97 protein-coding genes and 1 pseudogene (2 of these 98 cut by a window edge) are annotated in these 115,343 nt (G+C 67.7%); 41 read left to right on the top strand and 57 right to left on the bottom strand.

What is annotated here, in order from left to right:
• A protein-coding gene (locus WS46_RS10885) for a hypothetical protein (protein WP_059690523.1) crosses the window boundary here: on the bottom strand, positions 1-1,288 show its 5' portion. The gene continues 794 nt to the left of window position 1, outside the view; only the first 1,288 of its 2,082 coding nucleotides appear in the window; its start codon is at positions 1,286-1,288; its stop codon lies beyond the left edge, outside the window.
• Between the two features lie 233 nt (positions 1,289-1,521).
• Between WS46_RS10885 and WS46_RS10880 the strand changes: the two genes are divergently transcribed.
• The gene (locus tag WS46_RS10880) at positions 1,522-2,640 is read left to right on the top strand and encodes a LuxR family transcriptional regulator (protein ID WP_059690522.1); all 1,119 of its coding nucleotides are present in this window, start codon (positions 1,522-1,524) and stop codon (positions 2,638-2,640) included.
• A 48-nt stretch (positions 2,641-2,688) separates the two neighbouring features.
• Here WS46_RS10880 and WS46_RS10875 read toward each other — a convergent pair whose 3' ends face one another.
• Complete coding sequence (locus tag WS46_RS10875) at positions 2,689-4,878, bottom strand: TonB-dependent siderophore receptor (RefSeq protein ID WP_059690521.1); 2,190 nt, start codon at positions 4,876-4,878, stop codon at positions 2,689-2,691.
• A 646-nt stretch (positions 4,879-5,524) separates the two neighbouring features.
• On the opposite strand from WS46_RS10875, the gene WS46_RS10870 reads away from it, so the two are divergent.
• Positions 5,525-7,729, top strand: a complete 2,205-nt coding sequence (locus WS46_RS10870) for a LamG-like jellyroll fold domain-containing protein (protein WP_059690520.1) — start codon at positions 5,525-5,527, stop codon at positions 7,727-7,729.
• Positions 7,730-7,805: 76 nt separating this feature from the next.
• On the opposite strand, the gene WS46_RS10865 is transcribed toward WS46_RS10870, so the two are convergent.
• The 14 genes from WS46_RS10865 to WS46_RS10805 all read right to left on the bottom strand — a co-directional run bounded on the left by WS46_RS10865 (position 7,806) and on the right by WS46_RS10805 (position 23,359).
• Entirely contained in the window at positions 7,806-8,993 is a 1,188-nt protein-coding gene (locus tag WS46_RS10865; RefSeq protein ID WP_059690519.1) for a M20 aminoacylase family protein, read from the bottom strand.
• A gap of 50 nt (positions 8,994-9,043) precedes the next feature.
• Positions 9,044-10,513: an aldehyde dehydrogenase family protein gene (locus WS46_RS10860; protein WP_059690518.1), complete on the bottom strand. Its 1,470-nt coding sequence runs from the start codon at positions 10,511-10,513 to the stop codon at positions 9,044-9,046.
• Positions 10,514-10,574: 61 nt separating this feature from the next.
• Positions 10,575-11,900, bottom strand: coding sequence for an FAD-binding oxidoreductase (locus tag WS46_RS10855; RefSeq protein WP_059536213.1), 1,326 nt, complete (start codon positions 11,898-11,900; stop codon positions 10,575-10,577).
• A gap of 2 nt (positions 11,901-11,902) precedes the next feature.
• A complete protein-coding gene (locus WS46_RS10850) occupies positions 11,903-12,637 on the bottom strand; it encodes a cupin domain-containing protein (RefSeq protein WP_059690517.1) in 735 nt (244 codons plus the stop codon).
• Between the two features lie 90 nt (positions 12,638-12,727).
• Entirely contained in the window at positions 12,728-13,183 is a 456-nt protein-coding gene (locus WS46_RS10845) for a helix-turn-helix domain-containing protein (protein ID WP_059690516.1), read from the bottom strand.
• Between the two features lie 11 nt (positions 13,184-13,194).
• Positions 13,195-13,344, bottom strand: a complete 150-nt coding sequence (locus WS46_RS35245) for a hypothetical protein (RefSeq protein ID WP_156443117.1) — start codon at positions 13,342-13,344, stop codon at positions 13,195-13,197.
• A 25-nt stretch (positions 13,345-13,369) separates the two neighbouring features.
• Positions 13,370-14,647, bottom strand: coding sequence for an FAD-binding oxidoreductase (locus WS46_RS10840; protein WP_059690556.1), 1,278 nt, complete (start codon positions 14,645-14,647; stop codon positions 13,370-13,372).
• A gap of 166 nt (positions 14,648-14,813) precedes the next feature.
• On the bottom strand, positions 14,814-16,685 hold the full coding sequence (locus tag WS46_RS10835) for an ABC transporter ATP-binding protein (RefSeq protein WP_059690515.1): 1,872 nt from the start codon (positions 16,683-16,685) through the stop codon (positions 14,814-14,816).
• Positions 16,685-17,644: an ABC transporter permease gene (locus WS46_RS10830; protein WP_059690514.1), complete on the bottom strand. Its 960-nt coding sequence runs from the start codon at positions 17,642-17,644 to the stop codon at positions 16,685-16,687. Before WS46_RS10830 ends, WS46_RS10835 begins: the two co-directional genes overlap by 1 nt.
• 30 nt (positions 17,645-17,674) lie before the next feature.
• A complete protein-coding gene (locus WS46_RS10825) occupies positions 17,675-18,628 on the bottom strand; it encodes an ABC transporter permease (protein WP_059690513.1) in 954 nt (317 codons plus the stop codon).
• A gap of 79 nt (positions 18,629-18,707) precedes the next feature.
• Positions 18,708-20,291 carry an ABC transporter substrate-binding protein gene (locus WS46_RS10820; RefSeq protein WP_059690512.1) on the bottom strand — a complete coding sequence of 528 codons (1,584 nt, stop codon included), beginning with the start codon at positions 20,289-20,291 and terminating at the stop codon, positions 18,708-18,710.
• Positions 20,292-20,398: 107 nt separating this feature from the next.
• Positions 20,399-20,617, bottom strand: coding sequence for a hypothetical protein (locus WS46_RS10815; RefSeq protein ID WP_059690511.1), 219 nt, complete (start codon positions 20,615-20,617; stop codon positions 20,399-20,401).
• A gap of 367 nt (positions 20,618-20,984) precedes the next feature.
• A complete protein-coding gene (locus WS46_RS10810) occupies positions 20,985-22,523 on the bottom strand; it encodes a methyl-accepting chemotaxis protein (RefSeq protein ID WP_059690510.1) in 1,539 nt (512 codons plus the stop codon).
• A gap of 167 nt (positions 22,524-22,690) precedes the next feature.
• Positions 22,691-23,359, bottom strand: coding sequence for a haloacid dehalogenase type II (locus WS46_RS10805; RefSeq protein ID WP_059536187.1), 669 nt, complete (start codon positions 23,357-23,359; stop codon positions 22,691-22,693).
• Between the two features lie 59 nt (positions 23,360-23,418).
• Between WS46_RS10805 and WS46_RS10800 the strand changes: the two genes are divergently transcribed.
• The 11 genes from WS46_RS10800 (at position 23,419) to WS46_RS10755 (ending at position 37,312) form a co-directional block, all read left to right on the top strand.
• Positions 23,419-23,625, top strand: coding sequence for a hypothetical protein (locus WS46_RS10800; protein WP_059536183.1), 207 nt, complete (start codon positions 23,419-23,421; stop codon positions 23,623-23,625).
• Between the two features lie 166 nt (positions 23,626-23,791).
• Positions 23,792-24,652 carry a GNAT family N-acetyltransferase gene (locus WS46_RS10795; RefSeq protein ID WP_059690509.1) on the top strand — a complete coding sequence of 287 codons (861 nt, stop codon included), beginning with the start codon at positions 23,792-23,794 and terminating at the stop codon, positions 24,650-24,652.
• A 12-nt stretch (positions 24,653-24,664) separates the two neighbouring features.
• Positions 24,665-25,591, top strand: a complete 927-nt coding sequence (locus WS46_RS10790; protein WP_059690508.1) for a glyoxylate/hydroxypyruvate reductase A — start codon at positions 24,665-24,667, stop codon at positions 25,589-25,591.
• A gap of 160 nt (positions 25,592-25,751) precedes the next feature.
• On the top strand, positions 25,752-27,152 hold the full coding sequence (locus WS46_RS10785; protein WP_059690507.1) for an aspartate aminotransferase family protein: 1,401 nt from the start codon (positions 25,752-25,754) through the stop codon (positions 27,150-27,152).
• 85 nt (positions 27,153-27,237) lie between these two features.
• A complete protein-coding gene (locus WS46_RS10780; protein ID WP_006749694.1) occupies positions 27,238-27,729 on the top strand; it encodes an Lrp/AsnC family transcriptional regulator in 492 nt (163 codons plus the stop codon).
• A gap of 108 nt (positions 27,730-27,837) precedes the next feature.
• Positions 27,838-29,310, top strand: coding sequence for an NAD-dependent succinate-semialdehyde dehydrogenase (locus WS46_RS10775; protein WP_059690506.1), 1,473 nt, complete (start codon positions 27,838-27,840; stop codon positions 29,308-29,310).
• 190 nt (positions 29,311-29,500) lie between these two features.
• Positions 29,501-31,021: a GGDEF domain-containing protein gene (locus WS46_RS10770; RefSeq protein WP_059690505.1), complete on the top strand. Its 1,521-nt coding sequence runs from the start codon at positions 29,501-29,503 to the stop codon at positions 31,019-31,021.
• 214 nt (positions 31,022-31,235) lie between these two features.
• On the top strand, positions 31,236-33,194 hold the full coding sequence (locus tag WS46_RS10765; protein WP_059690504.1) for a phosphatase PAP2 family protein: 1,959 nt from the start codon (positions 31,236-31,238) through the stop codon (positions 33,192-33,194).
• 322 nt (positions 33,195-33,516) lie between these two features.
• Positions 33,517-35,622 (top strand): TonB-dependent siderophore receptor, encoded by a 2,106-nt coding sequence (locus WS46_RS10760; RefSeq protein ID WP_059690503.1) that lies wholly within the window; start codon positions 33,517-33,519, stop codon positions 35,620-35,622.
• Between the two features lie 225 nt (positions 35,623-35,847).
• Complete coding sequence (locus tag WS46_RS33705; protein WP_082725298.1) at positions 35,848-36,141, top strand: hypothetical protein; 294 nt, start codon at positions 35,848-35,850, stop codon at positions 36,139-36,141.
• A 313-nt stretch (positions 36,142-36,454) separates the two neighbouring features.
• Positions 36,455-37,312, top strand: coding sequence for an alpha/beta fold hydrolase (locus WS46_RS10755; protein WP_059690502.1), 858 nt, complete (start codon positions 36,455-36,457; stop codon positions 37,310-37,312).
• Between the two features lie 31 nt (positions 37,313-37,343).
• On the opposite strand, the gene WS46_RS10750 is transcribed toward WS46_RS10755, so the two are convergent.
• A complete protein-coding gene (locus tag WS46_RS10750; protein ID WP_059690501.1) occupies positions 37,344-38,690 on the bottom strand; it encodes an MFS transporter in 1,347 nt (448 codons plus the stop codon).
• A 293-nt stretch (positions 38,691-38,983) separates the two neighbouring features.
• On the opposite strand from WS46_RS10750, the gene WS46_RS10745 reads away from it, so the two are divergent.
• The 5 genes from WS46_RS10745 (at position 38,984) to WS46_RS10730 (ending at position 44,135) form a co-directional block, all read left to right on the top strand.
• Positions 38,984-40,021 (top strand): LacI family DNA-binding transcriptional regulator, encoded by a 1,038-nt coding sequence (locus WS46_RS10745; RefSeq protein ID WP_082725297.1) that lies wholly within the window; start codon positions 38,984-38,986, stop codon positions 40,019-40,021.
• A 241-nt stretch (positions 40,022-40,262) separates the two neighbouring features.
• The gene (locus tag WS46_RS10740; protein WP_059690499.1) at positions 40,263-42,044 is read left to right on the top strand and encodes an IlvD/Edd family dehydratase; all 1,782 of its coding nucleotides are present in this window, start codon (positions 40,263-40,265) and stop codon (positions 42,042-42,044) included.
• 35 nt (positions 42,045-42,079) lie between these two features.
• A complete protein-coding gene (locus tag WS46_RS10735) occupies positions 42,080-43,273 on the top strand; it encodes a fumarylacetoacetate hydrolase family protein (RefSeq protein WP_059690498.1) in 1,194 nt (397 codons plus the stop codon).
• A 146-nt stretch (positions 43,274-43,419) separates the two neighbouring features.
• A complete protein-coding gene (locus tag WS46_RS36015; RefSeq protein WP_162999306.1) occupies positions 43,420-43,590 on the top strand; it encodes a hypothetical protein in 171 nt (56 codons plus the stop codon).
• Between the two features lie 146 nt (positions 43,591-43,736).
• Positions 43,737-44,135 carry a cupin domain-containing protein gene (locus tag WS46_RS10730; RefSeq protein WP_059690497.1) on the top strand — a complete coding sequence of 133 codons (399 nt, stop codon included), beginning with the start codon at positions 43,737-43,739 and terminating at the stop codon, positions 44,133-44,135.
• 52 nt (positions 44,136-44,187) lie between these two features.
• Here WS46_RS10730 and WS46_RS10725 read toward each other — a convergent pair whose 3' ends face one another.
• Positions 44,188-45,063 (bottom strand): aldo/keto reductase family oxidoreductase, encoded by an 876-nt coding sequence (locus WS46_RS10725; protein ID WP_059690496.1) that lies wholly within the window; start codon positions 45,061-45,063, stop codon positions 44,188-44,190.
• Positions 45,064-45,163: 100 nt separating this feature from the next.
• Here WS46_RS10725 and WS46_RS10720 point away from each other — a divergent pair, with 100 nt between their 5' ends.
• Together WS46_RS10720 and WS46_RS10715 are read left to right on the top strand one after the other, a co-directional pair.
• Complete coding sequence (locus WS46_RS10720) at positions 45,164-46,093, top strand: LysR family transcriptional regulator (protein WP_059690495.1); 930 nt, start codon at positions 45,164-45,166, stop codon at positions 46,091-46,093.
• A gap of 111 nt (positions 46,094-46,204) precedes the next feature.
• Positions 46,205-47,161: a mannuronate-specific alginate lyase gene (locus WS46_RS10715; RefSeq protein WP_059690494.1), complete on the top strand. Its 957-nt coding sequence runs from the start codon at positions 46,205-46,207 to the stop codon at positions 47,159-47,161.
• A gap of 27 nt (positions 47,162-47,188) precedes the next feature.
• On the opposite strand, the gene WS46_RS10710 is transcribed toward WS46_RS10715, so the two are convergent.
• From WS46_RS10710 to xylA, 5 genes are all read right to left on the bottom strand, one after another.
• Positions 47,189-48,388, bottom strand: a complete 1,200-nt coding sequence (locus WS46_RS10710) for a sugar ABC transporter permease (protein ID WP_059690493.1) — start codon at positions 48,386-48,388, stop codon at positions 47,189-47,191.
• Positions 48,385-49,944 (bottom strand): D-xylose ABC transporter ATP-binding protein, encoded by a 1,560-nt coding sequence (gene xylG / locus WS46_RS10705; protein ID WP_059690492.1) that lies wholly within the window; start codon positions 49,942-49,944, stop codon positions 48,385-48,387. Before xylG ends, WS46_RS10710 begins: the two co-directional genes overlap by 4 nt.
• Before the next feature lie 69 nt (positions 49,945-50,013).
• A complete protein-coding gene (xylF, locus tag WS46_RS10700; protein WP_059536104.1) occupies positions 50,014-51,042 on the bottom strand; it encodes a D-xylose ABC transporter substrate-binding protein in 1,029 nt (342 codons plus the stop codon).
• A 108-nt stretch (positions 51,043-51,150) separates the two neighbouring features.
• Positions 51,151-52,629, bottom strand: coding sequence for a xylulokinase (gene xylB, locus WS46_RS10695; RefSeq protein WP_059690491.1), 1,479 nt, complete (start codon positions 52,627-52,629; stop codon positions 51,151-51,153).
• A 4-nt stretch (positions 52,630-52,633) separates the two neighbouring features.
• Positions 52,634-53,956 carry a xylose isomerase gene (gene xylA / locus WS46_RS10690; protein WP_059690555.1) on the bottom strand — a complete coding sequence of 441 codons (1,323 nt, stop codon included), beginning with the start codon at positions 53,954-53,956 and terminating at the stop codon, positions 52,634-52,636.
• A gap of 263 nt (positions 53,957-54,219) precedes the next feature.
• Between xylA and WS46_RS10685 the strand changes: the two genes are divergently transcribed.
• The 5 genes from WS46_RS10685 to WS46_RS10665 all read left to right on the top strand — a co-directional run bounded on the left by WS46_RS10685 (position 54,220) and on the right by WS46_RS10665 (position 59,085).
• A complete protein-coding gene (locus tag WS46_RS10685) occupies positions 54,220-55,413 on the top strand; it encodes a DNA-binding transcriptional regulator (RefSeq protein ID WP_059690490.1) in 1,194 nt (397 codons plus the stop codon).
• A 27-nt stretch (positions 55,414-55,440) separates the two neighbouring features.
• Positions 55,441-56,529, top strand: coding sequence for an aldose epimerase family protein (locus WS46_RS10680; RefSeq protein ID WP_059536093.1), 1,089 nt, complete (start codon positions 55,441-55,443; stop codon positions 56,527-56,529).
• 237 nt (positions 56,530-56,766) lie between these two features.
• Positions 56,767-57,531, top strand: coding sequence for a LysR substrate-binding domain-containing protein (locus tag WS46_RS10675; RefSeq protein ID WP_059690489.1), 765 nt, complete (start codon positions 56,767-56,769; stop codon positions 57,529-57,531).
• A gap of 110 nt (positions 57,532-57,641) precedes the next feature.
• Positions 57,642-57,917, top strand: a complete 276-nt coding sequence (gene frmR / locus WS46_RS10670) for a formaldehyde-responsive transcriptional repressor FrmR (protein WP_006753040.1) — start codon at positions 57,642-57,644, stop codon at positions 57,915-57,917.
• A gap of 58 nt (positions 57,918-57,975) precedes the next feature.
• On the top strand, positions 57,976-59,085 hold the full coding sequence (locus WS46_RS10665; RefSeq protein WP_059536073.1) for an S-(hydroxymethyl)glutathione dehydrogenase/class III alcohol dehydrogenase: 1,110 nt from the start codon (positions 57,976-57,978) through the stop codon (positions 59,083-59,085).
• Positions 59,086-59,202: 117 nt separating this feature from the next.
• On the opposite strand, the gene WS46_RS10660 is transcribed toward WS46_RS10665, so the two are convergent.
• From WS46_RS10660 to WS46_RS35240, 18 genes are all read right to left on the bottom strand, one after another.
• Positions 59,203-60,186: a hypothetical protein gene (locus WS46_RS10660; protein ID WP_059690488.1), complete on the bottom strand. Its 984-nt coding sequence runs from the start codon at positions 60,184-60,186 to the stop codon at positions 59,203-59,205.
• A complete protein-coding gene (locus tag WS46_RS10655) occupies positions 60,183-60,701 on the bottom strand; it encodes a (2Fe-2S)-binding protein (RefSeq protein WP_059690487.1) in 519 nt (172 codons plus the stop codon). The genes WS46_RS10660 and WS46_RS10655 overlap by 4 nt, the downstream gene beginning before the upstream one ends.
• Positions 60,698-63,430 (bottom strand): xanthine dehydrogenase family protein molybdopterin-binding subunit, encoded by a 2,733-nt coding sequence (locus WS46_RS10650; protein WP_059690486.1) that lies wholly within the window; start codon positions 63,428-63,430, stop codon positions 60,698-60,700. Before WS46_RS10650 ends, WS46_RS10655 begins: the two co-directional genes overlap by 4 nt.
• A gap of 836 nt (positions 63,431-64,266) precedes the next feature.
• The gene (locus tag WS46_RS10645) at positions 64,267-65,241 is read right to left on the bottom strand and encodes a type II secretion system F family protein (RefSeq protein WP_059690485.1); all 975 of its coding nucleotides are present in this window, start codon (positions 65,239-65,241) and stop codon (positions 64,267-64,269) included.
• A 38-nt stretch (positions 65,242-65,279) separates the two neighbouring features.
• A complete protein-coding gene (locus tag WS46_RS10640) occupies positions 65,280-66,257 on the bottom strand; it encodes a type II secretion system F family protein (RefSeq protein ID WP_059536055.1) in 978 nt (325 codons plus the stop codon).
• Between the two features lie 33 nt (positions 66,258-66,290).
• On the bottom strand, positions 66,291-67,658 hold the full coding sequence (locus WS46_RS10635; RefSeq protein ID WP_059536051.1) for a CpaF family protein: 1,368 nt from the start codon (positions 67,656-67,658) through the stop codon (positions 66,291-66,293).
• 19 nt (positions 67,659-67,677) lie between these two features.
• The gene (locus WS46_RS10630; protein ID WP_059690484.1) at positions 67,678-68,886 is read right to left on the bottom strand and encodes an AAA family ATPase; all 1,209 of its coding nucleotides are present in this window, start codon (positions 68,884-68,886) and stop codon (positions 67,678-67,680) included.
• A gap of 22 nt (positions 68,887-68,908) precedes the next feature.
• Positions 68,909-69,352: a TadE/TadG family type IV pilus assembly protein gene (locus WS46_RS10625; RefSeq protein WP_059536043.1), complete on the bottom strand. Its 444-nt coding sequence runs from the start codon at positions 69,350-69,352 to the stop codon at positions 68,909-68,911.
• Positions 69,349-69,882, bottom strand: coding sequence for a TadE/TadG family type IV pilus assembly protein (locus WS46_RS10620; protein ID WP_059690483.1), 534 nt, complete (start codon positions 69,880-69,882; stop codon positions 69,349-69,351). Before WS46_RS10620 ends, WS46_RS10625 begins: the two co-directional genes overlap by 4 nt.
• A 13-nt stretch (positions 69,883-69,895) precedes the next feature.
• Positions 69,896-71,167, bottom strand: a complete 1,272-nt coding sequence (locus WS46_RS10615) for a pilus assembly protein TadG-related protein (protein WP_059690482.1) — start codon at positions 71,165-71,167, stop codon at positions 69,896-69,898.
• A 25-nt stretch (positions 71,168-71,192) separates the two neighbouring features.
• A complete protein-coding gene (locus WS46_RS10610) occupies positions 71,193-71,492 on the bottom strand; it encodes a hypothetical protein (protein WP_059594593.1) in 300 nt (99 codons plus the stop codon).
• 20 nt (positions 71,493-71,512) lie between these two features.
• Positions 71,513-73,465, bottom strand: a complete 1,953-nt coding sequence (locus WS46_RS10605; RefSeq protein WP_059690481.1) for a type II and III secretion system protein family protein — start codon at positions 73,463-73,465, stop codon at positions 71,513-71,515.
• A 115-nt stretch (positions 73,466-73,580) separates the two neighbouring features.
• Positions 73,581-74,426 (bottom strand): Flp pilus assembly protein CpaB, encoded by an 846-nt coding sequence (gene cpaB / locus WS46_RS10600; protein WP_059536027.1) that lies wholly within the window; start codon positions 74,424-74,426, stop codon positions 73,581-73,583.
• 35 nt (positions 74,427-74,461) lie between these two features.
• Positions 74,462-75,862 (bottom strand): ATP-binding protein, encoded by a 1,401-nt coding sequence (locus WS46_RS10595; RefSeq protein WP_059690480.1) that lies wholly within the window; start codon positions 75,860-75,862, stop codon positions 74,462-74,464.
• Between the two features lie 32 nt (positions 75,863-75,894).
• A complete protein-coding gene (locus tag WS46_RS10590; RefSeq protein ID WP_059690479.1) occupies positions 75,895-76,434 on the bottom strand; it encodes a prepilin peptidase in 540 nt (179 codons plus the stop codon).
• A 31-nt stretch (positions 76,435-76,465) separates the two neighbouring features.
• Entirely contained in the window at positions 76,466-76,672 is a 207-nt protein-coding gene (locus tag WS46_RS10585) for a Flp family type IVb pilin (protein WP_059536016.1), read from the bottom strand.
• A gap of 167 nt (positions 76,673-76,839) precedes the next feature.
• Positions 76,840-77,022, bottom strand: a complete 183-nt coding sequence (locus tag WS46_RS10580; protein ID WP_059451855.1) for a Flp family type IVb pilin — start codon at positions 77,020-77,022, stop codon at positions 76,840-76,842.
• Between the two features lie 100 nt (positions 77,023-77,122).
• Entirely contained in the window at positions 77,123-77,350 is a 228-nt protein-coding gene (locus WS46_RS35240; protein ID WP_156443116.1) for a hypothetical protein, read from the bottom strand.
• A gap of 710 nt (positions 77,351-78,060) precedes the next feature.
• Here WS46_RS35240 and WS46_RS10575 point away from each other — a divergent pair.
• The 5 genes from WS46_RS10575 (at position 78,061) to WS46_RS10555 (ending at position 83,504) form a co-directional block, all read left to right on the top strand.
• Positions 78,061-79,299 carry a glycosyltransferase family 87 protein gene (locus WS46_RS10575; protein ID WP_059690478.1) on the top strand — a complete coding sequence of 413 codons (1,239 nt, stop codon included), beginning with the start codon at positions 78,061-78,063 and terminating at the stop codon, positions 79,297-79,299.
• Positions 79,296-80,675 carry a glycosyltransferase family 87 protein gene (locus WS46_RS10570; protein WP_059690477.1) on the top strand — a complete coding sequence of 460 codons (1,380 nt, stop codon included), beginning with the start codon at positions 79,296-79,298 and terminating at the stop codon, positions 80,673-80,675. Before WS46_RS10575 ends, WS46_RS10570 begins: the two co-directional genes overlap by 4 nt.
• 28 nt (positions 80,676-80,703) lie before the next feature.
• A complete protein-coding gene (locus WS46_RS10565) occupies positions 80,704-81,747 on the top strand; it encodes a glycosyltransferase family 2 protein (RefSeq protein ID WP_059690476.1) in 1,044 nt (347 codons plus the stop codon).
• A gap of 15 nt (positions 81,748-81,762) precedes the next feature.
• Complete coding sequence (locus tag WS46_RS10560; protein ID WP_059690475.1) at positions 81,763-82,146, top strand: GtrA family protein; 384 nt, start codon at positions 81,763-81,765, stop codon at positions 82,144-82,146.
• Positions 82,147-82,424: 278 nt separating this feature from the next.
• The gene (locus tag WS46_RS10555) at positions 82,425-83,504 is read left to right on the top strand and encodes a PHB depolymerase family esterase (protein WP_059690474.1); all 1,080 of its coding nucleotides are present in this window, start codon (positions 82,425-82,427) and stop codon (positions 83,502-83,504) included.
• Positions 83,505-83,522: 18 nt separating this feature from the next.
• On the opposite strand, the gene WS46_RS10550 is transcribed toward WS46_RS10555, so the two are convergent.
• Together WS46_RS10550 and WS46_RS10545 are read right to left on the bottom strand one after the other, a co-directional pair.
• Entirely contained in the window at positions 83,523-85,295 is a 1,773-nt protein-coding gene (locus tag WS46_RS10550; protein WP_059690473.1) for a histidine kinase, read from the bottom strand.
• A gap of 82 nt (positions 85,296-85,377) precedes the next feature.
• Positions 85,378-86,784: an HD domain-containing phosphohydrolase gene (locus WS46_RS10545; protein WP_059690472.1), complete on the bottom strand. Its 1,407-nt coding sequence runs from the start codon at positions 86,782-86,784 to the stop codon at positions 85,378-85,380.
• On the opposite strand from WS46_RS10545, the gene WS46_RS35235 reads away from it, so the two are divergent.
• From WS46_RS35235 to WS46_RS10535, 3 genes are all read left to right on the top strand, one after another.
• Positions 86,783-86,935 carry a hypothetical protein gene (locus tag WS46_RS35235; protein ID WP_156437218.1) on the top strand — a complete coding sequence of 51 codons (153 nt, stop codon included), beginning with the start codon at positions 86,783-86,785 and terminating at the stop codon, positions 86,933-86,935. The genes WS46_RS10545 and WS46_RS35235 overlap by 2 nt on opposite strands.
• Positions 86,936-87,013: 78 nt before the next feature.
• Positions 87,014-87,307: an antibiotic biosynthesis monooxygenase gene (locus WS46_RS10540; RefSeq protein ID WP_059690554.1), complete on the top strand. Its 294-nt coding sequence runs from the start codon at positions 87,014-87,016 to the stop codon at positions 87,305-87,307.
• 110 nt (positions 87,308-87,417) lie between these two features.
• The gene (locus WS46_RS10535) at positions 87,418-88,152 is read left to right on the top strand and encodes an ABC transporter substrate-binding protein (protein ID WP_059690471.1); all 735 of its coding nucleotides are present in this window, start codon (positions 87,418-87,420) and stop codon (positions 88,150-88,152) included.
• A 172-nt stretch (positions 88,153-88,324) separates the two neighbouring features.
• On the opposite strand, the gene WS46_RS10530 is transcribed toward WS46_RS10535, so the two are convergent.
• The 14 genes and pseudogenes from WS46_RS10530 to WS46_RS10465 all read right to left on the bottom strand — a co-directional run bounded on the left by WS46_RS10530 (position 88,325) and on the right by WS46_RS10465 (position 107,083).
• Positions 88,325-89,791, bottom strand: coding sequence for a hypothetical protein (locus tag WS46_RS10530; protein ID WP_059690470.1), 1,467 nt, complete (start codon positions 89,789-89,791; stop codon positions 88,325-88,327).
• A gap of 113 nt (positions 89,792-89,904) precedes the next feature.
• Positions 89,905-90,900 (bottom strand): hypothetical protein, encoded by a 996-nt coding sequence (locus WS46_RS10525; RefSeq protein WP_059690469.1) that lies wholly within the window; start codon positions 90,898-90,900, stop codon positions 89,905-89,907.
• Between the two features lie 3 nt (positions 90,901-90,903).
• A complete protein-coding gene (locus WS46_RS10520; protein WP_156443115.1) occupies positions 90,904-92,211 on the bottom strand; it encodes a hypothetical protein in 1,308 nt (435 codons plus the stop codon).
• Between the two features lie 3 nt (positions 92,212-92,214).
• On the bottom strand, positions 92,215-93,606 hold the full coding sequence (locus WS46_RS10515) for a hypothetical protein (RefSeq protein ID WP_059690467.1): 1,392 nt from the start codon (positions 93,604-93,606) through the stop codon (positions 92,215-92,217).
• 39 nt (positions 93,607-93,645) lie between these two features.
• Entirely contained in the window at positions 93,646-94,692 is a 1,047-nt protein-coding gene (locus tag WS46_RS10510) for a hypothetical protein (RefSeq protein WP_257129955.1), read from the bottom strand.
• 56 nt (positions 94,693-94,748) lie between these two features.
• The gene (locus tag WS46_RS10505) at positions 94,749-96,545 is read right to left on the bottom strand and encodes a hypothetical protein (protein WP_059690465.1); all 1,797 of its coding nucleotides are present in this window, start codon (positions 96,543-96,545) and stop codon (positions 94,749-94,751) included.
• 58 nt (positions 96,546-96,603) lie between these two features.
• Positions 96,604-98,076, bottom strand: a complete 1,473-nt coding sequence (locus WS46_RS10500; RefSeq protein WP_059535977.1) for a S8 family serine peptidase — start codon at positions 98,074-98,076, stop codon at positions 96,604-96,606.
• Positions 98,073-98,894, bottom strand: coding sequence for a hypothetical protein (locus WS46_RS10495; RefSeq protein WP_059535974.1), 822 nt, complete (start codon positions 98,892-98,894; stop codon positions 98,073-98,075). Before WS46_RS10495 ends, WS46_RS10500 begins: the two co-directional genes overlap by 4 nt.
• Entirely contained in the window at positions 98,891-99,154 is a 264-nt protein-coding gene (locus WS46_RS10490; RefSeq protein ID WP_059535972.1) for a hypothetical protein, read from the bottom strand. Before WS46_RS10490 ends, WS46_RS10495 begins: the two co-directional genes overlap by 4 nt.
• The gene (locus WS46_RS36010; RefSeq protein WP_059690464.1) at positions 99,151-100,269 is read right to left on the bottom strand and encodes a hypothetical protein; all 1,119 of its coding nucleotides are present in this window, start codon (positions 100,267-100,269) and stop codon (positions 99,151-99,153) included. Before WS46_RS36010 ends, WS46_RS10490 begins: the two co-directional genes overlap by 4 nt.
• Before the next feature lie 70 nt (positions 100,270-100,339).
• The gene (locus WS46_RS10480; RefSeq protein ID WP_257129954.1) at positions 100,340-104,122 is read right to left on the bottom strand and encodes an N-acetylmuramoyl-L-alanine amidase; all 3,783 of its coding nucleotides are present in this window, start codon (positions 104,120-104,122) and stop codon (positions 100,340-100,342) included.
• 9 nt (positions 104,123-104,131) lie between these two features.
• Positions 104,132-104,530: a DUF3467 domain-containing protein gene (locus tag WS46_RS10475; protein WP_059535966.1), complete on the bottom strand. Its 399-nt coding sequence runs from the start codon at positions 104,528-104,530 to the stop codon at positions 104,132-104,134.
• 161 nt (positions 104,531-104,691) lie between these two features.
• A complete protein-coding gene (locus WS46_RS10470; protein ID WP_059535964.1) occupies positions 104,692-105,654 on the bottom strand; it encodes a sigma-54-dependent Fis family transcriptional regulator in 963 nt (320 codons plus the stop codon).
• 478 nt (positions 105,655-106,132) lie between these two features.
• Positions 106,133-107,083 (bottom strand): annotated as a pseudogene (locus WS46_RS10465) (LysR substrate-binding domain-containing protein).
• A 130-nt stretch (positions 107,084-107,213) separates the two neighbouring features.
• Here WS46_RS10465 and WS46_RS10460 point away from each other — a divergent pair.
• From WS46_RS10460 to WS46_RS10425, 8 genes are all read left to right on the top strand, one after another.
• Positions 107,214-108,071, top strand: a complete 858-nt coding sequence (locus WS46_RS10460) for a MaoC family dehydratase N-terminal domain-containing protein (protein ID WP_059690463.1) — start codon at positions 107,214-107,216, stop codon at positions 108,069-108,071.
• An 18-nt stretch (positions 108,072-108,089) separates the two neighbouring features.
• The gene (locus tag WS46_RS10455; protein ID WP_059690462.1) at positions 108,090-109,247 is read left to right on the top strand and encodes an acyl-CoA dehydrogenase family protein; all 1,158 of its coding nucleotides are present in this window, start codon (positions 108,090-108,092) and stop codon (positions 109,245-109,247) included.
• A 13-nt stretch (positions 109,248-109,260) separates the two neighbouring features.
• Positions 109,261-110,439 (top strand): CaiB/BaiF CoA-transferase family protein, encoded by a 1,179-nt coding sequence (locus WS46_RS10450; RefSeq protein ID WP_059690552.1) that lies wholly within the window; start codon positions 109,261-109,263, stop codon positions 110,437-110,439.
• Positions 110,440-110,638: 199 nt separating this feature from the next.
• A complete protein-coding gene (locus WS46_RS10445) occupies positions 110,639-111,148 on the top strand; it encodes a hypothetical protein (protein WP_059535954.1) in 510 nt (169 codons plus the stop codon).
• A gap of 56 nt (positions 111,149-111,204) precedes the next feature.
• Positions 111,205-111,717, top strand: a complete 513-nt coding sequence (locus tag WS46_RS10440) for a hypothetical protein (RefSeq protein WP_059690461.1) — start codon at positions 111,205-111,207, stop codon at positions 111,715-111,717.
• A 317-nt stretch (positions 111,718-112,034) separates the two neighbouring features.
• Positions 112,035-113,189, top strand: coding sequence for a c-type cytochrome (locus WS46_RS10435; protein ID WP_059690460.1), 1,155 nt, complete (start codon positions 112,035-112,037; stop codon positions 113,187-113,189).
• A gap of 13 nt (positions 113,190-113,202) precedes the next feature.
• Positions 113,203-114,963, top strand: a complete 1,761-nt coding sequence (gene ctaD, locus WS46_RS10430; protein WP_059690459.1) for a cytochrome c oxidase subunit I — start codon at positions 113,203-113,205, stop codon at positions 114,961-114,963.
• On the top strand, positions 114,960-115,343 hold the 5' portion of the coding sequence (locus WS46_RS10425) for a cytochrome c oxidase subunit 3 (protein ID WP_059690458.1). Its footprint extends 231 nt past the window's final position; 384 of the gene's 615 nt are visible here — the first part of the coding sequence; the start codon lies at positions 114,960-114,962; its stop codon lies beyond the right edge, outside the window. Before ctaD ends, WS46_RS10425 begins: the two co-directional genes overlap by 4 nt.

Raw genomic sequence — 115,343 nt, 5'->3', positions numbered from 1 at the left:
CGACGGTGCCCACCTGCAGGTTGAGCGAATCGACGAACGCGTTGGTCCCCGTCGACGGATTGGCCGGATTCAGCCAGTCCCATTTCTGCGCGTTCGCGTTGACCTTGCTGAGCACCGCGCGCTGATTGCCGACCACGCGCCAGCCGGTATCGCCGCTCGCGAGGCTGCTCGCCTGCACCGCGAGTTGCACATGCTGCTGCATGCCGTCGCGAATGCCGTCGGTGCGCGTCCACGCGAGCTTGACCCACATCGTGTCGCTGGCGACGACGCGAATGACTTCCGGCAAGCTGAAGCTGGCATTGTTCATCGCATCGTCGGCCACGATGCCCGGCGCGCCGCCGGCATGCGCGCCGAATTCCTGGTCGACCGACATGCCGTTGTTGAGATAGGCAGCGGGCACGCCTGCGTTCAGTGCGCCCGACGCGACGCCGTCGACGAAGATCCGGCCGCACGCCGGGACGTTGCCCGCCGCGCGCGCCGCGCCGGTCGAACCGGCGAAACACTGATTGAGCGCGCTCTGCAATCCCGCCAGGTCGCTCGCGCTCGGCAGGTTCGACATCACCGTGCCGTTGATGGTCGCGGCGGCCGGCAGGCTGGCCTTGTCGCTCGGCTGCGGCGCGACACCGGGCGCGAGCTGAAGCTGCACCGGCGTATCGCCGGACGCGCCCGCCACCGAGCTGATCTGCACGCCGCCATCCGGCAACACGTTGATCTTCACCTGGTCGAGCAGCCGGTCGAGGCCCGGCCCGCCGGCGGTCAGCGGGCCGGAAATCAGGTCGACGCCCGTATTGCCGGTTGCGGTCAGCAGGTCGACCAGCGCCGACGCATACGCCTGCACAGTGTTGGCGACCGCCTGGGCGGTGACCTTGCTCTGCAGCAGCCCGGTGTCGGCCAGCAACTTCGTCGGGTTGTCGCCGATGATCGTGGCGGCGATCGCATTCGTGATCGGCGTGATGTTGATCGTCTGTGTGCCGGCCGTGGCACTGAGTGCGATCAGCGTGGCTTGAGAATCCGCGACGTTGCCGTAAGCGGACAACGCGAAAGGCGCGGTCAGCCCGGTCACGGTGCAATGAAACGCGCCGGTCGTGGCGTCGGCCGGACAGTCGACCGATTTGCCGGTCGCATCCATGAGTTTGACCGTCGCGGCCTGCATGGCCGCGCCCGCGGCCGCGACGCCGCTGACCGTCTGTGCAGCGGGTTCGGACGGTGACGAAGATGAGTTGCCGCCGCCTCCGCAAGCGGAGACCACCAGCGCTGCGATACCCCACACGACAGGTTTGAGTTTCATTGTTTTTCCCCTGTGATTCTTCTGGTTATCAGGTGCGATACGCGACGCGCATGCACGCTGATCGGAATTCTCGCAAAGGCGATTTTTGCAATCATCATTCAGGTGAATGAAAATCCGGAAACAATGCGGTACTGAAGGAAAATAACCTGTGTTAGCCTGAAACAAATTCGGTATTCGAATCAATATTCGTCAGATAAAACATACATACAAAATCATTACGCGGCGGGGGCAACATGCAACGGGACCAGCTCATCGGGGACCTCTACGAGGCCGCCCTGTACCCGGATGGTTTTCTCGAAGTCTTCCATCGGGTATCCGAATCGCTCGGCGCAAACATCTTTCATATGTTCAGCTGGGACGCCGCGCGCAATGCCCCGAAATTCTCGATCTATTCGCCGCGTGCCGAACTCGACTCGATCGTCGCACTCTACGACCAGTATTACGGTGCACTCGATCCGCGCCGCGGCTTCGTCGAGAACGCCCCGCTCGGCGAATTCGTTTGCTGCCAGGATCATCTGACCGACCGCGATGTCGAGCGCAGCGAATTCTTTCAGGATTATCAGATTCCGTCGGGCATTCGCTACCTGATGGGAATGCGCTTCGCGCGCCCGGGCAGCGACGACATCCTGCTCGGCTTGCTGAGAGCGCACGGCCGGCCGCCTTATTCGTCAGAGGAACGCGCGAACCTGACGGGCATGGCCGGGCATCTGCAACGCGCGATCAACCTCTGGCAGGACGCGAACGTGCTGCGTCGGGACGCTGCGCTCGGCAACGAACTGATGGCGGAACTGGGTTTGTCCGTCTTCACGCTCGACCGGCATTCGCGCGTCGTATTCGTCAACCGGGCGGCAGAATCGATGCTGCGCGCCACCACTTGCCTCAAGCTCGAGCACGGCCATCTGAGCGCGACGAGCGCGCCGCAGAACGATGCGCTCAAGGCGGCCGTGGCACGTGTCGCGCAGACCCGCAAAAGCGAGAACCTTGCCCTGTCCGGGACCGTGAGCGCCGCGCACGAAATCTTTCTCGGCATCGCTTCGCTGTCCGGACAGGCACGCCATGGCGCACTCGGCGACGCGGCGATACTGATCACCGCCAGACGTCGCAGCACCACCCCGCTCGTCGTCGCGCAGCAACTGCGGCAGGCATTCGGCTTGACGAGCGCCGAAGCGGCCGTCGCCGAAGCATTGATCGGCGGCAAGACGCCGGAGGAATGCGCCGCCCTCGCCGGCGTGTCGCTCTCGACCGTTCGCACGCAGTTGCGCGCGATCTACGAGAAGACGCATTCCCGAAATCAGGCCGAGGCGGTCGGGCGGATGCTGTGGGTACTCCCGCAGCACGTGCGCGACGGGTGATCGCGCGAAACCGCGAGCCACCGACGTATCGAAAAACAGTGGCCGCGACTACCAGTTGTATTTCGCGCTCGCCAGCACCGTTCGCTCGTTGCCGAACACGCATACCGCGTACGACTGGCAGCCGCTGACGTAGCGCCGGTCGAACAGGTTCGCGACATTCAACGCGAGCCGCCAGTGACGCAGGTCGTAGTGCATCGCCAGGTCGTACAGCGTGGTGCTCGGCACCGTCAGCGAATTGTCCGGCGCACCGGCCAACGCGCTCTGGTAGCGCACGCCGGCACCGATCCCGACGCCCGCCAGCGCGCCGCCGTGCCAGGTCCAGTCCGCCCACAGCGACGCCATCTGTCGCGGCAGCGGCACCGACACCGGCCAGTTGTTCAGCGACGCATCGTTCGCCTGCACGTTCTTGACGTCCTGGTAGGCGTACGACGCGACGATCGACAATTCGCGCGTCACCTTCCCGACCGCGCTCAGCTCGACACCGCGCGAACGCACCTTGCCGGTCTGCACGGACGACGTGCCGGTGGGATCGAGACTCGCCGGCGTCGGCGTCACGACGTTGGTCTGATCGATCCGATAAACAGCCGCCGTGAGCATCAGGTTCCGGCCGGGCGGCTGCCAGCGCAGCCCGGCCTCGGTCTGCTTGCCGCGCGTCGGTTTCGGCAAGCCGCCGCCGTACATGCGCACGCCGATCACCGGGTCGAACGACGTCGAGTAGCTGACGTAGGGCGCCAGCCCCGCATCGCCCTGCCAGGTGAGCCCGATGCGCCCGGAAAATGCACTGACGTCCTGCTGCGTGCCGGTGCCGGCCACGCGGTCGTCGAAGCGCGCGCTCACGCGATCCTCGCGGCCGCCGAGCGTGAGCGTCCAGCGATTCCAGCGGATCTGGTCCTGCGCGTATGCGCCGAGCGTGTTCATCGCCGTGTACTGATCGAAACGCCCGAGCGACGTCCGGCCGGAGAAGATCGCGGCCGTCACCGGACGATAGACCGGGTGGTACAGGTTGAGCGACGGCGCCAGCGCGAGCCACACGCTGTTGGTCGTGGTCTGCCGGTCGAACTGCAGGCCGAGCAGCAGCGTGTGTTCGAGCGGGCCGGTGGCAAAGCGCGCCTGCGCGCGATTGTCGATGTCCAGCCGGCTGTAGTTCAACTGGAACAGCCCGGCGGTGCGCATCATGTTGGTCGTGCTGCCGGGTACGAGCCCGTTGCCGAATACCGTCGCGTCGTCGAGCGACAGCCGCGACCAGCGCACATCCTGCTGCAGCGTCCATATCGAATCGACGCGATGCTCGAGCGCGTAGCCGAGCGACCATTGTTTCTTTCGATAGTCGTTGAACGCCGGGTCGCCCATGTAGATGTCCTGCGACAGGCGGCCGTTCGGGTTCGGCAGCACCGTGCCCGACGCCGGCAGGAAGTTCGACGAGATGTCGCCGTGATCCTGCAGAAACGAGGCGGACACCGTCAGCGACGTGTCGGCCGTCGGCCGCCAGCGGAACGACGGCGCCACCGCGACGCGCCGGTCGGCGTTCGGGCCGGTCGCCGCGTTGCCGTCGCGCGCGACGCCGACGAAGCGATACGCATACTTGCCGTCTGGATCGAGCGTGTCGCGGACGTCGAGCATGGTCTCCTTGCGCGCGTCGTTGCCAATCCGCACGCCGACTTCGCGAATGCGCTCGCCGTCGGCGAGCTTGGTGTGCGCATCGACGATCGCGCCGGGCTCGCCCGCACCGTACAGCACCGACGTTGGCCCGCGCAGCACGGCGATCGAGTCGATCGTGTAAGGATCGACGCGCCAGTTCGCGATGACCGCCGTGTTCGGCGCCGGCACGCCGTCGACATACAGCGTCGGCGTGAAGCCGCGCAGGGCCGCGTACCAGTCGGTCCGGCTGTCGGCGCCGAACGTCGCGAAACCCGGCACGTAGCGCAATGCCTGGTTCAGGTCGGTCGCGCCCGTCATCTCGATCTGCTGAGCGGTCACGAGGTTGGTCGTCTGCGGAATCTCGGCGACGGGCGTGTCGGTCCTGGTCGCGGTGGCCGTGCGCAACCCGACCAGCCCGAGCGACGCATGGTCGGCCGCGCCTGTCACGTCGATCTTCGGCAGCAGCGCCGCCGCGTCGGCTGGCGGCGCCGTCGCCGTATCCGATGCCTGTGCGTGTGCGCTACCTGCGGCCGCCGCGCACAACGTTCCCCCGGCCGCGATCGCGATTGCGCGTCGCACCGAACCTGTCGCCTTTCCCATCGTTTCGATACTCTCCGTCGTGCCGTCGTGCCGTCGCGGCCCCGCCGCCGCGTGTGCTGCCCGCCGCGCACGAATCGGTGCGCGTCAATCGATTGGGGCGTTTTCGCGCGCGTGAATGATATCGACCGCGGAGTGCGCGCCTTATGAAAAGGCACATGAACGCGATCCCCGTATCGCGGGTGCAGGAACGTTCACGATGTACCGTTCCCTCGCCTGTGTCGCGTCCTCGCGCCGCCCTCCGGTTCTTTTCATTCATCGCGCGGTGCCGACGCCGTTTCACCAGCATGCGCTAGCCGCAGCCCCTTGGCCCTGAAACGATCTGAAACCCGCAACATGTCATATGTTGTGCGACAACATAATGAAATAGTGGGAATCTATCGCTTTGGATACCTGAAAAGCTTGCCGCTCGCCGGCCGGCGACGATCATATCTCGCAAACGTTTCAATCACCATTCATTTCCGTATTCTTAGCATGTTAATCAACAAATTCATCACAATCCGCATCTCGAAAATATGCCATCCCCAGCGCCAGCTCGTGCTCGAAAACATCGACGCTTCCAGTACAATCCGCACTGTCATGCGATGACTGATTTCAAATGGCGCTGCCACTTTTCAGCTGAGTCCCGTCAAGGAAGGACGTACACCACATGAACGACTCGCAGCTTCGGCTTGAATCCGGCGCGCGCATTTCCCGGCGCACCTTCCTTTACAGCATCGGCGCGCTCGCGCTTTCCGCTTGCGGCGGCACGGGGGCGAGCGAAAGCGTCGCCGGCACCGCGGCCGGCAACCGTGCGCTCGCGCGCGTGGCCACGGGCACGTCGGCCATCGCCACGAACCACGCGTTCGCGCACCCCGGCCTGCTGCACACCCAAGCCGATTTCGAACGGATCGCACAGAAAGTGGCGGCCGCCGCATCGCCCTGGCGCGAAGGCTGGAACACGTTGATCGCGAACGGGCATGCGCAGTTGTCGTGGTCGCCGCGCCCGCAGGCCGTCGTCACGCGCGGCGGCACCGGCTCGCAAAACTACCCGGTGCTGTACAAGGACATCGCGGCCGCATATGCGTGCGCGCTGCGCTGGAAGATCTCGGGCGACACCGCATATGCGGACAAGGCCGTGCAGATCATGAATGCGTGGTCGTCGACGCTGCAGCATCTCGCCGGCGATTCGAACGTCGATCTGGCGGCCGGCATCTACGGCTACGAATTCGCGAACGCCGGCGAGATCATGCGCACTTACCGCGGCTGGGCCGCCGCCGACTTCGCCGCGTTCCAGGCGATGATGGCGACCAGGTTCTACCCGATCAACGCCGATTTCCTGAACCGCCACAACAACACCGACATCACGCACTACTGGGCGAACTGGGATCTGTGCAACATCGCGTCGATCATGGCGATCGGCGTGCTGTGCGACGACCACGCGAAGTTCGACGAAGCCGTCAACTACTTCATCGACGGGCCCGGCAACGGCGCGATCGCGCAGGCCGTCTATTATCTGCATCCCGGCCATCTCGGCCAATGGCAGGAGTCGGGCCGCGACCAGGGACACAACACGCTCGGCATCGCGCTCGGCGGTGCGATCTGCGAAATGGCGTGGAACCAGGGCGTCGACCTGTACGGGCACGACAACAACCGATTCCTCGCGGGCGCCGAGTACGTCGCGAAGGCGAACCTCGTGCAGCCGGACGGCACGTTCCTTCCGGTGCCGTACGCGCCGTATGCGAACGTCGACGTCACGCAGGCGCAATTTTCGACCGCCGGCCAGGGAGTGATCCGCCCGTGCTGGGCGCTCGTCTACAACCACTACGTGAACCGCAAGGGGCTGTCCGCACCGTGGTCCGCGAAGTTCGCGCGCGCGATCCAGCCCGAAGGCGGCGGCGGCAACTACGGCGAAGCGAGCGGCGGATACGATCAACTCGGCTACGGCACGCTGACGTGCACGCGCGACCCCGTTGCGCCCGCATCCGCACCGAGCGGACTGACCGCGTGGCCGGCCGCCGAGCGGGTCGTGCTGTCGTGGTGGGGCGTCGCGAACGCAGCCAGCTACGACGTGAAGCGTGCGTCCGTCTCCGGCGGCCCGTATACGACCGTTGCCAGCGGCATCGTCGATCCGCTGACGTACACGGACACGCCCGCGCAAGGCGTCTGGTACTACGTGATCAGTGCGCGGACTGCGGCGGGTGAATCCGCGAATTCGCCGGAAGTCGCCGCGTCGACGGCGCTGCAACTGCATACGCTGCTGACCTTCGACGAGACAGGCGGCACGATTTCGGCGGATGCAAGCGGCAACGGCCATGCGGCCACGCTCGCCGGCGGCGCATCGCACGTCGCGGGAAAGCGCGGCAACGCGGTGTCGCTCGACGGCTCCAGCGGCTACGTCGCGCTGCCGAACGACATCGTCGCCGACATGTCGGACTTCACGATCGCGGCGTGGGTCAACTGGCGCGGCGGGCAGACGTGGTCGCGCATCTTCGATTTCGGTTCGGGCACCGGACGCTATCTGTTCGTCACGCCGAAAAGCGCACACGGGACGATGCGCTTCGCGATCACGACCAATGGCGGGCATGGCGAGCGCACGATCGACGGCAACGCCGCACTGCCGGCCGGGCAATGGGCGCACGTCGCGGTCACGCTTTCGGCCACGACCGCGACGCTCTACCTGAACGGCAATGCGATCGGCTCGGCGAGCGACGTCATCTTCGCGCCATGGCGCATCGGCAAAACCGCGCAGAACTGGATCGGACGCTCGCAGTATCCGGGCGACCCGTTCTTCAACGGCGCGATCGACGAATTTCGCATCCATCGCGGTGCGATGTCGGCCGCGCAGGTGAAGGCATTAGCTCAAGGCGCTTGACGCGTGCCCAGGTTCCGGATGGGCGTCGCGGCGGGCCGCGTCTCCGCTGCCCGCCGCTGCGACATCGCGCACGCACTCACGGCGATCGCCTGAAGTAATGCTGCGCCAGCGCGACCCAATACCGGACTCCGGCCGGAATGATGTCGTCGTTGAAATCGTATTTCGGGTGATGCAGCGCCGGTGCGGCCGTTCCGGCCGGCGCGTTGCCGATCAGCACATAAGCGCCGGGGCGCTCCTCGAGCATGAAGCCGAAGTCTTCGGACGTCATGTTCGGCGGCACGTTGGCGTCGAGACGTGCGTCGCCGAAGGTGTCGCGAATCACCGCTTCGCAGAGCGCGGTCTCGGCCGGCGTATTGACCGTCGCCGGGTAGTACTGAAAGAACTCGACGTCGACTTGCGCGCCATGAGCGTGCGCGAGCGCCTCGCACATGAGCCGCACGTCGCGCTGCAATTGTTGCTGCAAGGTCGACGACAGCGTGCGAATCGTCCCGCGCAGCTCGGCGCTGTCCGGAATGACGTTGTCCGTCGTTCCCGCATGGAACATGCAGACCGAAATGACGGCCGGATCCACGGGATCCTTGTGCCGCGCGGCGATGGTCTGACACTGCAGCACCATCGAACAGGCGAGCGGGACGGGATCGATGCCCAGGTGCGGCTGCGCCGCATGCGCGCCCTTGCCGGTCACCGTGATCCTGAACCGACAGCCCGCGGCCATGATCGGCCCCGTGCGCAACCCAAAATGCCCGGCCGGCAAACCGGGCCAGTTGTGCATGCCGAATACCGCTTCCGTCGGGCATTGCTCGAACAGCCCGTCGTCGATCATCTTCCGCGCGCCCGCGCCGCCCTCTTCGCCGGGCTGAAACACGAAATGAACCGTGCCCGGCAACTGCGGCAGGTCCTTCAGCACGCGCGCGGCGCCGAGCAACATGACGGTATGCCCGTCATGCCCGCACGCATGCATGATTCCCTGCGCGCCGGACGCGTGCGCGAAATCATTGGCTTCCTGGATCGGCAGCGCATCCAGATCCGCACGGAGCACGATTCCGCGGCGCGGGTCCGCACCGGGCAGGCTCGCGACCACGCCCGTGCCGCCCAGCCCGCGTGTCACCGCATAGCCGAGATCGTCAAGCTCGCGTGCAACGACGTTGGCCGTCCTGTGTTCCTCGAATCGCAACTCGGGATGCGCATGCAGGTCGCGACGCAAGGTCGCCCAGTGCGCGTGATGCGCTTTCAACGACGTCTCGGGAATGATGGGGTTTTCCAATTTCGACACCCTTGCAAGGCAAACCGGTTCAAGTCGGGACTGCGGCCGCGTCAATCATGAAACCCCAGGATCGACTTGACCTCCATGTACTCTTCCATCCCTTCGATCCCGTATTCTCGGCCGTTTCCCGACTGCTTGTATCCGCCGAACGGCGCCTGAGGGTCCCACGCCGGGTAGTTCACGTGCACCTGCCCCGAGCGGATGCGCGCGGCCACCTCGCGCACGCGCTCCTTGTCCGTGCCCTGCACGTGTGCGCCGAGTCCGTAGACCGTGTCGTTCGCGATGGCGACGGCTTCGTCGACGGTGTCGTAAGGCAGGATCGCGAGGACCGGGCCGAAGATCTCCTGCTGCGCGATCGTCATGTCGGTGCGGACATCCGAAAAGATCGTCGGACGCGCATAGAACCCGCGGTCGAATCCCGCCGGCCGCCCAGGGCCGCCGGCGATCAGCTTCGCCCGTTCGTCGATGCCCGCGTCGATCATTTGCGCGACACGGCCGAACTGCGCGCGATTGGCCAGCGGGCCATGCGTCGTCGCCTCGGCGAACGGATCGCCGACGACCATTCGCTCCATTGCCGCGACGGCCAGCGCCTCGACGCTGCCCAGCACGCCGCGCGGCACGATCAGCCGGGTCGGCGCGCTGCACGACTGGCCCATGTTCCGGAACGCGGCGGCAACGCCCGGCACGATGGCGCGCGACAGGTCCGCATCGGGCAACACGATGTTCGGCGACTTGCCGCCCAGCTCCTGCGCGACGCGCTTGACGGTCGGCGCCGCCGCCTGCGCAACCAGCACGCCTGCGCGCGTCGATCCGGTGATCGACACCATGTCGACTTCCGGGTGCGATGCGAGCGACGCGCCCACTTCCGTGCCGCTGCCGCTCACCAGGTTGAACACGCCCGCCGGCACGCCCGCATCGGCGATCACGTCCGCGAACAGCAACGCGCTGAGCGGCGACAGCTCGCTGGGTTTCAGCACCACCGTGCAGCCCGCCGCGAGCGCCGGGCCGACCTTCGCCGTGATCTGATAGATCGGCCAGTTCCACGGCGTGATCAGCGCGCAGACGCCGATCGGCTCGCGCACGATCGCGGTCGTCCCGCGCCGGGTCCGGAACGGATAGCTGGCCAGATTGTCGCGCGCGACCCGGATATGTTCGGCCGCGAGCGGCACGTGAGCGCTGCGTGCATAGCCGATCGGCGCGCCCATTTCCATCGCGAGCGCCATGGCGAAGCGTTCGGCGCGCGCCAGGATCAACGCGTGAATGCGGTCGAGCAACGCGGCGCGTTCTTGCGGCGACGTCGCCGACCAGCGTTCGAACGCCTTGCGCGCGGCCCGCACCGCACGCTCGGCGTCGCGCGCGTTGCCGAGCGGGATGTCGCACAGCACGTCTTCGGTGGACGGGCAGACGACCGCGAACCGCTCGCCGCCGTCAGGCAAAACCCAGTCGCCGTCGATGAAGAAGCGATCGAGCCTGCCGGCTTCCATCAGATGACGAACCGGTGAAGCGATGGGTGAATTCATTGGAGGGTGTCCTTGAGTCGATGGCATGGGCTCGCGAACGGCCGAAGCCGTGGTTTGCCGACTAGAAATCGGCCACCTTGCCCCACGCGGAATCGCCGAACCGGCTCGGCCGATACGGTACCGGGTCCACGATCGGTTGCGCCCCCGTGGCGAGATCCGCGATCAAGTGACCGGCGCCGGGGCCGATGCCGAAGCCGTGACCGGAGAAGCCTGCCGCCAGGATCAATCCCGGCACGCCCGGCACTTCGCCGATCCCCGGCACGCCGTCCGGCGTGCTGTCGACGAACCCGGCCCATGCGTGCGTGATCGTCGATTCGCGAAGTTCGGGCAGCAATTCGACGGCGCGTCGATACGTTTCGGCGACCGTCGGCATGTCGGGCTTCGGATCCAGGATGCGCACCGCCTCCATCGGCGTCGGCGCATCGAGCCGCCACCGCTTCAGCGTTTCGTGGCCGCCGCGCATCCCTTCGAGGCCGCCCGGCAGAAGATTGCGCCAACGCTTCGCGAACATCGGCACGAACTGCGGCGCGAAGCGCAGAAACTGCGGCGTCACGTCCACGCGTGCGCGGCCGCTGATGGCCAGTGCGTAGCGTCCGTCGCCGCGACGCGTCACGGACACGCCCGAGGTGTACAGCGCATCGGGCAGGCGCTGTTCGATGGGCGACACGCTCAGGATCGACTGGCGGATCGACGCCTGCGGAAACCGGATGTCGAGCTGACGGCAAAACGACGACGCCCACGCGCCACCGGCAAGCACGACCGTCCGGGTCCTGATCACGCCGGCTTCCGTGACGACGCCGCTGACGCGCCCGCCCTCCAGCTCGATGCCGCGCGCCGCGCAGTGCTGGTTGACGCTGCCGCCGAGCTTCATGAACGCGGCCGCTACGGCCGGTGCGGCCTTCCCCGGGTCGGCCGTGCCGTCGCTCGGCGAAAACACGCCGCCCTTCCACGGCCGGCCGGTCGCGTGCCCGCGCTCGCCGGCCTGCTTGCTGTCGAGCATGTAGGTCGTCACGCCCGCGGTCTTCGCGAAATCGCCCCAGCTGGCCCAGCGCGACAACTCGGCCTCGTCGTTGCTCAGATACAGCAGCCCGCAGCGATGAAAGCCCGTGTCTTCGCCGGATTCGGCGGCGAAGCGTTCCCACAGATCGATGCTCTTGCTTGCCATCGGCAATTCGCGCTCGTCGCGGTTCTGCTGCCGGCACCAGCCCCAGTTGCGGCTCGACTGCTCGGCCCCGATTCGGCCCTTCTCGACCAGCGCGACCGACACCCCGCGCCGGGCCAGGTAGTACGCGGTGAAGACGCCGATGATGCCGCCGCCGATCACGACGACATCGGCCGAAGCCGGCGGCGTGGACGGCGTTTCGATTTGGCGCAACGGAGGGGACATGTTCAGTCTCGTTCGGTTGATACGTGGACGTTCTGCACGACGTAGAATTTCGCCACGCGCTCGCTGCTTTCCCATCCGATCGATGCGCCGCGCGGCACGAAGAGCGCGTCGCCGGCGCCGAGCGACAGCATGCCGCAGTCGGGCGCGGCGAACCGTACGCTGCCGGCGAGCAGAAGCATGAACTCGTTCACGCGATGCGGGCGAACGATCCGGTGATAGGGCGTCGAATCCCACGTGCCCGCGCAGTATTCGGCGCCGTCGTCGATGAACACGTTGTCGCTGCGGCATTGCGGTGCGGGGCCGAGCAGCACCTCGGCCGGCAGCGATGCGGACGGCTTGAAGCTGGCGTCGGCACGCAGCGGGAACACGCCGCGCTTCGTCGGTTCCGCGCATGCAGCCGCGCAGAACATGACGAGCACGTGCGATTCCGCGATGACGCGAAGCGCCGTGCCGCCGCCGATGACCGCCCCCTCCCCCGGCCCCAGCACCAACGGTGCGGCGCCCGCCGCTTCGAGCGTCAGCTCGCCTTCGACGACGACGAGGGTCTCGATGTGCGGATAACGCGAGACGTCAAGCTCGCCAACGAAACGGATACGCCCCGCGGCCATCGCGTCGGGCCCTTCCCACGCGATCTCCCGATGTCGCGCGAAAGGATCGCGCTCTCCGAATGCCTGCTTGCGAAAGGCGGTTGTATTGGTCATGCCGTCGGCACGATGCAACACGAAAACTGCGGTCATTTCTGCTCCTGCCCAGTGCGCGGCGATGTTGTCGAGAACGCGTCGCGCGGTATCGGAAATCGTTGTTCGCGGACGTCGCCCGCCGCGCGCCTATGCAACGTGACACGACGCTTCGCCGCGTTCGACGCGTGTGCGCGTCGACGAGGTTCGCGCCGGCGCGTCACCCGGCCGGGCGACCACGTAATCGCGCGGCGTGATCCCGAGCACCCGCCGGAAATGCCGGCACAGATGGCTCTGATCGAAGAAGCCGACCTCGGTCGCGACGACCGACGGCGCCAGACCGGCGCTCAGCAAATCCTGCGCACGCCGCACGCGTACGAGACACAGATACCGGTGCGGCGACAAGCCGACTTCGCCGCGAAAGCGCGCGGTGAAACGCGATACGCTCAATCCGGCGACCGCCGCGAGCGTGTCGAGATTCAGCGCTTGCGCGAACGATGCATCGATCGTGCGCAGCACGTCGCCGATCGCCGGCGAGACGGGCTGCGGAACTCGCGGTGCACGCGGCGGCGCGCCGTCAAGCGAATCGTGGAACAGGGTGACCATGCTTGCCGTCCTCATGCGATCGTCTTGACGGCTGCGCCTTGCGCGGCGAAATGCGCGATCGAGCACGGCTCGATCGACGCGGCCATCGTGTCACCGACGCCCGTCCCGTCGCGACGGCCTTCGTCCAAGGCAACAAGCAGGCAAACAAATCGTGCTTTCATATCGAATCCTCCCGGAGCAGCCGCTTCAATGCAGGAAATCCTGCATCCGGTAATACGCGCCGACGAACGGCAAAAACCACGCTTGCCCGAAATGGCCCGGCATCGCCGGCCAGTCGAGTTCGCGCCACGGATTCGCCGCGGCCGCGCCGTACAGCACGTCGGCCATCACGCGGCCCATGTGCACGGACATCTGCACGCCGTGGCCGCTGTAGCCCATCGAGTAATAGAGCCCGTCGTGCTGGCCCGCGCGCGGCAGCCGGTCGGCGGTAATGTCGACCAGCCCGCCCCAGCAGTAATCGAGCCGCACGTTCGCCAGTTCCGGGAAATAGCCGGCCATGCCGGCGCGCAGGATCTCGCCGCTTTTCGCGTCGGAGCGCGGGCTCGACATCGCGAAGCGCGCGCGGCCGCCGAACAGCAGCCGGTTGTCGGGCGTCACGCGGAAGTAGTTGCCGATCTGGCGCGACGTGACGTACGCACGGCGATGCGGGAGCAGCCGGTTCAGTTGCGCGTCGGGCAGCGGCTCGGTCACGACGATGAAACTGCCGACCGGCGCGATGCGCCGCCGGAACCAGGCGAACGGGCCGTGCTGCGACGCGCCGGTTGCGACCAGCACGCGATCGGCGACGAGCGTGCCGCGCGTGCAGGTGATCGCGTGGCGCTCGCCGTCGATCCGCTCGAGCCGCGTGACGGCCGCCTGCTCGTAGATGCGCGCGCCCGCCCGCACGGCCGCCTGCGCGAGGCCGACGCCGAACTTGCCCATATGCATCTGCACGCCGTTACGCTGCAACAGCCCGCCGTGGAAGCCGTCCGAGGCGACTTCATCGCGAATGCGCGACGGATCGATCAATTCGATGTCGGGATCCACGTCACGCCGCAGCGCGTCGAACGTCTTCGCCAGTCCCGCGAAATGCTGCGGCTTCGCGGCGAGCTTCAGCTTGCCGGCACGCCGGAAATCGCAGTCGATCGCATGTTCGGCGACGATCGCCTCGACGCTCTTCACCGCGCTTTCGTAGGCACGATAGAACTGCTTTGCAGGTTCGGCGCCGATCCGCGCGGCCAGCGACGCGTAGTCCTGCGCGACGCCGGTATTGCACTGGCCGCCGTTGCGGCCGGACGCTTCGCCCGCGATCTGCGCGGCTTCGAGCACGACCACCGATACGCCGCGCTGCGCCAGCGCGAGCGCCGCCGACAGGCCGGTGAAGCCGCCGCCGATCACGGCGACGTCGGCGCGCCCTTCGACGGGCCCTTCGCAGCCTGCACGAAACGCGGGGCGCGTATCCAGCCAGTACGATTCGAATTTCATCGGATCCTTCTCGAGCATTCCGTCGACAGCGATCGGTGATCGCCCGTTGAAAGCCATTTAATCACCGTCAAAAAGCGCGGTTGCCGCGTATTCGCGCACGGCGCGCGCACGATCCACCGTTTTGCACGACCGCCGCAGCAGACTATGCGGATCGCCGCGCGGCGCGCTACAAACGCACCGGCTGCACCGGCGCGGCGCCCTCCGCCGGCTCGGCCTGGAAGCGCGCGAGATCTTCCTCGCTGCGATGGCACAACACCTGCGCGCCGTTCTCGAGCGTGCGCAGCGCGGGCGCGGTCCGGTTGCACACGCCGTCCACCCGCATCGCGCAGCGCGACAGGAACGGACACAGCTCGGCGTCGTCGGCGCTCGCGCCGATCGGCACGAGCGGCCGGTGGCAGCGCTCGGCCGCATCGTCGAGCCAGCCCGCGCGCAACTCCGGTGCCGACGACACGAGCAGATGCGAATACGGGTGGTAAGGCGGCGCGCAGAGCGCGTCGCGGCTACCGGTTTCGACGCGGCGGCCCGCGTACAGCACGTCGATGTCGTCGCTGATCGCGCGCACTTTCGCGATGTCGTGCGTGATGAACACGTACGACACGCCGAGCTTCGCCTGCAGGTCGCGCAGCAAATCGATGATCGCGGCGCCGACCACTGTGTCGAGTGCCGACGTGACCTCGTCGCACAGAATCAGGTCGGGCTCGGCCGCCAGCGCGCGCGCGAGATTCACGCGCTGCTTCTGCCCGCCGGACAGCTCGCCGGTGCGCCGCGCGGCCACCGCCTGCGGCAGCCGCACGAGTTCGAGCAGCTCCGCGACGCGCTGCCGTGCACGCGCGCCCTTGATCCCGTGATAGAACGCGAGCGGCCGCGCGAGCGTGCGCTCGACGCTGTGCACCGGGTTGAGCGCGGTATCGGCGTTCTGGAACACGATCTGCACGCGACGGTGCTGCTCCTTGGTGCGTTTGCCGATATCGAGCGCGAGCGGCTCGCCGTCGAGCAGAATCTGCCCGGCCGTCGCCGGCACGAGGCCCGCGATCACCTTCGCGAGCGTCGTCTTGCCCGAGCCCGATTCGCCGATCACGCCGACCGTCTGCCCGCGCCCGATGCGCAGGTCCACTTCGTGCAGGATCACCTTCGCGGGCCAGCCTTTCGCGGTACGGCCGCCGTAGCCGGCGACCGCGCCGCGCACGTCGAGCAGCGGCGACGGCGCGGCGCTCGCCGCTTTCGCATCGCGTTCGGCATCCCTCGGCGTCACCGCCGCGATCAGGCTCTGCGTGTACGGATGCGCCGGCGCATGCAGGATCTGTTCGGTATCGCCCGCTTCGCGGATCACGCCGTCGCTCAGCACGACGATCCGGTCGGCCATCTGCGCGACCACCGCCAGATCGTGCGACACGTATACGGCGCTCATCCCGTAGTGCCGGATCACGCTCTTGAAGGCCTGCAGCACGTCGATCTGCGTGGTCACGTCGAGCGCGGTGGTCGGCTCGTCGAGGATCACCAGCTCCGGATCTGTGATCAGCGCCATCGCGGCCATCAGCCGCTGCAGCTGACCGCCCGACACCTGATGCGGATAGCGTTTGCCGATCGTCTCGGGCTCGGGCAGCGCGAGCGCGCGGAACAGCTCGACCGCCTTCGCCTGCGCGTCGCGCTTCGACAGCGTCTTGTGGATCAGCGCGCTCTCGATCACCTGGTCGAGAATCGTGCGCGACGGGTTGAACGCGGCGGCCGCGCTCTGCGCGATGTACGCGACCTTGCGGCCGCGCAGCGCGGCCAGCGCCGGCGCCGACAACGTGCAGACATCGGTGCCGCCGAGCTTCACCGAGCCGCCCGCGATCCGGCAGCCGGCACGCGCATGGCCCATCAGCGACAGCGCGATCGTGGTCTTGCCGGAGCCCGATTCGCCGATCAGGGCGAGCACCTCGCCACGCCCGATATCGAAATCGACGCCGTGGACGATCGTCGTTTCCTCGCCGCCCGGCCGGCCGCCGACCACGCGCAGCCCGCGCACCTCGACGAGCGGAGTCGAATCGTCTCGCATCAGTGTTCTCCGGCGGCAGCGGCCGCGCCTTTGCGGCGGCCGCGATGCGGCAGGCCGTCGATCAACAGGTTGACGCCCACCGTCAGGATCGCGATCGCGACCGCGGGCATGATCGCGACGGCCGAGCCGTCGCCGAGGCTCGCGATGTTCTCGCGCACGAGCGAACCGAGATCCGCGTATGGCGGCTGCACGCCGAGCCCGAGAAAGCTCAGGCCGCTCAGCAGCAGCACGACGAACGTGAAGCGCAATCCCGTATCGGCGAGCATCGGGTGGATCATGTTCGGGAGCATCTCGACGCACGCGATGTACAGCGCGCTTTCGCCTCGGGCGCGTGCGACCTGCACGAATTCGAGCGTGCTGATGTTGACCGCCAGCGCCCGCGCGATCCGGTACGAGCCCGGCATGTAGCTGACCGCCGCGGTCAGGACCAGGAGCGGCAGCGACGAGCCGAACGCGGCGACGAACATCAACGCGAACATCTTCGACGGAATCGACGTGAGCGCATCGAGCAGCCGGCTCATCGTCTCGTCGACCGCGCGGCCCGACACCGTCGCGAGCAGCCCGAGCGTCGTGCCGGTCAGCGCGGCGAGCAGCACCGCCGCGAGCGCGAGCAGCACGGTCAGACGCGTGCCGTACAGGATCCGGCTCAGCATGTCGCGGCCGAGAAAGTCGGAGCCGAACGGCAGCTTCGCGCTGAACGGCGCGAACACGTCCGGCGTGACGATCGCGCCGACGTCGTGCGGCGCGAGCAGCGGCGCGAACGCCGCGATGAACAGCATCAGGCCGACCATCGACAGGCCGACGCGGCCGCCGGTCGTCAGTTTCACGCGCGCGGCGTGGCGCTTGCGCGGCTGGTCGGGGGCGGGCGCGGCGGGCGGCGTCGCGCCGCTCCACGGCGGAGGCGGATCGCCGGACGGCGGCAGCGCGCTGCTGCGTTGAACGGGTTCGGTCGGGTGCATGGGCGGCATCTCGGAAGAAGGACAGGACGCTCAGGTCCGCAGTCTCGGGTTCGACACGATCGAGCACAGGTCGGCGAACAGCACGAGCGTCAGATAGGCGACGCAGAAGATCAGCGTGCACGCCTGGACCAACGGGAAATCGCGGTTGCCGACGGCGTCGACCATCAGGCTCGCGAGGCCCGGATAGTTGAAGATCGTCTCGACGACGATCACGCCGCCGAGCAGATACGACAGGCTCAACGCGACCGCATTGGCGATCGGGCCGATCGCGTTCGGCAGCGCATGGCGCAGCACGACCCGCGCGGGGCTCGCGCCCTTGAGCACGGCCATCTCGACGTACGACGCGCTCAACTGCTCGATCACCGCGGCGCGCGTCATCCGTGCCATCTGCGCGATCACGACCGCGCACAGCGTCAGCACCGGCATCGCATACGCGCGCAGGAAATCGTGCAGGCTTTCGATCGGGCCGCTGTACGACAGCGCGGACAGCCAGTGCAGCTTCACGGCCAGCACGAGCACGGCGACCGTCGCAATCAGGAATTCCGGCGTCGCGACGAGCGACAGCGTGCCGAGGCTGATCACGCGATCGACCACCGATTCGCGCTTGACCGCCGCGAGGATCCCGAGCAGCAGCGCGATCGGCACCGACACGGCGGTCGTGATCGCCGCGAGCGCGAGCGACTTCGGCAGGCGCCCGCCGATCATCTCCGACACCGGCATGTCGCCCGACAGCGAGCGACCGAAATCGCCGTGCAGCAGCCCCGCGAGCCAGTGCAGGTAGCGCACGTGGGCCGGCATGTCGAGGCCGAACTGCTGACGCAACGCGGCGATCGTCTCCGGCGTCGCGGACTGGCCGAGCGCGGCCTGCGCGGCGTCGCCCGGCAGCAGGTTCGTAATCGTGAAGATGATCGCGGACACGATCAGCAGCGTCAGCGCGGTGACCGCGATGCGCCGGCCGATCAGCCCGAGCAGGATTCGATTCATGAAGCGGCACTCCGGAAAAGGTCGCGCGCGACCGGGGCGGTGACCCGCACCGGTCGCGCGGCGGCGGCACGCGTCGTGCTCAGGCGTTCCACCACACGTGCTCGGCGAACATGAAGCCCATCATTCCGCCGGTCGGAATCGAGCCGAGGCCCGCGAGCCGCTTGTCGTAGCCGTCGAGGAAGCTGATGAAGGCCGGAATGCCGACCCGGCACTGCTGCGCGACGAGCACCTGCATGTCGCCATACATCTGCTTGCGCTTCGCGTCGTCGGTTTCCGATCGCGCGGCGAGCAGCAACTGGTCGAACTTCGCGTTCTTCCAGCCCGACTCGTTCCACGGCGCATCCGACTTGAAGAACTGCGTGAACACCACGTCGGCGCTCGAGCGCGGGTTGATGTTGCCGAAGCCGAGCGGATGCTTCATCCAGTGGTTCGACCAGTAGCCGTCGGGCGACACGCGGTTCACCTGCAGGTTCAGCCCGATCTTCTGGCCGGCCTGCTGCAGCAGCACGGCCATTTCGATCGACCCGTTCGCGTCGGACGTCGCATAGATCGGCGGCAGCGTGGCGCCCAGCGCGCCCGCCTTCTGGAACAGGAACTTCGCCTTGTCCGGATCGTGCGGCCGCTGCGGCAGCGATGCGTTGAAGTAGCGATGCCCCGGCGGGATCGGCTGGTCGTTGCCGATCACCGCGTAGCCGCGGAACACCGCCGAGCGGATCTGCTCGCGATCGAACAGGTACTTCATCCCTTCGACGAAATCCGGGTTCGCGGTGATCGGGTTGTCGCTGCGCACGATCAGGTCGGTATAGAGCCCCGACTTGGTTTCCTGCAGCGCATAGCCCGGCGTCGACGCGACCCGCTGCGTCGAGCGCGGATCGATCGCGTTGATCAGGTGCACGTCGCCCGACAGCAGCGCGTTCAGTCGCGCGGCGCTGTCGCTGATGCCGATCAGCTCGATCTCGTCGAGGTACGGCATCCCCGGCTTGAAGTAGCTGTCGTTGCGCACGCCGACGGTCGACACGCCCGGCTTGAACGATTTCAGCTTGTACGGGCCGCACCCGATGCCGGTGCTGAAGTCGGTCGTGCCGTCCTTGACGATCACGAGCTGCGGCGTCGCGAGGATCACCGGCAGATCGGCGTTCGCGCTGGCGAGCGTGAGCGTGACCTCGTCCGGGCCGCTCGCCTTCGCATCGGCGAACTGATCGGCGAGCGGCTTGACCTTCGAGGCGGTGGCCGCGTTCTTGTGGCGCATCAGCGAGAACACCACGTCGGCCGGCCCGACCGGTTTCCCGTCGTGGAACGTGACGCCTTTACGCAGCTTGATGATCCACGTCTTCGCGTCGGTCGTCTGCAACGACTGCGCGAGATTCATCTGCGGCGTCAGGCTCGCGTCGAGCTGCGTGAGGCCGCTGTAGAACATGAAGAAACGAATGTAGTCGGCGCCCGTCGAGCCCTTTGCCGGGTCGAGCGTATCGGCCGTCGAACTCGATTCGTTCGCGACCCGGATCTTGCCGCCGCGCTTGGGTGCCGGCGCGGCGAACGCCGATTGCGCGTCCATCAGCAGCCCGCCGCCGCCGACGGCCATCATGCCGCCCGCCGCCATGACCCGCATCATGTCGCGGCGCGTGAAGCCGCCCTTGCCGCCGTTGTCGATATCGTCGCTCATCCGAACTGCTCCTGACTGTGGAAAGTGGGTCTGGGATCCAGCGTGGTTCGAGAAATCCGTCGCGCCGCCTGCTGGTAGCGGGCGCGACGTCTGCGCATTGAGTTCATTTAAGCATCGCCAAAATGCGGGTTGTCGCGATTCGGGGCGGCTGCACGATACGATTCGACCGTTTTGGCCCACCTGCGCAGCATGATTTGCTGCGCGGCCACGCGTGCCGCCGTTTGCTCGATGCCGCGTCGCGACGGCTGCGCAGCACGTGCGCGACGAAGGAAATCGTAAAGCGATGCACGCGGCAGATTGCGCCGACAAAATTGGCGATTCGGCATCCGAAGCGCGTTAGGCTCACGCAAACCGCACGTTTGCGTGGAATGCGCACTCGCGGCCCGCGGTGCCCGAAACGACCGGAACGCCCGCGTGCGCATGCGACGGCGGGTGCCGGCCGCGACGACGCCCTCAGCCTGAAAGATCGGGAGATTGCCGCGACGTTGAAGCGGCTTTGCGAGACAACAGGATTACGGCCGGATTGCTCGATGCCGGGCACGAACCCGTGGCGCGGCGCCAGGCCGCGATTCCCCGCCGTGATGCGACCCACGCGGTCGATGCCTGCACGTCGGCGCGCACGCCGGACACATGCCGGCGTGGCGAGAGGGAGAGGAGATGATGCCGTTGCCGGCAGATGCCGGCACGCGGCCGTCAGGCAGCCAGCCTGAACACCGAGACGGCGGCCCGCAACCGTGCCGCCTGTTCATCCAGCGAGGACGCGGCCGCGGCAGCCTGCTCCACCAGCGCGGCGTTCTGCTGGGTCACTTCGTCCATTTGCGCGACCGCGAGGCCGACCTGCTCGATGCCCGTGCTTTGCTCGGCGGAAGCCGCTGAAATCTCGCCCATGATGTCGGCCACCCGGTCGATCGACCGGACGATCTCCGTCATCCGCGCGCCCGCCGTCTCGACGAGCCGGCTGCCGCTGCCGACCCGCTCGACCGACGCCTCGATCAACCCCTTGATGTCCTTCGCGGCCGCCGCGCTGCGTTGCGCGAGCGAGCGCACCTCCGAGGCCACGACCGCGAACCCGCGCCCCTCCTCGCCGGCCCGCGCGGCCTCGACCGCGGCGTTGAGCGCGAGAATGTTCGTCTGGAACGCGATGCTTTCGATCACGACGGTAATGTCGGCGATCCGCACCGATCCGTCCGAAATCTGCCGCATCGTTTCGACGACTTCGCGCACGGCCGCGCCGCCGAGTTCCGTCGCCTCCTTCGCGTGGGTCACGAGCGTATTCGCCTGACGTGCATTGTCGGCATTCTGTTTGACCGTCGACGTGATCTGCTCCATGCTCGCGGCCGTTTGCTGCAGCGACGCGGCCTGTTCCTCCGTGCGCTGCGACAAGTCCAGATTGCCCTGCGCGATCTCGCCGGTGCCGACGGCAATCGAATGGGTCGTGGTCTGGATTTCGGCGATGGTCTCGGTTAGCCGGGCCTTCATGTCGGCGAGCGCGACGAGCAGGCTGCCCGGCGCGGCGTGCGCCGTATCGAACTGCACGTCCAGTTCGCCGGCGGCGATGCGGGCCGCGATCTCGGTCGCGTGCGCGGGCTCGCCGCCCAGCGTCCGTCGGACGCTGCGCAATACGCCCCACGCGATCGCCGCCAGCGCCGCGGCGATGACGAGCGTGATGGCGCCGAGCACCTGCGCAAGCCGCGTGAACGCGGCGTTGATGTCGTCGTAGAAAAATCCCGTGCCGATCCACCAGTCCCACTCCGGAATGGCGACCACGCCCTGGAGTTTCGGCTCCACGTCCGCGTCCGGGCTGCGCTTGATCAGCACATCGACGAGCGCGAAATGCGCCTGGGCCATTCCCGCGCGGTACGCCTCGCTGTCGGTCATGCCGCCGGTCGTGCGGTTGCCCTTCGCGCGGGTGCCGATGAACTTCGCGTTCGGATGCACGAGGTTGACGCCGTCGGACGTCGTCACCCAGTAGTAGCTTTTCGAATTCGCGTTGAGCGCGGACAGCGCGGCCTTGGCCTGCTGCTGGGCCTGATCCCGCGTGAGCGTGCCGTTCGCCTGCATCGCGCGATACGCGTCGACCAGATGCTCGGCTTTGGTCAGAAGAATGACGATCTCGTCACGGCGGCTGTCGATCAGCGCATCGCGCAGCGTGTGCAGCGACATCGCGGCAAGCAATACAACGCCGAGCAACGCCGCGGCGACGAGCATCAGCAGTTTCGTGGACAACTTCATGCGGAGGGCCTCGCGATATTAACCGTTCGGTACATATATCGGCCCGGGCGGCCCTGCCTTGAATGGCTCCGTATCGGTAATTACCCTCGGTTCGTGCGGTGATCGCGCGCGCAAGGCGGCACGGCCGCGCACGCGGGGCACGCGGCCCCACGCCGGCGCGGCGTCGCTTACAGCCCGAGCTGCGTCGCGAGATGGCCGATGTCCGACACCTCGTAGTAGTTGTAGAACGGCGTGCCCGGCTCATGGCCGCGGTTGACGAACGCCTTGTGCTTGATGCCGAGATCCTCGGCCGTCATCAGGTCGTAGCGCAGGCTCGACGACACGTGCAGCACGTCCTCCGGCTTGCAGCCGAGCTTGTCGAACATGTATTCGAAGCCCTGCATCCGCGGCTTGTACGACTGCGCCTGCTGCGCGGTGAACACCGCGTGGAACGGCGCGCCGAGCTTGTCGACGTTGCTCATGATCTGGTCGTCCGACGCGTTCGACAGGATCACCAGCTTGTACTTCGTGGCCAGCCGCGAAAGCCCGGCCGGCACGTCCGGATGCGGGCCCCACGTCGGCACCGCCAGATAGAAGCGCTCGGCCTCCGCCTCGTCGAACTTCACGCCGATCCGCGCGCAGGTGCGCCGGATCGCATTGACGACGACGTCGCGGTACGGCTTCCATGCGCCGAGCACTTCGTCGAGCCGATACGCGGCGAACGCGCGCACGAATTCCTCGAGCGCGACCGGCGACAGCCGGTCCGCGTAGACCTCGCGCGCCATGTCGGCCATCCGGAAGCGGGTCAGCGTGCCGTAGCAGTCGAACGTGATGTACTTCGGTTCAAATTGGATCATGTGACGTCCTGTCGGTGTGAAGCCCCGGCAGGGCCGGGGACGGTCTGGGTTCAACGAAATTGAATCAGGGCAAAAAATCCGTCGCGCATCGTTCGACGCGGCTCGAAACGCAGATTCGCCGCGTGTTGCAGGCCGCCGGCAGCACGATCTGCGGCGTGATCGCACGCGGCGCCGTCGACGGCGAGCCGGCCGACTTCACGAAACCGTCATGCGGCCGCCGCGTTTCCATCGTAGCGGCATTCCCACAGCAGAAGCTGTCGCAATGACGGGCCGCTCCGGCATGCAGCGCGCGTTCGCCCGTGCCGATCGATCCGGTTTGCGTCGATCTTGCACGACCGCCCGCCGACGCCGGAAAACAGGCGAATCGTCCTATCCGCGCCGCGGTGGCGCTGGCAGAGTCGATATGTCATTCCTACCCATCCGGAGTCCGGCGTGGCCGACCTCAATTCTTCCAGCACGCTCACCTATCGCCCGTTCGCCGAAACCGACCTGCCTGCCGCGCACCGGCTGTCGGAAGCAGTCAAGTGGCCGCACCGGCTCGACGACTGGCGCTTCGCATTCCAGCTCGGCAGCGGCTTCGTCGCCGAAGACGAAGCCGGCATCGTCGGCACCGCGCTCGGCTGGCGCTTCGGCGAATCGCACGCATCGCTCGGCATGGTGATCGTGTCGCCCGAGCGCCAGGGCCGCGGCATCGGCCGCGAACTGCTCGCGCGCGTCGTCGACAGCCTCGGCGCACGCACGATCTTCCTGCATGCGACGCCGTCCGGCGAACCGCTCTATGTGAAATTCGGCTTCGAGGCGATCGGCACGATCGACCAGCACCAGGGCGCCGCGTTCCAGCCGCCGCTGATCTCGCTGCCGCCGGGCGAGCGCCTGCGCCCGCTCGGCACCAACGACGGCCCGCGCCTCGCCGCGCTCGCATCGCGCGCGGCCGGCTACCCGCGCGACGCGGTGATCGATGCGCTGCTCGGCGTCGCCAACGGGATCGCACTCGACCGCGACGGCGAACTGCTCGGCTTCGCGCTGTTCCGCCGTTTCGGCCGCGGGCACGTGATCGGCCCGGTGGTCGCACCGGACGCGCTGCGCGCGCAGGCGCTGATCAGCCACTGGCTCGCGCTGCACGAAGGCATGTTCGTGCGCCTCGACGTGCCGGGCGACAGCGGCCTGTCGGACTGGCTGCAGGGGCTCGGCCTGCCGCGGGTCGATACCGTCGTCGCGATGGCGCGCGGCGCGGCGCCCGCCCGCGATCCGTCGCTGCGCGCGTTCGCGATCGTCAATCAAGCGCTCGGCTGAGCGGCGCGCGCGATGAGTTTTCTCTACAAGGCCGACCCCGTGCGCGGCGCGCAATGGGCGCGGCGCTTCGCGCAACAGGCGCCCGACCTCGCGTTCCGGATCTGGCCGGACGTCGGCGACCCGGAAGCCGTGCGCTATCTCGCCGCGTGGCAGCCGCCCGACGATCCGACCGCGCTGCTGCCGAATCTGGAGATCGTGTTTTCGGTCGGCGCCGGCATCGATCAGTTCGACCTGTCTCGCGTGCCCGCGCACATCCCGGTCGTGCGGATGATCGAGCCGGGCATCGTCGAAGGGATGGTCGAATACGTGACGCAGGCCGTGCTGACGATCCATCGCGACCTGTTCGACTATGCGGCGCAGCAGCGCGAGCACGTGTGGCGCGAGAAGCCGGTGCGCGCGGCCGCGTCGCGACGCATCGGCGTGCTCGGGCTCGGCACGCTCGGGCAGGCCGTGCTCGACACGCTGCGGCGCTTCGGCTTCCCGTGCGCCGGCTGGAGCCGCACGCCGCGCACGCTCGACGGCATCGACTGTCATGCGGGCGACGCGGCGCTCGACACGTTCCTCGCCCGCACCGACATCCTGATCTGCCTGCTGCCGCTCACCGACGACACGCGCGGCCTGCTCGGCACACGCGTGTTCGACGCGCTGCCGGCCGGCGCATCGCTCGTGCAGGTCGGGCGCGGCCCGCAACTCGGTGCGACCGCGCTGCTCGCCGCGCTCGACAGCGGCCGCCTCGACAGCGCGATCCTCGACGTGACGGACCCGGAGCCGTTGCCGGCCGGTCACCCGTTCTGGACGCATCCGCGCATTCGCATCACGCCGCACATCGCCAGCGCGACGCGCCCGGACACCGCGGTCGACGCCGTGCTCGCGAACCTCGCGCGCCATCGCGCGGGGCAGCCGATGATCGGCGTCGTCGACCGCGCACGCGGCTACTGACGCGCGCGCCCGGCCCGGCGTGGCGCGCAGCAGAAAATGCCGAAGCGCCCCGTGCAAACACCGCTTTCGTACGTTTCAGACCGCAAATTGAAGGCGCGTGCGAATTGCTCGCCCGGTAGCATGACCTCACGCTGACACCCGACGAGAGTCCCGCACTGCCATGAACCAAGCCGCGCTGATCGAAGCCGATCGTCAACACCTGATCCACCCCGTCGTCAACTATCGTGCGCACGAGGCGCGCGGCGTCACCGTGCTCGAATCCGCCGAAGGCGTGTTCCTGCGCGACGCCGACGGCCACACGCTGCTCGATGCGTTCTCGGGCCTGTGGTGCGTGAACGTCGGCTACGGCCGCGACAGCATCGTGAAGGCCGCCGCCGCGCAGATGGCGAAGCTGCCCTACGCGACCGGCTATTTCCATTTCGGCTCGCAACCCGCGATCGAGTTGGCCGAACGGCTCGCGGCGCTCGCGCCGCCGTCGCTGAATCGCGTGTACTTCACGCTCGGCGGCTCGGATGCGGTCGACTCCGCGGTGCGTTTCATCACGCACTATTTCAACGCGACCGGTCGCCCGACGAAAAAGCACATGATCGCGCTCGAACGCGGCTATCACGGCTCGTCGTCGATCGGCGCCGGGCTCACCGCGCTGCCCGCGTTCCATCGTCACTTCGACCTGCCGCGCGCGGATCAGCACCACATCCCGTCGCCCTACCCGTATCGCCATCCGCTCGGCGACGACGCGCAGGCGCTGATCGCCGCGTCGGTCGCCGCGCTCGAGGCGAAAGTCGCCGAAATCGGCGCGGACAACGTCGCGGCATTCTTCTGCGAGCCCGTGCAGGGGTCCGGCGGCGTGATCGTCCCGCCGGCCGGCTGGCTGAAGGCGATGCGCGACGCATGCCGGCGCCTCGGCATCCTGTTCGTCGCCGACGAGGTGATCACCGGCTTCGGCCGCACGGGCCCGCTGTTCGCGTGCGAGACCGAGCAGGTCGACCCGGACCTGATGACCGTCGCGAAGGGGCTGACCGCCGGCTATGCGCCGATGGGTGCCGTGCTGATGTCCGATGAAATCTACGAAGGCATCGCGGGCAGCCGCGCCGATTCGCCCGCGGTCGGCCACGGCCATACGTATTCCGCGCATCCGGTCAGCGCGGCGATCGGCCTCGAAGTGCTGAAGCTCTATCACGAAGGCGGGCTGCTCGCGAACGGCCGGGCAATGGCGCCGCGTTTCGCCGCGGGGCTCGATGCGCTGCGCGCGCATCCGCTCGTCGGCGACGCTCGCTCGGCCGGCCTGCTTGGCGCGCTCGAACTGGTGGCCGACAAGACGCGCAAGACGCGCTTCGACCCCGCGCTCAACGTGCCCGACAGGATCGCCGCCGCCGCGTATGCGAACGGCGTGGTGTTTCGCGCATTCGGCGACGGCGTGCTCGGTTTCGCGCCGGCGCTGAGCTTCACCGCGGGCGAGTTCGACCTGATGTTCGAACGCGTGCGCAAGACGCTCGACGACGTGCTGGCCGATGCGGGCGTGCAGCGCGCGCTCGACGCCGCGCACGCGCAGCCGGCCTGACCGGGCACGGGAAAGCCGGGCTTGTGGCGGCAATCGTTCGACTCTAAAGTAACCGGACATTCCATTTTTTCCCTCTCACGCGAACATGACGGACAGCAAGCTGGATCGCATCGACCTGCGCATCCTCTCCCAGTTGCAAAAGCGCGGCCGCATGACCAACGTCGAACTGGCCGATGCGGTCGGGCTGTCGCCCAGCCCTTGCCTGATCCGCGTGAAGCGGCTCGAGAAGGCCGGCTATATCGGCGGCTACGGCGCGCACATCCAGCTCGAGAAACTCGGCGACGTGCAGGTCGTGTTCACCGAGGTCACGCTGGCCGACCACCGCCGCGAGGACTTCGACCGTTTCGTCGCGGCGATCCGCAACGTCGACGAGATCGTCGAGTGTCACCTCGCGAGCGGCGGCTACGACTATCTGCTGAAGTTCATCACGCGCAGCGTGAGCCATTACCAGACGATCGTCGAAGGGCTGCTCGAACAGAACATCGGCATCGAGAAATATTTCAGTTACGTGATCATCAAGTCGCCGTTCGTCAAACGGCACTACCCGCTCGAATCGCTGTTCGGCGAACGTCACTGATTGCCAGCGTGCGGCATCCGCGAACGCGGCGGCCCGCCGTCCGCGCGGGGTAGCCGCGCGTCCGCGCCGCAGCCGTCGTCGCCGAATCGCTCCATCCAAGGACCTGTCATGCCGCTTACGCTGTCCCGAACCGAACTCGTTCGCACCGCCAACCTGATCGACGGCGCCTGGCGCGACGCGCTCGACGGCCGCCGCTTCGACGTCACCGATCCGGCGACGCTCGAGACCGTTGCCCACGCACCCGACAGCGGCGCGGCCGACGCACGCGCCGCGACCGATGCGGCCGCACGCGCGCTGCCCGCATGGCGCGCGACGCCCGCTCGCGAACGGGCCGCGATCCTGCGCGCATGGCATGCGGCGATCGTCGCGCACACCGACGATCTCGCGAAGCTGATGTCGCGCGAACAGGGCAAGCCGCTCGCCGAAGCGCGCGGCGAAGTCGCATACGGCGCGTCGTACGTGCTGTGGTTCGCCGAGGAAGCGACGCGCACGTACGGCGACCTGATTCCGCAGCAGCAGCGCGGCAAGCGGCTGAGCGCGGTCAAGGAGCCGATCGGCATCGTCGCCGCGATCACGCCGTGGAACTTCCCGCTCGCGATGATCGCGCGCAAGATCGCACCCGCCCTCGCGGCCGGCTGCACGGTCGTCGCGAAGCCGGCCGAGGACACGCCGCTCACCGCGCTCGCGCTGGCCTTCCTCGCGCAGGAAGCCGGCGTGCCGCCCGGCGTGCTGAACCTGATCGCCGCATCGCGCGAACGCGGCATCGATGCGGTGGCCGACTGGCTCGCCGACGGCCGCGTGCGCAAGATCACGTTCACCGGATCGACGCCCGTCGGCAAGCTGCTCGCGCGCGAATCGGCGGCGACGCTGAAGAAGCTGTCGCTGGAGCTGGGCGGTAACGCGCCGTTCATCGTGTTCGACGATGCGGAACTCGACGCCGCGATCGACGGGCTGATGGCCGCCAAGTTCCGCAACGGCGGCCAGACCTGCGTGTCGCCGAATCGCGTGTACGTGCAGGCCGGCGTCTACGATGCGTTCGCCGCGAAACTCGCCGCGCGCGTCGCCGCGCTGAAGGTCGCGCCCGCGACCGACCCGGCCGCGCAGATCGGGCCGATGATCAACGCGCGCGCGGTCGACAAGATCGCGCGCCACGTCGGCGACGCCATCGAGCGCGGCGCGCGCGTGCTCGCCGGCGGCAAGCGTCTGCCCGAGCTCGGCCCGAACTATTACGCGCCGACGGTGCTCGCCGACGCCACCGCCGACATGCAGCTGAGCTGCGAGGAAACCTTTGGCCCCGTCGCCGCGCTGTTCCGGTTCGACACCGAGGACGAAGCCGTCGCGGCCGCGAACGACACGCCGTTCGGGCTCGCCGCGTATTTCTACACGCAGGACGTGCGCGGCATCGCGCGCGTGTCGGCGCGGCTCGAAACGGGCATCGTCGGCATCAACGAAGGCGCGCTCGCGAGCGAAACCGCGCCGTTCGGCGGCGTGAAGGAATCGGGCTACGGCCGCGAAGGCTCGCGCTACGGCCTCGACGATTATCTGTCGATCAAGTACCTGTGCCAGGGCGGGCTCGACTGAGCCTGCGCGACCGCCGGGATTCGCCGCTGTCGCGTGCTCGTTGCGCGGCGCACCCCGGACGCACACGTTTGCGGCACCCGTGCGGTCATTGCGTCGCATGCCGGCCTCGATTTCCGGGCATCCCTGCCGTTAACCCGGATTTGACCAGCGCCGCTGCGATCGCAGCCGGCTTCCCGCACGAGCGCGAGCAATGCCTGCATCCATTCCGATCGAGAAAGTTGCCGACTGGGCCGGCCGCCACCACCTGATCGTCGGCGTGCTGGGCACGCTGATGTCGCTCGCCGCGCTCGGCATCAGCGCGGCGACGCTGTGGGCCGCACGCAGCGAGGTCGTCGACCATGCGCACGAGACGTCGCGCAACGTCGCGGCCGTCCTGGTCAGCGAGATCGCGCGCACCGTCGAGACGTCCAACAACGCGCTCGTCTCGCTCGCCACCGATCTCGGCAATCCCGCCGTCGCGCGCATGGACGCCGGGCTGCGTCACGACGTGCTGTTCGAGCGCACGGCCGCGCAATACGTGACCGGCATGGGCGTGACGGACCGCTTCGGCCATTTGATCGACGGCTGTTGCAGCTCGACCCACAACTGGGATTTCAGCGATCGCGACTACTTCAAGGTCCATCGCGATGCGGACAACGTCGGCCTCTACGTGTCCGAGGCGTATCGCGCGCGTTCGCGCGGCAACACGGAATCGATCGCGCTGTCGCGGCGCATCGAGCGCGCGGATCACACGTTCGACGGAATCGCGGTGGTCGCCATCGACCTCGCGTACTTCGATCGGCTTCTGTCCCGCCTGAACGTCGGGCCGCACGGCGTCAGCGCGATCCTGCGCGCCGACGGCACGATCCTCGCGAGAAACCCGCCGTTGACCGATCACCAGACGGTCCGCCTGCGCCGCTCGAAGTCGTTCGAACGCATGGTGAGCCGCGAATCGGGCTTCTATGCGGCGCGCTCGAGCATCGACGGCGTCGTGCGGCTTTATACGTTCCAGCGGGTGCCCGGCACGCCGTTGATCGCGGTCGTCGCACCGGCCGAGCATGACGTGCTGGCCGGCACCACGCATTTGACGTGGACGGTCGGCGTGTCCGCGTCCGTCATCGGTGCGCTGTTCTGCGCGGTGGTGTGGCTGCTCGCGTTCGCGCTGCGGGACAACCTGCGCAAGCAGACGCTCCTCACCGACCTGACGCGCACCGATCCGCTCACGGGCCTGCACAACCGTCGCGCGCTCGATGCCGCGCTCGCCGACGAATGGGAACGGCTGCAGCGCGGCAGCGACGGCAGCCTGTCGGTGCTGTTCATCGACGCAGATCACTTCAAGCAGTACAACGACCGCTTCGGTCATGCGCAAGGCGACACCGCGCTGCGCTTTCTCGCCGAGTGCATTCGCGCGCATACGCGGCGGCGCGGCGATCTTGCCGCGCGCTACGGCGGCGAAGAATTCGTCGTCGTATTGCCCGACACGGATGAAAGCGGCGCCGCGAAAGTCGCCGAGGCGATTCGCCGCGCCGTGGAGCGCAGCCGGCTCGACGGGTTCGACGCGACGATTCCGGCTTTCACGGTCAGCATCGGCTACGCGACCGGGCACCGTGCGCACCCGCGGTCCGTGCACGCGTTGTCGCATCAGGCCGACCTCGCCCTCTACGCGGCGAAGCGCCAGGGCAGGAACCGCGTGTGCCGCGCCGACGCGGAATGGGTCGCCCAACCGGCGTGAGCGCGCCGGATCCGATCGTCTTTTCGAACGCGCGCGCTGGCCGGACCGGACATCGCCGACGGCCCGATCGCCCCGCCGATACGTTCAGCATCACGAATTCACCAAATAGTGAGAATTTTGGCGCATCGACCGCGCCCCGAAACAAATCCGTAACGGCTGCGTCACGATCGACCACGACAATCCGCCATCTTCGACACTCAGGATGGAGCCTTGCATGTTTGCGTCACGAAGCCGTTTTCCGCTGCACGTCGCAGCATTGTCGAGTGCGATCGTTCTCGCCGCGTGCGGCGGCGGCGACGATGTCGCATCGACCACCACGACCAGCGCGGCCATGCCGGCACCGCCGGCCGACCCCGGCTTCGTCGACAGCGCGCCCGTGCCGAGCGTGCCGGCTTTCGTCGACAACATCGCGACCAACCAGCGCGGCGACGCGCGCTATGCCACGCTGTCGACCAACGCGGCCGTGCGCGTGGTGAGCCGCTTCCTCGACCTGTGGCAGCCGGCGACGATGCTCGTCGATGCCGGCGTGAGCGCGCCGGCCAACGGCGGGTTTCCGGCGATCTCGCCGTCGACCTGCTCGGGCCTGCCCGGCAGCGGCACGCCATGCGGCACGAGCCTGAACGACACGGTGCTGGCCGCCAACGTTCAATATGTGATCAACGCAACGACCGCACGCACGCAGCAACAGGCCGACGCCGCGTACTTCGACGACCGGCGCGCCAAGGGCTACAGCGTGACCGACGGCATGGGCCCGCTCACCGGCGCGTGGCGCACGGCCGCGCAGCAGACGACCAGCATCACCAGCGTGCCCGCCGATGCGACCACGGTGCTGTACAACGATTCCGGCAACAACGTCGGCGTCGGCAGCAGCACGAACGCGAGCTTCGGCAAGGTCGTCGATCTGCTCAACGAAATGGGCAACAACGCGTCGACCGAACCGTCGAAGCGTTTCTACAAGTACGCGCGGCCGTACCGCTGGAGCACCAGCGTCGTCGTCGCGCCGACGCTCGTGCCGGCGGAAAGCACGACGCCCGCGACCGACGGCGGCTTCATCAGCGGCCACACGGCCGAAGCGGTGCGCGACGCGATGACGATGGCGTGGCTCGTGCCGGAGCGCTTCCAGGAGATGGTCGGCCGCGGCCTCGAACTGGGCGAGAACCGCATCCTCGCCGGCATGCACTCGCCGCTCGACGTGATCGGCGGCCGCATGCTCGCGCTGGCCGTCAGCGCCGCGAACCTGACCGCGTACGCGAGCGACGCGCAGGCCGCGTACGGCCAGGCCCATCAGGCGCTGCAGCAGCTCACGGGCACGACCGACACGACGTTCGCCGCCTTCGCGCACTCGGGTACGACGGCCACCGACCGCTTCGCCGATTACGCGACGAACAAGACGGCCTTCGCGCGCCGCCTGACGTTCGGCTTCGGCGCGATCGAGTCGACCGACGCGCCGCCCGTCGTGCCGAAGGGCGCGGAGATCCTGCTGCAGACGCGCTTCCCGTACCTGAGCGCGGACCAGCGCCGCGTCGTGCTGAAGACGACCGAACTGCCGTCCGGCTATCCGGTCATGGACGATGCGGAAGGCTGGGGCCGCCTCAACCTGTTCACCGCGGCCGACGGTTACGGTGCATTCAACGGCAACGTGATCGTGTCGATGGACGCTTCGCAGGGCGGGTTCAATACCGCCGACCTGTGGCGCAACGACATCGCCGGCGCGGGCAAGCTGACGCTGCAAGGCAGCGGCACGCTGACGCTGGCGGGCAACAACAGCTATACGGGCGGCACGCAGGTGAGCGGCGGCATGCTCGCCGCGGCATCGGCAAGCGCGTTCGGCAATGGCGACGTGTACGTCGGCTCGGGCGGCAGCGTGAGGATTGCCGCCAGCGCGCCGGTGGTCATCGCGACGCGCTATACGCAGCTCGACAACACGACGCTCGAACTCGACATCGACGGCAACGGGGGCGGCCGCCTGCGCGTCGGCGGCCCGCTCACCGTCGCGGGCGGCACGCTGCACGTGAAGTTCGTGAACGGTTATGCGCCCAAGGCCGGCGACACTATCGCGCTGATCGACGGTGCAGCGGCTTCCGCGAAGTTCTCGGCGGTGACGGTCGACGGGTTCAAGGCGACGCCGGTTTATACGGCGACGGGCGTGTCGGTCAGGTTGTCGGCGGCATAGACCGCATCGGCCCGTCGATCCTTGCCACGGCGCCGCCTGCTGGCGGCGCCCGCCGGTCTCGCCCGTTTCGTCGTCGAGTCGTCCGACGGCCGCCCCGCCACGACCGGACACCGGCGCCTGCTCACACCCCACCTTCCGCGACGCGTCCCGCGTGACGCGCCGCTTGCAGCCCGCATCGCATCATCCCCGAGCGCATGAAATTGAGATTGCAAATGCCTCTCATTTGCATTAAATTTCGGCGCGAATGTACTGTTTGGAACATAGCCGTCGGCGCAAGGCCCCTCCACCGTGCCCGAATGCAATCCATATCAAGGGACGGGGAATGAGCAGGAAGAACTGGGCGGCCGCACCGATGGCCATCGTCGTCGGCGCGGCCGGCCTGAGCACCGCCGACGCGCAGGAAGCAACGCTGCCCACCATCGAGGTCTCGGGGCAGCGCGCGAGCGCGCCGTTTCGCACGCGCGAATCGACGAGCGCGACGCGCAGCGAGGCAGACGTGATGGAGATTCCATTCGCGGTCAGCAGCGTCGATGCGAAACTCGTGCAAACCGTCGCCGCGACACGCGGCGAGGACCTGTACGACTGGGTCGCGGGTGTCTCGCGGCAGAACAACTTCGGCGGCCTGTGGGACAACTACGCGGTGCGCGGCTTCGCCGGCGACGGCAACACGTCCGGCACCGACTACCTCGTCAACGGCTTCTCGTGGAACCGCGGAATCAGCGTCCCGCGCGACACGGTCAACCTCGAGCGCATGGAAGTGCTCAAGGGGCCCGCGTCGGCGCTATACGGCCGCGGCGATCCGGGCGGGCTCATCAGCTATACGACCAGGCAGCCGCAGTTCGCGCGCTCGAACACCGTCAGTGTGTCGGCCGGCAGCTACGGCGCATTGCGCGACACCTTCGATTCAACCGGGCCCGTCACGAAATCGCTCGCGTACCGCTTCGTCGCGATGAACGAGAACAACGGCAGTTTCCGCGATACGGTGTCGAGCAAACGCTACCTGTTCGCGCCGTCGTTCACGTGGGACATCGGCGCGGACACGACGCTCCACTACGAATTCGAGAGCGCACGCCAGCGCGCGCCGCTCGATCGCGGCGTGGTCGCGGTGGGCGGGCAGCTCGGCGCGATTCCGGCTTCGCGCTTTCTCGGCGAGCCCCGCGACGGCGACTACGACGTGCGCAACACGGGCCACCAGTTCACGCTCGAGCATCGCATCGATGCCGGCTGGTCGATCAACGCCGGTTTCGCGCAGCGCACCACCGACCTGTCCGGACGATCGTCCGAGGCGTTCGCGCTGCAGCCCGACGGCCGCACGCTGTGGCGCCGCTACCGGCAAGTCGCGTTTCATTCGAACGATCTGCAGGGCCGCGTCGAGACGACCGGCGCGTTCCGCACCGGCGGCATCGGCCACACGCTCGTGCTGGGCGTCGATGCGTACCGCTTCAACTACGACCAGTTCGTCGCGCGCTCGACGCCCACTGCCGCCGCGCCGTATGCGATCGACATCTTCGATCCCGTCTACGGTCAGCCGGCCCCCGTCCCGCGCACCGCGACCAATCTGCTCGAGCGCGACGACGGCCAGGGCCTCTATGCGCAGGACACGCTCGCGTTCGGGCCGCACTGGAAAATCCTCGCGGGACTGCGCTGGGATCGCTTTCACCAGTCGGTCGAGAATCGCCTGAAGGACACGACGAGCAGCCAGTTGCAGACTGCATTGAGTCCGCGCATCGGCATCGTGTATGAAATGAGCCCCGCGTTTTCCGTGTATGCGAACACCGCGTATTCGTTCCGGCCGAACAACGGCGCCGACGTCGACGGCCGCGCGTTCGATCCGGAGAAGGGGCATGGCTATGAGGTCGGCGCGAAATGGGCCGGCGCACGCTGGCTCGCGACCGTCGCGGCATTCCACGTCAACAAGCGCAACGTGCTGACCGCCGACCCGGCCAATGCAGGCTTTTCGCGCGCGGCCGGCGAAGTGCGCAGCCGCGGCGTCGAATTCGAATGGAACGGCGACCTGGGCCACGGCGTGCGCGGCCTCGTCAATCTTGCGTACGTCGACGCGCAGGTCACGCGCGATGCCGTGCTGACACCCGGCGCGCGCCTCGTCGACATTCCGCGTCTGAGCGGCAGCGCGCTGCTCATGTACGAAACCACCGTCCCGTTCGCGGACAAGGCCGGCGCCGGCGCGGGCGTGATCTACGTCGGGCGCCGGGCCGGCAATACCGCGAACACCCAGGACGGTTTCGAACTGCCGGCCTATGCGACCGTGCAGCTCAACGGCTATGTGCAGGTCAACAAGCACCTGCGTGCGTCAGTCATGCTGAACAATTTGTTCAATCGCACTACTTACGTCAGTTCCTACAACAGCCTGTGGGTCACGCCGGGCGCACCGCGCAGCCTGTTTGCATCGCTCTCCTACGCGTTCTAGCCTGATTCGGTTTCCCGTTGGCCGTCCCGTTGGCGGCCAATCACCATTCTGCTTCGAAGGTCTTGTTGCTCAGTCGTCACCGTCTGAGCGCACGTGCTCACGCAGCCCGTTGGCATGCGTTTTTCGCACAGATATTGACAAATTTCCCACACTTTTCGCGCGACTCATTCGTTAGCATTGTCGCCCTGCTTTTCCGATTCATATTTTCGCAACGAATGGTGAAAAATGAAGAAACCCATCCGACATGCATCCATGGCATGTGCGCTTTTGATATGCGCACAGCTTTCGCACGCGTACGCCATTGCTGCTGACACACCACCACGATCCAATGGCGCCCTGCCAGTGACGCCACCTCGACCGGATTCCATTTCGCAGCGCGTGAAAGTCGGTTTGTCGAGCGAGGAAACGACCCTCATCCTTCCGTGGTTCGTGGCGGAACTGATCGCGACAGCGAATACCAGCCATTCGCTGGATGAAGCAGCCAGCGATTATGCCGGGCGCTTGAAGCGCGGTCTTTGACCAATAGTCCGTTGCCCAACCCTGGAATAGCCTGACAGTCGCCAGAAGCGATTCACCGCATCGGGCGTTTGCTGTTTCAGGGTGGCAAGGGGCTTCTCGTGGTCGTCGATGCCGGGTGCCGAATACTGCGAGGCCGATCGCTGACTACGTCACCCTTTGCACGAATTTGACCGCCGATGCGTTCCCCGACGTACTCACATGGCTTCAACGTCCGGAAGCCGCCGTCGGATACGACAACAACGATGAGTCCGGCCCTTGACCTTCACGTGGACGTCAGGGTTCAGCCCGGCACCTTTTCATCAGGAGATGACTCATGAACCTCACACCGGACGAATTGAACCTGCCCCGGCTCGGTGCTCGTCCCGTTCGAACGCTGCAGCTGGACGGCGGTATCCTGGCCGCACAGGTGGGCAGCGAACCGCCAGCGGTCATCGTACTGAACGGCGGACAAGCATTCGTCTCGAAGACGACCTCGCGTCGGCTGCGGCGCGACCTGCTCCGCGTTGCCGGTATTTTGCCGCCCGACACACCATTCGTATTGCTTGGCTATCCTGACAAGCCCGGCATGCAATACCGAATCGCCGACATCGTCGAGCAGATCGCACGTGGCATCGCCGCGCATTGGCGGTGCACGACGCTCATCGGCATCTCATTCGGCGGCGTCGTAGCGGCGCGCCTCGCGGCAGCCCACCCCGAACGCGTCTCGCGACTCGGGCTGGTTTCGAGCGCGCATCGCCTTGCTCCGGACGGCTGCCGGCTCATCGAGCAGCAAATCGTTCATACGACCCGCTCCGATTTCGTCCGTCTGCTCGAAACGATGTCCGGATGCTTTCGCGCAAGCTGGCGCAACATGCTCTTGCGCGCGGCGTTGCTCAGCCGACGCCGCCACGTCGCGTCGTCGGTCAACGAGCGGCACGTCATTGTCCGCACCCTGCGCGCATTGCGTGACGACGCACGCGACGATTCGCCGTGGCCGCGTCGGATCCGCGCAGATACGTTGATCGTCGGTGGCGCCGACGACCCGATTTTCGCCGAGGCGGCGCGCGAAACTTCCGCGTGGGTGCCGTCGGTGACCCATCATGCGCTGCCCGGCGAAGGGCATATGGTGATGATCGAGCGCCGGAAGCAGGTTGCGCGACTCGTTCGGAACTGGCTCGACGCGCGCGCTTGATTTTCGCGTGACACGACGGACAGCCACGAACCTACTTCGCGGCCGGGGGAAACAGCACGCCGCGCGGAATCGACATGATCAACACGCAACTGACCAGCAGGCAGGCGCCCAGCGCGTAGGTTCCGTTGTTGATGTTGCCGGTCATTTCCTTTGCGATGCCCGTGATCATCGAACCCGTGAAGCCGGACAGATTGCCCACCGAGTTGATCAGTGCAATGCCGGCGGCCGCGGCCGTGCCGGACAGTATCTGCCCCGGAAAGGTCCAGTAGATCGGCATCAGCGCCAGGATGCCGCACGTGGCGATGGTCAGGAACAGGATCGACAGCACCACGTTCTGTGCGCAGGCCGCGCTCATGATCAGGCCGACGCCGCCGATCAGCGCGGGAATCGCGGCGTGCAGCCGGCGTTCGCCGGTCTTGCGCGAGTGCGACGCGTTCCACACCATCGCAAAGATGGCCGTCAGATACGGAACGGCAGTCAGCAGACCGATATGCATCGGGCTGCGCACGCCCGACGCGCGAATGATCGACGGCAACCAGAAGGCCAGCCCGTAGAAGCCGGTATTGAAGGTGAGCAGGATGAAGGTCAGCAGCCAGACGCGCGGGCTGCGCAACGCGGCACCCACGCCATGCGACTTGTGCGCGGCCTCGGATTCGAGGTTGCGCGACAGCACCGCCTTTTCCTCGGCAGACAACCACTTCGCCGACTGCGGGCCATCGCCGAGGCAGGCCAGCACGATGAACGCCACCACGATCGACGGCAGGCCTTCGAGCAGCAGCATCCATTGCCATCCGCTCATGCCTGACAAGCCGTGCGTCTGCTCCATCAGCCAGCCGGAAATGACACTGCCCAGCGTCAGGCTCAGCGGGATCGCCACCAGGAAGCCCGACATGGCCACGCTTTGGCGACGCGCGGGAAACCAGTAATTCATGTACAGGATGACGCCCGGGAAAAAGCCGGCTTCGCACAGACCGAGCAGGAAGCGCAGCGTATAGAACATGGTGGACGTCTGCACGTGAAAGAACTGCGCGAGCGGCACGATGAAGGCTATCGACGACGACACGATGCCCCATGTGATCATGATCCGCGCGATCCAGAAGCGTGCGCCGTAGCGGTGCAGCAGTAAGTTGCTCGGCATCTCGAACAGAAAATAGCCCCAGAAGAAAACGCTGGCGCCGAGCGCGTAGACGCTGTCGCTCAGGCTCAGGTCATCGAGCATCTGCAGCTTGGCGAAACCCACGTTGACGCGGTCCAGGTAGGCCACGACGTAGCAGAGCAGCAGCAACGGCAGGATGCGCCGCATGACCTTGCGGTAGAGAGCGTCTTCGGACGAGCCGAACGCGGCCGGTGCGGCGGCGGTCTGCGTGAGGGATGGCATCGGTTTGTCTCCTGATTGTGTAGGACTTCTTCGTGCCGGCGGATTCGCTGAGGAACTGACGCGCCATGTTACCGATAACATTCGCGCCCAAAAAAAGCGCCGATCTGGCGATGGGCGCAACCGGCGATCTGATACCGGTAACAGCTTCGAAGGTAGCATGCCGCGACGAGCGTGCTCAAGTCCCGATCGACAAGTGGTTTCCCTAGTGCCGCGCGAATCACCGGCGCGCGGCGGCGGCCCGCACGGCACCGGTATCATGTAGCCTTTCCAGGTTTCTCCCGATCGCGATTCCCATGCCCAGCCCCACCGCCGTCCGGCCTGCCGGACCGCCCCGCATGTCCGATGTAGCGCGCCTGGCCGGCGTATCGAAGATGACCGTCTCGCGCGTGCTGGCCGGCCACAGCGTGGCCGCCGAGACGCGCGAACGGGTCTGCAGGGCCATCGACGAGCTCGGTTACGTGGCCGACGCCGCCGCCGGTGCGCTGTCGTCCGGGCGGTCGGAATTTGTCGCGGTGCTGGTGCCGTCGCTGTCGAGTTCCAACTTCTCCGACACCGTGCGCGGCCTGACCGACGCCCTCGAGCCGCATGGCCTGCAACTGCTGCTCGGCGACACCGACTACGACCTGGCGCGGGAAGAACGGCTGGTACGCTCCATGCTGCGTCACCAGCCGCGCTGCATCGCGCTGACGGGTGCGCAGCACACCGATGCGACGCGCACGGTGCTGGCGCGCTCGGGCATCCCCGTGGTCGAGATGTGGGACCTGCCCACGCATCCGATCGATACCGCGGTGGGCTTCTCGAACGTGCGCGCCGCGCGCGCGATGGTGCGCCATCTGGCCGAGCGCGGCTACGAGCGCATCGGCTTTCTCGGCGGCGCCAGCGCACTGGACCGCCGCGGGCTGGACCGGCTCAAGGGATACCAGGCGGAGATCAAGGCGCTGGGGCTGGGCGAGCCGCGCGTCGTGCGGCTGGGCGAATCGCCGATCACCATGAGCCACGGCGGGCCCGCCATGGCAGCACTGCTGGAGACGTGGCCGGACACCACCGCGGTCATGTGCGTGAGCGACATGTCGGCGTTCGGCGCAATCATGGAATGCCATCGACGCGGACTGTCCGTGCCCGCGGACATGGCCGTGGCCGGCTTCGGGAACTTCGAAGTGGCGACATGCTGCCACCCGACCATCACCACGGTGTCGGTCGACGCCTACGGCATCGGCCTGCGCACGGGCGAGGCCCTGCTCGCCGCGCTGCAGGCGCGCGACGGCGGCGAACGGATCGAGCCGCACAGCATCCGCGTCGACTACACGATCGTCGCGCGGGAAAGCGCCTGACGAGCCGACTGCCGGACCTGTCGTCCTTCATGTGAAGCGGCGGCGTCCGATGCGCAACGTGCGCGACGTCATGGAGGCACCTCCCCCTCCTCCGTCGCCGCACGTTCCCCACCGCCTGCACCCACCCACACGCAAAATTCCCTTCCGCGACGCAAAAACCCCGTGCTAACATGCCCCGAAATGTTACCGGTAACTATCCGGCACAAAAACCGGACACGGCCCTATTCGGAGACAACCCGCCATGCCGCAAACCCCTCGCCGCCTGCGCAGCCAGGAGTGGTTCGACGACCCCGCACACGCCGACATGACCGCGCTCTACGTCGAGCGATTCATGAACTACGGGTTGACCCGTGAGGAATTGCAGTCGGGCCGTCCCATCATCGGCATCGCGCAGACGGGCAGCGACCTGGCGCCGTGCAATCGCCACCACATCGAACTGGCCGAACGCACCAAGGCGGGCATTCGCGACGCGGGCGGCATCCCGATGGAATTCCCCGTGCATCCGCTGGCCGAGCAAAGTCGCCGGCCCACCGCGGCGCTCGACCGCAACCTGGCGTATCTCGGGCTGGTGGAAGTCCTGCATGGCTTTCCGCTGGATGGCGTGGTCCTGACGACCGGATGCGACAAGACCACCCCCGCCTGCCTGATGGCCGCGGCCACCGTGGACATGCCCGCCATCGTGCTGTCGGGCGGACCGATGCTCGACGGCTGGCACGAGGGCAAGCGCGTCGGCTCGGGCACGGTGATCTGGCACGCCCGCAATCTGCTGGCCGCCGGCGATATCGACTACGAAGGTTTCATGCAGCTGACCACGGCATCGTCGCCGTCGATCGGCCACTGCAACACCATGGGCACGGCGCTGTCGATGAACAGTCTGGCCGAGGCGCTCGGCATGTCGCTGCCGGGGTGCGCGAGCATTCCCGCCGCCTACCGCGAGCGCGGCCAGATGGCATACGCGACGGGCAAGCGCGCCGTCGAGCTCGTCCGCGAAGACCTGCGCCCGTCGAAGATCATGACGCGCGCGGCCTTCGAGAATGCCATCGTCGTCGCCTCCGCGCTCGGCGCATCGACCAACTGCCCGCCGCACCTGATCGCCATCGCGCGCCACATGGGCGTGGCACTGAGCCTGGACGACTGGCAGCGCTTCGGCGAATCCGTGCCGCTGCTCGTCAACTGCATGCCGGCCGGCGAATACCTCGGGGAGAGCTTCCACCGCGCCGGCGGCGTGCCCGCCGTGCTGCGTCAACTCGATGCGGCCGGCCTGCTGCGGCGCGACTGCCTGACCGTGTCCGGCCGCGCGATCGGCGAGATCGCCGACACGGCGCAGGAGGCCGACCGCGACGTGATCCGCACGCCCGACGCGCCGCTCAAGCATGGCGCCGGCTTCATGGTGCTGTCCGGCAACTTCTTCGACAGCGCGATCATGAAGATGTCGGTCGTCGGCGAGGCCTTCCGGAAGACCTACCTTGCGGAGCCGGGCGCGGAAAACACCTTCGAGGCACGCGCCATCGTCTTCGATGGCCCCGAGGACTACCACGCCCGCATCAACGACCCTCGGCTCGACATCGACGAACGCTGCATCCTGGTGATCCGGGGCTGCGGCACGGTCGGCTACCCGGGCAGTTCGGAAGTCGTCAACATGGCGCCGCCCGCCCATCTGGTGAAGCGTGGCGTGACGTCGCTGCCATGTCTCGGCGATGGACGCCAAAGCGGCACGTCGGCCAGCCCGTCGATCCTGAACGTGTCGCCGGAAGCGGCCGTCGGCGGCGGCCTGGCCCTGCTGCGCACGAACGATCGCATCCGCGTGGACCTGAATCGCCGCAGCGTCGACCTGCTCGTCGACGCAGAAGAACTCGCGCGCCGCCGCGAGACCGCAAGCTTCACCGTGCCGCAGGCGCAAACGCCGTGGCAGGCGCTCTATCGCCAGTTCGTGGGCCAGCTGTCCACCGGCGGCTGCCTCGAACCGGCCACGCTCTATCTGAAGGTCATCGAGCAGCGCGGCAACCCGCGCCATTCGCACTGATCCACCCGCCCACGACTCTTGCCGAGCTGACGACCATGCGTACTCCTTCCGTTTCCGACTGCCTGCCGCACGACCTTGCGCAGGCCCTGCTAATCGGCCGTGTCTGGCGGCACGACGGCGCCCACGCGGGCCCGAGCGTCGTCGCCGTGCGCGGCGGCGACGTGTTCGACATCACGCGCACCGTGCCGACCACCGCGGACCTGTTCGACCGCCCCGACGCGGTCGACATCGCCCGCACCGCCCCCGGCGAATCGCTCGGCCGTGTCGAGCCGCTGTTGCAGGCGGCGCTGGACGGCGCGTCCAGCGCCCTGCGCCTGCTCGCCCCGTGCGACGTGCAGGCCATCAAGGCGTGCGGCGTGACCTTTGCCGTCAGCCTGATCGAACGCGTGATCGAAGAACAGGCCGGCGGGGATCCTGCCAAGGCGACGGAAGTACGCGAAACCATCGCCGCGACCATCGGCACCGATCTGTCGAAGATCGTCCCCGGTTCAGACGCCGCCATGCGCTTGAAGGCGGAACTCGAGCGCCGCGGCGCGTGGTCGCAATACATGGAAGTCGGCATCGGCCCGGATGCCGAGGTGTTCTCCAAGTCGCAGCCCATGTCCGCGGTGGGCTTCGGCGCGGACGTGGGGCTGCTGCCCGGATCGGTATGGAACAATCCGGAGCCGGAGATCGTGCTGGCGGTCGCCAGCGACGGCCGGCCGGTCGGCGCCACGCTCGGCAACGACGTGAATTTGCGCGACATCGAAGGCCGCTCCGCGCTGCTGCTCGGCAAATGCAAGGACAACAACGGTTCGTGCGCGATCGGCCCGTTCGTGCGGCTCTTTGACGGCGGCTTCACGCTGGACAGCGTGCGGCAGGCCAGCGTGTCGTTGCGCGTCGACGGTGCGGACGACGACTTCGTCCTCGACGGCATCAGCCACATGCGCGAGATCAGCCGCGACCCGGCCGATCTCGTCGCGCAGACCTGCGGCGCGCATCACCAGTATCCGGACGGCTTCATGCTGTTCCTGGGCACGATGTTCTCGCCGATCCAGGACCGCGACGCGCCCGGCGGCGGATTCACGCATCACCTGGGCGACCGCGTCACCATCTCCACGCCCGCGCTCGGCGCGCTCGTCAACGTCGTGCGGCTTTGCACGGAGATCGCGCCGTGGACCTTCGGCGTGCGCGCGCTGTACGCCAATCTGGCCGCACGCGGCCTGCTCGATGCCGCGGCATGCCGTTGAGCCGATAAACCGCATGCCGCCCGCATCCGGCACGACGCAGCCGAACCGGGAACGAAATATGCGCGCATCCCGGTTTGCCGGTTGCACGGCAGGTTTTGCAACGCAGGCAACCGGCGTCATGACCCGCAATTACAAGGAGAAAGGCGATGACTCTGCTTATCTACCTGCTCGGATGGATCATTTTCATCGCCGGCGTGGCATGGGGCCTGATGACGCTGCACGTGTCGCAACACATCATCGAGATCGTCGCCGTCATTCTGTTCGGCATCGCGGTGATCACGGGCGCGACGCGCGCACGCAATCGCGACCGGACGTAGCCGCTGAACGCGCGCCGGATGCCGCATGCGTTCAGGCGTCGTGCAGCGCGGCGGCGGCGTCAATATAATCGGCTTTCCCGACGAATCGATGATCGGCGACGTGCCGGTTTCGATCGTGTATTCGTACAGCCGAATCTGGAGCCGAGATGACCCTCCCCGCCGTTCCGTTTGCCGATTCGTTCGACCTAGAGGCTGCCTTCGCCGATGTATCGGAGTACTGGTCGCCGAAGGTCGTCGCGCAGGTCAACGATCAGTACGTGAAGGTCGCCAAGGTGCGCGGCCAGTTCGTGTGGCACGACCATGCGCATGAAGACGAGCTGTTCTTCGTCGTGCGCGGCCGCCTCAGGATCGAGTATGAAGGCGGCCGCGCGGTCGACTTGCCCGCCGGCTCGATGCACGTCGTGCCGCGCGGCACGCAGCACAATCCGGTCGCCGACGACGAATGCTGGGTCGTGCTGATCGAGCCCGTGCAGACGAAACACACCGGCGACGTCCAGTCGCCGCTGACCCGGACGATCGACGAGCAGTTGGGTCAGGCGCGCTGAGTCCCGTGCCGGCGTCGCTTCGGGCATCCGCCGCGCGACGGCCGCACCGGGTTCAACCGCGGGCGGACACGACGCCGTCGAGTTCGCGCACGGCATCGTCCGGCAACGCCAGCGAACCGGCGGCGAGATTCTCGCGCAGATGCGCGACCGACGACGTTCCCGGAATCAGCAGGATGTTCGGCGCGCGGCGCAGCAGCCACGCGAGCGCGGTCTGCATCGGCGTCGCGCCGAGCCGCGCGGCGACGGTGTCGAGCGCGGACGACTGCAACGGATTGAAGCCGCCGAGCGGAAAGTACGGTACGTAGGCGATGCCGTCGCGGGCAAGCGCATCGACGAGATCGTCGTCGTCCCGGTGCGCGAGGTTGTAGTGGTTCTGCACACAGACGATGTCGCAGATCCGGCGCCCTTCCGCGACCTGCGCGGCCGTGACGTTGCTCAGCCCGATGTGCCGCACGAAGCCTTGCCGCTGCAGTTCGGCCAGTGCGGACAGCGGCGCCTCGATCGAGCCCTCGGCCGGGCCGTGCGTGTCGAACATGATGCGCAGATTGACCACGTCGAGCACGTCGAGACCGAGGTTGCGCAGGTTGTCCTGCACGGCGGCGGCGAGCGCTTCGGCCGAGAATGCCGGCAGCCACGAACCGTCTTCGCCGCGCCTCGCGCCGATCTTGGTCACGATGAGCAGATCGTCGCGATACGGATGCAACGCTTCGCGAATCAGCCGGTTCGTCACGTGCGGGCCGTAGAAGTCGCTCGTATCGATGTGGTCGACGCCCGATGCAACGGCTTCGCGCAGAACGGCAAGCGCCGCATCGCGATCCCGGGGCGGGCCGAACACGCCGGGACCGGCGAGCTGCATCGCGCCATACCCGATGCGGTGAACGCGGCGGCCCGCGATGGAAAACGTGCCGGACTGGACGACGGGGGACATGATCGTGCTCCTGTGGCGAATGAATGAGCCGCAGGTTACGCCGCGACGCGCTGCGCGATAACCGGTCATAATCCGCACGACCTGTACGAAAGGGCGAACAATGCAAGTCGATCTGGGCGATCTGAACGCGTTCGTGGCGGTGGCGCGCGCGAAAGGCTTTCGTGAAGGTGCGCGCACGATCGGTGCGAGCGCGTCCGGCCTGAGCGAAGCGGTGCGCCGGCTGGAGACGCAACTCGGCGTGCGGCTGCTGCACCGCACGACGCGCAGCGTGGCGCCGACCGAAGCCGGCGAGCGCCTGCTCGCGCGGCTCGCGCCGGCGTTGGGCGAGGTGGAGGCGGCGCTCGACGTCGTCAATACGTTTCGGGAGCGGCCGGTCGGCACGCTGAAGCTCAACGTACCGACGAGCGCGGCGCGGCTCGTGCTGCCGTCGATCGTCCCGCGCTTTCTCGACGCGTATCCGGAGATCCGGCTCGAGATCGTGGCGGACGAAAGCTTCGTCGATATCCTCGCGGCCGGCTGCGACGCGGGCATCCGTTACGACGAGCGCCTCGAACAGGACATGATCGCCGTGCCCATCGGCCCGCGTTCACAACGCTTCGCCACCGCCGCGGCGCCCGCCTACCTCGACCGTCGCGGCCGTCCGGCCCATCCGCGCGAACTGCTCGATCACGCATGCCTGCGCGGCCGGTTCGCGAGCGGCGCGATGCCGGCGTGGGAATACGAGCGCGCCGGCGAAGTGGTCCGCGTGGAGCCGTCCGGGCCGCTCGTCGTGCAGATCGGCGGCGCCGTCGATCTCGTCGTGGATGCCGCCTGTGCGGGGCTCGGCATCGTGCATCTTTACGAAGACTGGCTTCGTCCGCATCTCGCGAGCGGCGCGCTCGAGCCCGTGCTTGACGAATGGTGGCGGCCGTTTTCCGGCCCGTATCTGTACTATCCGGGGCGGCGTTTCGTGCCGGCTCCGCTGCGGGCCTTCGTCGATTTCATCAAGGCGGATGTCCAGCAACAGGCGTTCATCGAGAAAGGCGGATGAAAGACCTCGACGCTAGACTGCGTGCGGCACGTCGCTCGCGTAAGCGGGCGCGGCTCGCCGCTCGGCCCGCCACGGCCTGCGTGCCCTTTCACCGTCATCGACGAGGCTCGCATGCGCCATCCGACGAAACGCCCGCTGTTCGCCATGCTGCTGGCCGCCGCCGCACTGTCGTGCGCCGTGCCGCCTGCGCGTGCGTGCGACGTGCCCGCCCCCGTCACGCGCATCGATCCCCCCGGCTACTACGACGATGCGGCCGGCTATGCGCGCGCAGTGAAGCCGATGCGCGATTTCATCGCGCGGCTCAATGCGTCGGCCGACAACGGCGACTGGTCGTGCGCGGTGACGCTGCTCGAAAGCTGGGCGCGAGCCGACGCGCTGATGGGGCCGATCTCCGGTTATCAGGGCGACTACGAGCGTTCGTGGGCCGGCACCGACTTCGCGATGGTGATCCTGCGCATGCCGCGCGACGTGCGCGACGCGAACCGCGCGCGGCTCGATGCAATCGGTCCGTGGCTCGAACGGATCGCGATCGCCACCCGCGATTCGGAGGCGATCAACCATCTGCACAACAATCTCGTGTACTGGGCCGGGCTTGACCTGATCGCGATCGGCACCGTGACGGACAACGCAAACCTCGTCGATTCCGGACTGCTGAGCGTGCGCGAGGGCATTCGCGACATCGGCCCCGACGGGGCGCTCGCGCGCGAAGTGAAACGCGGCAACCGCGCGCTGCACTATCACACGTTCGCGCTGCTGCCGCTCGTGTTCGCGGCCGAACTCGTGCAACGGCGCCATATCGATCTCTATCGGGAAAACGATCACGCGATCGGCCGTCTCGCGAATCTCGTGATCGACGCGGTGGACGATCCCGCGAGCTTCGCGAAAATCACGCCGATCCGCCAGGACCTGTTCCCGTGGACGCTGCGCGACGAGCTCGCCTGGGTCGAACCGTACTACGCGCGCTTCGGCGATCGCCGCCTGCCGGCGATCATTGCACCGCGCCGTCCGTTCAGCGAATGGCGGCTCGGCGGCAACGTGACGGCGGCGTGGGGCGCGCCGCTGCGGTAAGCGGCAAGCGCCTCCACGCAGACAGCCTCACCGCCGGTTCGAACGCGACACCACGTCGATCCACACCGCCAGCACCAGCACCGCGCCCTTGACGATCATCTGCCAGTACGCGTCGACGTCGAGCATCGACATCCCGTTGTCGAGGCTCGCCATCACGAGCGCGCCGATCAGCGCGCCATAGACGGTGCCCGACCCGCCGCGCATCGACGTGCCGCCGATGAAGCATGCGGCGATCGCGTCGAGCTCGCCCATCGTGCCGGCCGACGGCGAGCCGGCCGCGAGCCGCGCGGTGTTGACGATGCCCGCGAACGCGCACATCAGCCCCATCAGCGCGAAGATCGCGAGCTTCACACGGTCGGTGTCGACGCCCGACAGCCGCGTCGCCTCCAGGTTCGACCCCACCGCATAAATGCGCCGGCCGAACACGGTCTGCGTCGCGATCCACGAAAACGCGCCGAGCAGCGCGAGCAGCAGCAGCACGGGCACCGGGATGCCGCCGTAGCGGTCGAGCGTCGCGACGAACGCGAACAGCACCGCGCCGGCGCCGACCACTTTCGCGACGTCCTGCCACAGCGGCGCGACCGCGAGCCGATAGCGGTGCCGCGTGCCCCGCTGCCGGATGACCAGCAGCGCGACGAGCGCGAACAGCAGCACCGCGAGGCCGTCGCCGGCCGCGCGCGGCAGATAGCCCTGCCCGAGGAACACGAAGCCGTCGGACACCGGCGCGATCGTCGAGCCGCCCGTCACGCCGAGCAGGATGCCGCGGAACGCGAGCATCCCGCCCAGTCCGACGATGAACGACGGCACGCGCCGGTAGGTCGACCACCAGCCGTTGAACAACCCGACCAGCACGCCCAGCGCGAGCACGGCCGGCACCGTCGCGGCCACGGGCCAGTGGCGGTTGACGTCGAGGATCGCCGCAATGCCGCCGAGCAGCCCGAGCAGCGAGCCGACCGACAGGTCGATCTCGCCCGCGATGATCACGAACACCATCCCGCATGCGAGCATCCCGGTGATCGACATCTGCCGCAGCAGGTTCGACACGTTGCGCGGCGTGACGAACGCGCCGTCGGTCAGCACCGAGAAAAACACCCAGATCGCCGCGACCGCGAACAGCAGCGCGAGCACCTTGTAGCGCACGAAGATCTGTCGAAGCGGATGGCGATGCGTGCGGCGCGCATCGGCGTCCGGCGGCACGGTGGAAGAGGAGGAAAGTTCGCTATTCATGTGGCACTCGCTGCAATGGGTTCGGCCGGCTGCCGCGCGGGCTTCAGCGCGGCGCCGAGTATCTGTTCCTGCGTGAGACCGTCGTTGACGAAATCGCCGCGCAGCTCGCCTTCGCCGATCACGAGCACGCGATCGGCAAGCCCGAGCACTTCCGGCAACTCCGACGACACGACGATCAGCGCGACGCCGCGCTGCGCGAGCGCGAAGATCAGCCGGTAGATCTCGGCCTTGGCGCCCACGTCGACACCGCGAGTCGGCTCGTCGAGGATCAGCACCTGCGGGTCGGCCAGCAGCATCCTGGCGAGCACCGCCTTCTGCTGGTTGCCGCCGGACAGGCTCGCGATCGGCAGAAAGGGATGCGCGGCACGCACCGACAGCCGCTGCATCTCGGTGCGGATCGCGTCGAGTTCGGCGGCCGCGTCGATCCGCCCGTGGGCGGCGAAACGGCGCAGCACCGACAACGTGATGTTGTGGCCGACGCCGAGCTGCGGCACGATCCCGTGACGCTTGCGGTCCTCGGGCACCATCGCGATGCCCGCGCGGATCGCATCGGCCGGCGAACGGATCGCGAGCGGCCGGCCGTTCATCCGCACGCTCGCCGTGCTCGCGCCCGGATACGCGCCGAAGATCGCCTGCATCAGCTCGGTGCGGCCGGCGCCGACCAGCCCCGCGACGCCGAGTATCTCGCCGCGCCGCACGCTGAACGACACGTCGTCGACGCGCTTGCGGCGCGGGTTCGCCACGTCGTGACAGGTCACGTTGCGCGCTTCCAGCACGACGTCGCCGATCTCGTGCGGCTCGCGCGGATACAGGTTGCGGATCTCGCGGCCGACCATCATCGCGATGATCCGGTCGGTCGTCATCCCGCGCATCGGCTCGGTCGCCACGTGGCGGCCGTCGCGGATCACGGTCACGGTGTCGCACACCGCGTCGACTTCGTCGAGCTTGTGCGAGATGTACACGCATGCGACGCCGCGCCGCTTCAGATCGCGCACGATGTCGAGCAGGATGCGCGTCTCGGCCGCACTCAGCGACGACGACGGCTCGTCGAGGATCAGCAGCTTCGCGCGCTTGTTCAGCGCCTTCGCGATCTCGATCAGCTGCTGATGGCCGCCGCCGTAGTTCATCACCGGCTGCGCGACGTTGATCGCGTCGATCCGCAGTTCGCGCAGCAGCGCCTCGGAACGCCGCACCATCTCCGCGTAGTGCATGCGCCCGCCGGGCAGCGTGATCTCGTTGCCGAGGAAGATGTTCTCCGCGACCGACAGCTCGGGCACGAGCATCAGTTCCTGGTGGATGATCACGATGCCCGCGCGCTCGGTATCGCGCACGCCGGACGCGACGAGCGGCGCGCCTTCCCAGCGGATCTCGCCATCCCACGTGCCGTGCGGGTAGACGCCCGACAGCACCTTCATCAACGTCGACTTGCCGGCGCCGTTCTCGCCGCACAGCCCGACGCACTCGCCGGGGCGCACGGTCAGATCGATTCCGTCGAGCGCCTTCACGCCATCGAATGCCTTGACGATGCCGCGCATCGTCAGCAAGGGTTCGGTCATACGTTCATTGCCTCGCAGTGAGCATGCGGCCGCACCTGGCCGGCCGCACGCATCCTGCCCGTCGCGCCGTTACTGGCTCGCGAGCTGGGCCTGGGTATAGAAGCCGTCCTTCACGACGACGTCGACGTTGCGCTTGGTGAGCAGCGTCGGCTGCAACAGCACCGTGTCGACCTTCTTCTTCCCGTTGTCGTACTGCGCGTTGAACGCGGGCTTCGTGCCCTTCGCGAGATCGACCGCGAGCTTCGCGGCTTCGCTCGCGATCAGCTTCAGCGGCTTGTAGACGGTCATCGTCTGCGTGCCGGCGATCACGCGCTTGACCGCCGCGAGGTCCGCGTCCTGCCCGGACACCGGCACCTTGCCGGCCAGGTGTTGCGCGGCGAGCGCCTGGATCGCGCCGCCCGCGGTGCCGTCGTTCGACGCGACGATCGCGTCGATCCGGTTGTTGTTCGCGGTGAGGGCATCCTCGACGATGCGCAGCGCGGTCGATGCGCTCCATTCGGGCACCCACTGCTGGCCGACGACCTTGATGTCGCCGCGATCGATCGCCGGCTTCAGCACCTTCAACTGGCCCTCGCGCAGCATCTTCGCGTTGTTGTCGGTCGGCGCGCCGCCGAGCAGGAAATAGTTGCCCTTCGGCTTTGCATCGAACACGCCCTTCGCCTGCAGTTCGCCGACCTTCTCGTTGTCGAACGAGATGTACGCGTCGACGTCCGCATCGAGGATCAGACGGTCGTACGACACGACCTTGATGCCGGCCTTCCTCGCTTCGGCGACGACGTTGCCGAGCGTCTTCGAATTGAACGGCACGATCACGATCACGTCGACGCCGCGCGAGATCAGGTTCTCGATCTGCGAAATCTGCCGCTCCTCGCTCGCATCGGCCGACTGCACCGACACCTTCGCGCCGAGCTTCGTCGCGGCCGCGACGAAATAGTCGCGATCGCGCGACCAGCGCTCGACGCGCAGGTCGTCGATGCAGAAGCCGATCTCGGGCTTGTCCTTGCTCGCATGCGCGAGCGGCGCGCCGAGCGCGAAGAGCGCCAGCGCTGCCGCGCCGGCAAGGGAACTCAATACGGTACGACGCGTCACGGATTTCATGTCTCCACTCCTTGTTATTGGACAACTCACGAACACCGGGCGGCCGCGGGAATGCGCCGCCCGCATCGAGTCACTGCAAAGCACGGGATCGCACCGGCGAAGCGCCGGTCACGCGCCCGTCGCAAACACCGGCTCGAGCGCGCGGTAAAGCGCGCGAAACGTCGGCCGCCGCGCATCGCGATACCACGCGTGTCGCGCGGGATCGGGCTCGCGCACCGCGACGATCGGCGGCTGCGGACACACGTCGTCGAGCGACGCATCCGGTTCGAGCGCGAGATGCGCGAGCCGTGCGGCGCCGAGTGCCGGGCCGACCTCGCCGCCCGCGCGCAGCGTCAGCGCGCGACCGCTCAGGTCGGCGAGCATCTGCGTCCAGTACGCGCTGCGCGAGCCGCCGCCGATCACCGTGATGCCTTCGGGCGCCAGTCCGGCCGCATGCAGCGCATCGATGCCGTCGAGCAACGCGAAGCCGACGCCTTCGAGCGTTGCGTTCGCGAGATCCGCGCGCTGCGTGTCGGGCGTGAGCCCGTAAAACACGCCCTTCGCATTCACGTCGTTGTGCGGCGTGCGCTCGCCGCTCAGGTAAGGCAGGAACCACGGGCGGCTGGCGCGCGCGTTCGCCTCGGCATCGGCGAGGAGTGCGGCAACGCCGTCGTAACCGGCCAGTTGCGCGGTGAAGTCGATGCAGCCGGCCGCGTTCAGCATCACCGACATCAAATGCCAGGTATCGGGCAGGGCGTGGCAGAAGCTGTGCACCGCCGATTCGGGGTTCGCGCGAAACCCGTCCGACACCGCGAAATAGACACCCGACGTGCCGAGCGACAGCAACGCGTCGCCGGGCCGCACGATCCCGACGCCCACCGCGCCGGCCGCGTTGTCGCCGCCGCCGGCCACCACCGGAATCTCGCGCAGCCCGAGCGCGCGCGCGACGGCCGGCAGCAGCGTGCCGGTCACGCGGTTGCCCTCGAACACGGCCGGCATCTGCGCGCGCGACAGCCCGCACGCGGCGAGCAGCGTATCGTCGTAGTCGCGCTTCGCGACGTCGAGCCAGAGCGTGCCGGCGGCATCCGACGGATCGGTCGCGAACGCGCCGGTCAGCCGGTAGCGCAGGTAATCCTTCGGCAGCAGCACGTGTGCGATGCGCGCGAACACGTCGGGCTCGTGGTGGCGCACCCACAGCAGTTTCGGCGCGGTGAAGCCCGGCATCGCGACGTTGCCCGTCACCGCGCGCAGCGCGGGTACGAGCCGCTCGAGTTCCGCGCACTCCGCGTCCGCACGGCCGTCGTTCCACAGGATCGCGGGGCGCAGCACGTCGCGGTGCGCATCGAGCAGCGTCGCGCCGTGCATCTGCCCGGTCAGTCCCAGCGCGTCGATGTCGCGCGGATCGATGTCGGCCGCGCGCGCCTCATCGACGACCGCGGCCAGCGCGCCGCACGCGGCGTCCCACCAGTCGCGCGGCGCCTGTTCGGACCAGCGCGGCCGCGGCCGGCTCACCGTCAGCGTGCGGCTCGCGCTCGCCCGCACCACACCGTCGCGGTCGAGCAGCACCGCCTTCACGCCCGACGTGCCGAGATCGAGTCCGATGTACATGGCGTCAGCGCAGCCCGTAGATCGCCTGGTTCACGATGTTCTCGAGCCGCTCCTGCGCGCCGCTCACATGCCGCGGGTCCACGCCGCGCGCGAGCGCGTCGTCCGCGAGCGACTGCAGCGTATAGCCGCCCGACAGGATCTTGCGGCCGAACGCGTCGTCCCACTGCGCGTAGCGCTGCCGGCGCAGCGCATCGAGCCGGTCGTTCTCGACCAGCACGGCCGCGCGTTCGAGCGCGAGCGCGAGCACGTCGATCGCGCCGACGTGGCCGTAGAACAGGTCTTCCGGATCGATGCTCTGGCGCCGCACCTTCGCGTCGAAGTTCATCCCGCCGGTCGTGAAGCCGCCGTGGCGCAGGATCTCGTAGAACGCGAGCGTCAGTTCCTCGACGCTGTTCGGGAACTGGTCGGTATCCCAACCGTTCTGCGGATCGCCGCGGTTCGCGTCGACGCTGCCGAACACGCCGAGTGCGAACGCATTCGCGATCTCGTGATGGAACGAGTGGCCGGCGAGCGTCGCGTGGTTCGCCTCGATGTTCACGCGAATCTCGTTCTGCAGTCCGTACTGCATGAGGAAGCCGTGCACGGTCGCGACGTCGTAGTCGTACTGATGCTTGGTCGGCTCCTGCGGTTTCGGCTCGATCAGCAGCGCACCCTTGAAGCCGATCCGGTGCTTGTGCTCGACGACCATCGACAGGAAACGCGCGAACTGATCGCGCTCGCGCTTCAGGTCGGTATTGAGCAGCGTCTCGTACCCTTCGCGGCCGCCCCACAGCACGTAGTTCTCGCCGCCGAGCCGGTGTGTCGCGTCGAGCGCGTGGCGCACCTGGGTCGCGGCCCACGCGAACACGTCGGGGTTCGGATTCGTCGCGGCGCCCGCCGCGAAGCGCGGGTGCGAGAACAGGTTCGCAGTGCCCCACAGCAGCCGCACGCCGCTCGCCTGCTGGCGCTCGCCGAGATAGTCGACCATCCGTGCGAAATTGGCCGCGTACTCGCGCAGGCTGTCGCCTTCCGGCGCGACGTCGGTGTCGTGGAACGTGTAGAAAGGCGTGCCGAGCTTCGTGAAGAACTCGAATGCGGCATCGGCCTTCATCCGCGCACGTTCGAGCGCGTCGCCCGGCTGCTGCCACGGCCGCCGGAACGCGCCCTGCCCGAAGATGTCGTGCCCCGGCCATACGAACGTATGCCAGTAGCAGACCGCGATCCGCAGATGCTCGGCGAGCGTCTTGCCGAGCACGCGTTTCTCGGGGTCGTAATAGTGGTAAGCCAGCGGGTTGTCCGACTGCGGACCTTCGTAGCGAATGGCGGGAATGTGTTCGAAATACGACATGGTGTCTCCGTGCTGGGTCTTGGTGCAGCGCAACGCGCGTCGCGACGACGCACGCGGTCGAATCCGGTTGGCTGGATCGTGCCCGCGCGACTGCCGGCCGGCAATTGCGAAATTGCGCAGCACGCTTAACGTTTCTTGCCAGCCGCTGCGCGCGGCGTGCGTTCCGTCCTACAATCGCCGGACACCAGAGAACCGCGCGGCACCGCCCGCGCGCCCCGGAGACAATGGCGAGACGCCCGAGCGGCGCCCGCCCCGAGACCGACATGACCCGTGCCTCTTCCGCCCAGACGCCGCACCGCATCGCGCTGCTGTTCAACGCGAACAAGGTCTACGACCGCGAGATCATCAGCGGCATCGGCCAGTACCTGCACACGACGCGCGTCGTGTGGGACCTGTTCCTCGAAGACGACTTCCGCTGCCGGCTTGCCGGCATCGAACGCTTCGACGGCGACGGCATCATCGCGGACTTCGACGATCCGGCCGTCGCCGACGCGCTCGCCGGCTCGCCGCTGCCGATCGTCGCGGTCGGCTCGTCGTATGAGGATCCAGCGCAGTACCCGGACGGCGTCCCATATATTGCGACGGACAACCCGAAGCTCGTGTCGCTCGCCTATACGCATCTGATCGGCGCGGGGCTCACGCATTTCGCGATGTACAGCCTGCCGGTCGCGCAGGAGAACCGCTGGGCGCAGCAGCGTGAGCTCGCGCTCGACCGGCTCGCGCGCGCGGACGGGCTCGACGCGCCGATCTACCGCGGCGTGTCCACGAGCGCATCGGGCTGGAATCACGCGATCGAGCAGTTGATCGGCTGGCTGCATGCGCTGCCGAAGCCCGTCGGCGTGATCGCGGTCACGGATGCGCGCGCGCGGCATCTGCTGCAGGCGTGCCTGCTCGCCGGCATCGCGGTGCCGGAACAGGTCGCGATCATCGGCATCGACAACGATCCGCTCACGCGCACGCTGACGCGCATTCCGCTGTCGTCGGTGATCCAGGGCACCGAGGAAATGGGCCGCACCGCCGCGCACCTGCTGCACCGGATGCTGCGCGGCGCGAGGTTTCCCGGGCAGCGCATCCTCGTGCCCCCGGTCGGCATCAACGTGCTCGAATCGACGCGCCACCAGCCGCTCGCGAGCCCGCACGTGATGCGCGCCCGGCATTTCATCCGGCAGTACGCGTGCCAGGGGATCAAGACCGAACAGGTCGCCGACTATGTCGGCGTGTCGCGCTCGCTGCTCGAAGAGCACTTCCGGCGCGAACTGCAGCGCACCGTGCACCAGGAAATCCTGCGTCACAAGATCGAGGCCGCGCAGGCGCTGCTCGCGAGCCGCAATGCGTCGAGCGCGGAAGTCGCGATCCGCTGCGGCTTCACGTCGCTGCAATACATGTATGCGGTGTTCCGCCGCGAACTCGGCTGCACGCCGCGCGAGTATCAGGAACGCGCGGCATCGGCTCACTGAATTCACCGCTCACGAGCGAACCCACACATGCATATCGACACCGACTCCCCCCGCCCGGCATCCGACGTCGGCCGCATTCCGTCCGAACCGTGGGGCACGCTGCCCGGCGGCGACCCGGTGCGGCGCTACACGCTGCGCAACGCGCACGGCATGCGCGTCGTCGTCAGCGATCTCGGCGCGACCGTCGTGTCGTGGCTCGCCCCCGACCGCACCGGGCGCTTCGCCGATATCGTGCTGGCGCACGACACGCCGGCCGAGTACCTCGAATCGGGTGCGTACCTCGGCGCGACGGTCGGCCGCTGGGCCAACCGGATCGCGGACGCGCGCTTCACGCTCGACGGCATCGATTACACGCTCGACCGCAACGAGAACGGCAATCTGCTGCACGGCGGCGCAAGCGGCTTTCATCGCGCGCGCTGGGACGTGATCGACGACCGCGGCGAGCTGACGCTGCGGCTCGATTCGCCGGAAGGCGATGCGGGATTCCCCGGCAACGTGAGCGTGCAGGTGCGCTACGTGCTCGACGACGACGGCACGCTGACGATCGACTATTCGGCACGAACCGATGCGCCGACCCCGCTGAACCTCACGAATCACAGCTACTTCAACCTCAGCGGACGCGCGGGCAGCGACGTGCGCGGCCACCTGCTGCAGGTCGACGCCGACGCGTTCGTCGAAGTCGACGACGCGCTGATCCCGACCGGCACGGCCGACGTGACCGGCACCGCGTTCGATTTCCGGCAGAGCGCGCCGATCGGCGCCCGCCTCGACTGGCCGCATGCGCAGCTCGCGCGCGGGCGCGGCTTCGATCACTGTTACGTGCTGCGCGACCCTACGCGCGGCGTGCGGCCCGTCGCGTCGATCTACGATCCGGAAAGCGGTCGGGAGCTCACCGTGTCGACGGATCAGCGCGGGCTGCAGCTCTATACGGGTAACTATCTGGATGGCGTGCGCGTGGGCGGCGGCATCCCGTGCGTGCGGCATGCGGCGCTGTGCGTCGAAGCCGGGTTCTATCCGAACCAGGTCAACATGGACGCGTTGCGCGATGAAACCATCCTTCATCCGGGCCAGACCTATCGCCAGACGACCCGGTATCGGGTCGGCATTCGCGGATAGCAGGCAACGCACGCGTTCTTTGCGTCGGCATCGGCGGCTGCGCGACGCTCGTGCAACGTTGCCCGCGCGGCCAGTGCGGTTTCCGACGTCACGGATCGGGGCGCCGGAGCGCGTCGTGCGGGAATCGACGGGGGTGGCGCGGGGTTGACACACGGAGCGCGTCGCGTCGACGTCGCGCACCGGCCAGCCGGCCCGCTTTCGATCCCGATCCGGTCAGAACTTGTGCCGAATCCCCGCATGCTCACGCACGCGAAGCTCGTGCTCAAGCAGCTCGAGCATGCGCAAAGCGATCTCGAACGAATGCGCGGACGCGTCGAGGGGCGGCTGAGCGTCGGCGTCACGCCGTGGCTGACGATGACGTTCCTCGCGGAAACCGTGCTGCGGTTTCGCGAGCGGATGCCCGACGTGCGCCTCGAACTCTACGAAGCGCTGATGGCCGTCGCGCAACCGCTGCTGCGCGACGGCAGCATGGATTTCGCGCTGGGTCACGTGCAGGCCGGCGGCGGCGCGCAGGAATTCGCGTTCGAGCCGCTGCTGCGCTACGAGACGTCGGTGATGGTGCGCGCCGGGCATCCGCTCGAACGCGCGAAGTCGGTGCACGACCTGCTCGAATGCGACTGGGTGCTGAATTCGTCGGCCGACGGCCAGGCCGCGCTCGTCGACTATCTGTTCACGCGGCACGGCACACGGATCGACGAGCGGCGCATCGTGCGCGCGCAATCGGTCGCGATGCTGCAGACGATGCTCGAGCAGGCCGGCATGTGCACGTGGTGCCCGACGATCCTCGCGGCGGTGCCGCCGTTCGGTGAGCGGATGCGCGTGCTGTCGCTCAGGGAGACCTTCGAGCCGAGCGAACTCGGCATCGTCACGCGCCGCAGCAGCACGCTGAGCGACGCCGCGCGCTGCTTCATCGACTGCCTGCTGCAGGTGATCCGGCGGCATGCGCGGTCGGCGCGCAGCGAGGACCTTGCACTGTTCCGCACGCTCACGCTGCTGATCTGACGATGTGCCGGGCAGGCGCACGCGCGCGGCGCCTGCCCGGCAGCGATCCCGTATACCTTCGCGCCGCATTGCTCTATACTGCCCCCCAGTATCCGGAACCCACCGATCCCATGCCCCATTCCCCCGAAGAAAAGAAACGCGTCCTGACCCGCGTGCGCCGTGTTCGCGGGCAGCTGAACGCGCTCGAGCAAGCGCTCGAGGAGGGGGCGGACTGTGGCCCGATACTTCAGCAACTGGCTGCCATCCGCGGTGCGATCAACGGCGTGATGGCCGGCGTGCTCGAAAGCCATTTGCGCGAGGAATTCACCCAGCTCGCGGACGCCCCGCGGCCCTCGTCCGGATCGATCGACGATATCGTGACCCTCGTCCGGTCCTACTTGCGCTGACCGGCGCAGGTTCGTCGACGTCCGAGCCATTCGATGATTCTTTTTTGACAGGATTGCCATGAAATCACGTGCCGCAGTTGCGTTCGAGGCGGGTAAGCCGCTCCAGATCGTCGAAATCGACGTCGAACCGCCCCGCAAGGGCGAAGTGCTCATCAAGATCACCCATACCGGCGTCTGTCACACCGATGCCTTCACGTTGTCGGGCGACGATCCGGAAGGCATCTTTCCCGCCGTGCTGGGCCACGAAGGCGCCGGCATCGTGGTGGAAGTCGGCGAAGGCGTGACGAGCGTGAAACCCGGCGATCACGTCATTCCGCTGTACACCGCCGAATGCGGCGAGTGCCTGTTCTGCAAGAGCGGCAAGACGAATCTGTGCGTGTCGGTGCGCGCCACCCAGGGCAAGGGCGTGATGCCCGACGGCACCACGCGCTTCAGCTACAACGGCCAGCCGATCTATCACTACATGGGCTGCTCGACGTTCAGCGAATACACCGTCGTCGCCGAAGTCTCGCTCGCGAAGATCAACCCGGACGCGAACCCGGAGCAGGTGTGCCTGCTGGGCTGCGGCGTCACGACCGGCCTCGGCGCGGTGAAGAACACCGCGAAGGTTCAGGAAGGCGATACGGTGGCCGTATTCGGTCTCGGCGGCATCGGCCTCGCGGTGATTCAGGGCGCCAAGCTCGCGAAGGCCGGCCGCATCATCGCGATCGACACCAACCCCGGCAAGTTCGACCTCGCACGCGTGTTCGGCGCAACCGACTGCGTCAATCCGAAGGACCACGAAAAGCCCATCCAGCAAGTGATCGTCGACATGACCGGCTGGGGCGTCGACCACAGCTTCGAGTGCATCGGCAACGTCAACGTGATGCGCGCCGCGCTCGAATGTGCGCACCGCGGCTGGGGCCAGTCCGTCATCATCGGCGTCGCGGGCGCCGGCCAGGAAATCTCCACGCGCCCGTTCCAGCTCGTCACCGGTCGCCGTTGGCTCGGTACGGCATTCGGCGGCGTGAAGGGCCGCTCCGAACTGCCGGGCATGGTCGAGGAAGCGATGGCCGGCACGATCCAGCTGGCGCCGTTCGTCACGCACACGAAGCCGCTCACCGGCATCAACGAAGCGTTCGACCTGATGCACGAAGGCAAGTCCATCCGGACCGTCGTGCATTTCTGAAATACGCGCAACGAGATCGGCCGCAGTAACCGGTCTCGTTGCGCGATACCGCCGGCACGCCAGGCGCTCGGGCCGGACGTGCCGGCGATCGGAACCGGCGCGCAACCCGCGCGCGACCTATTTGGCCGCCTGCGCCGCGGGCGTGAAACTGCACTTCGGATCGTTCTTGCCACGCGCCGAACAGCATTCGAGCAGATCGCTTACCGACTTCGCGTTCGCCGCATTCCATTCATACAGGCTCTTGTTGTTGTCGATCGGCATCCAGTGCGTCATCGGATACCGGCTCGCACGCGCGTTGCTTCCCTTCGGCGGCGGCAGCAAACCGGCGGCCAGCGGCACGTAGATCTTGCAGCTGTTCTGATCGCCGATCCGGTGACAGCCGATGCAGGTATTGCCCGGCGTGCTGATCGCGCGCGACGTCCACGACGCGAAGTCGGCGCCGAGGTTCACGTACTTGCCCCACGGATCGGTCGGCACCTTGTTCCAGACCTGGCCGATCCACGGGCTGTACATGACCGGGCTCGCGTCGTGACACGACACGCAGCGCTTCGTCGCGGTCGCGGCCGGCTTCCACCAGAATTCCGCCGCGGACGGATGGCCGGGCGGCGGCGTCGTCTCGTTCGGCGGCGGCACGCGCGCTGCGTTCATGCCCTCGGTGCCGCCCTTCTCCGCATGAAACCAGCAGGTCTTGCCGTTGCCCGCATGATGCAGCACGATGTCGACTTCGTCGTAATACGGGCTCCGGTTCGCGCGGATCTGCTTGCGGCGGCAAAACGCCGAGATCTGCGTGTCGCCGCGCGACAGGTCGAGGATCTTCGAATACGGCGTGCACTGTCCGGACGTCGGCGCGTCGTAGGGCAACAGCGCCGGGCGATCGCACGTCATGTGCGCCGCGTAGCGCGCGGGCACGCGGCCGTTGACGGTGATCGGCACATCGGTGCCGTCATTGCAGTCGAACGCGGGAATCTCGCCGATTTCGTCGGTGCACTGCTGCGCATACTCGTGCAGCGACGTATCGCCGCTTGCCGTCGCGAGCGCGAGCGGCGCGACCTGTGCGGCCAGCATCGTCGCCAGCGCGACGACGCAGGTTCTCATCGTCATGCCGCCCCCTTCGTGTAGCGTATCGCCACCTTGCGAATGGCCTCGATGTACTTCACGTAACCGGTGCAACGACAGATGTTGCCGCCCACCCAGGTTTCGATCATCGCGTCCAGATCGCGCTCGTGCACCGGCTGCGCGCGCAGATGATCGAGCATCGCGGTCGCGGCCATCAGGAAACCCGACACGCAGTAACCGCACTGGAACGCGAACGACTCGAGAAAGCTCTGCTGCAGCGGCGACAGCGCGCCGCCCTGCGCGAGCCCCTCTATCGTGTACACGTGCATGTCCGCCATCGCGCTGACCGGCGTCGAGCACGACAGCGTCTTTTCCATCGGCGCATCGGGCGCATTGCGTACGCCGACCGTGCACGCGCGGCACACGCCGATGCCGCAGCACAGCTTGGTGCCCGTCAGGTCCTGCCGCTCGTGCAGGAAGTCGATGAGGTTCATGTCCGCGTCGGCCGCGTCCGCTTCGACGGGCTTGCCGTTGACGATCATTCGGACCGGATTGCTCATTGCAGTGCCTCCCGAATCTTCTCCGGCGTCACGGGCGTCACCCGAAACCGCCGCCCCGTCGCCATCGCGAGCGCATTGAGCAGCGCCGGCGCGATCGGACACATCACCGCTTCCGCGATGCCGCGTGCGTTCGCGGGATCGCCGCCGGGCGGCGGTAATGCGATCAGCTCCTGCACGGGAATGTCCGGCAGCCGCGTGACCTCGTAGCGATCCAGATTCCATCGGCCGCCGCCCGGCCCGTCCGGCCCCAGCGGACAGGTTTCGGTCAGCACGTTGCCGATACCCATCGCGACCGCGCCCTGCGACTGCCCTTCCACGAGCTCCGGCGACAACTGCCGGCCGACGCTCACCGCCGTCACCACGCGTTCGACCTTCACGCGCCCGGTCGCCGAATCGACGGACACCGCGACGAGCGTCGCCGACGGCGCGTAGGTCGTGCGCCCGTAAAGCGTCGTATTGACCGGCGGCGGCTGCAGCACGCGCTTCAACGGTGTCAGGTGATACGGATCGAGGCCGACCGCCACGTAGTCGTAGTCGACCTGCGCATTGCCGGACGCGAACGGATAGGTTCCCTTCCAGAAATACCCGGCATAACTCGCATGCACGGCCGCGATCGTCTGTAATCCTAGCTTCCTGATCGTGCCGAGCAGCGCCGCCCACGGAATCGGTGCGAGGCCGTTCGCGGCGAGTGCGCGATCGGTCCAGCGCACGTCCTCCGCACGCACGGGTATGCCCCACCACGCGCGCGCAGCGGGCAGCACGCTCTGCAGAAACAGCACCTGCGCGGCGCCCTTGACCGCGTGGTACTGATGGAATGCGCCGAGACAGGCGCTCGACGAACCGTAGGTGTAGCAGACGTACTTGCTGTCGTCGGGCGGACTGCTCGAACGCTTCAACCCGAGCGCGTTGAACGGCCCGATCTCGCTCATCGCAATCGTTTGCGCGTTTTGCCCGAGAAACTCGGCCGGCGCGAGACCGAGCGTCGTGGCCGCGCCGTTGCCCATGTCGGTGTATGGCGTGACCACGCGCAGGTTGCCGTCAGGCAGGATCTGCACCATGCCGAACATCCCGTCGCCGGAGGTGCCGTATGCTTCGTTCGCCATCGCGAGGCCGACGCCGTAGCGGAGGCCGCGCGCGCTGCGCTCGGCACGAATCTGCTCACGCTCGAGCCATAACGGATGACGTTCGAGCCGGTCGAGCAGCGCGTCCAGCTGCAGGTCGAACAGGATCGGCGCGCCCGTGATCGCGCGGCCCTTGCCGAGCTCGGGCGCCTTGCCGAGCAGGTTGGCGCGCCGGATCTCGAACGGCGACATCCCCAGCCGGCGTGCGGCCTCGTCCATCAGCGTCTCGATCGCCATGAACGCCTGCGGCCCGCCGAAGCCGCGCTGCGAACCGCCGAAGACTTCCCGCGTGTAGGTCGACGCGGCCTGCGCGCGTGCCCGCGGAATCTCGTAGCAGCTCATCGCGCTCAACGCGGCAAGCTGCGCGACGTACGGCGACAGGTTCTTCTTTCCGCCGCCGTTCATCAGGAAATCGCAGGTGATCGCTTCGAGCTTCCCGCGGCGGTCGAACCACAGCGATTCGGAGAACTGCGTTTCGCAGCGTTTCAGGCCAACCTGGAATTGCTCGTAGCGCGACTGCTGCCAACGCAGCGCGCCCTTCGCAAACGGTGCCGCCAAGGCCAGATAAAGCGGGAAGTAGGATTTGTCGCGTCCGCCGAAGCCACCGCCCGGGTAGCACGCGATGACCTGGGCCTCCTTGACCGCGACGGCGCTGCCGTCGAACAGCAAACACGCACCATTCGCATCGTCGTTCGCCGACTGCGTGCCGAGCACGAGGCTGATCTTCGACGCGGACGCGTCGTACCATGCGAGTCCCGCTTCGGGCTCCATGAACATCGGGTCCATCGCCGGCGTCTCGAACCCCTCGTCGCCCGTCGCCCGAATGCCGATCCACGTGCCGGCGGCCGCGTGGCTGGCGATCGTCGCATCGATGTTGGCGACCGCCGCCTCACGTTCCTCCAGGTACTTCGCCGTCGGCTTGCCGTTGCCGTCGGTCTGGTAGTTGTCGACGTAGCTGAACCGCCGCGCGTCGTCGCGCACGTAGACGGTCACGGGCGAATACGGCACGACCGGTGCGGCCTGGCCGGTGCCGACCGGCGCGCCGTACCGGATCACGCTGCGATTGAAATCGAGCAGCTTCCTCGCGCGACGATAGATGTCGAAGTTCTCGAAGATCAACAGCGCGGCCGGTTGCCCGTAGCAGTCCGCCGGATAACCCACTCGCGCGAGCCAGTAGATGTCCTGGTTCGCGATCGGATCGGGCCCCGGTGCAAGCTTGATCCTGCGCGCGCTCAGCAACGCGTTGTCGACGATGGCGATCGGCCGCAGTTTGTGCGGCAGCACGCCGAGATCGTAGCCCTGATACACGGCGTCGACCCGGTCGCAGCGCAGTGCATAAAGCCAGTTTTCCTGCTGCGGCCAGCCGACGAAGTCGCGGGACTTGAAGTCGCGCGCGTAGATCTTCTGGCCCGTTACCTTCGGCATGCCATCGATGCGCCAGCGCGCCTTGCCGGGCACCGGCGCCCAGCTCGGGCCGTCCGCATCGACCTGCGTCTCGCCTGCGGCGAGTACGAGTGCCGGCAAATGCGTAACCGAAACGGCGACGACGGCGCCGCTGCCGGCGAGCTTCAGAAACGTCCGGCGTGTCACAGGCACATGGATGGCCATGCTGCGTCCCTCGTTCGAATTGTTATGTCGGTCCGTCAAGTGCGCGACGTGCGTCGCCACGCCGGCCGCGAGCGGCCCGATACGCGTGTGCGTCGGTGCACAGGATGTCGGTGAGAAAGCGGTGTTCCGGGCGCGGTTGCGCGCGCCGGCCGTCAGGAATCGGGAGGGAGACGACGCGCGCCGAAGCCCGGTGGCATCGCAGGTTCGGTCCGCGCGGGTGGGCGCCTGTTCGATGAAGCGTCAGGCGGCGTGCATCGCGCTGCGTATTCGTTCATGATTCCCCCGGCCCCGATCGTGCTTGACTGGCCTGTTGCCCGTATTGTCGGGCAGTCGCTCGATTTTCAGGCGTTGTGTTCGTTCTTTCCGCGACGCGGGGCGATCGTCCCGTTCGCGGCATCATTCGAGCCTGATTTTGAACAATCGTAGGAATTCGAATCGACGATTTCAAGGAGATTTTCGGGCGCGATGACGCGCGCATCGGCGGCGGCATCTGTCGATACGTGCCGCGGCCGCGCGGCGGTTGCCTGCGTCGAGCGGCAATCCGGTAAACAATCGCTCGCGTTATCGACACGAATGGATTCAGCCGTGACGGCTGGTCCGTTCCGGGCGGTTTTCCGTCCGGGGTTAGCCGTAGGGGGCCACCCGCGCGGGCAGTGGACTACGGCTGTCTCCATGGTCGACCATGGGTCCGGGTTGCGTTGACGCCGCTATGATCGACCTGTCTCGCGGCGCCGCCCGGGGGGAGGAGGAGCCTCCCATGAAGACGGTGACCGTGCCGGCCGGCGGTGCCCGGGCGGCACGTACATCCGGTTCGCGCGGCAGTCCCGCGCCGCTGCTTACTGCCCGATACTCGTGAAGGTCGGCAGCAGCACGCGATACACGTGAATCATCGCCGGCCCGAGCAACACGCACATCAGCGCCGGGAAGATGCAGAAGATCAGCGGGAACAGCAGCTTCAGCGCGATCTTCGCGGCGCGCTCCTCGGCGCGCATCCGCCGCCGCGTGCGCAGCATGTCGGACAGCACGCGCAGCGATTCGGCGATGCTCGTGCCGAAGCGGTCGGCCTGGATCAGCATCGCGCAGAACGATTCGATGTCCTCGACGCCGGTCCGCAGTGCCAGATTGCGCAGCGCGGTTTCCTTGGTGAACCCGGAACGCATCTCGAGCAGCAGCAAGTCGAGCTCGCTCGCGACCACTTCGCTGCGAAAGCGCAGTTCCTCGCTCACCCTCATCAGCGCCGCATCGAGCCCGAGCCCTGCTTCGACGCATACGGTCAGCAGGTCGAGCGCATCCGGAAAGTCCTCGAAGATCACCCGCTGACGCGTCGCGATCCGCCGCTTGAGGATCACGTTCGGCACGTAGTAGCCGATCCCGGCGAGCGCGACGAGGATGAACGACAGCAGCATGCGTTGACCTGCGAGCCGGGTCGTGGCGAGCGCCAGCAGCGCCGCGCCCGGCAGCGCCAGCGCGAGTACCGTCTTCGCCGCGAAGTAAAGCGCGCCCGCGTTCGGATCGCGCCAGCCGGCGTTCATCAGCCGGATCCGCAGCGGTGAATTCTCCCAGCCCTCCTGCGGCACCGACAGCCGGGAAATCGGTTGCGACAGCTCGACGAGCTTCGCGACCCAGCGCGATGCCTGCCCGCCGCCGTCGCCCGCGCCGGCGCCGATGCCGACACTTGCTCCGCTCGCCTGCTGGATCCGGCGCTCCATGTTGCGCGGCGCAAACAGCAGCATCGCGACCAGCACGCCGCCGGCGACGAAGATGAACAAGCCGGCCAGCATCACGGTATGTACTACGCTCAGGTTTTGCATGACAGCCTCGAATCGGTTCGTGAAGCCTGAGACACGCGTCAGACGCGAATCCGGATGATGCGGCGAATCCACAGCATGCCGAATGCCATCGACCCCAGCATCACGCCAACCATCTTGATGCCGGCCGGATCCTGCCAGAGCACCGACAGAAACTCCCGGTTCAACACCGCCATCATGCCCGCCGTGCCGAACGGCAGCAGCCCGAGGATCCAGGCCGACAGCCGCCCTTCCGCCGACAGCACGCGGACCTTGTCGAACAGCTTGAAGCGCTCGCGAACCAGCGATGCGATGCTGTCGAGCAGCTCGGCCAGGTTGCCGCCGGTCTCGCGCTGGATCAGCACCGCGATCACGAAGTAGCGCAGATCGTGGGCCGGCACGCGCGTCGCGAGGTTCACCAGCGCATCGTGCAGCGATACGCCGTAATTGATCTCGTCGAACGTGATCCGGAATTCACCGCCCATCGGATCGGGAAACTCCTCGCCGACCATGCCGAGCGCGCTCGTAAAGGAGTGCCCGGAGCGCAGCGCGCGCGCGATCATGTCGCAGATATCCGGCAGCTGGCGCTCGAGCTTGAGCATCCGCCGGTTGCGATGCCGCATCACGTACAAGGCCGGAAAGCACGCGGTCAGCAACGCAATCGGCACCACGGCGATCAGCGGCAACGGGGTGAACAACAGGACGAGCATCGCCGTCACCGGCAATACCGTGCTGTACACGACGAGCTTCGCCACCGTCCAGTCGAGCCCCGATTGCTGCAGCAGCAGGTCCACCGACTGCACACGCGGCACGCGCAGCAGCAGCCGGTCGAACGGTTTCGACTCGTCGAGCATCCGCTTCTTGAGAATCGACAGCCGCTCCTGCTGCACGCTGCCGCCGGCCGACATCGCGCGCAGGCGCGACTCGATCCGGCGTGCCGCGGCACCGTGGCGTGAGTTCCACCATTGATAGACGCCTTCGATCGCGAGCACGACCGCGACGAAGGTGAGAATCACAAAACCGTAGAATATCGAGTCCATGAGACCTCCCCGGAATCAGACGAACGCGCGCCGTCACTTCGTCTCGTAACGCTGCGCCGGGTCGTAGAGTGAATCCGGCAGGTTGATGCCGAACGCCTGCAGCCGCTCGGCGAACTTCGGCCGCACGCCGGTCGCGCAGAAGTGTCCGCGCACCGTTCCGTCGCGATCCATGCCGGTGCGCTTGAACGTGAAGATCTCCTGCATGTTGATGATGTCGCCTTCCATCCCGGTCAGCTCCTGGATGCTGACGATCTTGCGCTTGCCGTCGGTGAGCCGCGTCGCCTGGACCACCACCGAGATCGCCGACGCGATCTGCTGGCGCATCGTCTTCGGCGGCAGCGTCAGGCCGCCGACGCTGATCATGTTCTCGAGCCGCGTGAGCGCGTCGCGCGGCGTGTTGGCGTGAATCGTCGCGAGCGAGCCTTCGTGGCCGGTGTTCATCGCATTGAGCATGTCGAGCGCTTCCGCGCCGCGCACTTCGCCGAGAATGATCCGGTCCGGCCGCATCCGCAGCGCGTTGCGCACGAGCGTGCGCTGCGTGATCTCGCCCTTGCCCTCGATGTTCGGTGGCCTCGTTTCGAGCCGCAGCACGTGGGGCTGCTGAAGCTGCAGCTCCGCCGCATCCTCGATCGTCACGATCCGCTCCGATCGCGGGATGAAGCCCGACAGGATGTTGAGCAGCGTCGTCTTGCCGCTGCCGGTCCCGCCCGACACGAGCACGTTCACTTTCGCCCTGGCCAGCGCATCGAGCAGTTCCGCCATCGGCGGCGTGAGGCTCTGGTAACTCACGAGGTCGTCCATCTTCAGCGGGTTGACCGCGAAACGCCGGATCGACATCAGCGGCCCGTCGATCGCCGACGGCGGAATGATCGCGTTCACGCGCGAGCCGTCCGGCAAACGCGCATCGACCATCGGGGTCGATTCGTCGATTCGGCGCCCGACCCGCGACACGATCTTCTCGATCACCTTCATCAGGTGCGCGTCGTCGTAGAACGTCACGTCGGTCAGCTCGAGCTGGCCGGCGCGCTCGACGTACACCTGGCGGTACGTGTTCACGAGGATGTCGGAGATGCCGGGGTCGCGCAGCAGCGCCTCCAGCGGTCCGAAGCCGAACATTTCGTCATACACGTCGATCACGAGCTGACGCCGCTCGATGTCGTTCGCGAGCAGGCGCTCCTCGTCGAGGATGCGCGAGATCAGCGCCGCGATTTCCTGCCGCACCTGTTCCTGCGGCAGGCGCGACAGGCGCTCCAGCTCGACCCGCTCAAGAACCGCCAGATGAATTTCACGGCGCAGCTTCTGGTACGCGTCGCGTACCGACGAATGCGTCGCACCTGCCGGTTCGGTGCCCGCCGCCTGCGGCTGCGTCCGGTACAAGGACATCTGTTCGCGCAATGACATGATGGTTTCCCCGAAAGATTCACATGGACTTGAGCTTCGGCGTGGCCTTGCGGCCGAACAGCCGTGACATCAACGGTTCGCTGCTGGACGTGTCGTGCCGGGTGCGCACGTCCCCTTCGACGATCTGCTTCGCACAGGCCTGCAACGCACGCGTCACCGCGGCGCTGCGTGCGACGCGCGAGACCGGATGCCCCTGGTCGAGCGCCTCGCGCACGGTGTCGGCGTCGTCGGGTATCGTGCTGCTCGCATGCAGGCCGAGCACTTCCTCGAGCGCGGTGCGGGACCGTTCGCTCGCGCGCGTCATCCGGTTCACCACCAGCCGCATCTGGTCGGTCGGGTAGCCGAGCGACACGAGAATCTCCAGCAGCCGGCGGCCCGCGCGCACGTGCGGCATCGCCGGCTGCAGCACGAGCTGGATCTGGTCGCAGCGATCCAGTGCGATCATCGACAGCGGATTGATGCTCACGCCGATGTCGAAGATCACGAAGTCGTAGCGCGGCGCCGCGACGCCGAGGATCCATTCGAGCGCATCCTCGCGCATCTCCGCGGCCTTGACCGGGTCGCCCGCACCCGCGAGCACGTGGAAGTTCTGCGTCACGTGCGCGACGCTCGCGTCGAGAAACGCGCCGTCGAGTCGCTCGATCTGCGCGCACAGCTGCGGCAGCGTCGACGGCGGCGTCTCGTCGCTGACGAGGAACGCGGCATCCGCGAACTGTTGGTTCAGATCGACCAGCAGCACGCGGCGCTTGTGGGTTTCGGCGATTTCGTACGCGACGTTGCTCGCGGCGAAGCTCGTGCCCGAGCCGCCCTTGCACGACATGAACGACACGAAGCGCGTATCGTCGCCGTCGCGCCGCGTGCTTTGCGCGGCGGCACGCTCGAGCGCGCGGGCGAGCGCCGCGGGATCGAGCGGCCACTGCAGCACGTCGCGCGCGCCGGCGCGCATCGCGTCCAGCAGCACGTTCGGCGCCGCATCGGCCGTCACCAGAATGCAGGTCAGGCCCGGGTGCAGCCGGCAGATCCGTTCGAGCGCCGACAGCTCGGACGCGTCGGTCGTCGCGCCGTCGATCAGCAGGATATCGAATGAATCGAGCCCGTCCGTTCGATGCTCGATCTGGGACGGCCGTCCATGCGCGCGTGTCACGCGATAGTGTCCGCTGTCGGTGACCAGGCGCGCGGTCTGCGTGAGCCGGGCGGTATCGTCGGCAGCTACGAGGATATTGATCATGACTGTGCCTCGTCGGTTTCGATTATTGACAGGCGCTACCGCCCGTCGAGGAGTTCAGGCTTTCCCGCGACATCGTCGTGGTGAACGGCGGCATCGTGATCGCGACGTTCGCGATCGGAATCATCGTCCTGACCGTGACGTTGGTGATGCTGACGGTCACGAACGAGCAGGAGCTCACGTCGCAACCCGACGGCGTGTAGCTAACCGACACGTTCGCGTTCGACAGCATCGGCATCAGCGACTTCACGCGCTTCACGACGCCGGCGGCGTTCACGTCGCAGACGATCGCCGTGCGTGCGCCGAGCCGGATGGCCTCGGTCGCGGTGTTCCAGTAAAACAGCACGCGCCCGAATTCGAAGATGCCGATCAGCAGCATGATCAGGATCGATGCGATCAGCGCGAACTCGACGATCGTCGCGCCGCGTTGGCCGCGACGGCGCGACAGCGGGAAGGGGCGCGCGTTCATGACACTTGCCTCATCACGGTGACGATGTTGCCGAAGGTGATCGACGACAGCCCCGGGTAGGCCGGAATCGGCTGGTACTGATAGCCCTTCACCTTCACCTCGACGACGTTGATGCTGCCGGTCGCCGTGCCGCTTGCCGCGTTGTTGGTCGAGTCGTAGGTCGGCAGGTTCGCGAACTGCGGCGGGTCGGACGCGTCGGCGCAATCGGTCGAATGCGCGGCGTCGCACACGATCACCATCGATGTCGTGAGCCCCGGCACCAGCTCGGTGCCGGCAGACCCGCAGGTCGTGTTGCCGTAGACGACCAGGCACTGCGCCGCCGCGAGCGGATAGGCGCTGTCGGCCGGCAGATAGACCGACAGGTAGCGCGCCGCGTCGCGCGTCGCCTTGGTGAGGGTCTCGTACTGATAGATCGCGCGGCCGAACTCGGCCACACCGGTCGCGAGCACGATCATCGGCATCAGCACGAGCGCGAACTCGACCGCGGCGACACCGCGCATGCGCGACCGGCGAATCGGGAACCTTTTCATGATCGCGTCTCCTCTATTGAACGAGCATCGGCACCTTGAGGCCGACCGAGCTGCCGCTGCCCGGCAAACCGTGCGTCGCGCAAGGCGTGTTGCCGGATGACGCCGAGCCGAGGTATTCGAGATGCGCGACGACCCCGCCGGCGCCCGGGCTGAACGGCAGCGGATCGAGCATCAGCACGCAGTCCCACTGCGTGACGGTCAACTGGTTGCTTGCCCCACTCAGCGTCGAGCAGTCGCCCTCGGGGGCAAGTGCGACGCGGCGGTCGCCGCCGAACGTCTGATAGTTGCTTGCCGTGGCGGTCCCATTGGTCGCAATGCCGCTGCCGGCCGGCGGCGCGCCGTCGCCCTGGTAGGACTTGAAGCTTGCGCGATCGAGCACGAACTGCGTGTACGCGTCGCCGACGATGCCCGCGGTTCCCGGCGGCCCGTAGTTGGGGCCGACGTATGCGTAGCCGGTGAAGTCCGGCTGGCCGCTCGAGCCGTTGGCGCCGTTCGTGTAGATGCCGAAACGGGTATTCCAGGCGCGCAGCGACGCGGACTTCAGGCCCGTCGAACCGAGCTTGGGCGGCGACGTGATGTTGCAGGTATTGCCGGACAATTCGCTCGCGATGGTCGTTTCGTTCGTCGAACCGTCGAGCGCGGCCCAGCCGAAATTGCCGGGCCCGTACGTCGACGACGAGCCGGACGGCGACGCGATCCAGTCGCCCACCTTGTACGGCGCGGTGGACGACGCCCGGCACACGAACACCGGGATCGCACAGGTGGTCTGTCCGGCGCCGACCGTCGCGATCGCGCTCGCCGATACCTGCGCCGCGTTCGCGACCTGCACGCCGGGAATCGTGTTGAGCACTTCGATGAACCAGTGCGCGATGTTGGTCAACTGCGCGGTGCACTTCACATACTTGATGTTCGCCGGCGTGGCGACCGCCGTCTTCGTCAGGAACGAATTGGTCAGCGAATCGCTGAACGTGACGTTCGAATCCGTTTGCATCTGCACCGCGTTCTGCTGAAAGAACGCGAAATTCGAGTGGCCGGCGGCGATGCCGTCCGCCTCCGCGACCTGCAGGCTGATGGCCGACGTGAGGTCGCGCGCAGCGGACAGCGCGCATGAGTCGGCGCTGTTCTGCAGTTCGCTGCGCGTGACGTACAGCTTGCCAAGGTCCAGCGCGAGACCGACGAACCCGATCATCACCGCCAGTGCGAGGCCGACGATGATCGCGACGGCGCCTTGCTGGCGACGCATACCGCGACGCGTGAGTTTCGGATGACGAGCTGCGCTGGACATGGCGTTCTCCCTGAGCGTGCCTGTGTTATTGCCCCGACGACTTGCCGATCCCGATCACGAATGCATTGGCTTTCGGTTCGGGCTGCTTGAACGACTTGTCGTAGTTGTCGAGCGCGGACGCGGCGGCGCTGCCGTCGACCCCCTGCCGCGAGGCCGCGTGTTCGGCGGCATGCGGATCGATGATCTGGGCTTGCGTGACGGCGCGGACCGAGTCGCCGAAGCGGCTGTCCCACACCGGCGTGGATGACATGCAGCCGGCAAGCGCGAACGCGAGCGGGACGGCGAGCGCCGCACGGCGCACGAATACGAGGTAGGCGGATTTCATGAGCTTCCCCTTGGATGGCTTCAACGATCGTTGGACGCGGGTTCCGCATTCGCCCGCGCGATCTGCGCGTGGGCGGCGGCCGGCAGACTCTGCTTCGAACGCGGCGCCGGTTTTGCCGGCGTGTCGGAGCCGGCCGCCGCGAGACGCGCGGCAGCGGCTTCGATGCGCGCGATCCGTGCCGCGCTGGCCGCGTCGGCCTGTGGTTGCGGCCGCAACGGCACGGCAGGCACCGGTTCGACGTTCACCGCCCCCGCCGTGGCGGCCGCTGCGGCCGCCGGCTTCTCGGGCTGCGCCGGCACCGGTGCCGGTGCCGGTGCTTCGGCAGGTTGCGGCGCACGCGGTGCGGGCAGCGCGGCGGCCGGTGCAGCCGATTGCGGCGCGGGAGCCGGTGCCGGCGTCTGCGGTGCATTCATCGCGCCGCTCGCCGGTTGCGCGCCCGCCTTGCGGACACCCTTGCGGCCTTCCATGTTGCCGGTCGCATACACGTCTGCTTCGTTGGGCTTCGAGAAGCTGTCGGTCGGCAGCGGCAGGTCGGCGGTCTGCAACGGCCTCACCAGGTGCGGCGTGATCACGAAGATCAGCTCGGTGCGGTCCTGCTGGAACGACGTGCTGCGGAACAGCGCGCCGAGCACCGGCACCTCGCCGACGCCGGGAATCGCCTTCAGCGCGCCGCTCGCGTTGTCCTTGATCAGCCCGCCGATCGCGAACGATTCGCCGTCGCCCATCTGGACCGTCGTCGACGCGCGCCGGGTCGTGATCAGCGGCAGGATCGAGGTGCCGCCGATGTTGGTCGCGCTCAGCGTGACGCCCGTCTGCGACAGTTCCGACACTTCCGGCGCGACCTTCAGGCTGATCCGACCGTTGCCCAGCACCGTCGGCGTGAACTTCAGCGCGACGCCGAACTCCTCTTCCTGCAGCGTGATCGTCGACGTGCCCGTCCCGCTGCTCTGCGGCACCGGGATGAAGATCTTGCCGCCGGCGAGGAACGTCGCCTCCTGGCCGCTGATCGTCACGAGGTTCGGCTCCGCGAGGATCTTGACGAGGTTGTCGGTGTTCTGCGCATCGGCCGCGATGCTGAACGGCTTGTTGTTCGCCTTGTTGAAGACCGCGGCGCTTGCGACACCCGCGAGCAGGTTGCTGACGAGCGCGCCGCTCCAGGAGCCGAAGCCGCCCTGGATGTTGAATGCGCTGCCCATCTGGTTGATCAGCGTCTTCGACACTTCGGCGACCTTCACCTCGAGCATCACCTGCTGCGGCGACGTGACGGCCAGCATGTTCAGCACGCCGGCGCCCTTGCCGCTGCCGTCGCCGGCGCTTTCGCTGTATGCGCGGGCGATCTGCACCGCCTGCTGCGCGGCCTGCGAGTTCGACACGTTGCCCGCCAGCACGATCGTGCCGGCGGCGGTCGAGACGTGGATGTCGCGCTCGTTCGGCATCAGCTGCGTCAGCGACGCCTGCAGGCCGCCGGCGTCCGCGCCGACCGCCACGTCGATCACGCGGCATGCGCCGCTGCGGCCCTGCACGATCATGTTGGTCGTGCCGACCGTCAGCCCGAGGATGTACAGCGTCTGCGGCGACACCATCGTCGCCTGCGCGACGGCCGGGTTGCCGATGGTCCGGTTGCGGACCGGCTCCGGCATCGGCACCAGCAGCGACTTGCCGAGCGGCACGCTGACGCTGGTCGACTCGCGCACCGCGCCCACGCAATTCGGTCCGCGCAGCGGGCCTGCCGACGCGGCAGGCGCGGCGGCAACCGCCGGCGCCATGCTGATCGTCATCTGCATCGGCCCCTTGGCGACGGCAGCCGGCGCGCTCGCGCCGCCTTTCATCAGCGCGGCCGATTCCGCGCCTTCCTGGGCCAGCGCGCTGTATACCGTCAGCCACCCCGTACACAGGATCGCGGCCATCATCATGCCCCGTGCGATGCGTGTGCGCACCGGGCCGGTACCTGAATGTTGCGGATTGATCTTCATTTCGTCTGATCCCCCGAGTGACCGGCGAGCCGCCGGTTGTCGACTTCCAAGGCCGCCGTGCCCTGACGGCGGCCGATCTGGTTGATGTGTTTGTCTGGATGTGTGTTCTACGGCTTCAGAAGCATTCGACGCTGCCCCGTACTCCGGTCAGCACGCCGACACAATCGTGGCGCGCCTCCGGTGCCGCGTGCGACGCGACGTGCACGCGCACGGTCCGCACGCGTTCGTGTACCGGTGCGGGCGGTGCATCCGGCACCGGGGCCTTGCCAAGCAGCGTCAGCTTGGTCGCGCCGTCGGTCGTCAGCGTCTTCTGGTCGACCTGGTTGCGCAGCACGAGCGACAGCGTGCCGACGCTGCGCGCGAGGTCGAGGCGTTCGGCCTGGTCGGGCGTGACTTCGAGCGTCACCGCGTTGACCACCTTCGGTGCGGTGTCGTCGCGGCTGACCTGCTGCGCGACGGCCAGCACCAGGATGTGCTCGAGCACGATCTTGGAGATGCTCTGCCCGTCGGTCTTGCCCTGCTGTTCCTGCGTGTTGACGATCACGTCGACGTAGTTGCCCGGCAGCGCGAAGCCCGCAACGCCGACCACGTCGTTCACGCGCACGGTGATCGCACGGCTGCCGTCGGCGATCACGGCGGACAGCCCGCCTTTCGTGCCGACCGGCGCGAGCTTCGACTCGATCACCGGCTCGCCGCGCGCGAGGCTCGTGCGCACGACGCGCCCTTCGAGTTCCTTCGTGTCGGTGAACGCGCCGGTCGGCACGCTGCCCGACGGCCAGCTCACCATGCGGATCTGGTTCGGCCCGAGCGGCTCGCCCAGGTTCAGGTCGGTGGTCGCCACCGCGACCGACGTGACCGAGCTGCTGGATGTATTCATCAACCAGCGGGACGCGAACACGACCGCGGCAAGCCCCGCGACCATCGCGACGATCAGCATCATGAGCGCTCGACTGTTTTTCATGGCAATGCTCCTCAACGAATCGTGAAAGAAACGGCTCAACCGGTTATGACTGTGTGACCGCCGTGCTCGGCAGGCGGCAGATATCCGCCGTCGCGCTCGGGCGCCGTGCCGAAATAACTGGCCCATGCGTCGTGCAGCGCGTCGTGCGTCACTTCGGGCGGATCGCCGCGATACCGCGCGCCGGCGGCGACGAGGCGCAGCAGATCCATCGGGAAGCATGCGAGATATGCCTTGCCGGTCGGCAGGTGCAGCCGGTGCAGCAGATAGTCGAAGGCGTCCTGCGTCGACACCAGTCCGAGCGACTCGCATGCGGCGTCGAACACCGCGCGGTAGTGGTCGATCGACAGCGGGCCGACGTGAAGCTTGGAACCGAGCCGGCGCAGGAATGCGTCGTCGGCGAACTGCTCCGGCGCCAGGTTGCTCGAGAACACCGGCCAGACGTCGAACGGCAGCACGAATCGATTGCCGGACTCGAGCGTCAGGAAGTCGACGCCGCGATCGAGCGGACGCAGCCAGCGGTTGAGCAGGTCGCGCGGCTCGACGCGCTGGCGGCCGAGATCGTCGACGATGTACATGCCCATGTTCGCCTTCATGTGCGGCGGCGCCTGGTAGAAGCCCGCCGCCTCATCGCGGCGCAGGTCGAGCTCGTCGAGCGTCAGCTCGCCGCCGGACATCACGACCGGCCGCTCGCACAGGCGCCAGCGGCGATCGATCGACTGGCCCTCCGTTTGCGACGGCGCGTCGACATGCACGAGCGGATCGTAGATCTGGATCACTTCCCCGGCGGCGTAGATCGCATACGGCACCGGTACATGGCCGCCCATCAACGCGCCGAGCCGCTCGGCGAGGAAGGTCTTGCCGCTGCCGGCGGGGCCGTAGATCAGCAGCGGACGGCCGGAGTTCAGCGCGGCGGCGGCCGAGTCGAGTACCGACGTGTCCATCACGACGCCTTCGAATACGGCCCATACGTCGTTCTGGGCCACGCGCAGCTTGCGTACCGAATGGGTGGACACGCTGTCGAGATACGCGTCGAGCGTCACCGGCGCGGGCCCGCTGTACGTGCTGCGCGCGCACTCTTCGAGCGCGGCCACGCGGCCCGCGTCGGTCAGGCGGAACGTCACGTCGAGGTCCGTCTTGCCGCGATGGGTGAGTTCGACCAGATGCTCGCGTACCAGGAACGCGAAGATGTCGTCGAGCACCGCGAGCGGCAGGCAGTGGCGCTCGATCAGGTCGCCGTAGGACGGCCGGCCGAGCACCAGCGTCGACTTCAGCACGAGCCCCGCGACGAACGACTGGCTCAGTCCGGTTTCCTCGAGCGAGCGCGGCGCGGCAGGCAACTGCGTGCCCGGCTTCGCATAAGCCTCCCGCAACGGCGACGGATGCGGCAGGTGCGTAACCTGCGCGTCGCGCTTCGGTTCGGTGGGGATCGTGTTCATGTGCGTTTCATCCTCGTTGCGGGTTCGTCGCGCTAGACGCGCGAAACGAACAGCATGCCCAGCGTGCCGGCGGCAATCGCGACGCCATACGGCAACGCGCCGACCGACGCGACTTCCACGGGGCCGTCGGTTTCCCCTGCATACGCGCGGATCGAGCGATGCGCGATCAGCGCCCGGACGTTCGCCCACATCTGGCGCATCCGCCCGCGCACCAGCACAAGGCCGATCGCGCCGATCCCGCCGGCCAGAAAGGTGGCCAGCACGATGTAGAACGTCATCTGTGCGCCGACCCATGCGCCGATCGCCAGCATCAGCTTCACGTCGCCTGCGGCCATCCCGCGCAGCAGATAGAACGGCATCAGCATGCCGAAGCCGGTCGCCGCGCCGCCAAGCCACGCGAGTGCGCCGGCCTGGACCCCGTGCAGCGCGCACTGGGCGATCAGCGCACCGGCCAGCCCGATCGCGACGAGCCGGTTCGGGATGCGTCGGCTCGTGATGTCCGTGCTGGCCGCGACGACGACGAGCACCGTCACGCACAACGGGACCGGATAAGGCAGCGCGGCAGGCAACATGGCGAACCTCGATTGGCTGTAATAGTCGGAATCACTGACCCAGTGCGGTATTGACCGCCGCGGTCACGATCGACGCGATCATGTTGTACGCGTCTTCAACCGAACCTTTCAGTGTGACCACGCTTCCCAGCACGATGGTGGCGAACACTGCCGCGATCAGCGCGTACTCGATCGACGTCACCCCCTGCTCGTCGCCGATCCATCGCGACACCGCTACCGCACGTCCGCTGGTCCGCATGACAGCCTCCGATTCGGTTGGTCAAGAGAGCGGGGAGACTCGCGCAGTGCACCGGCCGAGTCGTCCGCCGTTCGATCCATTCGACATCTGTTGGTTGAGTGTCCGGCCCTGCACCATCGACGGGATGGCGACGAACGGGCCGGACCCGCCGTTCGCCGCCCCGCCATTCAGATCGCCGCGTTGAGATCGTCTGCAATCGTGTTGAAGACGGTCTTGAGGTCGTTGCCGACCAGCGTCAGTGCTGCAACGAGGCCAACTGCGATCAGTGCGGCAATCAGGCCGTATTCGATGGCCGTCACGCCTTGTTCGTCTTGAACGAAACCGCGGATCTTCTGGATGAACGTGGACATGGCTACTCTCCTTTCGCACTACTATGAAAATCCCGTTGTCGGGGATCGACGCGGGGAGCGGGGGTACTACCGGAACAACACAAGGATTCGGATGCTGCGCTCAGCGACGCACACGGCAGGGTACGAGCCTGGCCTGGCGAACGATGGTCGGTGAGCTGATGCGTGCGATATCCATGCGCGCTGCGATCTGGCGAATGACGCGATCGAGCAGAACGGCGAAACGACCGTTCCGTGCATGAATACGGATTGAGCGAATGACGCTGATGCGTCGATGCGACTGCGGGTCTTCTGCGCGGCATGCGAGCCGCGGCGTGCTCTGGTCTTTCATTTTTATTCCCCAATGCTGTCATGTGATTCTTTTTGCGCGGACAATGCCGTCGCCTATTCGCCCAGTCGACGTTTCCGGCGGTTTTCAAGGCCTGGGCGGCGTATTCCCCGACGCGCCCTCGATCCGTTGCTTTCCGCAGGTGATTGAATCCGGTCTTGTCAGCCTGTTGCTTCAACCGGTCGTTCATCACGTCGTCGACTGTCGTGCGGACCTTGACGCAAAGAGCAGGCCAGCCGGAGGGAAAACGAGGCGCATCAAGGGTTCCGGCGATTCACCCGTCGACCGGGTTTCGGCGCACCGCACAAAATGTTTCAGATTTGATATACGCATGCGGGCCGGCGCCGCGTGCCGGCAGCGCGCCGCCGTGCTGTGCAAGGGCGCCAAAAAATTTTCTCGGGATTTTCCCGAATCCGGATCACCCGTCGCCCGACGCGCATTCCGCATACCGCCGGAGCGGCGAAAAACACGGAATGTTTCAAGCGAGAAACATCGTTTGCGCCGGTGCGGTTTTCTCAGACGTGAAAACCCGCTTTTCAGCCATGTCGCCGTCGAATCGCGATTCCACGATTCAGCCCGCGGTTTGCGTCACGCGATTTTTTCTCCAACAATGCATTCACCGGACAGCGCCATCGAGCGCGATTCGATCCGGATACACGACAACACAAAATGGCTGCCGAAGCTCGGGCAGCCTTCACTGCAAACGGGGCATCATGTACACAGCCAATCGTGGAGTGCGCTATCGCGCCAAACGCTGTGCTCAATGGTTGACGGCTGACCGGATCGTTCCGTACAGCTGCGTCATGCTGCTGCTGTGCGTGACCTTTCTGATCGTCTGGGGCGTCGTAACGGACGCCTTCACGTCCCAGTCGACGGCCCGACCGGGTGTCGACTTCTCCGTCTTCTGGACCGCGTCGCAACTCGTGCTGCAAGGCCACGCCGCAGCGATCTACGATCCGGTCTTCTTCTCTCATGCCGAGGTCGCGCGGTTCGGTGCCTATATCGGTCACCAATCGCTGCCCTGGCTCTATCCGCCGACGATGCTGCTGTTCATCGCGCCGGTTGCCCTCGTGCCTTTCCTGCCCGCGTATTTCCTCTTTTTTGCGGGCAGTCTTTTATGCTACGCGTATGCCGTCCTGAGACTGTCGGGCCTGCGTGCGCACCTGCCCGTTCCGCGCGCCGCGGCGCTCGTGGTGCTCGCCTATTCGGGCGTGTTCGCGTCCATCCTGTACGGGCAGAACAGCATCCTGACCGCCGGCATCGCCGCGCTCGCGCTGCATTTCCTCGGCCGACGCCCGATCGTCGCCGGCATGCTGATCGGGTTGCTCGCCATCAAGCCGCAGATGGCGATGGTGTTTCCGTTCGTGCTGATCGCGACGCGCTCGTGGCGAACCTTCATGTCGGCGGCGATCACGACCGTGCTGTTCACCGTGGCCGGCATTGCACTGACCGGCACGGGCTCCCTGAGCGGCCTGGCCCATGCGATGTCGATCGTGCGCGGCATGCACTTCACCCTTCCCGCCTACTGGTTCGTTTCGCCGACGACGTTCGCGGCGCTCCGCCTCGCGGGTGCATCGATTCCGGCCTCGCTCGCCGCGCAAGCCGCCGTGGGATTGCTCGCCATCACCGCCGCCGTTCAGGTCTGGCGTCGCACGGACGACATGAGGCTGCGCGGCGCGGCGCTGGTGGTCGCCACGCTGTTGTCGACGCCCTATCTGTGGCATTACGAACTGGCCTGGCTCGGCATCGCGGTCTTCTGCCTGATCGCCCACGGGCTCGATGAAGGCTGGCTGCCGGGAGATCAGATCGTGATCGTGCTCGCGTGGCTGTTGCCGGTATTCGAGGTGTTCAACCGGATCACGCGGCTGCCGCAGATCGGCCCGATCGTGCTGCTCGCCGTCCTGTTCGTCGTCGTGCGTCGCTCGACCCTCGCGTCGCGGAATGCGCAATGAAAACGCCACTCTCCCTTCTGCACGCCGATTCGGCCCTCGACGCCCATCCGGAACTGCCGATCGCCGGCCCGCGTCGTTATCCGCATTGGCTCAATCGCAATCGGGTGCGCCTCTATGCGGCGGCAGTACTGTTCACCGAGTTGCTGTTCATCTGCATCTATCTCGCACGCGTGCATGGGTCGCATACGTCCGTGCCCGAACCGCTCGCGCAGGATTTCGCGCCTATCTGGAGCGCCGCGCGGCTCGCCGCGCTCGGGCATGCGGTGGACGCATGGCAGTTCTCCTCGCTCTTCGCGATCGAGAAACTCGCGATCCCGACGCTGAACGCCGCGGACGGCTCGCTGCCGTGGCTCTATCCGCCGACCATGCTGCTGTTGGTGCTGCCGCTCGGCTGGATGCCGTACCTGCTCGCGCTGGTGCTGTGGCTCGGCGGGACCTGCATGCTGTTCGCGGTGACGATCCGCGCCACCGTGCAGCGCGATGCCGCGCTGCTCTGCGCGCTCGCGTTCCCCGGCGCGTTCCTCACGGTGATCGTCGGGCAGACGAGCCTGCTGACTGCGACGCTCGCCGGCCTCGGACTGCTGACGCTGAATCGCCGCCCCGTCATCGCCGGCATCTGCTTCGGTTTGCTGACGATGAAGCCGCAGATGGCGGTCCTGTTTCCGCTCGCGCTGCTTTGCGCCGGACAATGGCGTGCACTGGCCGCATGGGCCGCGACGATCGCCGCCGGCGTCGTGCTGACGACGCTCGCGTTCGGGATCGGGTCGTGGATCGCGTTCGCGCACGGCATCAACGACGCGTATCAGACGGTCAACGCGGGCCACGTCAAACTCGCGCGCATGCCGACCGTGTTCGCGCTCGCCACCCTCGCCGGCTGGCCCGCCTATATCGCGCGCGGCCTGCAGCTGCTCTCGGCCGCGGCCGCCGCGATCGCCGTCGTGTACGCGTGGCGCGGCGCGTGTTCGTACGCGCTGCGCGCCGCCACGCTCGCCTGCGCATGCCTGATCGTCAGCCCGTACCTGTACGACTACGACCTGACCTGGTACGGGCTCGTGATCGCGTGGTATGCGCGCTATGCGTGGACGCACGGCTGGCGCCGCTTCGATCGCGAATGGCTGATGCTGATGTGGGCGACGCCGCTCGCCGGCCTCGCGATCGTCACGCATCTGCCGTTCCAGTTCATGCCGCTCGTCACGCTGGCATCGCTGGTGCTGCTCGTCAGCCGGATTGCACAAGAAAGGCACGACGTGCCGTCGATGCCCGACGCACGCGACAACTCGACCGAGACTGGCTTCCCGCATCCGGTCCGCTCACACCACCGCCCGGCGCACGGACTGCGCCGCACCGGCCGCCCGACCTTCGGTGCCGGCCGCTGACACGCACGTCATTTCAGGGGAACCCATCATGCGCGAACCACTCTACACACCGCTCGTCTCGCTGGTCGTACCGTTCTACAACGAAGGCGAGGCCGTCGAACGCTTCTTCGACGCCGTGATTCCGCTGATGGCCGAACTCGATTCGATCCGCTTCGAAATCGTCTGCGTGAACGACGGCAGCCGCGACGACACCCTCGAACGCCTGATCCGGGTCAGCATGACGGACCGCCGCGTGCGCGTCATCGATCTCACCCGCAACTTCGGCAAGGAAGCGGCGCTGACGGCCGGCCTCGACGAAGCGGCCGGCGACGCGGTGATTCCGCTCGACGCCGACCTGCAGGACCCGCCGAGCCTGATTCCGGTGATGCTCGAACACTGGCGCGACGGCGCGGAAGTCGTCGCCGCGAAGCGCAGCAGCCGCGCGTGCGATTCGTTCGCGAAGCGCACCGCCGCCGCGATCTACTACCGCGTGCACAACATGCTGTCGGACGTGAAGCTGCCGGAGAACGTCGGCGACTTCCGGCTGATGGACCGCAAGGTCGTGAACGCGCTGCGCAGCCTGCCCGAGCGTCATCGCTTCATGAAGGGGCTGTTCGCGTGGGTCGGCTACCAGACCGTGATCATCGAGTATCAGCGTGAAGCGCGCAGCGCCGGGCACTCGAAATTCTCCGGCTGGAAGCTGTGGAACTTCGCGCTCGAGGGAATCACGAGCTTCAGCACCGTGCCGCTGCGCAGCTGGACCTACATCGGCCTCAGCATCGCCGCACTCGCATTCCTGTACGGCGCGTTCATCGTGGGCCGCACGCTGCTGTTCGGCAACCCGGTGCTCGGCTATGCGTCGCTGCTGTCGGTGACGCTGTTCATCGGCGGGATCGAGCTCGTCGGCATCGGCGTGGTCGGCGAGTACATCGGACGCATCTACGACGAGTCGAAACAACGCCCGGTCTATCTGATTCGCCGCCGCTACCAGACGCACGCCAAGGTGATCGAACTGCCGGTCGCGCGCGATACGCGGCGCCCGAACGCACGCCGCCGTGCGCAGCCGGCACGCGTGCGGGTGGGCGAGCGCTGAGCAGCGGAGGCAGCGATGTTCGACCTGCTTTATGCCGAGCGCGTGCGGCTGGCGCGCTTCGGCCTGTCCGGACTCGGTTCGACCGCGCTGCACATGCTGGTCGCATCCGCGATGTACGCGCTGTTCGATGCGACTCAGGTGATCGCCAACGCCGTCGCGTTCGTCTGCGCGACGGTGTTCTCGTATCTCGCGAATACGCTGTGGAGCTTCTCGTCGACCGTGCATTCGCGCAGCTTGCTGCGCTATCTGACCGTCGCGCTGGCCGGCTTCGCCGAAACGATGCTGCTCGCGCGTGCGGCCGAACTGCTCGACATGCCGCGCGGCGCGGCGATCGTCGCGATCGCGCTGTTGATCCCGCCGACGATGTTCGTGATGCACCGGCTGTGGACGTATCGATAACCGCAGGCAGTGGGGTCAAAGCATTCACCGATTGGTCACGGAACCATCGCACCCGAGGCGAGCGACGCCTGCTAGCATGATGCGTGGCCGGCCTGAATCGGGGCGCAGGGTGCGGGGTTCCGTCGATCGGTCGCTTCCCTGTGTCGGCCGTGCCGGAGCACCTCGACGCGGATGCTTCCCGCGGCACGCATTGTGCGCTGCCCCCGCATTCGCCCGCCATCCAGCGGCCGGCTTCGCCGCATGCTGTCGCACGCCCCCCGCCGGCACGAGATCCGTCCATGCCCAGGAAAAAATCCAGCCTCTGGCTACGCCCGTTCGATCTGTTTTCCGCCGCGACGAGTACGCGACCCAAAAGGAAGACGACCAAACCGGCCACAGCGGCCAAGCGCGCCGCCAACATACGGCCCCCGCGTCGCCCGGGTTCGACGACCGCCGCGCGGACATCGCCGCACCAGGCACCCGGCACGTGGCTGCGCTCGTTTCACTCCGCGCGCCCGGCCGCCGGCCGCCTCGTCAACCATCTCGCGTACGCGCTGTACCTGCCAGCCGCCTCGGCGCCGAGCGACGGCATGCCCGTCGTCGTGATGCTGCACGGCTGCAAGCAGACGGCCGAGTCGTTCGCCGCGGGCACGCGCATCTGCCGCATCGCCGAGCGCGCCGGGTTTGCCGTGCTGTTTCCCGAACAGGCGAAGACCGCCCATTCGCATCGCTGCTGGAACTGGCATGGCGATGCGTCGCAGTCGGAGGCCCCGGCGATCGCGTCGCTGATCGATGCGATCGTGCAGGCGCGCGGGTTCGACCGCGACCGAATCTACCTGGCCGGCATGTCGGCCGGCGCAGGGCTCGCGGCACGGCTGGCGATCGAATCTCCCGACCTGTTCGCGGCCGTCGGCCTGCACTCCGGTCCGGCCATCGCGCCGCCGTTGTCGACGATGGCCGCGATGAGCCTGATGCGCCGCGGCCTGCACGACGATCCAATAGGCGTCGTCGACGCCTGCGTCGACGTACGCGCTTATCCGGGGATGCCCGCGCTCGTCGTGCATGGCGGACTCGATACGGTCGTCGCCGAGCAAAACGCGCGGCAGCTCGGCGTCGCGTTCGCGCGGATCAATCGGCTCGTCGACGAGCACGGTGAACTGCGTGTCGGCGAGCAACATACGTACGCGCACGACGACGCGGATTACACCGACTATCTGCGCGGCGGCCGGCTGATCGTCCGCGTCTGCATCGTGCGCCGTCTGGCGCACGCGTGGAGCGGCGGCGATCCGCGCGAAGCGTTCCACTCCGCGACGGGGCCGGACGCGACCGCGATGTTCTGGAATTTCTTTCGCAGGCGGCGGCGCAAGCGGGCGCTGTGACGACGCGTCACCTGTCGCTCACGCCCGTTGCTCGACGGCCGCCGCCGCATCCGCGCGGACATCCGCGCGCCGGATCGGCAGTCGAACGCAGAACGTCGTGCCGCGCCCCGGCTCGCTCGTCACGTCGATCGTGCCGCGATGGCGTTCGACGATGCCATGCGACACCGACAACCCCAGCCCCGTGCCCTGCCCGACCGGCTTCGTCGTGAAGAACGGATCGAAGATCCGCCGAACGACGTCGGGCGTCATGCCGGTTCCGGTATCGCTGATCGCGATCGACACCTGTTCGCCGTCGCTCGACGTGCGGATCGTGATCACGCCGCGCGTCGGAATCGCATGTGCGGCGTTGACGAGCAGGTTCATGAATACCTGGTTCAACTGCGACGGAAGGCATTCGACTTGCGGCACGTCGCCGTACTCGCGGACGATGTCGGCCTTGTACTTGAGTTCGTTGTGGACGACGTTGAGCGTGCTCTCGAGGCCCGCGTGAATATCCACCACGCTCCACTCGCCGCTGCCCGGCCGCGAGAAATCGCGCAGGTCCTGCACGATGCGCCGCACGCGCACCGCGCCGTCGATCGATTCGTCGATCAGCGTCACGATCTCGTCGCGCACGTAGTCCAGATCGGCCGCGACGCGCATCGCCGTCAGCGCGGCGCGCGTTGCCGGTTCCAGTTGCGTCAGCGCGGCGTCATGCGCGGCGACGACGTCGAGCAGGCTTCGCACCCACGTCCTCAGCGTATTGAGGTTCGCGCTGATGAAGCCGATCGGATTGTTGATCTCGTGCGCGACGCCGGCCGCGAGCTGGCCGATCGACGCGAGTTTTTCCGATTGCAGCAACTGCACGTGGGTTTCCTCGAGCGCCCGCAGCAGGCGCCGCTGTTCGTCCTTCTCCTGTTCGAGCCGACTCTGCGCCGCCCGGCGTTCGTCGATCTCGGTCGCCATGTTCTCGCGCGTGCGTTGCAGCATCGCCGTCGTCTGCTCGTAACGCTGCAACGCCGCTTCGAGTTCCGCGGTCCGCAATCGCACCAGCCGTTCGAGCGTGTCCGTCATGCCGCGCAGAAAGGTCGTGCGCGCATCGAAGCGGCAGACGAGCAGCGTGACGATCAGCGTCGCCATCGTGAACAGCGCGATGGTCGTCGCGAGCCACGGCGCGTCGATGCCGTTCGCGGCGCCGCAGCGCGCATCCGGCGCGAAATGCGCGGCCGCCATCGCCGTGTAGTGCATGCCCGTGATCGCGATGCCCATGATCAGCGCGGCGCCGATGCGTTGCGCGGTCGCATGACGAGCCTGTTGCGCACGCAACGTCTGCGCCATCCAGAGCGCGACGGTCGACGCGATCACCGCGACGCCGATCGACGCCGCGAACAGCGCGGGATCGTAGCGAATGCCCGGCGCCATGTGCATCGCGGCCATGCCCGTGTAATGCATTCCGACGATCCCGGCGCCCATCAGCATGCCGCCCGCCAGCAAGCGCCGTCGCCCCAACCGCGCGCGCGTGACGACGTTCAGCGCGAAATACGACACGAGCACCGCAATCGCCAGCGATGCGCCGGTATCCGGCAGCGCATAGCCGAGCGGAATCGGCAGCGACAGCGCCAGCATGCCGACGAAATGCATCGACCAGATTCCTGTGCCCATCGCGGCCGCGCCGCCGGCCAGCCACGCGCGCTTGAGCGTCGGGTTGTCGAGCAGCGAAATGAATGCGGCCAGATCGAGCGCCGTATAGGAAGCCAGCGTCGCGATGACGAGCGACAGCAGAACAAGCAGCAGGTCGTAGGTGCCATGCATGATCGAGCGCCCCGGTCGAATTGAACGCGATGCCGCGACGCGCGGCCGATCGCGCGCCACGGTCGAGCCGTCCCGCGCAACGTCAGTCAGGCGGCGTGCCGGCGGGCGCCTGCGTCGACGCGGTGGTGCCGGTCGTCACGAGAATGTCGAACGTCGTGCCTTCGCGTGCCTCGAAACGGCGAACGAGTTCGATCTGGTGCCCCGACATCACGCTGCCCTTCGTCATCAACAGCACCCCGCGATGCGTGCGCAGATCGTCGGCGAGCTGCATTCCCTCGCGCAACTGCTCGGACCGGATCTCCGCGACGGACGCCGCGATGCGCAGGCTCGCCGGATCCCGCATCAGGTCGATGAAGCGCGCGACGAGCAGCGGGTCGTAACGCACGCCGGCCTGCGAGTGCAGCACGTCGATCGCCTGCTCGACCGAATGCGGCGAACCGATCTCGCCGTTGCGCAACCCTTCGAAATCGCGCGCGATCGCGACGATCCGCGAGCCGAGCGGAATCGCGTCGCCCGCGAGCCCGTCGGGCGTGCCGCGTCCATTGAATCGCTCGTACTGGTGCAGCACGATCGACGCGACCTTGTGCAATTGCGCGACCGGCGTGAGCACCATCTGCGCGCGCAGCGGGTGTTGCTGGAACAGGCTGTGTTCGTCCGTGGTCATCTTCACGAGCGGCTTGTGCAACAGCTCGTCGGGCAGCGACAGCTTGCCGATGCCGTGCAGCAGTCCCGCGAAATACACGTCCTGCGCGTGCAGGCTGCTCATCCCCGCCGACAGCGCGAGACGGCGCGCGATCTCGCCGACGCGCATCGCATGCCCGCTCGCCGATCCGCAGCGCATCTCGATCATGCTCGCGCAGACCTGCACCATCGCGGTGAAACTGCTTTTCAGGTCATGCTGCGCCGCTTCGAGAAACATCACGGTTTGCCCGAGTTCCTCGGTGCGCGCGCGAACCTGCGTTTCGAGTTCCGTATTGAAGCGGCGCAGCGTTTCGTTCTGCGCTTCGGTCAGCGCGGCCAGCCGCGCGGCCTCTGCCCGCAGGCGCCGCTGTTCGAGCGCCTGCTCGATGGTCATCAGCAGGTCGTGATCGTCCCACGGCTTGTTCAGGTAGCGATACACGCCGCCTTCGTTGACGGCCTCCACGATCGACGCGACGTCGGAATAGCCGGTCAGCAGGATACGCATCGTGTCCGGGTACAGCGACCGGGCACGGGCGAGAAACGCCGCGCCGCTCAGGTTCGGCATGCGCATGTCCGACACGATCAGGTCGACTTCGGTCGCAGCCAGAATGTCGAGCGCGGCTTCCCCGCTTTCGGCGGTCAGGATGTCGTAGCGCGCGGGCCGCAACACCCGCTTGAGCGCGGACAGCACGCTCGGCTCGTCGTCGACCAGCAGGATCGACGGCGCGGCGACGGGGTTGTCGGATACGGCTTCGGCGATCGTTTCGGGTGGTGCATCATTCGTTCCGTTTATCGCGGATGTGGTCATGGCTGTCCTCGGATTGTTTATCTTCACCACCTCTGTGACATCGGCGCGTGGCGCGTATTCCACATTGGGGAAAACGCTGATTCGTATGAGCCGTTCGGCGGCATCCCTCGCGCGGTCGGCCGCGCGCGAGCCGGTCATCCGGAACGCGTGACGCCGACTTCCGGTATCGTTGCGGGACGCGTCGATCATGGCGCGCCCCGTCGCATCCTTCATCCCGCATGGAGCATTCATGATTCTGGAAATGGCATCGCTCGAAATCGATCCGTCGCAGGCCGAGCAATTCGAAGCGGCAGTTCGCCAGGCACTTCCGCTGTTTGCCCGCGCGCGCGGCTGCGGCGGCGCCGAACTGCACCGCGTGATCGAGCGCAGCGGCGGCTATCTGCTCGTCGTCAAATGGGAGACCGTCGACGATCACATGGTGCATTTCCGGCAATCGGACGACTTCCAGGCGTGGCGGCAACTGGCCGGGCCGTTCTTCAAGAGCCCGCCGCAAGTCGTGCATACGGAAGTTGCAGTGAAGTAATCGCGGCGAAGCCACAGCCGCGACGCGCCACCCGATCCGTCGCGGATGACGCCGCCTCGGCGCCCTGGCCGTTCGCCGTTCCGGCCCATCCGATTCCTTACGAGCCTTTCATGACCGTCGATCCCTCCGTCCGCTCCGCATTCATCCCGACCGGCAAGCTGCGCGCGTCGATCAATCTCGGCAATCCGATCCTCGCGAACCGCGACCCGGCCACGGGCGAGCCGTTCGGCGTATCGGTCGACCTCGCGCGCGCGTTTGCCGAGCGGTTGTCGGCCGAGCTCGAACTCGTCGTGTTCGACACCGCCGGCAAGTCGGTGCAGGCGCTGACCGAAGAACGCGCCGATTTCGGCTTCTTCGCGGTCGATCCGCTGCGCGGCGAAACGGTCGCGTTCACCGAACCGTACGTGCTGATCGAAGGCTTCTATCTGGTGCGCGACGATTCGCCGATCCGCGGCAATGCCGACGTCGATCAGCCGCACAATCGCGTGACCGTCGGCAAGGGCAGCGCGTACGACCTGTTCCTCACGCGCGAATTGAAAGCCGCGCAGATCGTGCGCGCGCCGTCGTCGCAGGCCGTCGTGTCGACGTTCGTCGAGCAGCAGCTCGAAGTCGCGGCGGGCGTGAAGCAGCAGCTCGAGGCCGACGCGGCGAAGACCACGGGCCTGCGCCTGCTCGGCGAGCGCTTCATGGTGATCCGCCAGGCGATGGGCGTACCGAAGAGCCGCGGCGAAGCGGCCGCCGCGTTGCTCGGCGCGTTCGTCGAGGAGATGAAGGCGTCGGGCTTCGTCGCGGATTCGCTGCGGCGGCATGGCATCGTCGGTGCGTCGGTCGCACCGCGCGCCTGATCGACGCATACGTCAAGTGATCCTCACGATGTTGTCGCGCCAGATCGGCGCTGCCAGTCGACGCCCTCGCGCCACCTCGTATCCGACACGTCGCTCGCGCGGCTGAACGTCGTCATCGACGTGCTTCGGCGCTGCACGGGATGTCGCCAATGGCTGCCGCCGTGCATGTTCATCACGCTGCGCGATGTCCCGCCGCCGTTGCGCCGGCCGGCGATCGAGGCGCGGCCGTCGCGGGGTGCGCGGGCGACGGGGACGCCGCGGCGCCCGGCCTGGCCGGCGGCTGCGGCGCGGGCGCGGAAGCAGACGCCGAATTCGGCGACGAGGCTGAAGAGGTCGAAGAGCCCGAAGGTGCCGACGAGCCCGGCTGGCTCGCATGCGCGCCCCCTGCCGAGCCCGACGCCGCGGGGCCGACAGGCGGCGGCGCGCGCAGTCCGCCGTCCAGCGAAGTCCGGCGAGCGGCCATGTCGGCCTGTTCGGCGCTGCGCTGCGCGGTGCGATCGGCGGACAGGCGCGCCGCTTCGGCATCCGGATTGATCGTGTTAACACGGATGCGTTCGATGTCGCCCACGCCCGCCAGCCGGTTCAACGGCACGTAGTCGGTGCGAAACACCAGTTCGACGCCGCTGCTCAGGTTGACGTCGGCGTGCGAACTCTCGGTCGTCTGGGTTCGGTCGGTCGACACGTAGCCGATCGTGCTCTGCACGTTGGCCTCCGCGCCCCAGGGCCCGAAGCGTGCGCCCCCGCTCACCCCCACCGTGTTGCGCGTGTCGAATTGCGAGCCGCGGTCGTTGGCGGCGGCGCTGCTCGCGTCGATATGAAAATTCATCGCGGCGTTGAGACGCCCGCTCTCGATGACGATGCGCTGCAACCCCATCTGCACCATCGTCGCGAGCAACTGCTGGCGGTTGCGGGCCAGCACCTGCTGGGCCAGCGGCACCAGACGCTCGGGATCGGAGGCCGGAACCGCATCGCCCGGCCCCAATCCCAGCGCGCTGCGCAACGCGGCTTCGGCCGGCGGGGTCGCGCCCGGGCGCAACGCCAAACGGGTCGCGGCATCGCGCTCGGCCTGCAGCTCCTGCTGGCGCTGATGGCGCTCGTCCGGCGGCAGGCCCGCCAGTTCGTCGGCGTCGTCCGCGGCCTCGTCGTCGCCGGTGACCTCGTAGGCGGTGGGGAAATGCTCGGCCAGCCATTGCCGCGCTCCGGCGATGCCCACGTTGCTGTCCGCGAAGCCTTCGGTGGTCTGCGCGACATTGCGGATCAGGTCGACGAACGCGGTCAGCTGTTGCTGGTTCGAATCGTTCATCGCCTTGAAGACGCCCGTGATCAGCTCGGTCACGAAGCGCGGGAACGACACCGCGTTGAGCACCGCCCGGGTGGTGCCGGCCATCCGGTCGATGGCGGTGCCCGAATACTCGGAACCCGCATTCTGCGCAACGGCCAGTGCCGTGCCGGGGCGCGCCGCGAGTTCGTGGTGGTCGAGCGCGATCGAGCCGATCCGTGCCAGTCCGGACGCGAGATCGCGGCGCATGGCCGGATCGAGCGCGCCGAAACCCTGCTGCGCGGACAGCAGTTCGCGGACACGGTGTCGAACGTCGGGCCGCGGCACCGGCGAACGCGCAAGAGGTGCGCTTGCCGCCATTTCAACCGCTCCGCCGCATGGCGTGCGGCCGCGATGGCGACGGCACGCCTGCCGCCGTCGGTTCCCGGATTGCGCCGCCCGTGTCGCGACGGCCTGAGCAGCGCGGTTTCATGTCAGGTTCCGAGTGCCGCCCACGAGTTTGCCGGCGCGGCCGGGCGCGAAGCCTGCGGCACGGCGCGGCCGTCGTCCGAGGCGGAACGCGCCGCGCCGTCGGGCTTCTCGCCGAGACTGAGCGTCGCCTCGATCCAGTCGGCGGCGGAGGCGATCACCGGATTGTCCGTGCTCAGCAGCGGCGACGCGGCGCCCAGCCCATCCGCGACGTCCGCCAGCCACGCGATCACGGTCATCCCCGCCTTGCCGCGCCGCACATAGGCGGCGGGCGAGCGCGACGGCTGGCGCGAGAGCCGGTCGATGCCGGCGACCACGCCCCAGATGTCGCGCGCGGCGAAGCCTTGACGCAGGTCGGCATGGCCGAGGATCGCGAACGCGTCCCTGAGCATGCCGACGATCTCGCCAGCCATGAATGCGGTCACGCCGGTGCAGGCGGCGCCGAGGTTCTGCGCGAGAGCGCGGGCGGCATTGCGGACCCGCGCCTGCTGCCCGAGATCCCCGCGCGGGTCGGCGCTTGGCGTCTCGTCGAGCTTGTAGAGCGCCTCGCAAAGCTCGAGCATGCACTCCTCGAACGGGACGTTGCGCTCGGCATCCGCCGCGGCCGGGCCGTACGCAGTGCCAAACAATCGCGAATAGAACGCCGCGCGTTCGCCGGCCGCCAGCTTCTCGGCGCGGTGGCGCCACCAGTTGACGACCAGCGGCGCCGCGCCGCCAAGGTCGACGCCGACGGCACCGCTTGCGGACAAACCGGCGAGCGCCTCGACCGCGGGGATCACCCCCGCGGACTCGAGGTCGGCCGCCAGATAAAGCGACGCGAGCGCCCGCAGTTGCGCCTTGTCGATGCGTGCGGCAACGGGATCGGGGATCGCGATGTCGCCGAGTTCGTCGAGCGCGAACGCGAGGCCGTGTGCGGTCGCACGCTCGACGAGCCGCTCCCCCGACCGGATGGCCGCCGCAAGTCCGGCATCCGCCGGCGGGGCGATGAACATGCGCGCCATGATTCAGTGCTGCCCGGCGGGCAAACCGGCGGCGGGGGCCGGTTTGTTGGGGTTGTACGGCGTCGAGTTGCCCTGGATCACCGACATCATCTCGGGCGTCGCCATCTTCTCGAGCGGCAGGTAGTCGCTCTTGAAGTTGACGCGCACCTCGCCCGAGAGCTTTGCTTTCACCTCGGCCTTCGATTCGCTCGTGTCGTCGAGCGCCGATCCGACGGTCGCCACGTGTTCCTGCTGCCCCTCGAACGCGGCGTCGGCGGAATACGGCGTGTACCAGCTGCCGTAATGGGCGTTGAGCGATTCCTTGTATTTCTGGCTTTCGCGGTCGTGCATCGACGCGGTGTAGGTGCGTTTCGCGGTGTCGCTCGCGCGCATGTCGAATACCACCTTGGCGTTGATCGACCCGTCGGTGACGACGATGCGATTGATGCCGAGCATGACCATCGACGACAGCAGCTGCTGGCGCTGCTTCGCCATCTGCAGGCGCGCCGCGGTGACGAGGCGCAGCTCGGATTTGTCGTCGGACAGGTCGGTCACCGGCGGATCGAGGTTGTAGTTCCGGCTGATCTCGGCAAGCCGCTGCTGCGCGTTGTCGCCCTGCGCCACCAGCCGCGTCGGGGCCGCCGCCGCGGCCGCGCCGGCGCTGTCCGCGTCGAACGCGTCGGCGCCTTCCTGCGCCTGCACCGACAGCACGTCCGGGAACGAATCGGCAAGATAGTCGCGGCCGGCGCCCTCGCTGATGTTGTCGCTCATGAACTGCGCGGTGGTCTTGGCGACGTTGGCGATCAACTCACCATACGCGCGCATCTGCTCGATCGAGCTTTCGACGATCGCCTGGAATACGTTCTTGATCAGTCCTCCTACGAATTTCGGAAAATCGACCTTCTGCACCATCTGGCCGAACTGCTCGACGCCCTGCTTCACCGCACCGGCCTGGAAGTCCTTGCCGGCGAAGCCGGGATCCTGCGCAAGCTGGCGCTTGGTCGCGGTGACGGGATCGTCGGCCAGCGTCGCGGCGGCCGGCGCCGGCTGCGGGTGCGGCTGCGCGATCGGGCGCGCGAGGCCGGTGGGCGGCAGTTCGCCGTTCGCCTCGCGCTCGGCGATCTCGGCATGCACGCCGTTCGGATCCGCCAGGTAAGCGAGCACCCGCACCGTATCCGCGGCGATGCGGCGGCGCTCGTCGTCGGGCAGGTCGAGGAACGACGGAATCGCGGTCAGCAGGCGGCGCACCTCGGGCCGCGTCGCGTCGAACGCGGCGGTGCTCGTGGGCGGCCGCACCGGGTGAAGCGCGTCGGGGGAAGCGGGCGGGCGCATGGCTCAGTTTCCCTTGGCCGCCGCCGGAGCCGGAGCCGGAGCCGCCGCTGCCGGGGCTGAAGCCGCCGCGGGTGCGGCCGCGGCCGGCGGCGTTTTCGGACTGGGCAGCACGTTGGGATCGGCCGGCGTCGCGTTGCCGGTGATGGTGGCGATCATCTGCGGCGTCGCCATCTTGTCGAGCGGCAGGTAGTCGCTCTTGAAATTGACATCGACCGCGCCCGACATCTGGATCTTGGTCTGCATCGCCGCGTTGCTGGTTTCGGACGCGGCAGTCGACGCGGTGACGATCGGCTTGTTCTCGTATTCGTAGTCGCCCTTCGCGTAATAGTCGGCGCTGTACTGGCGGCCGTTGTCCTTGTCGTTGCTGGAATCGTACTTGCCGCCGCGATCGTAGGTGCCCTTGCCCGCGTAGGTCGACTGGACGTTGCCGTCCTTGTCGCGTGCGAGGTCGACCGCGCTGGCGCTGCGCTGCTTGGTGAGCGTGTCCTGCGCGCGCACGTCGTAGATGATCTTCGCCGAGATCTTGCCGTCGGTGACGACGATGCGGTTGATGCCCATCAGCACGATCGAGGCCAGCATCTGCTGGCGCTGCTTGGCGAGCTGCATCTTGAAGCGGTTGACGATGGCCAGCTCGGAGGCCTCGTCCGACAGGTCGAAGGTGTCGCCGTCGCCCATCTGCAGGCGGGCGCGCACGGTCTTCGACGCCTCGTCGGGGTCGACCCCGTCGCGCACCTGCACGCGCGGGCTCGGCGTATCGCCGCTGTCGTCCATGCCGATCTCGAACAGGTCGGGAAACTGGCCGACCATGTGATCGCGCGCCTGGTTCTCGGTCACATGTTCGTCGGCGAACTGGCCGAGCGATTTCGCCACCTGCGCGATCATTTCCTGATACGCCTTCATCTGCTCGATCGAGCTGTGCGTGATCGACTGGAACACGCCGCTGATCAGGCTGGCGACGAAGGTCGGAAACTTGACCTGGTTCAGCAGCTCGCCCGCGACCGCCGCGCCCTCGCGCGCGGCCGACGCGGTGAACTTGGACTTGCCGATGTCCTCGACTGCCTTGTTGTGGACGTTGAAATCCTGCTCGTGCGCCGAATGATCCGTGTTGTCGTCGAGCGCGCGCGCCGTGGCGGTGCCCAGCCCGCCCGGGATTTCATTGCCGGCAAACCCTTCGGGCCGGGCCAGATAATCCGCGATCAACGCGGTGTTGCGGGCGATGTCGCGGCGATCGTTGTCGGGCATCGCGTTGAACGCCTGCGACCGGGTCAGCATCTGCGCGACGCCGTGGCGCACTTCGTCGGCCGGCACCGGCACCGGCGGCGTGTGGCGCGGGGCGGCCGCGGCGGCGCGCGGCGGCGGCGCGATCGGCGTGGAACGGGCAGCTTGCGGGAACATGGCGACCTCGCAGGAAACGCGTGACGAAGTGATTCGGATTCAGCCGGCCTGGGCGAACGCGTCGACAGGCAATTCGAACTCGATGGGGCGCAGGTAGAGACTCACCCGTGCCGGGCAGGCCGCGTCCGTGCGCAAGCTGATGATCGAGAAGCGGCCCGGCCAGTGCGCGTCCTCCGGCGTGAACGCGCCCATCCATCGCTCGAGCGCCTGCAGCCCGCGCGGACGCTCGGCGAGCCCCATCGTCAGCAGGCTGAGGAACGCCGGCGGCACGTCGGGAATCGCCGAGAGCAGCACGTAGAGCTCGAAATCCGGCCCGTCCGGACCGAGCCCGAACGCGAGCAGCGCGCCATGCGGCGGCAGGTCGAACCGCCCGCCGAGCACCAGCCCCAGAAGCTGCATGATGCCGGGAAGCCGATGGCCGATGCCGAGCGCGTCCATGACCGGCTGCAGATCGGCGAGCCGCAGCGCCCGGGTGCACGCGAACGTGAGCCGCTGGCCGCCGAGATCGCGCTGGGCCGCCATCGTCGTAAAGAGCGGCTTGAGCCCGGGCACCATCCTCAGCGCGGCCTGGACGATGCCGGCCAGGTCGCGGGGCAGGTTCTCGATCGTGCCGGCGTCGCCGGGCAGCTCGTAGTACACCTTGGACGCATAGAGCCCGTCGCGGTCGTAGCTGGAGCCGAAGAACGCGCCGTAATCGAGGTTGCCGCCCGGCCGCGCGAAGCCGCGGAACGGCTCGCTCGCCTGGTCGAACCAGTGCAGCGCTTCGCGGCCGATGAAGTCCCGGATCAGCTTGCGCATTTCGCGGGTCGACTCGTCGCGCCGGTCGATCGCGGACGCCTCCGGCGGCAGCGGCTCGATCGTGAAGCGCAGCTTGCCCGGCTGGCTTTCCGAGAAGCTGGGCTCGAACGGTACCGCCATCGGCATCAGCGCGTTGTCGCGAAACCGCAGATCGTCGGCGCCGTCGCCGAACGTGCGCAGGAACAGGTCGCGCGACGGCGCGAATGGATCGGCGGTGCCAAGGCTTCGCGCGGCGCTTTTCAGGCGTCGTTCGACCCGGGCGACGACCGGTTCGCGGGATGTGGTCATGGGCATGGCTCGGCTCCGGCAGGGTTCGGGAATGGCGCAGCGCACGCGACGCCGGTTCAGTGCGGACGGTTCGCGTAATAGCTCGCCCCGTTGTGCGTGCCGACGCCGTAGCCCGCCTTCACCGGCACGCCCGCCCCCAGGCCGATGCCGGCGCCGATATCGCCGACGCCGTCCAGCATCTCGCGCGCCATCGCCGGGATCGGCACGGGCTTCGACGTCATCTGCGGCGCCTCGCGCGGCTGCGAGAACTGCTCGATCTGCGTATCGGTGGTCGCGGTATCGGCCAGCCACAGCTCGCACGCGTTGACCAGGTCGTAATCGGTCGGGTCGACGGTCGACTTGTGGTTCGACGAGACGTCGGGGTTGGCGATCTGGTCGATGCTGAGCAGCGGGCCGGTCGCCTTGTTGACGCGATCGACGTTGTTGGCCAGCCACGCGGTGATGATCGTGCCGCAGGTCGCCAGCGTGCGATAGCGCGAGCTGGTGCGTGCGCCGCCCAGATCGTAGGTCGCGACCTGGTCGATCACCTGCCACATGTCCTTGGCGCCGTAGCAGCCGCGGATCTCGGGGTCCTGCAGCAGGTCGATCATGAACTTGACCTGCGACTGGATCTCGCGCGCGGCGTAATGCGCCATGCCGTAGCCGTGCAACGACAGGTTGCCGGCGAGATCGCGGGCGGCCTTGCGCACCTGCTGGTGGTTGATCGGGTTCGGCACGCTCGCGCGCAGCAGCGAGTCGACTTCGGTCTGGCGCACGAACGACGAAACCGACGACACGAAGCGGATCCACAAGTCGTTGAATTCGCGGTTGCCGGCCGTATTCGGATCGCCGCCCGGCACGCCGAGCGTGATCGCCGCGAAATTCTTGCGCTCCTGCTCGGAGATGCGGTTCGGCGTTTCGCGCCAGTAGCGATAGAGCAGCTTGCCGGCATTGCCCGGGCCGATCGGCAGCGTGCCGTGCTGGAACTGCTCGACGATGCGGTCGACCACCTGGAACACCTTGAGCTCGTCGAACATCGCGGCGACGATCATCGGGCCCATCACGCGCACGTTGTCGGCGACGATGTTCGCGTCCTCCAGATCCTCGAGGTTCGGCAGGTCGATGCCGAGATCGGCGATCGCGTCCTCGCCGCCGATGTTCTGGACGGTGTTCAGCTCCTCGTTGATGCGGCGACGCAACTGCGGTTCGTCGGCCTGGATCTTGCGCGCCTGCAGGCCGCGCATCACGCGTGCGAATTCGGTGGTGACCACCCCCGGCTGCTCGCCGCCGCGGCCGTCGGGATCGCCCTCGATGCACAGCAGCGCCAGCACCCGCTGCGCCAGCGCGCCATACGAATTGGCCTCGCCCACCGCCGCGAAAAACTGGCGGGTAAAGGTGTTCATCAGCACGTTGTCGTCGTCCGGCACGATCTTGCCGTCTACGACCTTCACGGGCGGCGGCGTGGCCCCGTCCACCGCGAGGATGCCGAGCACCATCGCGACCAGCGTGATCGACGCGGGCTCGGGGTCCGCGCCGTTCGCACCGTTGGCGCCGCCCACGCTGCCAGGGCCGAACACCAGCTGGCCCTTGTCCTCGGTAAGCAGCGGCGGGTTGACCAGCGACTTGCTGGCGAGCAGCTCGCGGGTGGCGACGAACAGCGGGTCGCAGACCTCCGTCTCCTCGCCGGACGACGTCTTGCTGCCGTAGACGACTTCGAGAATGGCCTTGCACAGCGCGAGCTGCTCCCGCTCGGCGGCGACCGGCGGCCGCTTCAGCGACTCGAGCCGGTTGACGATATCGACCAGCCCGTCGCGTGCCCGGGTCTCGAGGTCGACGAGGTCGAGGAAGCGGACTTGATTGTTGACATGAAACATTTAACTTCTCCTTGAAATCCGGTCGGTTCGGGGGAGTGAACGGGATCCGGTGCGCAAGTCAGCCGTCGTCGGCACGGCCTTCCTTGCCCGTGCAACCGTCGTCGCCCGCCGCGTCATAGGCGTCGATGCGGCCGGACAGCCCTTGCAGCGCCGCCGCCGCGTCGAGAATGCCGGCGCCGCAGCCGTCGGCCGCGCCGGGCGCGAACGGGCGCGCGGCGGCAACGAGCAGGTCGCGCACCGTCGCGCCGTCGAGCGGATAGGCGCGACGCTGCGCGTATGCGACGAGCAGCGCCGCGGCGCCCGCGACGAACGGCGCGGCGAAACTGGTGCCGGTCGCAAGCTGATAAGCCTCGATCGCGGTCGTCAGCACCTGTTCGCCGGGTGCGCACAGCGCGACGTGCGGGCCGCGCGTCGAGAACGGGGCCGGCCGGCCGTCGTCGCCCACGGCGCCGACCGCGATCACCTGCGGGTAGGCGGCGGGCCAGTAGCGGCTCACGCTGCCGTTGTTGCCGCTCGCGGCAATGAGGATGCAGCCGCGCGCGGCGGCGTACGCGACCGTGTCGGCGTGCGGTTTCGGGCGGTTGGCGGCGATCGTCGCATCGTCGGTGCCGAAGCTCATGTTGATGATCTTCGCGCCGAGGTCGACCGCGAGCTTGAGCGCGCGATCGAGATCGGCGATCGCGCCGAGCCCGATCGCGTGCGCCTTGCCCGGCAAACGGGCAGCGGCCAGCGCGCGCATCGGCAGGATGCGGCAGTCGCCGCCGAGCCCGCGCGGCATCGCCACGCCCTCCGCCGCGATGATCCCCGCGCAGCCCATGCCGTGACCGACGAAGCGGTCTTCGGGAAAATCGCCGCGATGACCGTGACCGCTCAGCAGTTGCACGCCCGGCGACAGATCGCCGGGCTCCAGCCGCACCGTATCGGCGCCCGCGCGGAATGCGTGGGCGAATTCGGGATGCTGGCGGGCGATGCCGCTGTCGATGAGACCGACCGTGACGCCGCTGTCGCCCGGCTCGATCGCGTGCGCGTCGGCCATGCGCACCAGCGCGCGCGCATCCTGCGCCACCCGCGCGGCCGGCGGCACGGGCGCCAGGCGGCCGGGCGCGTCCATCGGGACCGTCGCCACGTAGTTGGGCGTCACGCTTTCCACGGTCGCGAGCTGGGCGAGCGCGTCGCAGAGTTCGCCGATCGGCGTGCCGGCCGGCACGCGCAACAGCAGCGTGCGGGCCATCCCCGTCATCTGTTCGATCGCGTCGTATCCGAGGTGCGCGTGCCCGGGCACCCAGCGCCCGGCTGCCGCGCTGAACGGGCGCACCGCGAGAAAGCGGCCGGCGAACGCGGCCACGATGCGGTCGACCGGGCCGCCGTCGATGCATTGCGCGGCGGCCAGCGCGCCGCGCGTCACGTCGCGGATCGACGGCACGTGCTCGGGCGCTTCGCCGAGCGCCAGCTTGACGAGCAGACTGGTCGGCAGGCTGAACTGACGCTCGCCGGGCGATGCCCAGGGCGTGCCGAGTGCATGGATCGTCATGGCCGCGCCTCCTCCTGACCGGGAACGGCCGCCAGCGTCATGGGCCTGGCCGCGGGCGCGGGCGTCGGCGCGAATGCGCTCAGGTCGAACGCCAGCGCGGCAGCATGCCGGCTCGTCGGCGAGACGGCGAGTTCGCCGGCCCACTGGTCGCGACCGGGCGCGAGCAGCAACTCGTCGTCCGTCGATTGCAATACCGCGACCGGGCGATTGCCGATCCGCACCAGCGGCGCGTGCGTGCCGTTGACGAGGTTGCGCCCGATCACGCGCAGCAGCGGCGACGCGTCGGGCTGCGCATCGGTGGCGGGCGCCACGGGCTCGACCCGCTCGACGCTCGGCGCGGACGCCCGGTCGAGCGCCCGGCGCAGCCGGTCCACGGACAGGTTGGTGACGCGGCCGATCGCATGCACCATGTCGCGCTGTTCGGCCTGCCGGAATTGCCGGACCGTGCGCACGCCGGCCCATTCCAGCCGTTTGCGGTCCTCGGCCGAGAGCTCGTCGCCCAGCGCGTCGAGCGGCTGGTCCTTGCTGTCCTCGGACAGCGCGATCGCGTTTTCCTCGATCGCCGGCCGCGTGATGGTCGTGAAGACGAGATGAAACGTGCTGCTGTCGGTGTCGCCCGGGCCGGCGGGGCGAATCCAGACTTCGCTTTCGACGAATTCGACATGGGCGCGCAAGTCGAGGTTGACGTCCTTGATCGCGAAGGTCAGCGGCAGGTTGAGGTTGCGCGCCTTGATCGCCATCGCCGCCTGCGCGTTGTCGAGCTGGCTCTGCACGGCCTGGATGAAATCCTCGAGGCGCAGGCTGGCGTTGCTGTTCATCGCCCCGCTCCGTCGATCGGCACGGCTTCGAGGACGATCGCGAGCCGCGCCGGCTCAGGATCGAAGGCCGTGCGGGTCAGGAACTGCGGCAGGTCGCCGACCAGCTCGATGCCGTCGGCGCCCCGCGCGACGCGCAGGTCGAGCGGCAGCTCCATGGCCACCGAGCGCACCCGCAACCCCTGCGCCGCGCCCGCGGTCAGCTGTTCGGCAACGTCGGCGAACGCGCCCAGCGTCTCGCCCAGCGGCCGCGGCGAAATCATGTCGGTTCTCCCCGGGCGGATGCGGGTCGCGTGGCGGGAGCGGCCGGTGCGCCAGGCACGGCGGGCGTCGCGGACGCGGCCGGCAATGCCGGCGCGGCGGCCGGCGCCGGTGTCGCCGCAGGCGCGAGCACGGGCGCCGCCGCCGGTGCCGCGGGCGGGGTGCCCGTCGCCGCCGGCGGCGCGATCCGCGCCGCCGGCCGGCTGTGGCGCTCCAGCAGATTGCGCGACGCCTCATCGACGAAACGGTCGAGCGGCAGCGTCTCCGAGGCGAAATTGATGCTCACCTTTCCGGTCAGCGTCGCCTTGAGATCGGTGTCGGTCTGCGCATTGACCGCGACGGTCGAGACCGTGGTGACGACATCGCCCGACGTGCCGCGTCCGCCCCAGGTCGTCTGTCCCGACGACGGGTCGTTCGACGTCGCGTACTGCACGGCGGCCCGGTCGCGCGCCTTGGCCTGGAAATTGAGGCTGGCCGCGATCGTGCCGTCCTTGACCACGACCCGTTGCATGCCGAGCAGCACCATCGTCGACAGCGTCGACAACCGATGCTGCGCGACGCGCTCGCGGGCGTGAGGCAGCACCACCGATTCGAGCGTCTGGGTGTCGAACGCGCCGTCGGCCGCACCGAAATCGGCGAGCCACGCGGGCGCGGGCGTCGTGTCGTCGTCGCCGGGCCGGGCCACCGGCGCGAGGCGGTATTCGCCGCCGTCCTGCACCAGCGTCACGTCGTGCGGATACTGCTCGACCAGCCATGCGCGCGCCTGTCCGTCGGTCACGTTCTCCTGCGTGAACTGGTCCAGCGGCTTGGCCACCGCGCCGACCAGGTCGGCGAAACTCTCCACTTGCTTGATCGAGCTGTCGACGATCGCGTCGTACGTGCCATGCACCAGGCTCGCGACGAAGGTCGGAAAGTCGATCGCATCGGCCAGCGCCGCCGCACGCCGGCCGATGGCGTCCGTCGCCTTCTCCTTGGGCGGCGTCGACGCGCCCGGGGCGCCGGACACCCCGCCGCCGGCCGGCGCCGCTTGCGGCAGCACGCCGTCCTGCCTGCCCGGGTCGCTCGATCCGGAGCCGTCGACGATCTCGCGGCCGAATGCGTCGCGAGCAAGTGCCACCGCGGGCGTTACCGCGCCGCGTGGTGGCGGAGGGGGGATGAGGCGGGCCATCGCGCGTGTCCCTCGAGGGTCAGGCAGGTTGCGGTTCGCGCGGCGCGGGCTGCGTGCCGCTTGCCGGAAGCGGCGGCGCGCCGTCGGCGCCGTGCACGGTCTGGAAGCGGCCGTCGCCGTTCAGCACCACCTCCGTCACCCCGACCTGCTCCTCCTCGCCGGCATGCCGGAACGTGGTGGCGATGCGCAGCGTGACACTCGCCCGCTCGGGGGTTCTCGAACCGCGGCCGATATCGGCGCGCACGAATGCGGTCCAGCCGTCGAGCATCTGCCCCTGCGCTGCGGCAATCGTCACGTCGCCGACCGCGCCGCCCTGCCACGCCCAGTCGATCGACACCGGCGCCGAGGTGCGGCCGCTCGGCCCGTCGATGTACGGCCAGTCGTCGAGCGTGATGCGCTGACCCGGCATGCGCGGCTGCCCCGCGCCGCCCGCCAACGCGTTGGCGGGCTGGACCAGCCCCGCCAGCTGCGCGAGATCGTAGCTGCGCCCGTCGCGGCTCTCGGTGCGCCGGGTCAGGGTCACGCCGAGGCCGAATTCGCCGCCTGCCGACGGCGGCTCGATGCCGAGCGCGTAACCCGCGCCCGCCGCGCTGCCGCGATTGATCGTGTGGCCGAACGTGCCGCCCGAATGCATGAGCTGGATCACGCCGATGCCGGCCGCCGCCTCGAATTCCGACACGAAATCCTCGTAGGTCATGATGTAGCGGCTGCCGGTCGCGTGGGTCGGCGGCAGGGTCCGCGCGCCGGGATGGCCCGGCGTGCCGACCACGCGGTCGAGCGGATCGGTGATCCGCACGAAATACGCGTCGCCGCTGCGATACATGCCCGTCACCACCACCGCATGAAAGAAGTTGACCGGCGCACGCACGACTTCGGCGACCCAGATCGGCCCGTTCGCCTCCAGCAGCCGCCGAAAGCCTTCGGGCGCGAAGCACGCGTTGGGCTCGACGGTGAGGGTCGACGCGGCGGCGAACCCCGCCACTTCGGCCGGCGCCAGACCGTCCCGCATCTGGCGCTCGAGGCTGATGCAGCGCGCCAGCAGCGTCGGATCGACACTCTGGTTGTCGCGCCAGCCGAGCACCATCGACGCGGCCGTCGCCCAGCACCCCATGTCGGTGGGCTGCGGGGTCATCTGCACGTCGTCCCAGTTCACCGTCCAGTCGTCGGCCCCCAGCGCGCGCGCGGCGCCCGGCGCGACCGCCAGCGCCTGGCTCATTCCGAAGAAGCCGCGGCTCGGGATCGGCGCCTTCAGATGGCCGACGTATGCAAGCGTTCCAGGGGCCATCGTGCCGGTCGACAGGCTGGCGAGATCGCCCGGCGGCACCCAGTGAGGCGGCACGGTCACGATCGGCCTGCCGGCGTCCTGGAACGACTGGGCGACCAGTTGCGAGCAGAAGAAGTTGTCGGTGTCGGCGCCGTCTCCGAGTTCGATGCGGCCGACGAAGCGGCGGCAGCGCTCCGCCGCGTCGCCCGACAGCAGGTCGCACGCGCGACGGTCGATCAGATAGCTGCCGCAGCGGACCAGCCCGACGTAGTTGAAACCGCGATCGAGATAGCGCGCGGCGGCATCGGCGACCTGCCGCTGCTGCGTATCGGTCAGGCCCGGCACCCGAAACGCGACCGCGAGGCGCGCATCGGCCAGCGCATCCGCGAGCGGACGCAGCTGAACGCCGCCGGGAATCGCCTCGATCACCTGCCCGCCTTGGCCGACGTAGAGCATCGCGTGGCTGACCTCGGCGCCGGAGCCCGCGCGAATGACGCCGGAGCCCGGATTGCCGGTGGTGCTGAGAATGATGTCGCCGATCTCCAGCGCGTCGGTGCCGATCGACAGCCCGCCGACCCCGGGGTCGAGCGGAATGTCGTCGCCGAGGCCGCGGGCGGCGAACCCCAGCGCCTGGCCGGCCGCTTGCGGCTGGCAGGTGCGGCTGGTGACCAGCCGCATGAAGTAGTCCCAGTCCCAGTTGCCGTCGGGGCACGCGGTATGGCCGGTCGAGGTGTCGGCCTCGCGATGGCCCATGATCGTCGTGCGATTGATCGGCAGTTGATATTTGTCGCACAGCGACGCGACCAGCGCGGCCGAGGTTTCGTACTGAAGCTGGGTCGGCGCCAGCGCGTCGAAATGCTGGACGGTGCCGTTTCGACGCGGGTAGTCGGCGCCGCCGCGCTTCACCGCGATGTGTTCGATGCCGATGCTGCGCTGGTTGGAGCCCTTGCAGTGCCACGCCGTGTCGGCCTCCGAGACGAACTGGACGACTTCGCCCTCCTGCCCGACCAGGTAATGCGCACTCACCTTCGAGGTGGCATTGGTGAAGGTATTCACCACGCGCTGGACGGTGGGTACGTCGGCGATGTGGATGATGATGCGGTCGATCGTCTTGCTGCCGCGTCCCTCATCGAAATTCGGGCTGGCCGCGGTGCGCGTGACGAGGCTGTTCTCGCGCGCGCCCAGCGCCAGCGCGCTGGCCGTCGCGGGCGGCTCGGCGCCCGCATCGTCGTCGCTGTACGGCGGCGTATCGATGCCGTAGGCTTCCGGGTCGTCGCTCAGGGCGCGCGACCACGCGAGCGCCGACGACGTGGCAATCGTGCCCGCCGCCGCACGCGAAACACCGACGAAGATGCTCACCGGGCTGCCGACGCTGACGCCGGCCGACAACGTGACGCCGACGAATTCGCCGCGGGCGTTGAACAGCGCCGAGATGCCGCCCGCCGCGCTTTCGCCGACCATCACGCCGGCGGTCGTGCCGGTGCCCGAGAAGTCGTCGATATGGCCGCGCAGCAGGCTGATCTGGCCGGTGAGGCTCGCCGACACGATGTAGCCGAAGTCGAGCTCGCCCGACACGAACACGCCGATGTCGTCGCCATTGGCGTCGAAGATGACGCCGACCGCGCCCGAGGCCCCGGATTCCATTCCGGCGCCCGCGCCCGCGCCGATCGAGACCGACAGGCCGTTGCGCATCGCGACCGGCAGCAGCAGCATCAGCGACGCGGTGGCCGGATTCGCGCTCAGGATCGCGCGCAGCGCGGCCCGCTCGACGGTCGACAGCTTGCGCGGCCGCGGCCACGTAAAACTGCGTCGGTCGCCGGCGATGCGGAACTCGGCATCGTCGCTCATCCCCTGCGAGACGGGCGCCGGCGCGGCGGCGGGCGCCGGGTGCGCGGCCGGTACCGGCGCCGGTGCCTGCGGCTTCGCCTCGACGGGCGTCGCGGCATTCAGCGGCGGAAGCGGACCGAACCCGTCGTCGTAATGGACATCGTGGTGCGGCGCAACGGGTTCGACGGCCGGCCGCGGCGCGGCGGAAGCGGCGCCCGGCGCGGCAGGCGCCGGTACGGCGGTCGCGCCCGGCCGCGTGCCGTCGCCCGCCCAGTTCAACAGCGGACTCCTGGCGGCGGCGCCACCGCGCGTCGGGAACACGCGGACCCTGCGCAACCCGCGATCGCTGAGCCCCGACAGCGACACGTACGGGCTGTCGGCATTCGGCAGCACGTCGATCGTCCACGCGTCGGCATCGGACGAAGCGGCCGTGGCGAGACCGAACCACAGACGGCCCGCGCCCACGAAGCGCGCCAGCACCGCCGGCGGCACCATGTACACCGCTTCGCCGCGCGGGATCGCCAGCAGGCCGTCCTCGCGGCTGGTGTAGAACGTCGACGACGTGCGCCCGTCCTTGCGCGTGAACAGCGCGGGATCGGTGGCGATCACCAGTTCCGCGACGCACGGCGCGTGGCCGACGCGAATCGTGAAGCCCAGCATCGGGAAACGGTCGGTCAGGACCATGCGGTTGGGATGGAGTTGCGCTGCCATGTCGTGTCCTCAGCTCTGGTTTTGATCGGGCTCGTCGCGACGGCCGCCGAGCATCGGCTTGCTGCGCGCGTCGATCGCGCGCCGCTCGAATTCCTGCGGGGGAAGAATCGCCAGATCCGTTTCCGGTTCGGCGATGTCGGGGATGGCGTGGTGGGTCGCCTCGAACTGGGCGATCGCGCTCGCCAGCAGTTGCGCGAGCAGCTTGGCGTGCACCGGGCTGACCGCGACGCGGCTCATCAACTGGACGTTGCCGGACTGCGGCTCGACCTGCCCGGCATCGATCAGGAACTCGAACGCGTTGTGCCCGACCTCGAAATAGTTTGCATAGCTGGCGAGCAGCGGCCGTGGCTGGCCGGCCGGCTGCGCCGGTTCCGGCGGGGCGTCCTGGAGTGGCTCGATGACGTGCACGACGGCCTCCTTGCATGGCGACGGGCGGTCTGTCCGTTCTGCTTCGCAAGGAGCGGGCCAATGCGCATGCGCCGACACAAGCGCTTGATTTGGCGTGGAATTTCCCGACCGGAGCGGGATTCGCGAATGCGGCGGGGCTGTACCATGTGACAGCCCGGCTGTCACACCGAGGCAGTGTTGCCGGCGTCCAGGTTGTACTTGGCCAGCTTGCGGTACAGCGTCATGCGCGACCAGTTCATCTGGCGCGCCGCCTCCATCTTGTTCCAGTTGGTCTGGCGCAGTACCGAGACCAGCCGCTCGCGCTCGTGCTCGCCGGCCGAGAAATCCTGCAGGAACAGGCGGCGGAATGCCGGCGGCAGGTCGCCCAGCCCGAACGGACGCCCTTCCGGCGCATCGACGAACAACGCCTCGACCAGGTTGCGCAGCTCGCGCACGTTGCCCGGCCACCGGTAGTGCCGCATGCATTCGAGCAACGCCGGATCGGGCCGCCCCACCCGCATCGCGCGCCGCTGGTTGTGCTCGGCGACGAAGTGATCGACGATCGACGCGATGTCCTCCGGCCGCTCCCGCAGCGGCGGGATCTCGATGCGCGCGACGTTCAGGCGATAGAACAGGTCGGCGCGGAAACGGCGTTCCGCGACCAGGTCCTCCAGACTTTCGTTGCTGGCGGCCACGATCCGGACATCGACCGGGCGCCGGCGCAACGAGCCGACCGGCATCACCGTGCGGTCCTCGAGCAGGCGCAGCAGCTTGGCCTGAACGGCGGGCGGCATCTCGCTGACTTCGTCGAGGAACAGCGTGCCGCCGTCGGCCTCGACGAAGCGGCCGGGAAACGCGTTCTGGGCGCTCGTGAAGGCGCCGCGCTCGTGACCGAACATCTCGGACTCGAACAGGCTGTCGGGCACCGCGGCGCAGTTCACAGCGATGAACGGCTTGTCGGTTCGCGGGCTGAGGCGGTGGACGGCGGTGGCGACGCGCTCCTTGCCGGTGCCGGTTTCACCGGTCACGAGCACCGTCGTATCGGTCTGCGCGACCTTCGCCAGATAGCGGCGCAGGTCGGCCATCGCCGGGCTCGAGCCGTGCAGCCCGAGTGACGTCGCGTGAATGCCTGCGGTCGTGTTCATGCGCGCGCCGTTCGGCTAACAAACCGCTGACGGATGACGCGCAGCCCCGATTTTCATCGCCACTTCCCCCGGTGGATGTTGAGGAACAAGGCAAGCATCCTCTATGGCGATTGTCGGCACGCGTTTAATTAGTACTGTGATGCGTGTTGAATGGATGAGCCGCGTGTCTCGGCGCCGGCCGATAATCAGTGTAGTTTCAATATCGCGCTTCGTACAACCTGCCGACGGTCGATGTTTGCGCGCGGACGGCCGGCCGCCGGTGCGCGGGCGATCCGATCGACTCGGGCATGCTCGACGTAATGGCGAAGGTGTGATGTGTGTGTCATGTCACGCATGTTCATCGATCCGTCAGCAATCAGCATGCCGAACGAAATGCCGAGCGCGGCATTGGAGAATGCGTATCGTTCACGCGGCGCGCGCGGAGACTTCGCACACCGCATCCGCGGCGGCCGTCCGCGCATTCCGCTCACCCCGCCCGTCACGACGGCGCGGATTCGCCCTCGCGCAACGTGATGCCCGTCCACGCGCCGCTCGCGGCCAGTTCGCCGACCAGCTCGACGATCGTTTGCCGCACGGCGAGCGCGGCGGAATTGACCGGAGACGTGTTCGACCAGCACAGGCTGGCAGGCCGGCGAATTTCCGGCTCGACGATCCGGCGCATCCTTGGCCGGCCGGACGGCTCGCGCGACGCCAGCGCGGACGCCGGCAGGATCGTGCACGCGAGCCCCGACTGCGCGAGCGAGATCATCGTCGGCAGCGAATCGATATCCGCGATGACGTTGAGCGGCACGTCCTCGCGCGCGAATGTGCGTTCGAGCAGCAGGCGCAGCCCGTTCTGCACGCCCGGCGCGACGAGCGGCACGCCGGCGAGCGACGCGAGTGTGCACGTGCGCGTGCGCGACGACACCGCGCCGCCCGGCTCGCCGAGCAGATACAGCACCTCGTCGAACAGCGGCATCGCGGTGATGCCGGTGGTGTTGGATTCGCGGAACAGGATCGCGAGGTCGAGCCGCCCGTTCGCCAGCAATTCGTTGATGAAGCCGCTCATGCTTTCGAGGTACTGCAGCCGGATGCCCGGATAGCGCGCCCTCACCCGTTCGAACAGCGGCACGGCGAGGCTCGCGGTCATCGTGGTGGGAAACCCCACCGCGACCGTGCCCGACTCGCTGCCCGCGCCTTCCCGCACTTCCTGGCGCAGTTGCTCCATCTGCCGGAGCACGAGCCGCGCATGGCGATACAGCGCCTATCCGGCCGCGGTCGGCTTCACGCCCTGCGGGCTGCGCACCAGCAGCGTGACGCCGATGTCGCCCTCCAGCTTCGCGATCTGCTGGCTCAGCGACGGCTGCGCGACGAACAGTTTTTCGGCCGCTTTCCCGAGGCTCCCGTATTCAACGATGCTGACGAAGTAACGGAGCTGGCGGATGTCCATGGCGGGTTGGTCGATGCGAAAAAGTCATAGGGTACCCCTATGACCGGCACATTCAAACGGTATTTCCGCCGCGCGCGAGCTTCACCTAGAGTCACTTCATGCCAAGTCGAAACCGCCGGCCTGCCCGGCGATGGAGGTGACAGTGAACGCTCCCCGGTCGCATGCCAGCGACGATGTCCAACAGGTCGCGACCGACCTGATCAGCGCCGAACGGGCAATCGCCCTCGCGGCGACGCTCGACCATCCGACCGTTCCCGCGACCGGCGATGCGTTGCCGCCCGCCTGGCACTGGCTGTATTTCTGGTCGATCGCGCAGCAGGCCGAACTCGGCCCGGACGGTCATCCGCGCAAGGGCGGCTTCCTGCCGGACCTGGGGCTGCCGCGGCGCATGTGGGCCGGCGGCCGCCTGACGTTCGAACGCGCGCTGACGATCGGTGCGATCGCGACGCGCACGTCGCGCGTGCTGTCGGTCGAACGCAAGGAAGGCCGCAGCGGCACGCTCGGCTTCGTCACCGTCGAGCACGTGATCGAATCCGGGGGCGAAGTCGCGATCCGCGAGGAACACGACATCGTCTATCGCGGCCCGGCCGCGCCCGGCGCCGCCGCGCCCCCGCCGAAAGCCGCGCCCGACGATGCGCAATGGCAGCGCGACATCACGCCGGATGAAGTCATGCTGTTCCGCTATTCCGCGCTGACCTTCAACGGCCATCGCATTCACTACGACCGCACCTACGTGCGCGACGTCGAAGGCTATCCGGACCTCGTCGTGCACGGCCCCCTGATCTCGACGCTGCTGCTCGATCTCGTCACGCGCTCGCTGCCCGGTGCGACGATCGGCGAATACGCATATCGCGCGGTACGGCCGACTTTCCTCGGCAACACCTTCAGCGTGTGCGGCCGCCTCGCCGACGACGGCAAGACCGTCGATCTCTGGGCCAGGGATCACGACGGCTGGCTGACCATGTCCGCGAGCGCGATCCTCGCCTGACGTTCCCCGATACGAAACATGAATCCTGCCGACGCGCACCAAGCCATTCGCGAAGCCGTTCGCGATCTGTGCGGCGAATTTCCCGCCGAATATTTCCGCAAGATCGACGCGGAACGCGGCTATCCGGACGCGTTCGTCGACGCGCTGACGAAAGCCGGCTGGCTCGCCGCACTGATTCCGCAGGAATACGGCGGCTCGGGCCTCGGCCTGACCGAGGCGTCGGTGATCATGGAGGAAATCAATCGCGCGGGCGGCAATTCCGGCGCGTGTCACGGCCAGATGTACAACATGGGCACGCTGCTGCGCCATGGTTCGGCCGAGCAGAAACAGCGCTATCTGCCGAAGATCGCGAGCGGCGCGCTGCGTCTGCAGTCGATGGGCGTGACCGAACCGACCACCGGCACCGACACGACGAAGATCAGGACAACCGCGGTACGCAAGGGCGACCGCTATGTGATCAACGGGCAAAAGGTATGGATCTCGCGCGTGCAGCACTCCGACCTGATGATCCTGCTCGCGCGCACGACGCCGCTGTCTGACGTCAAGAAGAAGTCCGAAGGAATGTCGATCTTCATCGTCGACCTGCATCACGCGATCGGCAACGGGATGACGGTGCGCCCGATCCCGAACATGGTGAACCACGAGACGAACGAGCTGTTCTTCGACAACCTCGAGATCCCCGCTGAGAACCTGATCGGCGAGGAAGGCCAGGGCTTCCGGTACATCCTCGACGGATTGAATGCGGAGCGCACGCTGATCGCGGCCGAATGCATCGGCGACGGCTACTGGTTCGTCGACAAGGTGTCGCGGTACGTGAAGGATCGCGTCGTGTTCGGCCGCCCGATCGGCCAGAACCAGGGCGTGCAGTTTCCGATCGCCCGCGCGTTCGTCAACGTCGAGGCGGCGAGCCTGATGCGCTTCGAGGCCGCGCGCCGGTTCGACGCGCACGAGCCGTGCGGCGCGCAGGCGAACATGGCGAAGCTGCTCGCCGCCGATGCGTCCTGGGAAGCCGCGAACGCGTGCCTGCAGTTCCATGGCGGCTTCGGCTTCGCGTGCGAATACGACGTCGAGCGCAAGTTCCGCGAGACGCGCCTGTATCAGGTCGCGCCGATTTCGACGAACCTGATCCTGTCGTACGTCGCCGAGCATATCCTCGGCCTGCCGCGTTCGTTCTGAGGGAGCAATGAGCATGCGCCCACTGGAAGGCATCAAGGTCGTCACGTTCGAGCATGCGATCGCCGCGCCGTTCTGCACGCGCCAGCTCGCGGATCTCGGCGCGCGCGTGATCAAGGTCGAACGCCCGGGCGTCGGCGATTTCGCGCGGGGCTACGACGAACGCGTGTCGGGGCTCGCGTCCCACTTCGTGTGGACCAACCGCTCGAAGGAAAGCATCACGCTCGACGTCAAGCAGCCCGCGGCGCTCGACATCGTTCACAGGCTGCTCGCCGACGCCGACGTGTTCGTGCAGAACCTCGCACCCGGCGCGACGCAGCGCCTGGGGCTCGACGACGACACGCTGCGCGAGCGCTATCCGCGGCTGATCGTCTGCGACATTTCCGGCTACGGGCTCGACGGGCCGTTCCGCGACAAGAAGGCGTACGACCTGCTGATCCAGAGTGAATCCGGATTCCTCAGCATTACCGGCTCCGACGGCGAGCCGGCCAAGGCCGGCTGCTCGATCGCAGACATCGCGGCGGGCATGTATGCGTATACGAACATCCTCGCCGCGCTGATCGAGCGCGGCCGCACCGGACACGGCCGGCACATCGACGTGTCGATGCTCGAAAGCATGGTCGAGTGGATGAGCTATCCGCTCTACTACGCGATCGACGGACAGTCGCCGCCGCCGCAAGCCGGCGCATCGCACGCGACGATCTTTCCGTACGGTCCGTTCAAGGCCGGCGACGGGAAGACCGTGATGCTCGGGCTGCAGAACGAGCGCGAATGGAAGCGCTTCTGCGAGACCGTGATCCGCATGCCCGGGTTGGCGACCGACGAGCGTTTCGGGTCGAACAGCCGCCGCGTCGCAAATCGTGATGAACTCGCGGTCGTCATCGTCCGCGCATTCGCGACGCTGACGGCCGCCGACGTGATCGACCGGCTCGAGCAAGCCGGCATCGCGAACGCGCGGATGAACGACATGCACGGCGTCTGGGCGCACGAACAGCTCGCCGCGCGACATCGCTGGACCCGCGTCGATACGCCGGCTGGCGAGATCCCTGCCCTGTTGCCGCCCGGTGTCGCACCGAGCGACGAGCCGCGCATGGATCCGGTGCCGGCGCTTGGCCAGCATACCGATGCCGTGCTGCGCGAACTCGGCTATGCCGATGAACAGATTCACACGTTGCACGCATCCGGCGCGGTCTGACGGGGCCTTTCCGCGTTGAGCGAAGCGCGCGAAGGGTTCGATAAAAAGGGTTCCGTGCGAATTTCCGCTGACGTGCTGTTCGCCCCCTTTACAGCGCACTGAAGCGTGATCGCGTGTAACTCCGTACGCGCGCGCAGGCACCACGCTGCCGATGGTGACATAAAATAGAACGTACTCCAGACTGAAAAAGGGGGCCGACATGAGGCGCCTCTATTTCCTCGTACCCGACACGCAGATGGCCAAGGCGATTGTGGATGACCTGCTCCGCGCGCGCATCATCTGGCGCCATATCCACGTCCTCGCCGATCACAGCGTCACCCTTGAAGAATTGCCCGAAGCGTCTTTGCTGCAAAGCAGCGATGTCGTGCACGCGCTCGAGCGTGGTGTCGCACTCGGCGGCGCGACGGGCGCGCTCATCGGTCTCGTCGCGCTCGTGTTCCCCCCTGCCGAGCTCGTGATCGCGGGCGGCGCCGTCGTTGCATTAACGGTGGTGGGCGCGGGCTTCGGCGCGTGGACGGCCGGGATGATCGGCATCGCCGAGCCGAATGCGCGACTCGAGCGATTTCGTGACGCGATCAAGGAGGGCCAGATTCTGATCATGGCGGACGTGCCGGCATTGCGAGAGCAGGAAATCGAGCAGATGATCGCCCGACATTTTCCGCAAGCGGATCTGGAGGGCGGCGAGCCTACGTCACCGGTTTTCCCCTGACACGCGGAAACCGGCCTGCCTGAGTGCTGAGGTCGATCCTTCGGCAAGGAGGTCCTATGGAACTGCACATTCAGTCACACCATTGGCAACGGCGCATGCCGGACTGGCTCGCCGCTGCCGTGGCCGGTCTCGCGGGTGGCGCCCTGGTGATCGTGCTCGAATTCTTCTGGTCGACCATGGTGCTCGATGAAAGCCCGTGGCAACCGACCCACAAGATCGCGGCGATGGTGATGGGCCGTGGCGCGCTCGAACAGATGTCGGTGTTCAGCTTCAGCATCGTGGGCGTGGCGCTCCTGTTGCACTACGTGCTCGGCGCCATCATGGGGATGATCCTCGCCGCGATCATGGCCCCGTTCCGCTTCGATTCGAGCGTCGGCATGGAGGCCGTCATCGGCCTGGCGTTCGGGATCGTCGCGTATGTCTGGAACTTCTACGTGATGACCGCCGTGTTCCCCTGGTTCATCTCGGAGCGCGGCTCCGGACCGTTGTTGGCCAACCTGCTGTTCGGGGTGGTCACCGCCGTCGTCTACGGCATGCTCGAACGGCGCAAGCAGAACGCGATGCCCTGACACGCCGTTGCTTCGCGCCGCGCAGGACGGCTGCCTCGACGATCCGCGCCGGGGGCGGCCGTTTTGCTCGTCGTCGCGGGGAGGTTGAACCGTCAGTTGTGCGATGCATGCGGGTATGGGAGCGTGCTTCCTCCATTCCGCTGCCTTGCACGATGCAAAGGAGCAGACTACCTTTTCTTTAGAGCCGCCGACGACGCTTGGCGAATCGGTCTTGGTGGACTGCCGGCAACATGTAATACGAAATCCGGCAAGGCGGCACGACGATGCCAGGAGCGCGGGTTGGCGGCTCCGGCGTGTGACGCGCGGCGAGGCGGCCCATGGCGCTTGCGATTGCCCTGATCGTGATCATCGCATTGGCGGTGGGGTTTCACTTTGCCAGTCCCTGGTGGATCACGCCGATCGCGTCGAACTGGGTGCGCATGGACGACATGCTGACGATCACGCTCGTCATCACCGGCGCATTCTTCATCGCGATCAACCTGTTCATCGCGATCGCACTGATGCGCTACCGCCACCGCGGCGGGCATCGCGCGGCCTACGAGCCGCACAACCGGCGGCTGGAATGGTGGCTGATCGGCTTGACCGCCGTCGGCGTCGCGGCGTTGCTGGCACCCGGTCTGTTCGTCTACGCGGACTACATCCGGCCGCCGAGCAACGTGCTGCAGATGGAGGTGCTCGGCCGCCAATGGCAATGGCGTTTCCGCTTCGCCGGCCCCGGCGGCAAGCTGGGCACGACGGACGTGCGCTACGTCAGCAACGACAACCCGTTCGGCCTGAATCCCGCCGACCCCAACGGCCGCGACAACTACCTGATCGAGACGCCCGAGGTCCACCTGCCGCTGAACCGGCCGGTCCAGGTCCTGACACGGTCGCTCGACGTGCTGCACGATTTCTATGTGCCGCCGTTCCGTGCGCGCATGAACATGGTGCCCGGCATGGTGACGACCTTCTGGTTCACGCCGACCAGGGCGGGACGTTACGACATCCTGTGCGCGCAGCTTTGCGGTCTCGGGCACGCCAGCATGCGCGGCGTGGTGGTGGTGGAAGACGAAGCATCGTTCTCGCGCTGGCTGGCGCAGCAGGCCACCTTCGCGCAGCGGCAGCAGGCCGGCGTGCAGGCCGCTGCCGCCACGGCGGGCGGCAGCACCCAGGCGCTTGCCGACCAAGGCAAGGCGCTCGCGGCAGCCAAGGGCTGTTTCGCGTGCCATACCGTGGACGGCAGTCCGCGCGTGGGCCCGACCTGGAAGGGCCTGTACGGCAAGACCGAAACGATGGCCGACGGCAGCACCGCGAAGGTGGACGAAGCCTATCTGCGCGCGTTCATCCGCAACCCGACGGCCCGCGTCGTGAAGGGGTACGCACCGATCATGCCGCATTTCGACCTGAGCGAGCAGGAGCTGACCGCGCTCGTGACCTACATCGAATCGCAAGGCGGCCCGGCTGCCAGCACCGCGGCCAACCGCCAGCCCTAGCGGAGCAGACGCAATGCCCTACGCGCACACCGATCACGTCCCGAAAAGCTTCTGGACCCGCTATGTCTGGAGCCAGGACCACAAGGTCATCGCCGTGCAGTATTCGCTGACGGCCATCGCCATCGGCCTGGTCGGCCTCGTCCTGTCGGACCTGATGCGATTGCAGCTCGGCTTTCCCGGCAAGTTCAGCTTCATCGACGCCAACCACTATTACCAGTTCGTCACCATGCACGGGATGATCATGGTGATCTACCTGCTGACCGCGCTGTTCCTGGGCGGCTTCGGCAACTATCTGATCCCGCTGATGCTGGGCGCGCGCGACATGGTGTTCCCGTTTCTCAACATGCTGAGCTACTGGGTCTACCTGCTGGCCGTGCTGGTGCTGGTGGCGAGCTTCTTCGTGCCGGGCGGGCCGACCGGCGCGGGCTGGACGCTGTATCCGCCCCAGGCCATCCTGCCCGGCACGCCGGGCGTCGAATGGGGCATCGTGCTGATGCTCGTGTCGCTCGCGATCTTCATCGTCGCGGCAACCATGGGCGGCCTGAATTACGTAACCACCACGCTGCAGGCGCGCACCCGCGGCATGACGCTCATGCGCATGCCGCTCACGGTGTGGGGCATCTTCACCGCGACGATCATGGCGCTGCTCGCGTTTCCCGCGCTGTTCGTGTCGGCGGTGATGATGCTGCTCGACCGGACACTCGGCACCAGCTTCTTCATACCGGCCGTGGTGTCGATGGGGCAATCGCTCAAGCATGCCGGCGGCAGCCCGCTGCTGTTCCAGCACCTGTTCTGGTTCTTCGGGCATCCGGAGGTCTACATCGTCGCGCTGCCGGCCTTCGGCATCGCGTCGGATCTCATCAGCACGCACGCGCGCAAGAGCATCTTCGGCTACCGGATGATGGTGTGGGCAATCGTCATCATCGGCGCACTGAGCTTCGTGGTCTGGGCGCACCACATGTTCATCGCCGGCATGGATCCGTACTTCGGCTTCTTCTTCGCGACCACCACGCTCATCATCGCCATCCCGACCGCCCTCAAGGTCTACAACTGGGTGCTGACGCTGTGGCGTGGCGATATCCACCTGACCGTGCCGATGCTGTTCGCCATCGGCTTCATCAGCACCTTCGTGCTGGGCGGGCTGACCGGGCTCTATCTCGGCAACGTGAGCGTGGACATTCCGCTGTCGAACACGTACTTCGTGGTGGCGCACTTCCATATGGTGATGGCCGTGTCGCCGATCCTGGTGGTGTTCGGCGGCATCTACCACTGGTATCCGAAGGTGACGGGCCGCATGCTTGACGACACGCTCGGGCGCGCGCACTTCTGGGCCACCTTCGTCGGCACCTACGCGATCTACTTCCCGATGCACTATCTCGGCATCCTCGGCATGCCGCGGCGGTATTACGCGTACGAGGGCTACAGCTTCATTCCGCACTCGGCGCAGACGCTCAACGCGTTCATCACCGTCGTCGCGCTGATCGTGGCGGTGGCGCAGCTGCTGTTCCTGTACAACCTGGCGTGGAGCCTCGTGCGCGGCAAGCGTGCCGACGGCAATCCCTGGCGGGCCACCACGCTGGAATGGCAGACGCCGCAAACGCCGCCGGCGCACGGCAACTGGGGGGCCGCACTGCCCGTCGTCTACCGTTGGGCGTACGAATACAGCCCGCCGGGACAAGCGGAAGACTTCGTCCCGCAAAACCAGCCGCCCGCGACGGCACCGGAACCGGAACCGGCCCGCTCGACGCTTCAACCCGGCGAGGTACGCAAATGACCACGCTGCCGCGCACCTTCGTTCCCGACACGCCGCCGCCCGTCTTGCCGAATGCGAGCCGCGTCGGCCTGATCGTGTTCATGGCCGTGGCAACGGCCTTGTTTTCACTGCTTCTGCTCGCGTACGGCATGCGCATGCGCGAGCCCGACTGGCAGCCGATCCCGCATCCGGCGCTGCTGTGGTGGAACACCGGCGCGCTCGCGCTGGCCAGCGTCGCCATGCAGCGGGCCCGGCAGCTGACCGTGCACCGCGTGGCGTGGCTGGTGTGCGGCGGCGTGCTGGCCGCCGTGTTCGTGATCGGGCAACTGACCGCGTGGCGCATGCTGTCGGCGGCCGGGCAGACCGTCATCGCGAATCCTTCCAACAGCTTCCTCTACCTG

The organism is Burkholderia sp. RF4-BP95, assembly GCF_001521985.1.
Taxonomy (GTDB): Bacteria; Pseudomonadota; Gammaproteobacteria; order Burkholderiales; family Burkholderiaceae; genus Burkholderia; species Burkholderia diffusa.
This window is presented reverse-complemented; position numbering and strand designations above follow the sequence as displayed.

Coding starts and splice junctions, on each gene's coding strand:
- WS46_RS10710 (WP_059690493.1), bottom strand. CDS start 48,388: ATGAATAGCGAACTTTCCTCCTCTTCCACCGTGCCGCCGGACGCCGAT.
- WS46_RS10555 (WP_059690474.1), top strand. CDS start 82,425: ATGCCCAGGAAAAAATCCAGCCTCTGGCTACGCCCGTTCGATCTGTTT.
- WS46_RS10725 (WP_059690496.1), bottom strand. CDS start 45,063: ATGTCCCCCGTCGTCCAGTCCGGCACGTTTTCCATCGCGGGCCGCCGC.
- WS46_RS10810 (WP_059690510.1), bottom strand. CDS start 22,523: ATGAAGTTGTCCACGAAACTGCTGATGCTCGTCGCCGCGGCGTTGCTC.
- WS46_RS10640 (WP_059536055.1), bottom strand. CDS start 66,257: ATGGACTCGATATTCTACGGTTTTGTGATTCTCACCTTCGTCGCGGTC.
- WS46_RS10590 (WP_059690479.1), bottom strand. CDS start 76,434: ATGTTGCCTGCCGCGCTGCCTTATCCGGTCCCGTTGTGCGTGACGGTG.
- WS46_RS10570 (WP_059690477.1), top strand. CDS start 79,296: ATGAAAACGCCACTCTCCCTTCTGCACGCCGATTCGGCCCTCGACGCC.
- WS46_RS10620 (WP_059690483.1), bottom strand. CDS start 69,882: ATGAAAAGGTTCCCGATTCGCCGGTCGCGCATGCGCGGTGTCGCCGCG.
- WS46_RS10820 (WP_059690512.1), bottom strand. CDS start 20,291: ATGAGCGACGATATCGACAACGGCGGCAAGGGCGGCTTCACGCGCCGC.
- WS46_RS10630 (WP_059690484.1), bottom strand. CDS start 68,886: ATGATCAATATCCTCGTAGCTGCCGACGATACCGCCCGGCTCACGCAG.
- WS46_RS10455 (WP_059690462.1), top strand. CDS start 108,090: ATGAATCCTGCCGACGCGCACCAAGCCATTCGCGAAGCCGTTCGCGAT.
- WS46_RS10490 (WP_059535972.1), bottom strand. CDS start 99,154: ATGATTTCGCCGCGGCCGCTGGGCGAGACGCTGGGCGCGTTCGCCGAC.
- WS46_RS10450 (WP_059690552.1), top strand. CDS start 109,261: ATGCGCCCACTGGAAGGCATCAAGGTCGTCACGTTCGAGCATGCGATC.
- WS46_RS10575 (WP_059690478.1), top strand. CDS start 78,061: ATGTACACAGCCAATCGTGGAGTGCGCTATCGCGCCAAACGCTGTGCT.
- WS46_RS10435 (WP_059690460.1), top strand. CDS start 112,035: ATGGCGCTTGCGATTGCCCTGATCGTGATCATCGCATTGGCGGTGGGG.
- WS46_RS10610 (WP_059594593.1), bottom strand. CDS start 71,492: ATGAAATCCGCCTACCTCGTATTCGTGCGCCGTGCGGCGCTCGCCGTC.
- WS46_RS10645 (WP_059690485.1), bottom strand. CDS start 65,241: ATGCAAAACCTGAGCGTAGTACATACCGTGATGCTGGCCGGCTTGTTC.
- WS46_RS10765 (WP_059690504.1), top strand. CDS start 31,236: ATGTTTGCGTCACGAAGCCGTTTTCCGCTGCACGTCGCAGCATTGTCG.
- WS46_RS35235 (WP_156437218.1), top strand. CDS start 86,783: ATGGCTGTCCTCGGATTGTTTATCTTCACCACCTCTGTGACATCGGCG.
- WS46_RS10775 (WP_059690506.1), top strand. CDS start 27,838: ATGCCGCTTACGCTGTCCCGAACCGAACTCGTTCGCACCGCCAACCTG.
- WS46_RS10445 (WP_059535954.1), top strand. CDS start 110,639: ATGAGGCGCCTCTATTTCCTCGTACCCGACACGCAGATGGCCAAGGCG.
- WS46_RS10830 (WP_059690514.1), bottom strand. CDS start 17,644: ATGCACCCGACCGAACCCGTTCAACGCAGCAGCGCGCTGCCGCCGTCC.
- WS46_RS10530 (WP_059690470.1), bottom strand. CDS start 89,791: ATGGCGGCAAGCGCACCTCTTGCGCGTTCGCCGGTGCCGCGGCCCGAC.
- xylF (WP_059536104.1), bottom strand. CDS start 51,042: ATGAAATCCGTGACGCGTCGTACCGTATTGAGTTCCCTTGCCGGCGCG.
- WS46_RS10515 (WP_059690467.1), bottom strand. CDS start 93,606: ATGTTCCCGCAAGCTGCCCGTTCCACGCCGATCGCGCCGCCGCCGCGC.
- WS46_RS10480 (WP_257129954.1), bottom strand. CDS start 104,122: ATGGCAGCGCAACTCCATCCCAACCGCATGGTCCTGACCGACCGTTTC.
- WS46_RS10805 (WP_059536187.1), bottom strand. CDS start 23,359: ATGATCCAATTTGAACCGAAGTACATCACGTTCGACTGCTACGGCACG.
- WS46_RS35240 (WP_156443116.1), bottom strand. CDS start 77,350: ATGAAAGACCAGAGCACGCCGCGGCTCGCATGCCGCGCAGAAGACCCG.
- WS46_RS10755 (WP_059690502.1), top strand. CDS start 36,455: ATGAACCTCACACCGGACGAATTGAACCTGCCCCGGCTCGGTGCTCGT.
- ctaD (WP_059690459.1), top strand. CDS start 113,203: ATGCCCTACGCGCACACCGATCACGTCCCGAAAAGCTTCTGGACCCGC.
- WS46_RS10770 (WP_059690505.1), top strand. CDS start 29,501: ATGCCTGCATCCATTCCGATCGAGAAAGTTGCCGACTGGGCCGGCCGC.
- WS46_RS10615 (WP_059690482.1), bottom strand. CDS start 71,167: ATGTCCAGCGCAGCTCGTCATCCGAAACTCACGCGTCGCGGTATGCGT.
- WS46_RS10740 (WP_059690499.1), top strand. CDS start 40,263: ATGCCGCAAACCCCTCGCCGCCTGCGCAGCCAGGAGTGGTTCGACGAC.
- WS46_RS10875 (WP_059690521.1), bottom strand. CDS start 4,878: ATGGGAAAGGCGACAGGTTCGGTGCGACGCGCAATCGCGATCGCGGCC.
- WS46_RS10750 (WP_059690501.1), bottom strand. CDS start 38,690: ATGCCATCCCTCACGCAGACCGCCGCCGCACCGGCCGCGTTCGGCTCG.
- WS46_RS10785 (WP_059690507.1), top strand. CDS start 25,752: ATGAACCAAGCCGCGCTGATCGAAGCCGATCGTCAACACCTGATCCAC.
- WS46_RS10850 (WP_059690517.1), bottom strand. CDS start 12,637: ATGACCGCAGTTTTCGTGTTGCATCGTGCCGACGGCATGACCAATACA.
- xylB (WP_059690491.1), bottom strand. CDS start 52,629: ATGTACATCGGACTCGATCTCGGCACGTCGGGCGTGAAGGCGGTGCTG.
- WS46_RS10780 (WP_006749694.1), top strand. CDS start 27,238: ATGACGGACAGCAAGCTGGATCGCATCGACCTGCGCATCCTCTCCCAG.
- WS46_RS10790 (WP_059690508.1), top strand. CDS start 24,665: ATGAGTTTTCTCTACAAGGCCGACCCCGTGCGCGGCGCGCAATGGGCG.
- WS46_RS10855 (WP_059536213.1), bottom strand. CDS start 11,900: ATGTCCCCTCCGTTGCGCCAAATCGAAACGCCGTCCACGCCGCCGGCT.
- WS46_RS10685 (WP_059690490.1), top strand. CDS start 54,220: ATGACCCGTGCCTCTTCCGCCCAGACGCCGCACCGCATCGCGCTGCTG.
- WS46_RS10715 (WP_059690494.1), top strand. CDS start 46,205: ATGCGCCATCCGACGAAACGCCCGCTGTTCGCCATGCTGCTGGCCGCC.
- WS46_RS10720 (WP_059690495.1), top strand. CDS start 45,164: ATGCAAGTCGATCTGGGCGATCTGAACGCGTTCGTGGCGGTGGCGCGC.
- WS46_RS10730 (WP_059690497.1), top strand. CDS start 43,737: ATGACCCTCCCCGCCGTTCCGTTTGCCGATTCGTTCGACCTAGAGGCT.
- WS46_RS10535 (WP_059690471.1), top strand. CDS start 87,418: ATGACCGTCGATCCCTCCGTCCGCTCCGCATTCATCCCGACCGGCAAG.
- WS46_RS10825 (WP_059690513.1), bottom strand. CDS start 18,628: ATGAATCGAATCCTGCTCGGGCTGATCGGCCGGCGCATCGCGGTCACC.
- WS46_RS10460 (WP_059690463.1), top strand. CDS start 107,214: ATGGAGGTGACAGTGAACGCTCCCCGGTCGCATGCCAGCGACGATGTC.
- WS46_RS10510 (WP_257129955.1), bottom strand. CDS start 94,692: ATGACCACATCCCGCGAACCGGTCGTCGCCCGGGTCGAACGACGCCTG.
- WS46_RS10760 (WP_059690503.1), top strand. CDS start 33,517: ATGAGCAGGAAGAACTGGGCGGCCGCACCGATGGCCATCGTCGTCGGC.
- WS46_RS10500 (WP_059535977.1), bottom strand. CDS start 98,076: ATGACGATCCATGCACTCGGCACGCCCTGGGCATCGCCCGGCGAGCGT.
- WS46_RS10605 (WP_059690481.1), bottom strand. CDS start 73,465: ATGAAGATCAATCCGCAACATTCAGGTACCGGCCCGGTGCGCACACGC.
- frmR (WP_006753040.1), top strand. CDS start 57,642: ATGCCCCATTCCCCCGAAGAAAAGAAACGCGTCCTGACCCGCGTGCGC.
- WS46_RS10660 (WP_059690488.1), bottom strand. CDS start 60,186: ATGACGATGAGAACCTGCGTCGTCGCGCTGGCGACGATGCTGGCCGCA.
- WS46_RS10565 (WP_059690476.1), top strand. CDS start 80,704: ATGCGCGAACCACTCTACACACCGCTCGTCTCGCTGGTCGTACCGTTC.
- WS46_RS10860 (WP_059690518.1), bottom strand. CDS start 10,513: ATGAATTCACCCATCGCTTCACCGGTTCGTCATCTGATGGAAGCCGGC.
- WS46_RS10680 (WP_059536093.1), top strand. CDS start 55,441: ATGCATATCGACACCGACTCCCCCCGCCCGGCATCCGACGTCGGCCGC.
- WS46_RS10525 (WP_059690469.1), bottom strand. CDS start 90,900: ATGGCGCGCATGTTCATCGCCCCGCCGGCGGATGCCGGACTTGCGGCG.
- WS46_RS10880 (WP_059690522.1), top strand. CDS start 1,522: ATGCAACGGGACCAGCTCATCGGGGACCTCTACGAGGCCGCCCTGTAC.
- WS46_RS10545 (WP_059690472.1), bottom strand. CDS start 86,784: ATGACCACATCCGCGATAAACGGAACGAATGATGCACCACCCGAAACG.
- WS46_RS10665 (WP_059536073.1), top strand. CDS start 57,976: ATGAAATCACGTGCCGCAGTTGCGTTCGAGGCGGGTAAGCCGCTCCAG.
- WS46_RS10580 (WP_059451855.1), bottom strand. CDS start 77,022: ATGTCCACGTTCATCCAGAAGATCCGCGGTTTCGTTCAAGACGAACAA.
- WS46_RS36015 (WP_162999306.1), top strand. CDS start 43,420: ATGACTCTGCTTATCTACCTGCTCGGATGGATCATTTTCATCGCCGGC.
- WS46_RS10440 (WP_059690461.1), top strand. CDS start 111,205: ATGGAACTGCACATTCAGTCACACCATTGGCAACGGCGCATGCCGGAC.
- WS46_RS10470 (WP_059535964.1), bottom strand. CDS start 105,654: ATGAACACGACCGCAGGCATTCACGCGACGTCACTCGGGCTGCACGGC.
- WS46_RS10735 (WP_059690498.1), top strand. CDS start 42,080: ATGCGTACTCCTTCCGTTTCCGACTGCCTGCCGCACGACCTTGCGCAG.
- WS46_RS10870 (WP_059690520.1), top strand. CDS start 5,525: ATGAACGACTCGCAGCTTCGGCTTGAATCCGGCGCGCGCATTTCCCGG.
- WS46_RS10650 (WP_059690486.1), bottom strand. CDS start 63,430: ATGGCCATCCATGTGCCTGTGACACGCCGGACGTTTCTGAAGCTCGCC.
- WS46_RS10745 (WP_082725297.1), top strand. CDS start 38,984: ATGCCCAGCCCCACCGCCGTCCGGCCTGCCGGACCGCCCCGCATGTCC.
- WS46_RS10840 (WP_059690556.1), bottom strand. CDS start 14,647: ATGAAATTCGAATCGTACTGGCTGGATACGCGCCCCGCGTTTCGTGCA.
- WS46_RS10505 (WP_059690465.1), bottom strand. CDS start 96,545: ATGTTTCATGTCAACAATCAAGTCCGCTTCCTCGACCTCGTCGACCTC.
- xylA (WP_059690555.1), bottom strand. CDS start 53,956: ATGTCGTATTTCGAACACATTCCCGCCATTCGCTACGAAGGTCCGCAG.
- WS46_RS35245 (WP_156443117.1), bottom strand. CDS start 13,344: ATGAAAGCACGATTTGTTTGCCTGCTTGTTGCCTTGGACGAAGGCCGT.
- cpaB (WP_059536027.1), bottom strand. CDS start 74,426: ATGAAAAACAGTCGAGCGCTCATGATGCTGATCGTCGCGATGGTCGCG.
- WS46_RS10625 (WP_059536043.1), bottom strand. CDS start 69,352: ATGAACGCGCGCCCCTTCCCGCTGTCGCGCCGTCGCGGCCAACGCGGC.
- WS46_RS10540 (WP_059690554.1), top strand. CDS start 87,014: ATGATTCTGGAAATGGCATCGCTCGAAATCGATCCGTCGCAGGCCGAG.
- WS46_RS10675 (WP_059690489.1), top strand. CDS start 56,767: ATGCTCACGCACGCGAAGCTCGTGCTCAAGCAGCTCGAGCATGCGCAA.
- WS46_RS10835 (WP_059690515.1), bottom strand. CDS start 16,685: ATGCGAGACGATTCGACTCCGCTCGTCGAGGTGCGCGGGCTGCGCGTG.
- WS46_RS33705 (WP_082725298.1), top strand. CDS start 35,848: ATGAAGAAACCCATCCGACATGCATCCATGGCATGTGCGCTTTTGATA.
- WS46_RS10635 (WP_059536051.1), bottom strand. CDS start 67,658: ATGTCATTGCGCGAACAGATGTCCTTGTACCGGACGCAGCCGCAGGCG.
- WS46_RS10520 (WP_156443115.1), bottom strand. CDS start 92,211: ATGCGCCCGCCCGCTTCCCCCGACGCGCTTCACCCGGTGCGGCCGCCC.
- WS46_RS10595 (WP_059690480.1), bottom strand. CDS start 75,862: ATGAACACGATCCCCACCGAACCGAAGCGCGACGCGCAGGTTACGCAC.
- WS46_RS10585 (WP_059536016.1), bottom strand. CDS start 76,672: ATGCGGACCAGCGGACGTGCGGTAGCGGTGTCGCGATGGATCGGCGAC.
- WS46_RS10495 (WP_059535974.1), bottom strand. CDS start 98,894: ATGAACAGCAACGCCAGCCTGCGCCTCGAGGATTTCATCCAGGCCGTG.
- xylG (WP_059690492.1), bottom strand. CDS start 49,944: ATGACCGAACCCTTGCTGACGATGCGCGGCATCGTCAAGGCATTCGAT.
- WS46_RS10815 (WP_059690511.1), bottom strand. CDS start 20,617: ATGCCGAATCGCCAATTTTGTCGGCGCAATCTGCCGCGTGCATCGCTT.
- WS46_RS10655 (WP_059690487.1), bottom strand. CDS start 60,701: ATGAGCAATCCGGTCCGAATGATCGTCAACGGCAAGCCCGTCGAAGCG.
- WS46_RS10560 (WP_059690475.1), top strand. CDS start 81,763: ATGTTCGACCTGCTTTATGCCGAGCGCGTGCGGCTGGCGCGCTTCGGC.
- WS46_RS10845 (WP_059690516.1), bottom strand. CDS start 13,183: ATGGTCACCCTGTTCCACGATTCGCTTGACGGCGCGCCGCCGCGTGCA.
- WS46_RS10550 (WP_059690473.1), bottom strand. CDS start 85,295: ATGCATGGCACCTACGACCTGCTGCTTGTTCTGCTGTCGCTCGTCATC.